This is a genomic window from Candidatus Desulfosporosinus nitrosoreducens (assembly GCF_030954495.1).
GTDB lineage: Bacteria > Bacillota > Desulfitobacteriia > Desulfitobacteriales > Desulfitobacteriaceae > Desulfosporosinus > Desulfosporosinus nitrosoreducens.
Window position 1 is genome coordinate 1 of sequence record NZ_JAVHUW010000047.1, and the last position, 99,890, is coordinate 99,890.

Consider the following 99,890-nt stretch of genomic DNA (forward strand, 5'->3'; position numbering starts at 1 on the left):
GGCAGAAGCTCGGATTAGTCAGCCTCATGGACCGATATCTAGAAGTTCGTAACACTTGGCGAACCGCCGTATACCGAACGGTACGTACGGTGGTGTAAGAGGACGGCGGGGAAACCCCGCCTCCTACTTAATTATATAAAAAATTTTTTCAAGGGAGATATTTCCATGGAATTTGGCAGGATTTTTAAGATATGGTGGCGAATAGACAAACAGAATAATATAATTTTAATAGAACTAGCTGAATCCTAACTTTAGAGTTAGGAGCGGGGGATTTTTTTGGGGTGAATCACGTGCTTTCGTGTAGGGCTTACACCTTTGGCCCGAATCCGTCAACTAACCTCGTAAGCTAATGAAAGGTGGATTTCTTCTTGCCGATTCCTGCATCTTCACGGATGTGGCTGGGAAGTGGAGTTTTGGCTGGCCTGATTTTAGCAAGCAGCCTTCCGGCATTTGCTATAACTCCGACGGTTTCCTCCCAATCAATGTCCGTCGCTTCGATTACCGTATCAACCGGCCCTTATGTTAAAACTGTCCGCACCCAATTACAGTGGAAATCAAGTTCCTTATCCTCACTTGAGGAGATAGGTTCTTCCGAGGCAACAGCAAGTACGAATTTAGTTCCGGCTTCAAATAATTCCACAAATACCGCGGCTGTCCCTGCCAAAGCTCAGCCGGCAGCCCAGGATACAATGAATAGCCCCAGACCTGTTCAGGTTGCAGTGTCATCCTCAAAACAAGTCTCACGGTCGGACAGTTCGCTCTTGATTGATCATGCCTTGAGCCTGCAGGGTGTTCCCTATCAATTTGGAGGTACAAGCCGAAGCGGTTTCGATTGTTCAGGATTTACCCAGTATGTTTATAAGGCTTCCAGTAAATTTTTGCCCAGAACTGCTGCGGAGCAGTTTAGCGTCGGATCTTCCGTCGGCCGTGGGCAGCTTCAACCGGGCGATTTAGTGTTCTTTTCCACGTATTCCCAGGGAGCTTCTCATGTAGGTATTTATATTGGCGGCGGACGTTTTGTTCATGCTTCCAATACCGGTGTTTGTATTACCAATCTCAGTGATAGCTATTACTCCGCCCGCTATCTGGGAGCTCGCCGGGTAAACTAAAGATTGTTGTTATGAGCTCAATTTAAATTAGAATGAGAAATTTGTAACAATCTGGTCCCCCAAGATTCTATGTTATACAGCAAGGGAATTGTTGCACCCGCATAAAAATTTCTAAATAGAGCAAATAGAACAAACAAACCATGCCTAAGAGTGGTGAAGCCCACGTATAGGCATGGTTTTTATTTTAATATGGCAACCAGGGGATAGGCCTGTAACGCAAACACTCGCCCCCCGGTTTTAGGGCGAAAGGTTTTGAATTCTGAATATAGGAATCTGTCATTAAACACTGCTGGGTACGTTTGTAATAGCATTGGCGGCATAATTCCACTCTGTAATTTAAGATCATGGGGTAGACCTCTCTTCTTGTGTTGAAATTGAGGAAGGTAAGGGATGAAAGTATTGAAAAATTGTCTGCGCGATACTTTGCGGGAGCCCGGTTGCTTGAAGTTCTTCCACGGAAGCTTGTCGTATATCGTCAAGAGAAGCGTAATGCTGCAATAAATGCTGCTTGCGCTTAGGACCAATCCCCGCAATGCCATCCAGAGCAGAGAGGGTCATATTTTTGGCGCGCTGTTGCCGGTGAAAGGTGATAGCAAAGCGGTGCACTTCATTTTGAATTCTGCCTAACAATAAAAAGGTTGGATGATTTCTTGGCAGCGGAATGGGGTTGCCGGCACTGTCCATAAGCTCGTTGGTTTGATGGCGGTCATTTTTGACCATTCCCGCCACAGGAATAGCCAGGCCGAGTGTGTCTAACTCCTTCAAGGCTGCATTTATCTGCCCTTTGCCGCCATCAACCAAAATCAGGTCGGGCAGAGGGTCGTTTTCTAAAACAAGGCGGGCATACCTGCGTCGAATAACCTGCCCCATGGAGGCGGTATCGTCGGAAGTCTCCATAGGCTGAATTTTATATTTCCGGTATCCCTTGCGCTGGGGCTTGCCCTCAATGAACTGAACCATCCCGGCCACCACAAGGGTCCCCGCGGTATTGGAAATATCAAAAGCCTCGATTCGCCTGGGGGCGGGAATGTTCAGAAGATCGCCAAGAGTCGCAAGGGCTTGAAAGTTTTCCGACTGCTGGCGTAACTCCAGAGTAATTTGGTCATGAAGGGTGGTTTGGGCATTGGACATGGCCATCAGTACTAAATCCTTCTTTTTGCCTTTCTGAGGAATTGAAATTGGGAAAAGGCTGGTTAAGGCCTGAGACTCTAAAGGGGGGATTAGAATTTCTTGAGGCCAGACTTTTCGTTCCAGGTAGAATTGAGCTATAAAGGAAATAAAGGCTTCTTCCGAGTCTTCAAAATATGGGAAGACAAAATTGTCTCGGGCAAGTAGTTTGCCTTGCCGCAGATAAAAAACTTGTATGCAGAGTTGGTCAGTCGTTTTAGCATAGCCGATAACATCGCGGTCGATAAAATCATTGAGAGTAATGTTTTGCTTCTCGCCAAGGCGCTTTAAGTCTTCGATCAGATCCCGGTATTCCTTGGCTCTTTCGAACTGGAGGGATTCTGCCGCTTTTTGCATTTTCTCGGTCAGGAGATTAAGAATTTGACTTTGGTCACCGTTAAGGAAGGTTGAAGCGTTCTTGGAGATTTCTTCATAAGCATTGGGAGAAATGTCACGAACGCAAGGCGCCAGGCATTGTTCAAGGTGATGGTAAAGGCAGGCGCGAGTTGGTATCTGACGGCATTTTCGAAAAGGGAAGAGGCGATTCAGGAGGCGGGCCGCTTCTTTAGCGGCTGTTGCGTTAGGATAAGGACCGTAATATTTTCCTGAACCTTTTTTAATTTTGCGCGTCACTATAATGCGGGGATGCCGTTCGTGGGTGATCATTAAATAAGGGTAAGTTTTATCGTCCCTTAAAAGAATATTATACTTAGGGTTGTATTTTTTTATTAAATTGCATTCTAAAACCAGAGCTTCAACTTCAGAGTCTGTCAGGATATATTCAAAATCTGTGATGTTGCTGACTAAGCGAGCGGTTTTGCCGTCGTGTGCTCCTGTGAAATACGATTTGACTCTATGTTTTAATTGTTTGGCTTTACCGACATAAATAATCTGACCATGGTGGTCCTTCATGAGGTAAACACCCGGTTTCTCAGGCAGCAAGGTCAATTTTTGTCGAAGCAGATCCACTTTTCCCACCTCTGTTCCTATTTTAGAACTCGGGTTCGCAAGATGCAAGTGCAGCACACATATCTTTGCTCAAGCAAACGTATATATGCTTTAAGTGGGCTCATTTATGAATAGAACAGAGGATTGGGGGGAGAGATTATGCCAGGTAGTTGGGGGAGATCACCGCGAAATGAACTGTGGCAGGATTTGCAAGCCTTAGCCCTTTGGATTCTTATTATTGGAGTGGTGGGATATATCCTTTTTCCTAATTTTTTCAAAGACGTTTACGGTCGGCTGTCAGACCCCGCCGCCCAAACAAGTGCTATAAATAGCAACTATACCTTAAATAACACCACGGATCAAACTATAGATTCCAGCAATCCGCAAACTCTTTTTGGTCAAGATTTTTCGAGTGTGACAAATTCTCTTTATAATGGCAAAAGCGAGGTTTCTTCAGGCTACTGGGTTATCTTTGTAGCCAGCGGAGAGTTTAAACAACTTCCGGTAAGCAGTGAGGCTTATGCCTTTTTAGTTCGCCTTATTGAAAATGATCAAAATGCCGCTGGAAAAAATACGATAATCTTGGCAGCCAACGGCCAGATTCGCAAAGTTGCCGTCAGTGAAGAAATTTACTCAATTATTACCAATTTAGCCGTTATCGGGGCCCGTTCCGGTTCTTAAGCTAAGTTAGTGAAAAAGAAGTTTGGCCCCGGCTGCAAATAGAAATATTCCCATAAGCTGCCAGGGATTCCAGGGAAGCCGGTGAGCGCCGAACCAGCCGAAATGGTCGATGAGTACCGCCATACTGACCTGGCCAATAATGATTGCTGTTGTTGCATTGCAGACTCCCACTTTAGGGATGCTGACAGCCACAAGGCCGACAATAATCACGCTGAGCAGTCCGCCAAGATATAGATACCAGGGAATCGTCAGCCAGTGGTACTTGAATAGGGGAATTTTGCATACCAGAAGTGCGATGAGCGCGATAAGAGTTCCAATAATATGTACGACAAAGGTAGCAGATAATAGCGAAGTTTTTTCACTTAACAGAGAATTAAGAGTCCCCTGGATCGCCATGGTAATACCGGATATTCCGGCAATGACAAAAGGTAAAGAAAGTAATTTTGACATTGTTACCTCCTCATAAAATTAGTTTTAAACTGTAAGATATCACCAGATTCGTAAAGATCTAATCAGTATTCATTAGAAAGGTTGAGGGAAAAATGAAGATATCAAACTAAGCTAACAAAATAAAGTGGAGGTGCGTCATGGATATCGATTATAATTTGATTCAACGCGCCCAAATGCTGCTGACCCTTGACCATCCTCTAACTCAAGTACGGGATATACTTTTACGGGAAGGTTATCCGCAAGATCAGGTTGTAGAGTTAATGGATGCGACAGAAGAGGTTCTAAACTACCTCGTTCCCCCTCAATATGATGAACATAAAATAGGCATCGATATTTTGCACCCGGGAGAGAAAGCGGAAGACCGAAAACCGACCGTGGATATTTTGATCGATAAACGATCAGGAAAGTTAGAGCTGATTACCCCTCACTTGCCGGAAACCTGGCGTGTTGCGAATGAAGTTCGCAAAGCCATCAAGCGTCAGCGTTATTCTATGAAATATTTTCATTAGATTTGCGGAGGATTGCTCGGGAAACCTTGCAGTCCTTTTCTACTCTTAGCTTTTCTCCAATTTCGAGAATTATGTTATAATGTATCGATAAATTAAGTTTGGGGAAAGAAGGGTCAAGGGTTGGACTTTACGCCAATACAACAGGGATTGGATCAGATTTATCATAAATTAAGCTCAGATCAGCGCCTCGATAAAGAGGATGGTTTAAAGCTTTTGCAGACGACGAATCTTTTAGGGTTAGCCTATCTGGCCAATGAGCAAAGACGTTTAAAGACCGGCAATCAAGTCTTCTTTAATAACAATGCTCATATTAACTACAGTAATGTCTGCAAAGTTCGCTGCGGGCTTTGTGCTTTTGCCAAAGACAGCGGGGAAAAAGGATCTTATACTATGACGGTCGAGGAAATAGCTGCTAAAGCGGAGCAATATGCCGCTCAGGGAGTGACTGAAATTCATATCGTAGGAGGGATACATCCTGATTTACCCTTTTCCTACTATTTGGAGATGGTCAGACAAGTCAAAAAGAGGGCTCCTCAAGTGAGCATCAAAGCCTTTACGGCAGCGGAATACGACTACTTCTCCCAGATCGAAGAACGATCAGTTGTTGATATATTAAAGTTATTTAAAGAAGCGGGTTTGAGCTTTATTCCCGGGGGAGGAGCGGAAAACTTCAGCCCCAGGGTCAGGGAAATTATTTGTCCGGGAAAGCTAAGCGGTCAAAGGTGGCTGGAAATACATCGTCAAGCCCACTTACTGGGAATTCCCACAAATGCCAACATGCTTTACGGACTCATTGAGACGGACGAAGAGCTGATTGATCACTTGCTGGCCTTACGTACTTTGCAAGATGAAACCAAAGGCTTTGCTGCTCTTATACCTACCGCTTTTCATCCGAAAAACACAAAGTTTGAAAACGTATCTCCGGTCAGTGCGGTGCGCACCTTAAAGATTATCGCAGTGGCACGCTTAATACTGGATAACTTTAACTATATAAAAGCCTATTGGGTGTCTTCAAGCCCGCAGGTAGCCCAGATGGCTCTTTCCTTTGGGGCTAATGATTTGGATGGAGTCGTCCGTGAGGAGAAAATTTATCATACCGCCGGCTCCAATAGTCCTCAGATGCAAAGTGAACAAGAACTGGTTCACCTGATCCATGAAGCGGGCTTGGAAGCAGTGGAGAGAGATTCAAATTACAATATGCTGCACAGGTTTCCTGCCAACGTATAATAGATTCAAGAGGTGTGTGTCTATGCATATTGCGGTGCTGTCCGATACTCATTTAAGAGCAGGAAGGTCTTTGCCCAAAGTTGTATGGGAGCAGCTGGCTGAGGCTGATCTCATCCTCCATGCGGGAGATTTAACTCACAGTGGCTTGCTTGCCGAACTTTCGCTTTTAGCTCCAGTGAAAGCTGTCTGTGGCAATTGCGACAGCTGGGACGTTAACCTTCCGAATCAAGAGTGGATTGAATGTGAATCCTTTAAAATCGGTTTGATTCATGGGCATCAAGGTCAAGGAAAAACTACTTTAGAACGTGCTTTTAAGGCCTTTGCCCCCAAGCCTGTTGATGTGATTGTTTTTGGGCATAGTCACACTCCCACTCTGGAATGGCATAACGGTGTCCTTATGTTCAATCCGGGTTCCCCGACAGATAAACGGCGTGAACCTCAGTATTCTTTCGGATGGTTAGATGTGCAAGCCGGTCAGGTCAATGCTAAACATTTCTATTTCTGAAAAGCGGTGAGAAATGAAGCATCGCAAAAATAAGGTGAAGCGTGAGCATGGCCTTATTCCAAACGCCTTGGGTTGGCTTGAACACTTAAGTTCTCTGGCCGAAGTTACAGATATTATACCGGGAGTCATTGATGTCAACCATTCTCCGGAACGTGGAATTGTTTATAAATATGAAACTAAAACGGGGTGCAAGTTATTACTCAAAAGCAACGGTTCTATCCAGGAAGTTTTCGTCGTTACCCAAAATCCCTCTGCCGTACAGACCTGGGTGAGGAGAGAATTTCCTCAGGAAGGTTCAGAATCTGCTTTACGGACAGAATTTCCGCAACGAGTTGAGACCTCCAAGAGAAAATCTTCCGCTGGTTCAGTTAAAAATGAAAGATCGGCATCTGTTCGTTTTAATAGAGCGAAGAAAAAAAGTTCTCCCCAAACTGTCGCCAATAAAACTCGTTCCTCAAAACGTGGGAAGACCATGACCTTGAAATCTTTTCAGAAAAATGCTGCCCCGGAGACAACACAAATTGCCGATGTACTGGATCGTACAACTTTTAAAAAATTGAACTTATTAAAACAGTCTCTGAAAAGTCATAAAGAAGCAAAGCCCAGGCATTAAATAAAGCGGAGAAGCTGTTGCCAAATGGATATTTATAAGTTTTTTTCAATAGAAACCATACATATACGTGGACTAACCACTATTTATGCATGGTTTTTGTTCTATATAAAGGTTTTCAGGCATTTATGAAGCCCTTTTTGATTTCCTATATTTATGAAAACGATTAGTTTAATTTAATATAGAGGAGGTCTTTCATGGAAGTCACTGGTATTCTAACATCAGGGTTGCTGGAGGATCTTAAATCTAAGCAATGGCAGCCGGGAGATAGGCTCTTGGTGGAAGTTGTGCAAAAAAATGGTGAGAATCAAGGAACCATACAAGTTAAAGGTGATGTCCTATCCGCAGTTCTTGAGACTTCGACTCAAGTGGGAGATAAATTCTGGGTGCAAGTCGGAGAAATCGAAGAAGGCTACTTATTGTTGATCAGAGAGACTCAAGCAGAAAAAGCACAGGATATCCCCGCGCCCTCTCTTCAATTTGCCGAACTGAAAGAAAGAGGCTTGCCTCCAAATCAAGAACTATTAACCTTAGTGCGGGAGTTTCCCCTTATCGGAAGCGAAGCTTCTTTAGAAGAAGCTCTTCAAGGAAGTTTAAGCGACGAATTTCTCGCCGCTTTACGAAAATCCTTTCCCCAATGGGAATCCTTATCAGGAGAAAACGGCGCGCAAAAGATTATCGAGTGTTTGCGTAAATTAGGTTTGAACTACGAGCAGCGTATTCTGCAAATGAGCAAACTGAATTCTCAAGCCAAAGAATTAGAAAAAGAAAGCTTAAGAAACACATTGAAGTTTTCGCTTTTAGACGCTGTGCAAAAACAAAAGGAGGAATATCTCTCCAACTCCCCAGGAGTGTTAGCTCGTCTTTTGGATAAAATAACGGGACAGCAATTATGGCTTAAAACCGGAACGCTTAATAACGGTTACGTTCTAGTAGATTTGCCGCTTATGAATCAGGAAGAATTCATGCCGCTTAGAGTTGGCCTGGAAAGCGCCCGTAAAGGGTCCAAAATGGATGAGAAGCATTGTAGGGTGGCTATACAGCTAGAAACGAAGGGATTGGGCGTGATTGGGATTGATGCCTTTTTTGATCAGGACGCAGTGACGATGAACATCCTTACGGCCGATACATCAACCCTTTCTGAATTAGTGGAGAATGTTTTGCCGGAAACAAAGGTACAATTTGCCAGGCTGGGATTTAAAGTGCTGAAGGTAACTATTGAAAATCTGGACCAAAATATTGAGTTCCAGAATTTCCTTCAAGGATTGAGAAGAAGTGGAGTGGACGTTGCGGGATGAGTACGGAATCTGTTAGCAAGGCGGCAGCTTTGAAATATGATCAGACTGGAGCACCAAGGGTTGTAGCAAAAGGGAACGGAGAGATCGCTCAGAAAATGATTCAAACTGCTGAAGCCGAAGGAATACCGATTCAGAAAAATGAAGCCCTTGTTGAAGCGTTAATGCAAATTGATTTAACGAAAGAAATACCGCCCCAACTTTATCGGGCTGTTGCTGAAATATTAGCCTTTGTTTATCGTTTGGATAAGGCAAAAGCTGAGAGGACCTTAACCCCAGGCACATAATTTAAGGGTTACTCCACAAACTATCCAGACTTAAGCAATAGGGAGGTTAGGCTATGGGTAGCTCTTTTGAAGTCTTAAATAAAATTTTAGAAGGCGAACATATAGCGATCGCACAATATCAGGCCTGTATTGATGCTCTTGCCGCTGGTCCGTTTCGCAATCATCTCACAGCGCTGCTGACAGATCACAAAAATCACGCCACAAGGCTGGCTTATTACATCCAAACAAATGGCGGACATGTCCGGGAAGGGGCGGGCCTGATGGACAGCATTGTAAATTGGAAAAATCGAATAGGTCGGCTAGCTGAGGCAAAGCCGGAGGAAATACTGGAGCATCTTTATACTGGCGAGGACAAAGGGCTGGCCCGGGCCGAGCAATTCGCAGAGCAAAGCTTAACCAGTGCTGAAAAAGAAGTCTTGGAACCAATTTTGGCGGAGGAACATGATCATTTGAAACAGTTGCAAAAAATTAAAGAAGGACTCTTTTATCATTAACATTTAAGGACTAAAGGCTTAGCGGCTGCTCGTGCCCTTGGCCCGGAAGACATTTTGCTGCTGTGCCGCTCTAGTTGTGTTTGTTTTAAAGGAGTTAATTTTTCTCACAAAATATAAAAAAGCGGCAATAGCCGCTTTTGAAATTAAGCATTTTTTTCTTGCTGTTTCTTCATTAAACGTTTGCGAGCCAACATATTGGCTACTTTCCCATTATCTCCGAGAAGAAGGCCTTGCAGTCTCCATTCGCGGAAAGTCTGCCAGAATTGCTGCTCGGATATGCGGCGGGTAATTCGCTCGGACTCTTCATCATAGGGCCAGAATACATCGACCCATAACGTTCCATTACTGCTTAAAACCAATAAAAAATGAACAAGCTCCGGGTTTGGTGACTCGGAATCACGGATTAATATGTGTGAACGGCCATTAGGGAAATCTGTGCGTATATAAGTAAGCTTCATGATAAATTATCCCCCTTTGTGCACTTTTGTTTGAAGTCTTGACGTTCCAACTAAAGTATAGCATGAAACTGAGAATAAAACGAAATTCTTTGACTTACGTTCAAGCCTCCAAAATAAGAAAATGCTGTTTGTTTCAAAGTCTCTGCTTTTTAAATTATGCTGTCGTTAGAGTGAAGGTTCATAGGATATGGGTATGCCGGAAAACTGTTTAGGATAGACTATAACTATATTGAAAAAGAAGTTCAATGGAGGGTACACATATGCTCACAGTTATTCATACCTTTGATGGTCCGGATAGAGACCGAATATTGGGAGAAGTGCGGTCGGGAATTCGCTCATTCGAAGATATTGATGGGTTCAAATTTGCTTCGGTCAATCGACAACAAGATACTTCAGAAATTATGCTTTTTTCGAAATGGGAAAACCGCAATGCCTTTGATAACTGGACTCACACTGTTGGGGAAAATAAAGCCTTCAAATCTTCAACTCCACAAATATTCGAGGTCCTCGAAGAAAAATATTAGCCCTTTAGGTGTCAGGAGCAACCTGACACCTTTTAATTTATTGGAGACCTAAGAGATCACGGAGATTCACAGAACGGCAGTGATTAATTCCTTGAGAGCTGCCTCGAGTCGTCGCGTCACAGAGTTTCCTGAACAAGGGGAAGACACTGGAAAAACAGTATGACCGGCAGACTTCACCGGCATAATGCCCATCAAAGCATTTGTCATAAAAACTTCGTCGGCTGATAAAAGGTCACTCAGAGTGTAAAATCCTTCTTCTGCTGGGATGTCAAGCTTATGGGCTAGCTCCAAGACAAGTTGCCGGCGCGTACCGGGCAGACAGCCACTGGAAAGTGATGGTGTAAAAAGCTGCTTGTTTTTTATAAAAAAGAAGTTGCTCATGGTACCTTCAGCAAGATAACCTTGGGAATTGAGCCAGATACCTTCGTCTGCGCCAAAATTAGCAGCTTCTTCTTTAGCTAAAATGTTTTCCAGATAATTAGTAGACTTTACAGAGATTAAAGGAGAATGTTCGTTGCGCGGATTGGCTAAAACGTGCAGACTTATTCCCTTACGATATTGTTCAGGGAAATAAGGCAGAGGTCTCACGCTGAAAAAAAGCTGGGCAGGGAGTCCGGCTGACGGGGACCCGCCGCTGAGTGTCAGGCGAAGAGCATAAGGGGGGGAATCCGGAGTTTGACGGAGAAATTTCTGCAGCAGATCTGTCCGCTCTTCTTTGTTGGGAAGTTGGAGGTTCAGCAATTCAGCTCCCCTGGTCATACGCCCCCAGTGAAGGTCTAAAAAGAGGGGCCCCTTTTCCAGGACCAGAAGTGTTTCGAAAAGTCCAAAACCGAATAAGGCTAAACGATCAAGAGGGGATATTAGCTCACTGGGAATCATATAATTTTCCTTCCAAAACCCTGAACAGGGCTTTTGCTTTATCAAGCGTTTCTTTATATTCATCTTCTGGCAAGGAATCGGCGACGATACCTCCTCCGGCGTGAACAAAAGCCCTTCCGTTTTTTAAAATGATTGTGCGAATTACGATATTCAAATCCCAAGCACCGTCAAAGCCCAGATAACCAATGCTTCCAGTGTAAATGCCGCGCCGGTAAGGTTCTAGTTCATCAATAATTTCCATAGCCCTAATCTTGGGAGCTCCGGTAATAGACCCGCCGGGAAAAACGGCTTGTAAAACGGCGCCGGGCAGGAGTCCTTTATGAAGCTGTCCCGTGATCGTTGAAACAAGATGCCAAACCGTTGGATATTTTTCTAAAGCAATTAGCTCAGGAACTTTAACACTGCCAAATTCACAAATACGTCCCAAATCGTTGCGTTCTAAATCAATGATCATAGTCAGTTCGGCACGGTCTTTGAGGCTGTTTTGCAGAGCGAGGGCCTGAGCTTCATCCTCCTGCGGCGATGATTTACGCGGACGAGTCCCCTTGATGGGCCGGGTTTCAATATAGCCGTTCCCTTTAATTTGCAGGAAACGCTCCGGTGAACTGCAGAGGATTTGAAAGTCGTCGTAGGGAAGAAAAGCCGCAAAGGGTGCAGGATTTTGAAGATGCAATTTGGCATAGAGCTCCCAAACGTCGCCATTCCAGGGCATGGAAAATCGTTGGGTTAGGTTGGCCTGGTAAATATCACCGGCGTAAATGTATTCAATTACACGCTTTAAATCTTGCAGATAGTCTTCTTTGGAGACCGAAGGAGTGATCGGGAAAACGGTTTGGTCTTGCAAAGAGAATTCTGATAATTCCCTTGATGCCTGAGGTGCGTGAGAATTGAGCAGCTGTTCTAAATAGTGAATGCGGGCGTTGGCTAAATCAGTCCGGCAAGTTCCATTTTCGTCCATCCCGCAGGCGACGAGCCAGTAGCTTCCGCGGCGGTGATCATAAACTAAAATTCCGTCATACCAGGCAAAACGCCAGAGAGGCAAGCCTAAGTCATCCTCCGCAAGAGAAGGTAATTGTTCAATTTCGTTTTTAAGATCATAACTAATAAAACCTACTGCTCCTCCGGAGAAAGGAAAGGGGGCGGCAGAGACCTGATATTTATTAAAGGATTCGTCAAGGAAGTCAAAACTTCCCGGGGAGCGCGAAGGCCTGACAGTTTTTTGCAGGAGATTTGGCCAGGAAACTTCAAGTTTATCGGGATAGGCGGTGGCCTCTAAAAACGGCGCTGCCCCCATAAAGGAATAGCAGCCTAGTTCCTCGTAATTCTTGCCGCTATCGAGAAAAAAAGGAGAAGGTTCTTTTTTAAACGCTTGAAACATCTGGCAAGGCGGCAGAGAACTAGTGAAAGGTTTTGCAATCCAGGCCGAAGGTTTATTTAATGTTTTCCACAGAGCCGCCTGACTAAGAGCATTTTTTAAAAGTTGACGGCCGGAATGAGTGAGGATTGCCTCGGGATGAAATTGAATCCCTTCAATCGGCAGGCTCACGTGGCGAACCCCCATAATCTCCCCGTCCGTAGTCTCTGCGCTGACGATCAATTCTGGGGGAAGGGATGATCGTTCGATAATAAGAGAGTGATACCTTGTTACCACTAAGGGGTCCGGCAAATCGGCGAAGACTCCGAGACCATCATGGCGAATCGCTTCAGTTTTACCGTGAATTGGCCGCTTAGCCCGTACTATCCTGCCGCCAAAAAATTGCCCAATGGCTTGATGTCCAAGGCATACCCCCAGAATCGGTATTTCTCCCTTAAAACGCTCAATAATGGTTAAAGAAAGCGGTGATTCCGAGGGAGTACAAGGACCGGGGGAGATCACAATGAGGTCAGGGTGCAATTGTTCAATTTCCTCTAAAGTACATGTATCTTGGCGCTTGACGACAATTTCTGCTCCGAGTTCGCCAAAGTATTGGTAAAGGTTATAGGTAAAGGAATCATAGTTGTCCAACATAAATATCATGAGTAATTCCCCTTAAAATTTAACCGTATGCGCTGACCGGGATAGCTCGGACGAATCAAAGCTGCTAATTTGAATTATGCAGCATATTATCAAGTTCTTCGAAAGCGGGCTGAAGATTAGGATCGTTGATTCCCTGCAAAACCATAGTCCGATTAATGGTGACTTGTCCCACATTAGAGCCTTCAACTTCTATTTGGAGTGACTGAACATCAAGGGCAAGAGCATGTCCATCAACGACAAAAGACATTCGTTTGGGCTGAGGATAATTGGCCTGTAAACTGACTGTTGTTGTTGGCTGATCGGATTGGGCCAATTCTTGAGGAGTGGGGGTGTGTAAGTCGCTTAAAACAAAAGAAGATTCTACAAGCAATTTTTGCATGACAGCCATGTTGGCATTCCAAGGTAATTGGACTAATTCAGATTGAGTCATACCGGAAGGGGAAACAGTAAGGATAACGTAGGAACCGTCTTGCGTCAAATAAGGTTTATCAGAGCATCCGCTCAGGAATAAACTTGAGCATAAAACAATTAAGCCGAATGCCAATGTTGAAAATGTTCGTCTCGACAACAATGGGATAGCCTTCTTCCTTAAACAAGATTGCCAACATCTATTATATCTTCTGATTTCTCACTGTTAATATTCGCTGCTTAATCTCTAAATCCTGCTTTTACGTTGCTTCCTTCCTGAAGATTGGGTACAATAGCTCAGAGAGGGGTCAAAGGTATTGCGCAAAGACGTGATTTTTTTAAATATAGAAAAGACAGTTCTCGAAGGCAAGGACGAGGAAATTTTTGAATTCACAGCCTTGCGGATACATGACGGACAATTGCCGGAATCATGTTGTTTTTTTGTCTGCCAGGAACAGCCTTATAACCCGGAAGCCTATTCCATTATATTGCCTCAAGATTCGATTGGTGTCTTATCACTTCCGGAGTATCGTCAAAAAATACGCGATTTTTTTGACGATGCCGTTTTGGTCAGTCATTGTGACGCATCGTATCTGCGTATTTTAGAGAGAGCCTTAAATGCGCCTTTTCCGAATATAGCCTGGGATACCACAGAATTGGCCCGGATTTTCTTCCCGTCGCTGCATCATTACCAGTTGCCCTATTTGGCAGAGGAGCTTAGGCTTAGCGGCGAGGGAGAGCTGAATATACATCCTTCCGAGCAAAAGGTACATTTAATATGGAAGCTTTTTGAAGCATGTCGCAATAAAGGCTTGGGCTTTGATCTTAGTTTTTTCGATCAGGCCCAGGCATTTCTGGCAGGTTGGTCGGGAAAAAGTTTTTTCGACGATTTACGCCGGGAAATAATACGTCAATTTCCGGATCGCCGGATTCAGACGGATCTCGTACTTTCCCCGTCGCCTGAGGGATTATTTGCTCAGAGCCAAAATTCAGATCAGAAAATACCCGATTCCCTCAAGTGGATCAGTGAAAGCTTTTCCGAAGGAGGAATCCTTGAACAATCTTTGCCAGGGTATGAATGCCGCCCCGGTCAGACCAAAATGGCTCAACTTATTGCTGAGGGCTTCATTTCCGCCCACCATGTCGTGATTGAGGCCGGAACAGGGACGGGAAAGTCCTTTGCTTATTTAATCCCCAGCCTGTGGTTTGCTCGAAAAACCGGACGAAAGGTTGTCGTCGCTACACATACGATTCCCCTTCAGGAGCAACTGCAAAAAAAAGATATCCCGATGCTGGCCAAAGTACTTCCTTTTTCCTTTCGGACCTCTGTATTAAAGGGTAAAGGAAATTATTGCTGCCTGAAACGCTGGCTTAGTTGTTTAACGAATCCTCAGGAGATTGCCGGTCAAGACCAAAAGCTGGCGGTTTTGAGTACCTTGGTCTGGCTGAGAGAGACCAGAACAGGGGATATCCAGGAACTTTCCAAAGTACCGGGGCTAATGTCAATCTGGCCGGATCTAAGTGCGGACAACGAGTTGTGCAATCCGGGCAAATGCTCCAAATCCGGAGTCTGTTTTCTGCTGAGAGCACGTAAAAAAGCAGAAGAAGCCGATGTCTTAATCGTTAACCATTCGTTGCTGTTTTCCGATCTCAAAACAGATTATAATGTTTTGCCGGAATATCATCACTTAGTGCTTGATGAAGCCCATCAGGTATATCAAACGGCGTTGCAAAATTTGGGCTCTGAGCTCTGCTTCGAGGTTCTCACGAGGACGCTTGAAACCATTTATCGACAATCAGGAGCCAATTTTTACACAACAACAAAGCTTCGTTTAGAGTCCTTTCGCTTTACTGCCCCGGTCGTTTCTTGGGACATCTTCGCTCAACGCCTGGATAATATTCCTGAACTATGTCTTAATGTCTTGACGCAAGGGAAAGAATTATTTCAATTATTAGAAGCCATTTTAGGACTTGAGCGCACATTCCGCTTTGTTTCCAGGCATACAAGCCTTTCCTGGTGGAGTCCGCTGCTTGTTCAATTTGAAAATTTAATAGGGCGCCTTAAATCTCTAGTTGCCGTTATGCAGAGTTTAACGAGTGTGTTGAACGGAGAAGAGGCTGATGAAGTCGAAGAATTAAGCTATGTCATCAACACGCATCAAAGAGAACTGCAAGAAATTCAAGACACCCTTGCTCTGGCAATTAACATAGCTGATCCCCGGCAAGTAACTTGGTTGGAACGAAGTTCAAGACTCTATTTAAAAACATCTCCTCTTGAAGTGAGTGACATCTTAAAAGAAAAAATATTTTCACGCCTCGATACTGTCATTTTGACGTCCGCGACCTTGAGCATTGCCAATTCATTTAACCATTTTCTTCAGGATATTGGCTTGCCTTTAACAACAAAAACCGCAGCAGTGGATTCTCCCTTTAACTTTGACGCTCAGATGCAGTTTTTCGTCTTAAACAAAGGTCTTAACGCCGTTCATTCGGACGAGGAAAAAGTGGACGTTTTGTCCGAGCTGATTCTAAACGTCGCTGAGCGCATGCAGGGGCGGACCTTGGTTCTGTTTACGGCCCATAAGTTGTTAAGAGAAACTTATGCCGACTTAAAGCCTCGCCTAACAAAGCTTAATATTGACACCTTAGCTCAGGGAATACAAGGAGAACGAACCACTTTACTGGAAACCTTTAAAAGAAACCCCAAGAGTGTTTTGCTGGGAGCTAATAGTTTTTGGGAGGGTATTGATATTCCCGGGGAAACTTTATCTTGTGTTATCCTGGTCAAATTGCCTTTCTGGCCTCCGTCACTTCCTTTGATTGAAGCTCGTTCGGAATTTTTAAAAGCTCAGGGGCGTGATCCCTTTCGCGAGTTCCTTTTGCCGGAAGCGGTTATTCGTTTTAAACAAGGATTTGGCCGGCTCATCCGTTCGAAGGAGGACCGGGGATTTGTAATCTTGCTGGATGATCGGGTGATCGGCAAATATTATGGCCGGTATTTTCTAAGCTCTTTGCCCATACGAACTCATTTTAGGGCGGATGATCGCCAATTGTTCCAGAAAATTAGTGATTGGAAGTTTAGGGAATTGATGTAATATAGGTGCTTTAATAATCCTCGTAAAAATGGTAAACTAGAGAAAATCGAGAGGAGGTTTCATTTTCGGTGAAACAATATCCCATATCACGTGATGGCTGGCTAATGGGGAGCGTGAATAAAGAATGAGTGGAAGACCGATTCCCGCTCGTATGATCCCGAGTATGTTTACTCTGGCAAATCTGTTGTTCGGTTTTCTTGCCTTAGTTTGGGTGCTTGAGGGGAATTTCGATTTGGCTTCGGCCATGATTTTACTTTCTGTACTCATGGATAGTTTAGACGGCAAAGTTGCCCGCAGACTTTCTGTGAGTTCGGAGTTTGGCAAGGAGCTTGATTCTTTGAGTGATCTGGTTTCTTTCGGTGTTGCTCCTGCCATTCTAACCTATCAAGCCACTCTCCAGCCTCTCCAGCCCGACTACATGAGGTATATTGGTTTGGGGATTGCCGTGGGGTTTGCTTTGTGCGGCGCAGTTCGGTTGGCACGTTTTAATATGCTTAACATTACAACCTATTTCGTCGGAGTTCCAATTACCTTTGCCGGTGGTTTTATGGCCTTGTTAATGTTTCTGCACAGTATGCTGCCGTGGTATGTTTATCCCGTAAGTATGGTGATTCTTGCTTTTCTGATGGTTTCCACCTTTAAAGTCCCCAAACTTGGCAAATAGAGCTTTTCGGAATTATTGTTTAATTTCATAAATTTGCGCTCAAAAAGCGAGCAGGAAGAAGGGCTTTCCTGCTCGCTTTTTGCACCCCTTAGGAGAGTCCGGCATATAGTATGGCACAGGACTGTGAACACTAAGGAGGAAGCGTTTATATGGATAATCAACATGTTAGTTGGAATAATGTTGGATTGCGTATGGTTCAAGGTCTGACGACAACGATCGATGTAGTACGCCAACTTGATGTCCAAGAGGCTTCTTTGGTGATGCGTTTGCTTGGAAAAAGCTGCACACGGATGGTGAAAGAGGGAGTAGGACATCAATTTGGGATCGCTCTTATTGAAACAAGTGCCCAATTGGCAATGAAGGAATCCTTGGTATTGGAAGACGTTCTCAAAATTATTACCGGCATCATTGGCCGCCTGTACTTCACGGCGAATTCAGATGAAGAACGTCAACTGGTTGCTCAACTCGAAGAAGCTGTTAAGAATTACCAAGCGGTTTAGTCTGACATTCTCAGCATTGTAAGCATACCTTACCAAAGGTGAACTTAAAATCGAATATAAGGAGGAAGAGATTTAATGAGAATTTACTATGTGCGCTTACCGGAGTTTGTACTTAATGTATTACGAAAAGTTTTTGGCTAAAGTGGAATGAAAAGGACATTTCCCTCCTAGAATGGTAGTAGAGACAAGCAAGGGAGGGAAACTATGCGTCACAGTCGTTATGCATGGATCTTGGGTTTGGCAATCGTTTGTTTAGTCACCATTGTCACTTTTCAAACGCCTCAAACCGTGATCACAACCATGTCAGATCCACACTACCAAAAAAGTTCCAGAACAACGATCCAACATTTCTTTTCGCTTTTGGATTTGCGCCAAACTGATCTTGCCAGGGACCTTTTGGTGCTGCCTGAGGGTTCTTTGGACGATCAAGAATTCAAAACCTGGGAGACTACCTTAAATAAAGACCCGTTATTATCCCTGCAAAAAGTAGAGTTCTTGAATTTTGATCCGGCCAATACCCAGGGAATCATTGTCCGAGTTTCATGGTCATCTCCGCTTGAAAATGTGCAGCAGGTTACGTATTCAATCAGCTTAAAGCCGACCGAGAAGGGGTGGCGCATTCAACAGCTTAAGAAGATCAATTATCCTGCGGCACCTTCCTGACCTTTGGGAAGCAATCAGAAGCAATCAATTAGTTTTACCAAAATAATAGCCTGGCTTGAGAACACGGTCTCCTGACTTGAGGTAACCGTGTTTTTGTTTATTGCTTAATTCAGGACTTGAGGCAATCCGCTTCAGGATGGGTTTGACCTTTAAAAAATTGTCCGGAGTAGTCATCTAAGGTAAAAGAAAACTTTATTGTAACTTTATTCCACTATGGACCCTGAGAATGAACGGCCATTCAAGAATAAATAAAAGTTTTTTGTATACATGCAGGTAATTTAAACTCAAATGTAGAATACTACTGACAATTCGTGATTCTCTAAATAATTAAGGAGGGCTAAGGAAAGTGAGAAAAAACAGAGGTATTGCGGCGGTGATCGCTATAACCCTTATGCTAGGGTTAGTCCTTACGGGCTGCGGTTCTGCCGGCAACAGCAGCGGCGGAGGAACTTCGGCCGCTAAGGAAATGAAAATGAGTTTTGCTCCAGGCGGCGAACCGAAAACTCTCGATCCGCAAATGTCAAACGGTGTTCCCGAGGCTATCATGGAAATGGCTTTGTTTGAAGGCATTATGCGCTTAGACAAAGACAATGTACCCCAGTTGGCTGTTGCCGACAGTGTTGAGGTTTCCCCCGACGGTCTGAAGTACACAGTCAAGCTGAAAGACTCCAAATTCAGCAATGGAGACCCCTTGACGGCCTCCGACTTTAAAGCCTCATGGCTGCATGCTCTTGATCCGGCCGCTGCCGCTGAGTATGCTTATCAACTATTCTATATTAAGAATGCCGAAGCCTATAACTCCAAGAAGGCTAAAGCTGAAGACGTAGGTATTAATGTTGTAGATCCCAAGACACTGGAAATAACTTTGGAAGCTCCGTGTCCCTACTTTAAATCTCTGTTGGCTTTCCCAACCTATTTCCCTGTGGATCAAAAGAATGTTAAAGCCAATGGCAACTGGAATACAGAAGCAGCAACCTTTGTCAGTAACGGCCCCTTCATGATGAAGTCCTGGAGCCACAATGACAAAATGGTTCTGGTGAAAAACCCTAACTATTATGATGTTGCCAACGTAAAATTAAGTGAATTGGATTTTAACCTTGTTGAAGACGGCAAAGCAGCGACAACAGCATTTGAAGCCGGACAATTGGACGGACACGACAACCTCGTCCCTGAAGATATCGTGCGCTTCAAAAAAGACGGCACTTTAAAACAAGCTCCCCAGCTGGGTACTTATTTCTATCGCTTTAACACCACCAGAAAACCTCTCAATGATCCGCGTGTGCGCCAAGCTCTGACTATAGCACTCAATCGTCAGGATCTGATCGACAATGTCTTCAAAGGCGGTCAGACTCCGGCCTTCGCTTATGTGCCCGGAGCGATTCCCGACGCTACTCCAGGCAAGGATTTTCGTTCGGTCGGAGGAGATTTCTTCAAAGAGGATGTTGCTAAAGCTAAGCAGCTTTTAGCTGAAGCAGGTTATCCGGACGGTAAGAATTTCCCGACTTTGACAATTCTCTACAATACCAACGGTACTCACCAACTGCCTGCCCAAGCGATTCAGGATTACTGGCAAAAGAATCTGGGCATCACAGTTAAACTGCAAGGTCAGGAATGGGCGGTTTACCAACAAAGCATGCAAGGTCTGCAATATGACATTGTAAGAGCCGGCTGGCTTGGTGACTATATTGACCCGATGACCTTCTTGGATATGTTTGTGACAAATGGCGGCAACAACCAAACCGGTTGGTCCAACGCCGCTTACGATAAAGATATCGACACCGCTAAGAATAGTGCCGATCAAACGGTACGCATGCAGGCGATGCATGACGCTGAGAAAATTCTTATGACGGAAATGCCGATTATGCCGATTTACTTCTACGTGAACAACTACGTGCTTAAAGACAACATTAAGGGCGTGCTTGTTCTTCCGCAAGGTTTCTTCGACTTTAAGAATGCCACGGTACAATAACAAATTATAAAATTCAAACAAGAAAGTTAAGGGGCAAGTTTCCAAAACTTGTCTCTTAACTATGCCTTCTTGTTGTGCTAAAATTTGTCTATTAGGTCGATTAAGGGGGAAAGTTATGGTACGGTATTTGGTAGGGCGAATTATTGCGGCGATTTTTGTAGTTTGGCTGGTTATTACCCTGACGTTTTTTTTGATGCATTCGATTCCCGGCGGCCCGTTTTCTACAGATAAGGTTTTGCCACCACAGGTCATGGCTAATATTAATGCCCGCTATCACTTAAACGATCCGCTGATGAAGCAATACACAGATTATATGAAAAACATTGCTCATTTTGACTTTGGCCCAACCTTCAGGTATCAAGGTCGGACCGTCAACGATTTGTTTAAAGAAGGTTTGCCGAGAACCGCGACCCTGGGTTTGCTGGCAACTGTCTTAGCTTTAGTTTGCGGAACCGGTATGGGCATTGCCGCTGCTTTGCGGCAGAATAAAGCAACGGACTATGTCGCCACATTTTTGGCGACGATCGGAGTTTCGGTCCCAAGCTTTGTGATTGCAACGTTTTTGCAGTATTACGTAGGCTTCAAACTTCACCTTTTCCCCCCCATTGGCTGGGGTGAACTAAAAAATGTTTTCCTGCCGGCTATTGCTTTAAGCGCTTATCCCGTAGCTCAGATCACGCGCTTGACCCGGACAAGCATGCTGGACGTTTTGAACCAGGATTACATCAGGACCGCCAGGTCCAAGGGGTTGCCCGGCTATGTGGTTGTGACCCGTCACGCGATGAGAAACGCCTTGATTCCCTTACTGACATTCTTCGGACCGTTCTTTGCGTATATCCTAACGGGTAATTTTGTGGTGGAATATGTTTTCAACATTCCCGGTATTGGTCAGTTCTTTGTTTCCAGCATTACGGCCCGCGATTATCCAGTGATTATGGGAACAACTATTCTGTTTGCTTCCATGCTGGTTATCTTTAACTTGCTGGTGGACATTGCCTATACAGTCGTTGACCCCCGCATAAAACTTACCGGACAGAAGGGGGCCTGAGCATGAGTTTAGAAGCAGATTCCTTTTCACCCATACAGCAAACCATCAAAGCTGAAGTAATTAATCGTCCAAGTACGACTTTGTGGCAGGATGCTCGCCGTCGGTTCCGTATGAATCCCTTGGCCATGGGCGGACTGTTTGTGCTCATCCTGATCATCTTGTACGCTCTTGTCGGTCCGTTTTTAACCCAATTTAACTATTACTCTAATGATTTACATTCGACACTCATCCCGCCGAGTTGGCTTCATCCCTTTGGTACGGATGAATTAGGCCGGGATATTTTAACGAGAACGATGTATGGTACCCGGATCTCACTTGTTATCGGTTTTGGCTCAGTGTTGATCAATTTAACCATCGGGATTTTCTATGGCGGAATTTCGGGCTATTTTGGCGGCCGCATTGATAATTTTATGCAGAGGTTAATTGACATAATCTTCAGTATCCCGGACCTGCTGTATGTCATTTTGCTCATGGTTACTTTTGGTTCAGGCCTGAAAAATATTTTTATCGTGCTTGGGTTAGTAAACTGGGTACCTATGGCCCGGATCGTGAGAGGACAAATCCTGTCTTTGAGAGAGCAGGAATTTGTTCTGGCCGCCCGGACTTTAGGAGCTAGTACACGCAGGATTTTAATGAAACACTTGCTGCCCAACAGCGTTGGCCAGATCATTGTTGTGGCTGCTTTACAGGTGCCGGCGGCAATTTTCATGGAAGCCTTTCTGAGCTTTATTGGTTTAGGGATTCAGCCGCCGCTCGTCAGTCTTGGTTATATGGCTGCCGAAGGCCGTGTGGATATTCCCGCTTATCCCTTTGCTTTGTTTTTCCCAGCCGTGTTGATTGCTATTTTGATGCTGGCTTTCAACTTTGTCGGCGATGGTTTGCGGGATGCGTTTGACCCCAAAATGCGTAAGTAAGGAGGAATTACTGTGGCAACTTTACTAGAAGTAGATAACCTCAGCACCTCTTTCTTCACGTATGCCGGAGAAGTCCAGTCTGTCTCCGGAGTGAGTTTTCACGTAGATGAAGGGGAAGCTATAGGTATTGTCGGTGAATCAGGCTGTGGCAAATCCGTAACAGTTCAGTCCATTATGCGGCTGATTCCCAACCCGCCGGGTAAAATCAAAAACGGACAAATTCGTTTTATGGGGCGGGATTTGGTAAAACTTACGGAAAAAGAGATGCAGAAAGTTCGCGGCAAAGATATCAGTATGATTTTTCAGGACCCTATGACGAGTCTTAATCCCGTCCTTACGGTTGGACGTCAAATGACGGAAGTTCTGCAGCGGCATGAAAGAATCGGCAAACACGAAGCCTTAGCCCGCTCGGAGAAGTATCTGGAGATGGTGGGAATTCCTAATGCCGGGCGCCGTCTTCATCAATATCCCCACGAGTTTTCCGGGGGGATGAGGCAGAGAGTCATGATTGCCATGTCCTTGCTTTGCAGTCCCAAGCTGCTAATCGCCGATGAGCCGACAACGGCACTTGATGTGACAATTCAGGCTCAAATACTGGAACTGATGAGAGATTTGAAAGAGAAAATCAATACCTCCATCATTTTGATTACTCATGATCTGGGGGTCGTTGCCGGGCTTTGCTCACGAATTGTCGTCATGTACGGCGGCAAGGTGGTTGAAAGCGGACTTGTCTCGGAACTATTTCATGATCCACAACACCCGTATACCTGGGGATTGCTGAACAGTGTTCCGCGTCTGGATGCCAAGAGCAGGGGCAAATTAATCCCCATTAAAGGCTCTCCTCCGGATCTGCTGAATCCTCCGCGAGGCTGTGGCTTTGCGGCCAGGTGTCCCCATGCCATGAATATCTGCCTTGAACAGCCGCCGGCTTATACGGAAAAATCTCCAAGCCACAAAGTTGCCTGCTGGCTGCAAGATTCGCGAGCTCCGAAGGTGAACCGTATTTCGGGTGCGCAGCAGGAGGTAGTGGTATGAAGGATGAAGTAATTCTTGAAGTTTCCGAGCTGGTCAAACATTTTCCGATTGAACAAGGCCTTTTTGCGCGCAGCACAACTAAGGTTCATGCAGTCAACGGAATTTCCTTTAAGCTAAAACGCGGCGAAACCTTAGGTTTGGTCGGTGAGAGCGGCTGTGGCAAATCAACGGCAGGCAGAACGATTATGCGCCTTTATGAACCCACTTCGGGTAAAGCTATTCTGAACGGAAAAAATCTCTTTGAGTTGGATACCAAGGAAATGCTGGCGATGCGCCGGCGGATTCAGATGATCTTTCAGGACCCCTATGCTTCTTTAAATCCTCGTATGACGGTTGGTGATATCATTGGCGAACCTTTGGATATTCACCGGCTCGCTCAAGGTCAAAAACGTACGGATCGAATTTATCAGTTGTTAGAGACAGTAGGGCTTAATTCCGAACACGCCAATCGCTTTCCCCATGAATTTTCCGGGGGCCAAAGACAAAGAATTGGCATTGCGCGGGCTCTTGCTGTTGATCCCGAGGTCATAATTTGTGATGAGCCGATTTCCGCTTTGGATGTTTCCATCCAGGCTCAGATTGTCAATATGCTGGAAGATTTGCAGGATCGCTTGGGCTTAACCTACCTCTTTATTGCCCATGATCTTTCCATGGTCAAGCATATTTCCCACCGCATTGCCGTTATGTATCTGGGGAAAATTGTGGAGCTTACTGAAAGTTTCAACCTCTACGAGTCTCCTTTGCACCCCTATACTCAGGCTTTGTTGAGTGCGATTCCAATTCCGGACCCCGAGGTGGAACGCACCAGACAGCGAATTGTTTTGCAGGGCGGAGTTCCCAGTCCGATTGATCCGCCGAGCGGCTGCTATTTCCGCACGCGCTGTCCTAAAGCTATGGACATTTGTGCTTCTCAAGCGCCGGAAATGAGAGACATGGGCAACGAGCACTTTGTAGCCTGTCATCTTTACAGTGGTAAATAATTTCAAACTAAATTTAATTGCCGCCTTGATGTTTTTGGTGTGCTAAGGTTAAAGCTGCCAGAACGATAAAATTCTACCGGACAACCATTGTCCGGTAGAATTTTATTTTTAGTGGCTGAATAGTTTCCAGGGTATTCGCTCAAACTGAGGATTGATTGATCTCGCTGAAAGGTGCTGAAAGGCACAGAAAAAATGTGTGTTAAGTCACACCGCTCTCAGTGTCAGCGTGTTAGACTGGGACCATAAAGAAGGAGGCAATAGACATGGAAAACGTTAAAAAGACAGCTCCGGAACTTGAATGCGATCACTGTGGAACAACCAGTGAACTAACGCCTATTTTGACATATGTCCACCAAGGTGAAGAAAAGCATGTTTGTACGCATTGCTTGCCGATGCTTATACATGGTTAGGAGAAGAGTATGCGCTTTACGCTCGATATGAAATTAAAAGATATAATGACCGCGAACCCGAAGACCGCGGAAGCGATGCAGGAATTAGGACTGCATTGTCTGGGGTGTGCCTTTTCTGTCAACGAGACATTAGCCAATGCGGCACAAATGCATCATTTAGACCCCAATCTGTTGTTAGAAAGAGTTAATGCCGTGGAGCAGGGCGAGATTTCCCCCGAGGCGGCGGCTAAAGCTCAGCCCCCCGGTTCGATTCTCCAAATGGATAAAAAGACATATTCCATAGCTCCTCATATTCCGGCAGGAGTTGTTACGCCGGAAATACTGCGCAAGATTGCGGATGTGGCCGAAAAATATCATGCTCAAGCCTTAAAAGTAACCTCAGCACAGCGCATAGCCATTGTTGGTTTACAGCCGGAGGATATTCCTAAAATATGGGAAGACTTAGGAATGGACCCTGGTCATGCTGTTGGCTTGTGTGTGCGGAGCGTGAAAGTCTGCCCGGGCGATACATTCTGTAAACGCGGGCTGCAGGAGACTCTAGCCTTAGGGATGGAAATTGACAAACGCTACCATGGTTTGGAGTTACCTTCAAAATTTAAAATCGGAGTTGCCGGCTGTCCGAATAAGTGTACAGACGCTGCTTCAGTGGATCTTGGTCTGATGGGAACAAGTAAGGGTTATCATCTTTATGTCGGAGGAAATGGTGGCGTTAAGCCGAGACAGGGCAATATCCTTCTGGAAAATCTGCAAAAAGAACAGATTATGCCGGCCATTGATGCTGTGATCACTTACTATAAAGAAAATGCCAGGCCCCAAGAGAGAATAGGCCGACTCATCGACCGCCTTGGTCTGGACGGTCTCCGTGAATACGCGGAAAAACAAGTTTAATCAGTAAATCAATAACAATAAAGCAATAACAATAAAACAATCAATGAGCGTCCTCAAATGCCGGAGGACGCTCATTGATTGTTTTGGTTGTTTTAGGCTATTTTACCGATATAGCATCGACCGGGCAGCCTTCTTCTGCTTCTTTTGCCGCATCTTCCACGTTACTGGGGACCGGGTTTGTATAAGCCGTTGCCAAACCGTCATCTTCCATCTTAAAAACTTCCGGGCAGAATTCCGGACAGGCTCCACAGCCAATGCAAGTATCTTTGTCGACTTCAGCAAACATTATGTACCCTCCTTCACCTAATCTAAGGATATTCTTCCCTTGTCAAAGTTGTCTATTCACGGTAATTTAAATAAAGAAGAATTTCTTTTACGGGGACGAATAAGGCCAGTTTGTGTTTGGCGGAAAAACAGGGATTTGTTCGGGTTGGCCAATAGCGCGAAGTAGGAATAAAATTCGGGCAATGGCTCGATGTAATAACCGTTCAAAAGCTTTTGAATTCCTTGACCAAGATTTAAGGTTGTATTCCGTTGCGTAATCTCGATATTGTTCCCATTATTTCGTTCTCGAAAGTTGTTATTTCCCCTTATTGGAAAATACAGGAATATTTTGCGTTTAAAAAAATACCAGTATTAACCAGAAACCCTTTATCCATCGCTCTCTCGGAACTTGAACTACTTGATGAAGTTGCCTTATTATTTGCGATTTCGACATTGCCCATAACGTATAATAAGGGCACCGGAGTTTCACAGCCAAAAGATTTTTTAGCCGGAATATTATTAAGGCGGGATGATGGTCGAATGGGTAAGAAAATAAAAATAATTGTCGCGGATGATAACCGTAATTTATGTCAAATGCTACAGAACTATCTTCAAGGCCAAGAAGATGTAGTTATTGTTGGTGTTGCCAATAATGGTTTAGAAGCTTGGGAACTTATTCAAACGCAAGAGCCGGATCTGATTATTCTGGACTTGGTTATGCCAAATTTAGACGGGTTAGGAGTCCTTGAGCGGGTTAATAGCCGCACCACAATGCCTCGTCCTAAGATTATTATGCTGACTGCCTTCGGGCAAGAGTCCCTCACTCATCAGGCTATGCTGCTTGGAGTCGATTATTTTATTCTTAAACCCTTTGATTTGGATATTTTAAGTAAACGGATTCGCTCTTTAACTCAGGATATGCCTGCGGCGGCTCCTCAGTTTACGACAGCCTCTCCGGTGGTAACCACGGTTGGCAGCGGTGTCAATTTAAGTGTGGAAGTTACCACGATGATGCATCAAATTGGCATTCCCGCCCATGTAAAGGGGTATCAATATATACGCGACGCAATTTTAATGGTGGTCGAGGATGTTTCTCTCTTAGGGGCAGTTACCAAGGAGCTTTACCCTGGAATTGCCAAGAAATTTGATACGGCACCCAGCCGGGTAGAGCGGGGAATTCGGCATGCCATTGAATTGGCCTGGGAACGTGGACATACGGATACTCTTAAACGGATTTTTGGATATTCCATGAACATAGAGCGTCAGAAACCAACAAACTCAGAGTTTATTGCCCTTCTAGCCGATAAATTAAGAGTTATGAGTAAAGTCAGCTAAAAATAATTAACAGGACCTTAGAGTCTGTTAACATAAAGGTGAGTTATTGGTTATTGCTATCATAAAATAAAAATGGTTATCAAGGTTAGGCGAATTTTAGCTTAACCTTTTTTATGTCCAAGACACTTTGTTCTAGCGGAAGAATAACTTCGTCACATACCTTCTTTCAGTATGAGCAAGCTTGAATACAATAGAGCGGAGTGTCATAATAGTGTGAGTCCATATAGGCATTTGAATAATAAGATTACAAAATAAGATTACTAAATAAGACTAAATGAGGCTTTTGTCCATATAGCAGCTTGAAAGATCAGGACAAAGAAGTGTAATATAGGTTGGATGGCTAAAATCGATGAAGAAAAAGGAGGCGCTTTTCTTTGAGGGGGAAGCTCATTGTTATCGAAGCAGGGGACGGTTGTGGCAAGGCGACTCAAACTCAACTGCTTTATGACAGACTTAAGACGGACAATTATCATGTAAAAAAAATCGAATTCCCCGATTATGAAAGTGATTCCTCAGCCCTAATAAAGATGTATTTGAATGGGGATTTTGGCACAAATCCGGATGATGTAAACCCTTATGCGGCGTCCGTATTTTATACAGTGGACAGGTATGCTTCTTATAAGAAAAGCTGGGAGGGGTTTTACCAAGGGGGCGGAATTATACTGGCTGACCGCTATACCACTTCGAATATGGTACATCAGGCGGCCAAAATAACTGATAAGGCAGAGCGGCAAGCATATCTTAATTGGCTGACGGATTTGGAATTTGGCAAGTTCGGATTGCCCGCTCCGGACTGTGTTATCTTCCTCGACATGCACCCCAGCTTTAGCCAAAAGCTTATAAATGGTCGTCTCAATAAATTAGGGAGCCAGGAAAAGGATATTCATGAAAGTAATTATGAATATTTAGAGCGTTCTTATCGTAATGCCTGTGAGATCAGAGCGGAAAACGGCTGGAATATAATCGGCTGTGTGGCCGATGAGCAACTGAGAAGTATCGCAGAAATCCATGCGGATGTCTATAAAACCGTTATAAAGGTATTGACTGATAAGTCCTAACCAATAAAATAATACAGCCACAACAGCAGTTGTTGTGGCTTAACACGTGTAATGTGCTATTTCCTATGGACTGCACACAATAAGAAGTGTTTTGCAAAAGAAATACGAGATGCTTAGATGGAGCCTCTTAAAGTTTGCCGAAATAGAGCGTTATCCGCTGGCTTAGCCGCTCTAAACTCCCGCTTCTGCAAGCGGTGAGTTTAGAGCGGCTAAGTCCCTGGCTAAGTGCGACTAAGATTCGGATGGAGTTAAAACTTCACCTGACTCAAGTCTTCTTTATTTGATAAGCTTTCGCAAAGGCTCAGCTGTTCATCATACAATAGAGAATAATAGCCTGTTGAACAGCAAGCAGTGATTTTTTGAATTCATAGCCCACAAAGTATTTGCTTTCCATGACTTCGGCTGAGACTTCTTCGCCTCTGAAAAACGGTGGACATGGGTTTAAAAGTGCATTTTTGTTAGCTATAGCCATAAGTGAAGCTGTAATTTGATAGTTCTTGAAGGCTTTTAAATTATCATGATTAATTGAATCTGTAAGAATAATATCCTTGTTTAGCATCGCCTTTTTCAGATCATGCTCTATGGCTACCCCTTCCATTTCGTAAGTCCGGGGACAGCTTTGAGAAAAAGCCAAGCCGAATAAGTCGGCAGCTTCTTTCCAGGCCAGGCCAATATTGCTTTGTGCGCCGACAAACAGATAATTGTCAGCAAGATAATTTGCACGAAGGTTTGAGAGTGTAAATAAATCTGATAAAATTTCACAAGGATGATTCACATCTGTCATGGCATTAATAATTGGAACAAAACTGGCACCGGCCATTCTTTCAATTAATGAGATATTGTTATGTCTGACGACAATACAATCCGACCAATTATTTAAATACCTAGTAACGTCCCGGATATCTTCTTTTTTGTCAAGTGCATCACTGGGAAACAAAATAGCTTGACCGCCTAATAGTTTAATGCCTTTTTCAAACGAAACTCTTGTCCGAATGCTTGAGGGAGGAAAAAATAAGACAATTGTTTTGTTTTGCAAAAATCCGGAATAGTTATTTTGCTCAACTTCAGCAGCTAGCTCAAAAATCTTGCCGACATCTTTCATAGACAAATTACTTAATCTGACTAAATCCATTTTTGATTTTGCCACCATCCCCAAATATAAAATTGCTTTCTTTATCTTAAAAAACGAAATAAAAGAAGTCAACCGCATTAGCGATTGACTTCCTTCAATACAATATTTGGTGCGCCCGGCGGGATTTGAACCTGCGACCTCCGGCTTCGGAAACCGTCACTCTATCCACTGAGCTACGAGCGCATAAGAGGACACTTCTTTACTTTACTCAATTAATAAGAGATTGTCAAGGCTAAAATTAGCCAAAGTAACCATAAGTTGTCTCTTTCGAGTCTATGCAGTATAATGCAACAAGGTAACTACTTGGATTCAAGCGAGAAATGAGGGAATTCGTTTGCGATGGCGAGATTTAAAAGAGAAGTTTTCCTGGCAGTTTTTAAAGCACCTTATTGGAATAATATTTGGCGCCTCGATAGTGAGCACCAGTATTAATACCTTAATTATCCCCAATCAAATTGCTGACGGCGGGGTTACGGGTATTGCGATTATTTTACATTATCTTTTCAAATGGCCGGTTAGTTGGATAATCATAGTTTTGAATTTGCCCTTGTTTATCCTGGGCCTTAAATTGGTGGGACGCAATTTTTTACTGCTCAGTGTTCTTGGGGTTGGGATTCTTTCGGCAACTCTTTCTTTAACGTCCCATTTTCCGTCTCTGACCCATGACACTTTGTTAGCCGCTATTTCCGGTGGGGTTCTTTCCGGAATTGGCATGGGGATTATCTTTCGCTCCCGGGGTTCACTTGGCGGAACCGATATTTTAGCGGTTCTGTTTGCCAGGACGACTCCTTTTAGTGTAGGGCAAATTTTGCTGGGTATTGATGCGGTTATTTTTATGGTAACAGCTCTGTTATTTAAGCCTGAAATGGCCATGTATGCCATGATCTATATGTTTATAGCAACTCGTGTTGTCGACTTGGTTCAGGAAGGCTTGAGCCATTCCAAATCGGTTATGGTTGTCACTGTAAAGCCCCAGGAGATTGCCAATGAGATTATGGCTAAACTGGAACGGGGGGTCACTCTTTTTCAGGCGACAGGTGCTTACTCGGGAGATGAGAAACAAGTCGTTTATTGTGTTATTAGCCGTACAGAATTGTCTCAGATCAAAGAGATTGTTCGTGCACAAGATCCCCTCGCCTTCGTTGCTATTTCCGAAGTCCCTGAAGTTGTAGGGGAAGGTTTTTCATCATGGAAGGGACATTAAGCTGACAAGCGCTTAAACCATAGATTAATTATTAAATTATTATTTTGGAAATTAAAGCTGTGAGCTTTTTCAATTGTTTGTTGTTTTAGGGGAAGGAGCTGCGGAATTGTTTGTCAAGTTACTTTCCGGCGGCCAGGTTCCGCTGGCTTCGGAGAGCAATTTTCCTACAGGCATGAGGGTATACCCTTTAAGTTTGAGGCGTTCAATAACTGTGGGTAAAGCCTGAATAGTGTCCGGCGCCGAGTCTGAAGCGTGAAATAAAATAATGTCACCTGCTTTGGCCCCTTCTCCTGAATGCAGGCCATTGAGAACATTATTAATCACGGCATTAGGACCGGGACGTTTCCAATCAAGAGAGTCGACACTCCACTGTATCACTCGGTACCCTAGTTTATTAGCGACGGAAATTACTTTATTGTCATAGGCTCCGTTGGGCGCGCGAATTAACCTTACTTTTTGGCCGGAGACCCGCTCCAAAACTTCCTGGGAGGTGGCAATCTCCTTCTCGATTTCACCGGCGCCCAAGTTGTTGAGGTCGATATGGCGGTTGCCGTGAGAGCCGATTTCATGCCCTTCTTTTACCATGCGCTGAACTAAAGCCTGATGCTTTTCCGCCCAGGGACTTGAAAGGAAAAATGTGGCGTGAACCCCTTCCCGTTTGAGAATATCCAAAATCGGTTCTGCTGTTTTTTCCCCCCAACTGATATCAAAGGTCAAGCCAATTGCCGGAGTGGTAACAGTTGCCGAATAAATAGGTTTTAGCTTGCCCGAAAAAACAGCAGTCACATTTTCGCGGTAAGAAATCAAGACAAGCAGCAGAATTCCCCAAAGGGCAAGGTTACGCCAAGATGGACGCTTGAAAATTATTATTCGCATTTGGAATTCCTCCTTTGGGTTAAAGATATTCGTCTGCCCTCCGGATCATGAGATGAAAAATAAAAAAACGCCTGAAAATAGGCGTCTTGATAAAAGTTCATCTGTTTAAGCGGAATAAAAAATGCTTTCTGAGATGGAATTACAACGTTTTATGCAATGCGTAATTAACGCTTAAAAAATCGCTGACCGAAGATTGCCTGTACCAAATCCACCCGAAACAGCAGTTTGAGAAACAAGTGGAGGACAATGAAAGAGGCGGCAATAATTACTATCACGCGGATCAGGAAAAAGGCGATTGCAAAGAGCCAGGTGAAAACCTTGCCCAATATGACGGCCGAAAGTAAAAGGCCGAGAATGAGTATGAGAAGCTTGATTGCAACCGTCCAATAATTGGAGGACTGAGATGGGCGATAAGTATTCAAGATCTAAACACCCCCTTCTACATAGAGATTATCATATTTCGACTTTTATGTCTAGGTTACAAGCTTGTTCGCTTAAAAGTTCCTTTGAGCCTTAATTCTTACGCTTTGATACCCAATAAATTGAATCGTGCATATTATGGAACAGACATTGGAGGGGATAATATGTACGAAAGAGAATTATCCAGCTGGCGGAATCTGATGGAAGACGGTACTCAATGCCTGGGGGAGGAACAATATATTAATGCCGAAAAATATTACTCTCAGGCGCTTATCTTAGCGCACCAATTCTCGGTTCCAGAGCTCACGGCCTTTACATTACGACTGCTGGCAACTGTGAGAGTTCGTTTAGGGTATCTTGAATTAGCTGAAGAAGGGTTTCAATCAGCTCTCCTTATTTGTCAGGGAATCCAGAACGCTAAAGGTATGTCCGAGGCCTGGGCCGGTTTAGCCAGCGTTTCGGTGAAAAGGGGAAAGTTCAAAGCTGCCGCTGATGAATATGAACAAGCCATCGCTATTTACCCTGCGACCTCCCCGCCTTTGCGGCTGGGTATGCTCTATGCGGATCTCGGTCAGGTGCACGCGACTCTGGCGGAGTGGAATAAGGCCCGTGACGCTTATTCTGAGGCCCAGGAAATTTGCCGCGCCAATGGCTTTCTTAAAGGGGAAGGGGAATTGGATGTGCTTATTGGCGAGCTGTGCTTTCGGCAAAAGAAAAAAGAAGAAGCAAGCAAAAGCTTGCAGCACGCCTGTCAAGTATTTTTTGAAATTTCGGATATTGTTGCTCTGACGAATGCTCTTCAATATCTGGCCTTAATGTATTTTGAGCAAAATAAAATGCGCCTTGCTTTTGAGTGCCAGCAGAAAGCTGTTGCGCTCTGTTTGAGATTTGATAAGAAGCATGTTTTTAGTGAAAGCTGTTTTTTCTTAAGCAGGATAGAACAGTCGCTGGATTTGCTGGAGGAAGCAAAGTATTATCTGGAATTGTCCGTTCAATTTTATCCGGAACAAGATATTGAACTAGCCTTGCGCTATCAAGGCATGGCGAATTTACTTCATTTAACGGCAGATTATGCAAAAGCGGAATTATATTATCTAAAAGCTTTAAGTCTTTATGAATCCTTGGGTGATGAGCTGCATATAGGGGAAGTCTGCGAAGCCCTGGTTGTTTTAAAAGAATCTCGGGAAAAGGGCGATGAAGGCCGGGAGAGCAAAGAAGAGCCGGGAATTCAGGCCAAAATGTCAGGAGGCTTTCCTCTTGAGGCCTTAGTCCGCCTGGCGGAATTCTATGAAGAGCGGCGCAATTACCGAAACGCTTTGGAGTGTTATTGGAGAGCCTTGGAAATGGGGCGCGATGCCCAAATTACGACGAATTGGATCGAAGCCAGAGTCCAAAAAGTATCGAAACAGATTCGCCGCAAAAGATCCGCCTACTAATGTTTCCCTAATTCTCTTTCCGACAGCATAAAGGATAACTTCGTTAATCTTTTCCTCCCGCATCAGAGCAACTGGCGGCTTCTGCTCTCGCAAACTCGGCGCAAGCCGAGTTTTCTTTAAAAAAGCTTTATAAATCGGGAGAGTTCAGATAAAATAGAGGTATAATACTCTCACTGTCAGGTGAGATGGGGTGGAGGGGAAGCTATGCGTGAGGAAGATTCGTTGCTCCTCGAATGTTTGGAAGATGTTTACCACGACTTTGAAAAGGCTTTGAAAAAAGTGCAAAAGGTACGTTCAGTTCATGTCCAGAAATTTGAGCGGCTTCTAGAAGAATTACTGAGTGAGCGCAGAGTTTTCGAAGATATTTCTATCCCGGCCCGGCTAATCATTGAACAGCTTTTGGAGCTGCAGTTTAAAGTTGGACAGGTCGCTTTGGAAGCGGAATATTTGAGGCAGCCCTTTGTTGGTGTGGAATCTGTTAAAATCGAGGAGTTTGGTATTATTCGCTTAAAACTTGGGGATGTTGAAGTTAAATGGCGGGATGGAAACTATTCTTACTATTTCTACCCGGATAAGGTGGAACTAAGAGCTACGGATGAGAAATCTTCCATTAAATTATTCTTTTCTATTCCGTTTAATCAACAGATTATGGAAAGGTTTCCGGAAATCCTTAAGTCTCCCAATGTTGTTTATGTTCATCCACAACTTGAAGCTTGGATACGGGAGGTTCTGTGATGCCAAATCTTGACAGAGGATTAATTCAGATATATACGGGAAATGGCAAAGGAAAAACAACGGCTGCCCTGGGGCTCACAATACGGGCAATCGGACATGGCTTTAAAGTATATATTATTCAATTCATGAAAGGCAGTGCTGATTACGGCGAATTGGAGGGGCTAAAACGTCTCTCCCCTGAATGCCGGGTCGAAAGCTATGGAGGCAAAGGGTGGGTTCACAAAGGCCTTCAAGAGGAAGAACATGTCCTTGAAGCCCGGAAGGCCTTTAAACGAGCCCGGGAGATTGCTGTCTCGGGGGAATGGGACATAGTCGTCCTCGATGAAATTCTCAATGCCCTCTGGTTTGAACTTTTAGCGGAAGATGAAGTCTTGGAATTGTTAGAGATAAAACCTCCTCATGTCGAGTTGGTGCTGACCGGCCGCAATGCCTCGGACCGCTTGCTGGAAAAGGCCGATTTAGTTACGGAGATGGTTTCCCAAAAACATCCCTTTGACCAGGGAATCGTGGCTCGCAAAGGGATAGAATATTAAAAGCCCGGGCCTTTATCTACTGTCAGAAAGTATAACCTTGTTACATAGTTTTTTAGTGCGGAAACTTGAAAGGAGAGACTCGCTATGATGTTGACCAACGACGACGTCCTTCGGGAAGCTCAGGAAAAAGGGGTTAAGTTTATTCGTTTGCAATTCACGGACATTTTCGGCATACTGAAAAACGTCGCCATTACGATTGAGCAGCTGGAAAAGGCTTTAGACGGCCAGCTCATGTTTGACGGCTCTTCGATTGAAGGGTTCGCCCGTATTGAAGAATCCGATATGTATTTGCGGCCGGATCCCAATACCTTTGTGGTCTTTCCTTGGCGCCCCAAAGAAGGTGGAGTGGCCCGTCTTATTTGTGACGTTTACAACCCCGACGGGACATCTTTCGGGGGATGCCCGCGCAGCGCGCTGAAAAAGGTTTTGCAGGAAGCTGCTGAGCTGGGTTATAGCTTGAATGTCGGCCCGGAATTGGAGTTTTTCCTTTTTCATACGGACCCGGAAGGGCGCCCGACAACCATTACTCATGACAAGGCCGGGTATTTTGATTTAACTCCGGTTGATTTGGGAGAGAATGCCCGCCGGGATATGGTTTTAACCTTGGAACAAATGGGATACGAGATTGAAGCCTCACACCATGAGGTAGCTCCCGGGCAACATGAAATCGACTTTAAATATTCCGACGCTTTAGATATCGCGGATAAAATTGCCACCTTCCGTTTTGTGGTTCGGACGATAGCCCAGCATCACGGCCTCCATGCCACATTTATGCCCAAACCGATTTTCGGCATAAATGGTTCAGGCATGCACAGCAATCAATCGCTTTTTAAAGCCGGGAAAAACGCTTTTTACGATCCTAACGGTCCCCTGGAACTTTCAGAGATTGCTTATCAATATATCGCCGGCCTGATGAAACACGCTCAATCGTTTACGGCTATTACCAACCCGACCATCAATTCCTACAAGCGGCTTGTTCCGGGGTATGAAGCACCTTGCTATATAGCCTGGTCCGGACGGAACAGAAGTCCTTTGATTCGGATACCTGCCAAAAGAGGGGCCTCAACCCGTATTGAATTGAGGAGCCCGGACCCGTCCTGCAACCCATATTTAGCTCTTGCGGTTCAATTGAAAGCGGGATTAGACGGAATTAAGCATAAGCTCACTCCCCCGCCGGCGGTTGACTTAAATATTTATGCTATGACCCATGCAGAACGTGCCAGTCACAATATCCCTTCGCTTCCCGGCAGTTTAAAAGAGGCCTTGGATGAATTGGCAAAGGCGCCGGTTATTCAGGAAGCACTTGGCGAGCATATCTATCAGCGTTTTTTGGAGGCTAAAACAGAGGAATGGGATAGTTTTCGCGTAAACGTTACTCGCTGGGAACTGGATCGTTATTTGGAACTGTATTAGAAGCTCTGTCTTGCAGGAGATCCGCATTACCTTGGTAGTGCGGATCTTAGAGAATGATCAATACGTTCATGATTTATAATTTGGATAGAAGATTTTTTATGTTTGTGAAACAATTTACATGAAAAAGCATAAAGTAAAGCAAAGAAATATTAATCCGAATTTTTAATATTCAAAATTATCCTGGATAAACTTTTTGAACTATGTTAATATAAATTAACATAATGATGTACACAAAAGGAGGACGTATCATGATGTTTGCCTTGAATCGTGATTCCGTGCCGGGCTCTTCCTTTCGAACTCAACGCAAGTTTAAAGTTGGGGATCGAGTCACGACGAGTAATGGCTGTCTGGGGACGGTTGTTCGGATAGACCGTGATGAGGTTGGGGAGTTTATAGTAGCCCGTCTAGATATTTTACCGGGTGAATTTGCTTATGATCCTTGGGATTTAGATAAAATCGACTAAGTTAAAAGCCTAGCTTATTTCAGCCACCCCTTTTAGGGGTGGTTTTTAATTTTTCTGCATAAAGAAATTTTAGTATATGCCTTATCTAGAGCGACAAGGCATATACTAGAACTATACGTTGTTAAACCTGGCTGATGTAGAGAAGGGAGGGCTATCATGGAAGTCATCAAATGGCTACGCGAATATCGTGAAATAGAGGCCTCATTAGAATGGAAAGGTACTTTTGCAGATTATTTGCAAATGGTTATTAAAAATCCTAATTTAGCTCTGCATGCTCACGCACGGATTTACGCGATGATCAAAGCGGCCGGAGTTGAAACTAAGGGAGATCAAAAGAAGTATCATTTCTTTGACAAAGAACTTTTTGGCTTAGATAAAACGCTGGAGCGGCTCATTGAGGAATATTTTCACAGTGCGGCGAAACGCTTGGATGTCCGCAAGCGGATTCTCCTGTTAATGGGGCCCGTGAGTGGCGGTAAGTCAACGATTGTGAGCCAATTGAAACGAGGGTTGGAGGAGTTTACCAGAACTGAAGAAGGTGCGGTTTACGCTATTGAGGGGTGTCCAATGCATGAAGACCCTCTGCATCTTCTGCCAATGTCTTTGCGGCCGCAATTTGAAAAGGAATATGGGATTCGCGTGGAAGGAAATCTTTGCCCGGTTTGCCGTTTGCGCTTGGATGAAGAATTCTCCGGAGAAGTTGAGAGTTTCCCCGTAAAACGAATTGTCTTCTCTGAGGAACAGCGGGTAGGAATAGGGACTTTTACTCCTTCGGACCCCAAGTCACAGGATATTGCCGATTTGACAGGAAGCATCGACTTTTCTTCGATTACGGAATATGGCTCGGAATCCGATCCTCGCGCCTATCGTTTTGACGGAGAACTGAATAAGGCCAATAGAGGTTTAATGGAATTCCAGGAAATGCTGAAATCCGATGAGAAATTTCTTTGGAATCTTTTGAGTTTATCCCAGGAAGGGAATTTTAAGGCAGGAAGATTTGCCTTAATCTCGGCCGACGAATTAGTTATCGCTCACACCAACGAGAATGAGTACCGAACCTTTGTTGCCAATAAGAAAAATGAAGCCTTGCAATCCAGAATTATTGTCATGCATGTTCCCTACAATCTTAAGGTTAGTGATGAAATTAAAATTTATGAGAAACTAATTAGCCAGAGTGATATCCGCAATGTTCATGTCGCTCCCCATAGTCTCTGGGCCACATCGGTCTTTGGCGTTCTCTCCCGCTTAAAGCCTTCCAAAAAGCAAGGGATGGACCTGGTTAAAAAAATGAAAATTTATGATGGCGAAGATGTCGAAGGATTTAATCAGAAGGATTTAAAAGAGCTGATGATTGAAGGAGAAGAACAAGGGGAAGGCATGAGCGGGGTTGATCCGCGTTATGTGATCAACCGGATCTCTACGGCCTTAATTCGCGACGAACATGCTTGCATCAACGCTTTGGACATCTTGAGAGCTTTGAAAGACGGTCTGTCTCAGCATACCTCAATCACGAAAGAGGAAAGGGAAAATTTACTGAATCTAATTTCAGTGGCCCGGCGCGAATACGATGAAATGGCCAAGAAAGAGGTTCAAAAGGCTTTTGTCTATGCTTACGAGGAATCTGCCAAATCTCTTTTGAACAATTATCTGGATAATGTCGAAGCCTTTTGCAATTCGACGAAACTAATGGACCCTATTACCGGAGAAGAGTTGCCTCCGGATGAGCAATTGATGCGCAGCATTGAAGAGCATGTCGGAGTGTCGGAGAACGCTAAGAAAACCTTTCGCGAGGAGATTTTAATTCGCATATCCATGTACGCCCGCAAGGGAAAAACCTTTAGCTACGAGTCGCATGAGCGCCTAAAAGAAGCCATTGAGAAAAAGTTATTTGCGGATCTTAAGGATATTGTTAAAATTACCACATCTGTGGAGCATCCCGACCAGGAACAACTCAAGAGAATTAATGGCGTCATGGACCGTCTCATCAATGAGCATGGATACTGCCCGATCTGTGCCAATGAAATTGTCAAATATGTCGGGGCCCTCCTTAACCGCTAAGAGAAAATAGGAGGGATGAAGGTGTCGGATGATATTATTGTAAGCCGCGATGACTGGAGTTTGCATCGCAAGGGGTATTTAGATCAAACGAGGCACAAAGAAAAAGTAGAAGAAGCTATAAAACAACAATTGGGAGATCTGATTGTTGATGAAAGCATCATCTTATCCAATGGTAAAAAAAGTACAAAGATTCCTATGCGTTCTTTGGAAGAGTTCCGCTTTCGCTATGATTTTAATAAAAAAAATCATACCGGTCAGGGAACAAAAAAAATGTCACCGGGGGACATTTTGGGGCGCGACCAGGCTAAGGGCAAAGGAGCCTCAGGCAGCGGAGCGGGAGAAGAACCCGGGGAAGATATTTACGAAGCTGAAGTCACTTATGAGGATTTAGCCGATATCTTATTTGCAGAATTGAAACTCCCCAATCTTGACGATAAAAAACGTCCTTTAATTGCTCACGATCGGCCGGAATTTAATGATGTCCGTAAAACCGGGCTTATGGCCAATGTCGACAAGAAACGGACGTTGTTGGAAAGTATCAAAAGACAGGCCAGAAAAGAGAATTACAAGAAAGAGGAGCGCTTAAAGATTACTCCGGAGGATTTGCGCTTTAAGACCTGGGAAACCCGGCCGAATTTTGAGACGAACGCGGTTATCTTAGCCATGATGGATACCTCGGGTTCGATGGGACAGTTTGAAAAGTATATTTCACGGACGTTTTTCTTCTGGATGGTGCGTTTTCTGCGCTTAAAATATGAAAACGTGGAGATCCGCTTTTTAGCCCACCATACGGAAGCTAAAGAAGTGACTGAGGAGGAATTCTTTACACGGGGGGAAAGTGGCGGTACGCGCTGTTCTTCGGTGTATAAATATGCTTTGGATTTAATTGAAAAAGAATATCCGCCGGCCCATTATAATATCTATCCGGTCCATTTTACGGATGGAGACAATATTGGCTCGGATAACGCGCGGGCCATGGGGCTGATGAAAGATCTTGTGGACGTTAGTCGGGTGGTTGGGTACGGAGAAATCTTAAGAACTCACTATTCCAGTACCTTAATGTCAACCTTAAAAAGGATTACAGATCCTAAACTCAGGTTAGTGACGATTCGCGACCGCAACGAAGTTTATGATGCTTTAAAGACGGTTTTTTCTTAAAGTCCTGAGACGTTGACCCACCTTGATGTCTGCTCAATTCTTGAGATTTAGTAAGGGGGGAAGTCATGGACAATGAGATTAGAAACTTGACTGCTTTTGCCCAGGAGATTGCCCAGGTAGCACGGGGAATGGGTCTTAATTTTTATCCGGTTAATTTTGAGGTGGTTCCGGCGGAAGCCCTGTATACCTTCGGGGCTTATGGCATGCCGGTGCGGTTTACCCATTGGAGTTTTGGCAAAGCATTTTACCGCATGAAAACCCAATATGATTTGAATTTGAGCAGGATTTATGAGCTTGTGATTAACACGAATCCGGCCTATGCTTTTTTACTGGAAGGAAATCGCTTGACTCAGAACAAACTGGTGATCGGGCATGTTTACGCCCACGTTGATTTCTTTAAAAATAATCACTATTTTTCCCGCACTCCCAAAGATATGGTTGAACGAATGGCGGCTCACGCCGAAAAGCTTAGAGAATATGAACTGTTGCATGGCCGGGAAAAGGTTGAAGCTACCCTGGACGCGGTTTTGTCGATTCAGGAACATGTGGATTTCCGCTCCCATATAGGCCCGGACTATAAAAGCGACAAGCGCAGTAAAGGAAATTCTAAAAATAAACAGCCGGTCAAGCAGTCCTGTCCAACGGCGAACTGTCAAAGCCAGTCTTGTGCCGCCAAAGGCACTTGCGGAACTTGCCGGCAGCCCGCAAGTGCGGTCACTGATCCTAAAGCAAAGGCAAAGCACAGAACAGCGCAGCTCTATGAAGATTTGTGGGAGGACCTGGCCGAGAAAGAATCCGAGTCGGAAGCGCAGCAAGACTATGAGGATCTCCTTTACTATCTGATAGAATTTGCGCCGGGGCTGGAAGAATGGCAGAGGGATATCGTGAGCATTGTCCGGGAAGAATCACTCTACTTCTTTCCCCAGATTGAAACCAAAATTATTAATGAAGGCTGGGCGACCTTTTGGCATGCAAAAATAATGCGTGAACTGGACCTTACTGAGAGCGAAGCTCTGGAATTCTCTTTAATGCACAGCCAAGTCGTTCAGCCGTCACGCCTGAGTTTAAATCCCTATTATCTGGGAGTAAAGATCTGGGAAAGCCTTGCTAAAGAAAGGTCTCCGGCAGAACTTTTTGAACTGCGTGAGACGGAAAATGATCTGTCCTTTATCCGCAACCACTTGACTAAAGAATTGGCGGAAGAACTTAACCTGTTCAATTTCCGTAAAGTCGGGGCCCATTGGCAGGTCACGGAGAATGATTGGGAGAAGGTGCGTAATAATTTGGTGCAACAGCTTGTTAATGGCGGAAATCCACGTATTGTAGTTCTGGAAGGGGATTATGAAGGCAAAGGCGGACTCTATCTCAAGCATCGCCATGAGGGAGCTGACCTTGATGTCGTTTATCTGGAAAAAACTCTTTCCTTAGTTCAGTCCCTGTGGGGAAAGGCCGCGCTCCTGGAAACCATGCTTGACGGCAAGAAAATCATTTATGAAGCGTCTGACGGCTTAGTCAGCCGCCGGCAAGTGAGTAAAACGGATTAAGGCGCAAGGTTTAAAAAAAGGACATTATGACCAAAGTAGATCTGGGAGAGCTACTTTGGTCACCTTTTGAAAACTATAAAACCTAAGTTGAAAACTATAGAGCCTAAGCGAAATCTGTAAAGAAACTGGTAATGAGCATAAGTCTATGGTAAAATACCCACGGTATGATGAATCGTCATGAATGTCAGGAGGTATAGTTTGGAAGCGCTTATTACCCAGCTTGGGGAATTCGTCGTACATATCATTTCGTCTTTTGGCTATGCGGGTGTGTTTTTAGCAATGGCTATTGAAAGCGCCTGCATCCCTTTGCCAAGCGAGATTATTCTGCCTTTTACCGGCTATATGGTTTTTAGCGGCCATTTTGGTTTCTGGCCGGCGGTTGTTGCCGCTACTTTAGGGAACCTCTTCGGGGCTTTGGTAGCCTATTATGTGGGAGTATGGGGAGGCCGGCCTTTTCTCAAGCGGTATGGCAAGTATTTTTTTATAAATGCCCGGGAATTGGCTTGGACAGAACGTATTTTTGAGCGCAATGGCGAAATAACGGTCTTTATTGGCCGTGTCCTGCCGGTTGTGCGCACGTTTATTTCCTTACCCGCGGGGATTGCCCGCATGAATCCGCTGAAAATGGCTACTTATACGACGATCGGGGCCTTTCTTTGGTGTACGCTCTTGGTCTTTATCGGTAAAAAATTAGGTGAGAAGTGGGATACCCTTAAACCCTTGTTTCATCGCGCTGATGTTGTAGTCGGCGGAGTTATCCTTGTTGTGCTGCTTTATTTCGTTTGGAAACATGTCTCAGGCAAGAAACGCTAAGGTTTAAGGCCGCTGTAAAGAATCCGAAGGGTTTCGGGGGGAAATGGCTTAAAGAAAGGTAGGCTAGGCATGCATGGATTAGAGCACTATGTGATGAGCATAATTTTTCACTATCGTTATGCCGGCTTATTTGTACTGCTTACGGGTGGTATGGTTGGTATTCCTGTGCCCGATGAATTTTTAATGGCTTTTAGCGGCTTTCAAATATCCCTGGGACGAATGAATCTCGCCAAGACCCTTTTAGTTGCTTCTTTGGGCAGCTTCACGGGCATGAATTTAAGCTACTGGGTTGGACGAACCTTAGGGATTTCTTTTCTCCACAAAGTTGCTCCCCTTCTGCACTTCAATACAAAAAAAATTACAAGCGCTGAACATTGGTTTCAGCGCTTTGGAGATCGGCTCATCGTGATTGGCTATTTTTTTCCGGGATTCCGCCACTTTACGGCCTATTTTTCCGGGATGAGTAAACTTAATTATGCCCGTTATGCTGTGCTGGCGGCAACGGGGGCCACTCTTTGGGCTTTTACCTTTATTACCCTCGGTCGAATTTTAGGTGAGCATTGGGAGAAAATTACGTTTATTTTGCATCGCTATCTAGTCAGAGGGGGAATTATTCTCGCCTTAATCGTCTTCTTGATCTACCTCTATAGTCTTAAACGCGGTAAAGCAGGCTTAGAAAACTGAGGGCGGATCTTCTTCTTTGAGCTCCTCGGCCTGGCAATGAGGGCAGAGGCCGAAGAAGCGCAGCCAGTGATTCCGGATACGGTAACCGCTTTGAGATTCGATGGTCTGGGCTAAGTTTCTTATGGGACAGTCCCCTAATTCCTTGCTTTGTCCGCATTTGGTACAGATAAGCTGATGGGCGTGTTGTTTGGCAGAGCTGACGAGGCAAAAACGTTCGCCGCCGCTCCTGAATTCTTCCTTTTCAATCAGGTTGATGCTGCTGAGCATTTCCAGAACACGGTAGATAGAAACGATGCCGACATGAATGTTGGCTTGTTCCAGAATGTGATGAATATCGTAGGCCCCGAGGTATTCGCTGTTTTGGCAAAGCACTTCCACGACATGTTTGCGGGCCGAGGTGAGGCGATAGCCTTGCTGTTGAATATCACGAAGGATTTCTTCATAGTTCATGGTGTTGTCTCCTAAAATAGAAGCGGTAGTTAAAGCCGCTTATTTTTATACTGTCAGAAAGGTATAACTTCGTCTATGTTTGCTGACAGCAGGGGTGTAACTAGGCCGTTGCCTGCGCTAGGACTTGGCGCCGGTCAAGGTTTTCTTATTTTCCTTAAGACCAAAGCTTCGGCGCAGGGATTGGCGCTGAGGGGAAAGAAGAAAACTGATCAAAAAGAATAAGGCGGCAGTCAAAGCAATACTTGCGCCTGAGGCGACATTGAAGTAGTAGGAAATATACAGTCCGATTACGGCGCTGGTTAAGCCGAAAAGAATTGCCAGCAGGAGAAGTCTCTTTAAGGAACGTGTCCATTGCTGAGCGGAGGCCGCGGGAATAATTAAAAGTGCGGTAACCAGGATAATGCCAACGGTCTGAGAAGCAATAACTACGGTCACGGCGGTCATGATCAGCATGGCATAATGCAGTCTTGTACGTGGCAGACCGGCCACTTCAGCCATTTCCGGGTCAAAGGCATAAAAAACAAATTCTTTGTAGAAGAGCATAATAATCAGTAAGATCAGAAGGGCTGCCCCGATAATAATCTTGAGGTCAAAGGGTGTAATCGCTAAAACGGAGCCAAATAAATAGCCCGTGAGGTCTGTGGTGTAAAATTTCATGCTGCTGATCAGGGCGATCCCTAAAGCCATAGACGCTGAAAATAAGATGCCGATAGCCGTATCTAAAGTGACTTTGGCTTTTTCATGGACTAAGCCGATCAGCAGAGCTAAGCCGATGGTGTAGAAATTGGCAGTGAGGTAAAGGTCCCACTGCATAAGGTAACCTATGGCCAGTCCGGCAAGAGAGCCGTGAGCCAATCCTTCGCCAATGAAGGCTAAGCGCAGCAGGACCACAAAGCTGCCAATCACGGCGCATAAAATACCTATTGTCACAGTTCCTAGCAAAGCATTTTGCATAAAGGCGAATTGGAGTGGATCTAAGAGCAAGTGCATGGACAGGAATCCTCCTTCGCGGCGGGCAGGGCCTCTTCTTCGCCAAGATGGTGCGGCCAGGGAAGGCCCGAAAATGTTTTGGTTAAAATTTCCGGTGTCAGGACCTTTTCTGGCGGACCAAAGGCGATAATCCGCTCGTTTAAGCATAAAATACGCCCAAAATGGTGAAAATCCAGGGCTAGGAGGTCGTGGGTGGTTGTCAGGGTTGTAATACCGTCCTCGTGCAGCAGTTCAAGAAGCTCGTAAATGCTCTGCTGAGTGGGAATATCCAGTCCTGTTGCCGGTTCGTCAAGCAGCAGGAGCTTAGATTCCTGAGCCAGTGCCCGGGCGATAAAAACGCGCTGCTGTTGCCCGCCTGAGAGCTGACCGATGGGACGTGCGGACATTTCAAGCATTTTCACCCGCCGCAAAGATTCCTGCACCACCTGATGGTCCTCTTTGCGGGCAAAACGCAGCGGGCCAAGGCGGCCGACGCGTCCCAACATGACTACCTCGTAGACTGAGATGGGAAATTCCTTATCGATGGATTTCAGTTGGGGGACATAGCCGATTTGGTGCCGGCGGCGCCAGGAGCGCTGAGGTTTTCCGCCGAAAACCTTAACACTCCCCCGGGTGGGTTTGTTCAGTCCCACGATGCTGCGGAGGAAAGAGGTTTTGCCGGAGCCGTTGGGCCCGATAATGCCAATGCAGGAACCTTGAGGAATTCGGATGTGAATATCATTAAGGATTTGACGCTCACCATAGTTTAGGAAAAAGTGGTCAAATTCAATGACATGGTTATCGGACATGTGCTTGGAACCTACTCTCTTTATTCGTTATTTTAGAGCCGAGACAATAGCGGTGGTATTGGATTTCATCATCGCTATATAAGAATTGGAATCCGGCGTATCTCCCAGAGTATCATCGTGAAGAGAATCTATAAATTTCACGCCGGTTTCGGCAGCCAGCTGCTGTGCTAATTTGGGATTAAATCCCGCTTCGCTGAATACGGCGTGAATATTCTGCTCCCGAATCAGCTTAATGAGATCGGCATAGTCTTTGGCAGAAGGTTCGGCTTCACCGGTGTGAAGCAAAGGCTGGACAAAGACCAGGCCATATTGTTTGGCGTAATAGACCCAGGCGTCGTGCAGAACGACCATTTTGCGCGATTCGGGCGGAAGGCTGGAGATTTGGGTTCGAATCCACTGGTCCAGGTTCGTCAGTTCCGCAAGGTAGGCGGCGGCGTTTTGTGTAAAATATTGTTTGTCTTCAGGATAAGTTTGCGCCAATTGATCGCGAATTGTTTCAACATAATGTTTGGCATTTTCCACATCAAGCCAGAGATGAGGATTGCCCTCTCCGCCTTGATCTTTACCTAAAATGGTCAGGCCGTCGGCTAAAACAACGGTACGGAGGTTAGGATTCGCAGCGTTGGAGATAATTTTATTTAAATAGACTTCTTCCCCCACTCCGTTGGCAAAAAAAAGGCTGGCAGCGGCAACTTCGCGCACATCGGCAGGTTTAGGTTCGAATTCATGAGGATCGCTTCCGGCAGGCACGAGATTGATTACTTTAATTTTGTCCCCGCCCACTTGGCGTATCAGATCTGCCAGGGGAGAAATACTTGTCACGACGGTTCGGGATTGAACGGTTGCTGCGGGAGCCTGGGGACTGCAGCCGTTAAGTAAGATCAGGGAACTAAGGGCAAGAACCAGTAAAAGGCAATAACGTTTGGGGACCATGGGGCACACTCCTTAATGATATATTATTTCAATAAGGAGTGTAATACAGGAACTGGCAAATGTCAAACGTCGCAGACTGCGGGAGCTTGGCAAAGCATTAGCCGAAAGTTAACGGCAGTGGTATAATTTAAAAGGATAAATAAGCCAAAACATAAAGGAGGTCACACTCGTGACAAATGAAAGCACTCAAGATTTAGACCAAGCTAAAAATCCAATCGTCACCATTGAAATGGAAAACGGCAACATCATTAAAATTGAACTCTATCCTGACATAGCTCCGGAGACGGTCAAGAACTTTGTCACTCTTGTATCGGAAGGTTTCTATGACGGTCTTATTTTCCATAGAGTTATTCCTTCCTTTATGATTCAAGGGGGAGATCCCAATGGAACCGGTATGGGAGGAAGCAAGCAAACGATTCGGGGAGAGTTCACGGCTAATGGCGTTAAAAACGATTTGCGGCATGACCGTGGCGTTATCTCCATGGCCCGTACCTCCAACCCGAATTCGGCCAGTTCTCAATTCTTTATTGTAGTCAAAGCTGCGACTCATTTGGACGGGCAATATGCTTCCTTCGGAAAAGTCATTGAAGGTATGGAGGAAGTTGACCGTATTGTCAACGTGCCGAGGGATCGGGCAGACAAGCCTGCAGAAGACCAAAGAATGAAAAAGGTAACTCTCTAGGAGCCTTTCTCGGTCGGGTAATTTGCACTATAGCGGAAAGGGAGGGCCCGGCCCTCTTTTTCCCTCTAAAGAGGAGATAGTGTTATGTTCGATTTGCTGCGTTTATATGCTCAGGTTGTAGAGGAACAGAGTTTTACGGTTGTCGCCCGCAAACTGGAGATAAGCCAGCCGGCCGTTTCCAATCAAATGCGGGCGCTCGAAGAGAAGCTGGGAGTTAAGCTGCTTTATCGCAAAGGCAAGGGGTTTGCTTTAACTCAGGAAGGCGAGATCTTATACCGGCATGCCAAACATATCCTGGATGCCTGGGCTGACTTGATACAAGAAATCGGAAACTCCGAACGAGTTATGAGCGGAAAAATACATATCGGAGCTTCCCACATTCCCGGGGAATACCTGCTGCCGGCTTATTTAGCTTCTTTTCGCCAGCTATATCCGGATATAACCTTTAAATTGACGATCGGAGACAGCCTGGAGATCGCGGAAAAGGTTGTGGCCCACGAAGTGGATTTTGCTGTGGTTGGAGCGGTCTTTGATACGGAAAAACTGACTTCCGAATATTGGCTGAAAGACGAGTTGGTTTTATTGGCGGCCAAAGATCATCCGCTTTGTTCGGAGCCTAGCACGAATCTGCGCGCCCTGCAAGCCTGTCCGATGGTTCTGCGGGAAAGCGGCTCGGGCCACCGCAGGGCTTTTGAAGAGGCCCTTGTCAAACGAGGGCTGGATTTGAATGATTTTAATGTAGTACTGGAAGTAGGAAGTACAGAGGGGGTTAAAAACTCCGTACGTTCCGGATTAGGCTATTCCTTTTTATCCAGACATGCCATTGAGCACGGAGAAAAATTCGGTTTGGTTGAAATAACCGTTGCTGATTTTAAACTTGAGCGTGGGTTTTACCTTTTAACTCGCCGCAATAAATCTCTTCCCAGCATAGCGGAGGAGTGTTACAGGTATTTGCTCAATCAGAAACCGGATCAGATAAGTGAGTGAAGAAATTTCTCCGGCTGATATAGCCCTGATCAAGCGTTTATTTTCCGCTGGTTTTGGCCTTTTAGCTAGAATTATTATAGTTATTTTCACGTATCTTATAGATATCTATAGAGGAGAGCAAAGGAGAATCGTGTTTGGACTGGTTTTTGAGTGACTTCAATATTAAGGCCTGGCGGCTTGTGAAAAGCTATAGACCGGAAAAAGCTTCAAACATGGTCCTTATCTATGGGCCTTTTGGCGTTGGCAAAACGACTCTCCTGAATTACCTGGAACGCCAATGGTTCAAGGAGGGGGGGATTTTGACAAATGCCGCCGCTTTTTCCCGTCAGTATGCTTACGCCTCCCAGGAAGGCAAGCTCTCTCAGTTCAGACAGCGCTATCGCACGACCCCCTTGCTGCTGATGGATGACTTGCAAGGTCTGGCAGGTAAAAAGCAAACCCTCGAAGAGCTCCATTATACCTATGAATATATCCTCCATAATGGCGGGAAGATGGTCGCGACCCTGGAAGCAGAGTCCTTGAATTTGGATTTTCTTGGCGAACGCTTGATGTCGCGCTTTTTAAGCGGCATTGTTCTGCCTCTGTCTCAGCCTCAAAATCATGAAATCGCAGGTTTTGTGGCAGAATATTCCCGCGGCTTGAAGCTCTTTATGGACAATTTGCTTCCGGAACTGATTGCTCAGCGAACCGAAAACCTTACAGACGCTAAAAAAGTCTTACATCAATTCATTGAGTTTGCCGAAAGCCGTAATGACGAGTTGAGTTTACAATGTTTCCTGGCTTATTGGCAAGAAAACGTGAGAACACAACGTGAAGCCCTTACCCCGCTGAATATTCTCCAGGCGACAGCGCAAGCCGCGCATCTCTCTGTTGAAGAATTACTCGGACCGACACAAAAGATGATCGTTAATGAGGCCCGTCAGCTGGCAATTTACGCCATGCGAACTCTCTGCAAGATTTCTTATCCGGCTATAGCGGCTTATTTTAATCGCCGCCATTCCAGTATTATAACAGCGTATAAAAAAATGCAGGAAAAGTTGAGTCAGGATCAAGAATTAAAGCAACGCTATCAGGAAATCGCCAATCAATTTAAAGACAGTGAGAAGGAGTGATTCAATGTCAGGAGTGATTCAAAGAGTTGGAGTGCTTACAAGCGGCGGAGATGCGCCCGGCATGAATGCCGCCGTTCGTGCCGTCGTCCGTAAGGGAATTTTTCATGGTCTAAACGTTTTTGGCATAAACAGAGGGTATGAAGGACTAATTCATGGTGAAATTCATGAGATGAGCATTGGTTCTGTGGCGGATATTGTCTTAAGGGGCGGAACTGTCTTAAAAACTGCCCGCTCCGAGGAAATGAAAACCCTGGCCGGTCAGCAGAAAGCTTTAGCTCAATTGCGTAAGCTGGAGATTGACGCCTTGGTTGTGATTGGTGGAGACGGCTCTTTTCGCGGCGCCCAAACTCTTGCCGCTCAAGGAGTTCAGTTGGTGGGGGTTCCCGGTACTATTGACAATGACATTGCCGGAACCGAATTGACCATTGGCTTTGATACGGCGGTTAATACGGTGGTGGATGCCGTCGGCAAAATTCGTGATACAGCTTCCTCCCATGAGCGCACATTTATTGTGGAAGTTATGGGAAGAAATTGCGGAAACATTGCTTTGCAGGCGGGTTTAGCTTGTGGAGCGGAATCGATTTTGGTACCTGAAATTCCCTATGACTTAGATGAGATCAGCGATAAACTGAAACGCGGCCATCAAAGAGGCAAAAACCACAGTATTATTCTGGTTGCCGAAGGGGTAGGAAGCGCTTATAAAATTGGAGAGGAGCTGCACGCTCGTTCAGGCTTTGAGACTCGGATCACAGTTCTTGGACATTTGCAGCGCGGCGGCAACCCCAGCGCTCTCGACGCGGTGATTGCCGCCGCCATGGGGGGAAAGGCCATCGAAATTATTTTAGCCGGGGAAACGAATAGAATGACTGCTTACATTGATCAAACCGTAATTTCCCGCCCGCTTGAAGATGCTTATGGCAACCGCCGGCCTCTTAACCGCGAGCTTTATGATTTGGCCAATGAACTTTCGATCTAGTCCATAAGTCATAAGGCCTTAAATTTCTGAAAGGTGGGGGTTTTTATGATGTCGCTTAATAAATCTAAACTGACGATAGATTATACGGGGATGATGCATTCGGACCAAAACCCTAAAGGACTCCTGAAAAAAGAATTACAAGGACTTCAGCCTTTATTGGACAAGGCAGAGGCCGCCCTCGCGGTCTTGCGGGAGACAGGGAAACTGGATTTTTCCAAGCTTCTGCCTGAGATGCAGACCCAGCTTCCAGAAATAAAGGCTTATGCCGACCAGGTCGCTTCTAGATTTGAAAACTTTGTTGTTTTGGGGATTGGCGGTTCTGCCCTTGGGCCTTTGGCTGTTCAGCAAGCCTTGAAGCATTATTATTATAATGAGTTAACAGCGGAAAACCGCTCTTACCGGCCTCGCTTTTATGTCCTGGACAATATCGATCCCGTCCGTTTTCAGGAATTATGCCAAGTCCTTGATCCCGGCAAAACCTTGTTTAATGTGATTTCCAAATCAGGCAATACTGCGGAGACGATGGCCCAATTCCTGATTGTCCGCGACAATTTGCGCCGTCTTTGCGGAGAAAGCTATGCGGAGCATATTGTGGTGACAACGGATCAGGAAAAGGGCAATCTTTTGCCGATTGCCCTCAAGGAAGGGTTTAAACGTTTTGTCATTCCCCGGGGCATTGGAGGCCGCTTTTCTGAATTGACTCCGGTTGGGCTGCTGGCGGCAGCTATTTGCGGGATTGATGTCGAGGAACTTTTGGCAGGAGCCTGGGAAATGGACCAGTGGATTCGAGAAGCGAGAGATGTGTTTACCAATCCGGCGCAATTAAAGGCAGCTCTAGCTTATCTTTCCTGGCAAAAAGGAAAAAATATTTCAGTCTTTATGCCTTATGTGGACGGTCTGAAAACGATGGCCGATTGGTATGCTCAGTTGTGGGCTGAAAGCTTGGGAAAACGCCGGAATCGCGGGGGAGAGGTGGTCTCTCTGGGGCAAACCCCTGTGAAGGCTTTGGGCGTGACAGACCAGCATTCTCAAGTCCAATTGTACACTGAAGGGCCCGACGACAAGACAGTCACTTTTGTAACCCTCGATAAATTTAAGTTCAGTCAGGAGATCCCTATCGACCGTGATTTGCCGGAGGATATTCAATTTTTGGGAGGCCGCACGTTAGAGGAACTGCTGTTTGCGGAACAAAAAGCGACGGAGTACGCGCTTACTTTAGCGGGGCGGCAGCATCAGAAAATCATTCTTTCGGCGTTAAATGCTCATGCCGTCGGCCAACTGTTGCTGCTGCTGGAATGGGAGACTGCTTATATGGGTGAGCTGCTGAACATCAATGCCTTTGATCAGCCGGGTGTGGAGGAAGGAAAAAACGGCACTTACGCTTTAATGGGACGCGCAGGCTATGAGAGAAAGAAACAGGACATAGAGAAGTATGGTCAAGAAAAATACGTATTAACCCCAACTATGTAATTTTACTGTGTAATTGTGTGATTTTAAAACAAACCTCTACGTTATCTCAGCGGGGTAAGTAGAGGTTTGTTTATGTCTTAGTTTAGAGAAGGATTTTAGATATTAAGGTCGAATTTATTCCTAAAGAGGTGAAACGAGTGGAACCGATTTTTGCCTTAGATATAGGAACTCGAATGGTCATGGGCTTGGTGATGACCAAAAACGAGGATCAGGGGTACGAGATTCTGGCAAGCGCTCACACCGAACACCGTCAACGGGCCATGTATGACGGGCAGGTTCACGACGTGAATGAAGTAGCCAGAGCGGTGACCATAGTTAAGGAAATTCTTGAGAAAAAATTGGACCTTACTTTAAAGCAAGTGGCCGTTGCCGCTGCGGGCCGGGCTTTGCGCACGGAAGTTGCCGGCGCTGAGCGCCATGAGCTGTTTCCTGTGCGCTGGGAACGGGAAGACATCCTGGCCCTGGAACTGGAAGCAGTTCATCAAGCCCTGCGTCAGCTTCAAGCAGCGACGGAGAACAATGCGGATGATTATCATTGCGTTGGCTACAGTACCATTGCCCGCTGGAATGAAGAAGAGGAAATTTCCAATCTTATCGGGCAACGTGGCAAAAAGGCCAGAGTGTCGGTGATTGCCACTTTCCTGCCGAGGACGGTGGTGGATGGTTTGGTAGCCGTACTTGGCAACGTCGGGCTGGAAATGACAAGCCTGACTTTAGAGCCCATAGCGGCGGGCCAGGCCGCGATTCCGCATAATATGCGGCGCCTTAATCTGGCTCTCGTTGACGTAGGTGCGGGAACGGCTGACATTGCCCTGACACGTGAAGGCTCTTTTTTTGCCTATGGCATGGTGCCTATGGCCGGGGACGAGGTCACAGAGGCAATTTGTGAGCACTATCTGCTTGACTTTAAGGTAGGAGAGAAGATCAAGCGCGATATAAATAGTAAGACTCAGCTCAAGTTTACCGATTTTTTGGGGACAAAGATCGTCGCCAAAAAGGAAGAAGTTTTAGCGGTTATTCAAGCGACGGTTAATAAATTGGCGGAGAATATTGCCAAGGAAATTCTTAAATTGAATCAGACTGTCCCCCAGGCGATCATCTTGATTGGCGGAGGAAGTCTTACGCCGATGCTGCCGGAAAAGCTCTCTGAAACATTGGGTATTTCCCCAAAGCGGATAGGTATTCAGGTGAGGGAGCGCTTGGGAGACGTTCAAGGAGAAAAAGGGGTTAAGGGACCGGAAAGTATAACTCCGATTGGGATCGGGATTTCAGCCCTTGAAGGAACCGGGCTGCAGTACTATACCGTAACGGTAAACGAGATGCCGATCCCAATTTTTGAAGTACAGTTAACGACAGTTGCCGAGGCCCTGCTGGCCGCCGGCATACCTCCCCGTTCTTTTGTCGGGAAACCCGGGGCCGCTTTGACCTTTGAATGGAATCAGGATATGCGTATGATCAAAGGATCAATGGGTACCCCGGCGCAATTAACCGTGAACTCTCAGCCGGGCAGGTTCGAGCAGACTTTGCAGGATGGCGATCATATTCAATTTATGCCGGGTGTGTCGGGGAAAAACGCCCAGGCAACGGTGGAGGAAATTCTGCCCCCTTACGAGGGTAAATGGATTTCCTGGAACGGTCAGCGCGAAGAGTACCTGCCCCAGGTGCTGCTTGATAACCGTCTTTTAAAGAAAACGGATAAGATCGAAGACGGTTATAAATTGACTTACATTCCCAATCATGACCTGCGCGATCTTCTCCAACAAAAGGAAGCCTTGCAGCAGAGGCCGGTATTGTCTCCCGAAAGCTTAACGGTTCAGATTAATGGGGAAGCGCGGGTCCTGGTTCTTAATCAGGAAATTTGGGTAAATGGCAGTCTTATTGAGGGCAATTGTCCGATTAAGAACGGAGATTTGATCGAGGTCCATTTGCAGCGGCGGACGGTTGGTGAGCTTTGTCTCCAGCCAAGGCCGATGACCTTTATCCTAAATGGTGAAGAAATTGAGTATCCGCCTCAAATCACAGAGATCCTTTTTCACGGCAGGCCGGTCGCCAAGAGCCAAGTGCTCGAAGATGGAATGGAGCTGAGAGTCAAAGGATATAAGCAAATGCCTATTCTTTCGGATTTGCTGCCTTTTGTCAAATTTCCCGCTGAAGTGCCTCCCGGAACGAGCTTGAAATTGCAAGTTAATGGTCGGGATGCTGAGTTTACGACGATATTGCACCCCGGTGATCGGCTTTCCGCCAGCTTTGAGTAGAAGAGTGTTAAACTTAAGCAAATGACCCCTTGACATTCTTGCTTCAGGCCATAAAATGGTAATGGAGGTGTTTATAATGCTCTTTCAATGGTTAGTGGTGCTCATTGCAATTATTACATTGATAGTTACCTTGTATTCTGATGCCTTAACAGGTAAAAAGAAACACTCAAAGTATTTCCTAACGGTTCAAAAACCGGCGGGGAAAAAAGAACGCGAGGCCGAGATACCTGATTCCAACAAACACGATCGTTTTTTTGCAAAACTAAACAGCCTATAAAGTTTAACAGATCCGGTGCAAACATCGGATCTGTCATATTTTTCAGCACTATGCTTTAAAATCGCAAAACCTGGCTGGCCCTTGAGAACTTCAGAAATTACGGATATAATAAAATGAAGTTTGGCCACATTTTCCCAACATATGGAAAACGGGAATTTAATCGAGTGGAGGAAACATAATGCATCAATTTTGGTTTTTTATTGGTAGTTTTCCCATACGCGCTTACGGAACGCTTTTCGCTTTAGCTTTCATTCTGGGAGTCGGAGTTACCCTCTACTTCGTTAAAGCTGAAAAACGCGAAGAATACATGGAAACTATGCTTGATTTAGCGCCTATTCTGCTTCTTTCAGGCTTAGTGGGCGCGCGCATCTGGCAAGTGTTTTTTTTCGATTGGGCGTTCTACAGCAAAAATCCGGGAGAAATCATTGCCATCTGGCATGGAGGACTTTCGATCCAAGGCGGCGTGGTTGGAGCCTTGTTGGCGGGAGGAGTCTATGTTTGGCGCAAAAAGTTACCTTTCTGGGACCTGGCGGATTTAGCGGCTCCCGGTCTTATGCTTGCCCAAGCTATCGGCAGGGATGCCAATCTGATGAATGGCGACGCTTTTGGCGGGCCAACGGGCGGAGATTTCGGCATCCTCTATCCTGTCGGGACAATAGCGCGCGATACCTTTGGCAATCAACCCCTTTGGCCTGCTGAAGTGTGGGAAGGACAAGCGGATGTTATTATTTTTGCCATCCTGGTGATCCTGAAACTTTGCAAATGGCCGTCGGGGACGATCTTCCTGCTCTATGTGATACTTTATAATCTTTCGAGGCTTTTCCTGGAGGGACTGAGAGGGGACAGCCCCAGGTTCCTGTTTCATTGGACGGCCGCGCAATGGAGCAGTGTGGCCGCAATTATCATTGCGCTGGTGTTATTGCTTTGGCGAGTGTGGAAAGATCGGAAACAAGGGACAGCGCTGGAGAAATAGGCTGAGATTAGCCCTTTTTAACCCTTTTGAATCGTGCAAAAGGCGGTTTCTTCACTGCCCAGGATAAATTGAATAGCTTCTAAAGTCGCATTCTGTTTTTCGCGCGTACTTAAATGCTCCGGAATGACAAGATGTTCGACGATATCCGGCTGGACGGAGATTTCTACCCGTACCGGGGTACCGGAATATTCGAAGAGATACCTGTGAAGTTTTTTCTCATTGACGATTAAGCTTCCCCGGCCATAGGTAGCATGGTTTAAGACTTGAAAAGCGTCAAGAGCGCAGGAATGGGTTTGTGCCGTCACCATCAGTTCCGTGCCGGGTGTAGGCCTGATTCCCAATTCACGCATGGCAATTTGGGCAACCCTGTAACCCAGGGAAATTTGCGGACAAGTATGTCCGTGAAAATCAATAACTTGTTCCCAAGGAGTTTTTTCGACACACATAAAGTCTGCCTCCTTTGCAGTCACTGTCAGAGAGTCTGGTTTGGCCGAAGGCTTGCTTCGGTTTTCTCTGCTTGAGGTTATTGTATATCCGGGAAGATTAAATGAAAAGAGTTTGGTTTATATTTATATTTCCAAACTTTAATTGCAGGAATTTTCAATCAAGAAATAGAAAGTAGAGGGAAATCTCTAAGCTGAGACTTCCCTCTCTTAATCAAGATTTATAATCGTCAACGAATATAAAACCTCCGGAGTTTACGGCAGCATCACTCCAATAATTCCTCCGATTCCGCCCGCTACTAAAGCTATTATTGTTTTTTCCCCCATCCGCAACCATGATGGTGAATCAGACCAGAGAACCGCTGACAGGACCAGAACGACAAGAACCAGGCCAAGTCCGACGGCGAGTCCGTAATATAAACCTTTGGTACCGGCTTGGTGGGCGGTGATAAAGGATGCAACGAAAACGCTGAGGCCAAAGATAATGTTAAGATAGAGATCCGATTCGGGAAGAGATGTGTAAGCAAGCACGATGCCCAGGAGTAGGGATAGTAACAGTGCCAGGACAGTTGCCAGGAGAATTCCTTTTAAAATCAGATTTAACTGAAAGGATTTAGCCATAGTATCCCTCCTTTAATTGATAACTACCTATGCCTTATTTGCCAAGAGTATGACAACACCTTGAAATAAAGCCAATAATAATTATTTGGGGAGGAATTGTGTCATGAAAAAATCGATTCCTGATTTTGAACGGATGAAACAGGCCGGGGAGAAAATTAGTATGTTGACAGCCTATGATTATCCTTCCGCTAAATTGGTGGAAGCCGCTGAAGTAGATACAATCCTGGTCGGGGATTCTTTAGGTATGGTGGTTTTGGGGTATGATTCAACCGTTCCGGTGACGATGGAGGAAATGCTCCACCATACGAAGGCCGTGCGGCGCGGAGCACCTCAAACCTTTGTGATTACGGATATGCCCTTTCTGAGTTATGCCTCCCTGGACCTGGCTGTGGCCAATGCGGGCAGGCTGATCAAAGAGGGCGGAGCAGATGCTGTGAAACTTGAAGGAGGGAGTTCCCTGGCCCCTATTGTGCAGGCCCTCACTCGAATCGGCATACCTGTGGTTGGACATATTGGCCTTACTCCTCAAACAGCAGGTCAGCTTGGCGGCTTTAAAGTTCAGGGACGGGATGTGGAGAGTGCCAAGCAATTGACCCTGGATGCCCGGGCAATTGAGCAGGCAGGTGCTTTCTTGCTGGTGCTTGAGGCCATACCAAGGCAGCTGGCGGGGCACATTACTTCCGGCCTGACAATTCCTACTATTGGAATTGGCGCCGGACTGGATTGTGATGGCCAAGTTTTGGTTTACCATGACATTTTAGGCCTTTTCGAGCGCTTTAAGCCAAAATTTGTTAAACAGTATGCTCAATTGGGGCGCGAAGCTGTTGAGGCGATTCAGTCCTATAATCGAGAAGTTAAAGACGGCAGTTTTCCAACAGAGGAACATACTTTTGGATTAGCGGACGGAGTAATTCAAAAACTTTACGGGGATAAGTGATTTTTTTATAAATTCATTAAAACTTAACATTTAAAAACAAATTATTGTCTGGCTTTTTGTTTAAAATTTGCTATAATATAAATTATTCTTTAGCCATTCAATAATTATTGTGGAAGGATGGACCAGCTTTGAGATTAAAGGAAAAAACGCATAGAAAATTTGTGGAATTCTTTGAGAAGATTTCTAGTATGTATCAAGGGCAAGATTTCGAGTTAGCATATTCAGATATTCAAAGAGAAACGGGGGCTGCGAGTGTAACCTTAAAACGTGCCATTCAAGCTTTGGCGGAAGATGGCGTGCTGGAAGTTAATCCTGGCCGAAATTCCAGGTACGCGCGTTTTCGCTACCTTTTAGCTCCGCAAAAGACTGAGGATGCAGCGGAACTTTCCTCCGGAGAAAAGCAGGTCCCTGAAGATTTAGAGCAGGATGAGAGACAAACTGATTGTGACGGAATTAAAGACAACGTTCTGGAGCTTTTGCAACTTGTCGACCATCTTCGCCGCCGTGTACGCAATCAGGAAATGTCCATCGCTTTATTGCAGGATAGATTGGCGGAAATTGAGGATAAAGTGCGAAAACGATAATTTCCAAGCATTTGCTAGAGATTTTTTTTACCTATGGTGATATAATAAAAATACAGCCTGCCTTGTGCGTAGAGATTATCATGGTTTTGATCCTATTAAGTGACACGGGAATCAAATGCCATGTTAGTACAGCAAGCCCTTTGACTAGGGAAGTTGGAAAGCATGGACTAGGTGCCCACCTGCGAAAGCGGGGTCAGAAACCTGAAGTCTTACGGCAAGTTGGGGGAGGGTAGGGAGAAGTTCCTACCCTTGTTATTATTAAGGGGTGTGTTTATGACTAAGATAATTTTAACTCGTCATGGTCAGACCTTATGGAACATTGAGGGACGTGTGCAGGGGCGGCTGGATTCTCCGCTTACGGAAAAAGGCTTGCTTCAGGCTCGTTCTCTAGCTCATAGACTTAAGAACGAAGGGATTCAGCACATATACTCCAGCGACGCTCCCAGGGCCCGGGGAACGGCGGATGAGATCAGGCGGGCGCTTAGTTTGGCTGCTTTGCATGTAAACCCGGCTTTGCGGGAATTTTCCTTTGGCGATTGGGAAGGGCAGGTCTGGGGTGAGTTGCGGGAGACCTATCCGGAGGTTTTCCAGGTTTGGGATGTTTCTCCTCATTTGGTGACGGCCCCCAATGGCGAAAACATGGAAATGGTACTTAAGCGCTCCTGGGATTTTTTACAACAGATTATTAGGACTCATGCGGGGGAAACTGTTTGCTTAGTCACCCATGGTTTAACCCTGAAACTTTTAGTGACGAAGGCTTTAGGCTTGGAGATTTGTGATTGGGCTCAAACCCCTTGGCAGCACAATACTGCTTTGAATATTTTTGCAGTCGATGGTCAGGAATGGAAGCCGGAGCTGGTAGGAGATTGTCAGCACTTGGAAAACATAGATTTATAATCATCATTATCCAGGGGACGTATACGTTAGGACGTATACGTTAAAAAAGCCACCCGGCTCTGCTAGGGTGGCTTTTTTTATGGCGATTAGATTTTATCCGCCGGCTAATCCGCGCTGAGACTCCCGCTTTGGCAAGCGCGGAGTCTTAGCGCGGATTGGTTCCCGTATAAGTGCGACTAAGCTTCAGAGGGGGTTAAAACTCCGCCTGAATCAAGTCTTCTTGATAGATCAGGGTTTGCTCTTTTCCCAATCCTGCTGAAACATTTGGGTTAATTTCGCCGAGGCGGCAGGTGAAGGTACGGTAATGGAAAGCTCGTGATCGACTACGAAACAATAGCGTGTCCACTCGGAGCTGCTCATCAGGAAGGAGCTGCCGTCAATAATCGCCAGACGAATTCCCAGGGATGTTTGCTGGGGATAGTAGCGAATGGTTATCTTCCCGCTCGCTTTTAGCTTTTCCAAGGTAACGGGTGTTTGTGTGGCCACACTGGAATCAACGATAATTCGAACATCGCGTCCTTTTCCGGCGGCATCAAGCAGGGCTTGAACCACATCCGGTTCGGTAATCTCCGAGTTCTCGATCCAAATTGATTTAGTGCTGCTGGAAATCTGTTCGAGCAGCTGTTGCTTTACATTGGCGTTGGTGGCCAGGGTAATGTTGTCCTCAGGAAGAGTTGTGGTTTTTGGCACATTTAAAGGAAAGGTTGTTGTGAACTCCCAATCTTTAGAGTAGAGGCTTGCGGCTTTCCAGGCCGATTTCCCGGACAGTTCTATTGCCAGGTCGTGAGCTTGAAACCCTTTGGCGGTCCATGAAGGTCCGGAGATAAGCGCTTTGTCCTGGTCAACAATTAAGAGTTTCGCATGATCGCTTTGTCCCTTTTGCGCCGGATAATACTGAACGGAAACATTTTGACTTTTTAATTGGTCCAGTGTTGCCCAGTTCGGCTTTTGCCATTGATCCAGCAGGATGCGTACATCAAGACCTGCATGGGATTTATCAAGCAAGAGCTGAATAAGGCGGGGATCGTCAAACTCAAATTGTTCAATATAGATGGAAGACTGAGCTGCTTGGATCAGGCTCAAGGTGCGGTTATAAATGGCATCGTTATCCAAAAACAGTGCCTCAGGGGAGAGACTGGAAGTTGGAGCAGGTTTGGCAAAGGGTTTAGGAACTTTAATCGTACATCCGTTTAAAAACAGTAAACTGAGCAATAAAAAAAATGACGTAATTAAGTAGAAACTTCGCTTCGGCATGTCACTTATTTCTCCCAAGGTCCAAAATATTGTTTTCATTATAACACATGTATCTGAAAGGTTAAAAGGATTGGAAAGGCATAACCCTGAGAAGTTTTTCATAAGAATGGGCAAATGGGTTTAACTCTGGGAAAGGGCATGGGGTTATGAAGTTTGTTAAGGCAAGTAAAATTATACCTTTGCTGATAATAATCGGTTTGCCGGTTATTCTGGGGCTCATAACGTTTACAGCCCAAGCTCCCGCGCGTTCTAAAGGACCAGGTGCAGAGTTCTCCTCAACTCAAGCTTTTGAGCATGTCAGATATCTGGCTCAAAAAATTGGCCCTCGTCCGGCCGGAAGCAAGGCGGAGTTAAAGGCGGCGCAGTATATCGAATATGTTTTAAATCAGGATGGCTGGAAGGTGCGGGAACAGCCTTTTAGTAAAGTGATCGTGCGGAACGCCGATGCCAATCAGCCGGAACAGCAAGTCGAATTGATCAACAGTCAAAATATTATTGCCGAACTGCCGGGAACACTGCCGAATACGGTGGTTATCGGCGCTCATTACGACACGGCCACAATGAATGTTCCCGGAGCCGTGGACAACGCTTCGGGTGTGGGAGTTTTGCTTGAACTGGCCAGAGTTTTAAGTAAGGAGCCTCATCAAAAAACGTATCAATTGGTTTTTTTCGGCGCCGAAGAAAATGGGCTGGTAGGTTCGAAATTTTATACCTCCCAAGCCGACCTGTCAGCCGTAGAATGGATGCTTAATGTCGATATGGTAGGGACTCCCCTGGAAATCGATGTGGCCGGAAAACTATCCGCTCCCCCGGAACTGCTTAAGCAAGTCTCTGTCCTGGCTAAAGAAAGTCACATTCCTTTTCATATAAGCCGGGATTTTACCCTGATGACCCGGGGTAGCTCTCAAGGTGGGTCAAGTGACTTCAGTTCCTTCCTGGATGAAGGTATCCCCGCCCTTGGCTTGGGTATTTATGGGAGGTCAGCCGGCTATTTTCACAGACCTGAAGACCGTTTGGACCAAGTTTCTTTGGCAGACATGCAAACAGTTGGGGATTTTGCTCAAGGGTTGGTAAGCCGGGTGGCCATGCATAAAGTAGGGCCGCAAGTCTGGGATGAGTTGTACCTGACGTTTCAAATGGGGGAAAATGTCTTTGTTTTGCCCAGCTATGGGCTTCGAGCGCTGATTATTCTGGTTTTTTTAGGGACAGTTTTGATTTTGGGCAGGTTTATCAGAAATAGTAAAAACCGGCGCAAGTTGAATTGGAAGGATGTCCCATCGGTCTTAGGAATTATCCTCTTTTTGAGTTTAATTATTATCGGGGTAAGCGGGGGAGGAGAGATTCTCTGGCAGCACTTGAAACAAACTGAAATGTTATACTTTGCTCATCCTGAAGTTTATCTGCTGGCGCGTATCGGCATCGCTCTAACTCTGATCCTTTTCCTGGCCAATTGGTTTCCCAAACTTCCGCTTAAACGAGATCCTCACCTTTATTGGTTTTGCGGTGTACTCCTGCTTTTGTTAGGGAGTCTCGCTTTAGCCCTTGTGCGCATTGATCTGGCTTTTCCCTTTGTTTTTTGGCTGTTGTGTTTTGATTTGCTCTACTTTTTACCTAGTATAAGTCTAGCCTTGATTGGCCCTTATTTTCTCTACCGGATGCATTACGAATTACTAAATTCCGAACAATGGTTAGGCTTTTACGCGGCGATTCATAAGTATCCGTTCGTTTTCTTAGGGCTTTACTCGTTGCTGTTAATTCCAATTTTGCTGGCCTGCTGTTATGTCGCTTTAAAAAGGTCTGCTCTCAGTCAAAAAGTCTTAGCTTATCTGAAAATCCCGGCTTTGGTTGGGGCCGGTCTCTTGATACTAGCCTTAGGTTTAGTGCCCGCTTACACCAAAGAGTATCCGCAACCGGTACTTGTGCGGGAGGAATGGTCGGGAAGCCGGAACGGGAAACTGCATATTCTGGCGGATGACCGTCTGCCAAGTCAATTGGTTAAGGATTTAAGCGGACAGGAAGGGAAGAGTATCGTTGTTCCTCTGCAAAATGCTAAACCGCCGCTAACTGTTGTTTCTACCGTGGAAGAAAAAGCTTCAGGTTCCCAAAGAATCCTGGATATTTCTTTTAAGCTGAGTTACCTGCAGGAACCCTATTTAGTGAGTTTAAAACTGGACAGCGAGCATCCTTTTGAAGTTAAAACCGATGAATTCTTACCTATGTCCAAACTGCCTAAAAAAATTCAATTAATTGGAACTCGTCAATCAGGCGGAAACTATTCGCTCCTCATCCAAAGAACTCCCCCTCAAAAGAATAGTATTCATCTGACTGTGGAAACTGAGGGAATTCTCACGTGCTCGCTGGCCGGAGTTTTTCCCGATTTGAAGCCCCAGTTAGAAATAAGCAACGAGAATTTATCCGTAGATTATCAAATCCAATATCAAGAAAAATACACTTTTTAAGGAAGTTACAGCTCAGGATAGGATAAATTTTAGATGGGGAAGCTAAAAACAATTTGAGGAGAGGGTGAAAAAAATGTACAAATTAGTAGCGGTCGAGGATGGGCTTACTAATGTGACCCAGGCACTTAATGCGGCAGGCTTTAAAACGACTCCTTTGGAAGGCGAAGCATTATATAATATTCAAGCTGTTATAGTTAAAGGCAACGGTACGGATTGTTTGTCCCCCGAGTGGCCTATTAAACTGCCGGTTATTAACGCTGCCGGACGAAGTGCTGAAGAGGTTGTCGAGGTTCTTAGAGATCGTTTATCGTAACGCTTGTTTCCCAGGCCATCCTAAAAGGGATGGTTTTTTTCTGCTGTCTGTCTGCGGTGGTTGGCAAAGCTAAAAACGGAGTTTAGAGGAGCAAACAAGTTTCTTTAGCATTTTTCCAAAAAGGCCATATACTGGATAGTAGATTATCCCATCCAGGAAGGAGTGCTATAGAGATGTTTTTCGGAGTTATACCTTTTGCTTTGGGTTTTGGCTTAGGAACTTTGGCAGCGCCCCGCTATGTTCCGTATCCTGTTTATCCGCCCTACCCGCCTTATCCCTACGCCTACCCTTATAGGGGCTGGTAGAAACTATCTTATAAACTTTGCAAGAAAAGGAAAGTAAAAGCTTTCCTTTCTTTCGTTTTCACGGTATATTTTTAAGGACATATGAGTTAAATTAAGGGTAGTTCTGGAAAGTGAGGAAAGATACCATGTCTATGCCGCGGGCTTTTCTGATCAAGAATCGAAAGAGAAGGCTGGAACAAGGACATCCCTGGGTTTACCCCGGAGAGATTGCCGGAATTGAGGGGGAACCATCAGGTGGGGATATTGTACATATTTTGAATCATGACGGACATTTTCTGGCGCAGGGATTTTACAACCCTTCGTCTCAATTAGTCTTGCGAGTTATTTCCTATTCCGAAAAAATTGTCGATGAAGAGGTTTTTCTGGCCAAAATCCGCCAGGCCTGGAGGCGGAGACAATGGCTCTTGCCTGATGCTTCGTCCTGCAGAGTTGTCCATGGAGAAGCAGATTTCCTGCCGGGCCTGATTGTTGACAAATATGAAGAAATTTTAGTCGTCCAAATTCTTGCCTTAGGGATGGAGGTCCGGCGTCCCTGGATCATAAAGGCCTTAAAGCAAGTTTTTAATCCGCAGGGAATTTATGAACGCAGTGATGTTGCGGTCAGGCGGTTGGAGGGCCTGGAGGAAAGAGCGGGTTTTATAGGAGAGGCTTTTGCTACCCAGGTAACCTTGCTGGAAAACGGCTTAAAAGTTATGGTGGATGTCGCTGAAGGACAGAAAACCGGTTATTTTTTCGATCAACGTGAAAATCGGGCCGCCTTAAAACCTTTAATGACAGGCTGGGGAGCGAAGCATGGGATTACCAAGGACAAAGAGGGCTGTCTCAGAGATGCGAAAGGAAAGGAAATAAAAAATCCTTTTTGGGATGGTGCTGAAGTTTTGGATTGCTTTGCGCACACCGGGTCCTTTATGCTGCACGCCTGTTTGTATGGCGCCAAAAAGGTGACTTGCCTGGATGTCTCTGAAAAAGCTATCGCCATGGCTAAGCGAAACGCTTTGCTCAATGGTTTTCTGCACCGCACAGACTTTATCGCCGCCAATGCTTTCGATTTTTTAAGAGAACAGGTTAAAGAAAAGAAGACCTGGGATGTTGTTATTTTAGACCCGCCGGCCTTTGCCAAAAATCGTCAAGCTTTAGAAGGAGCCTTAAGGGGATATAAAGAAATTAATCTTCAAGGAATGAAATTAGTGCGGGACGGAGGCGTTTTGGTTACCGCTTCCTGCTCTTACCATCTAAGCGCCGCGCGGTTTTTGCAAATGATTCAGGAGGCCGCAACAGATGCTCATAAGATTTTGCGCCTTGTTGAGTTTCGCCGCGCAGGTAAAGATCATCCCGTTCTTTTGGGAAGTGAAGAAACAGATTATTTAAAGTTTGCTGTATACGAAGTCTTTGACCGCTAATAATTATATTCAAAACCACTTTGCAAATTAAACGCTTTGGCCTATAATAGGAAATATGTGGAGGAGGGTACAGGGTGGAAGATCTTAAAACGTTTGAAAATATCTGCAATCTTTTGCGCAATCACTCATATAAGATAACTCCTCAGCGGCAGACAATTTTGCATATGTTTGTTGAAAACCTTGATCGCCATCTAAGCGCGGAAGAAGTATATATGCTGGTTAAGAATGAAAATCCTGAAATCGGTCTTGCTACGGTTTATCGAACCTTAGACATTTTAGCGGAGATTGGGGTTTTAATGAAGAATGATTTTGGGGATGGCCGGTGCCGCTACGAATTCAGCCGCAAAGACGAACATCACCATCATCATCACCTCATTTGCCTGGGGTGCGGGAATGTTTCGGAATTTGACGACGACTTATTGGAGTCATTGGAAACAGTGATTATGAAACGAAATCATTTCAAGGTCTTAGACCATGATCTTAAATTTTATGGATATTGTTCGAAATGTGAAGAGGCGCAATAAGCGCCTCTTTAGTATTTAGTTCAGCAAAAAGTATATTTTGTTAGCCTGCTTTCTTTCAGCAGCTGGAAAAGGCAGCCACCCGCGCAAGCCGCACCGGCCGAGTGTCGCTGTAATCAGTATGCGCAAATTTCAGGGGGTTCCCTCCGGATTTTTTGTGAAATTGGTTTGCCAACTTGATATTTAAAATTTAATTATCTTTGGCAAGTTTTCGAAGAATGAGAAGTAAAAGAAATATAAGGGAAAAGCTTGGGACGGATCAGGCATATTTTAGTATTATTAAAGAATGCCTGCATCCGTTGTTCGCGTTTATTAGCAAATAACTGAGATAACTAAGGAGAAGAATACTAATCTCTGAGAATTAAATAGTATCATGTTTAAAATCCTGACTAGCCCTTGCTAATCTGACGAGGTCTAAAGAATATATCACGCTATTTAAAGAATAAACACGTAAATACAAGGCATTTGGCGTGCGATTTCTCAAGCTTCCTGGAAGGAGTTGGCAGGAAAAAGGAGAATGATATAATGGAAAAATAAGTAAAAAAGGGGCTGAGACTATGGGTGTACCTTTGGCCTCGAACGTCAAACAAAAAAGGCCATTCCTTCGGAAAACATATTTAGTGAATTCTCTGCAAGCTAAATGGCATTTTTGGCTGGGGAAGACAGATCTGGCTATCCAAGAATGGGTAGATTTATTGAACCAGGCCTCGGTTAAGCCGCGCTTAAAAGAGGCTGAACATTTGATTGAAGTTCAAGCTTTTCAGGAAGCTCGGGATTATTTAGAAAACCTGGAAAGAAATCATGATGAAGAGTCGGCGGAAATATGCGGTCTTCTGGCACGCTGTTATCTCGGACAAGCTCTCATCCCCCAGGCCAAATGCATGATTGAAGAGGCCCTTAAATTAAAACCGCAGAATGCTAAGTTTTGGGATATCCTGGCTGATTGCCATTTGGAAATGGGAGATTGGCAGGAAGGAATCAAAGCCTTGGATAATTCCTGCCGCGCCGCGCCTAAGAATGCCGCAACTTATTTCCGTTTGGGGATCATTTATGCCTATCACGAAGATTACCTGGAAGCTTTGCGCTGCTTCCAGGGGTGTTGTCAGTTGAAGCCCCGTGAGTCCCAGTATTGGGAAGTGAAAGCTGAAATGCATTTAAAACTGGAACAAATGTCCGATGCCTGCACCAGCTTTGACCGCTCCCTTCGCTATGGCGGGACTCCGGATTTAGCCGCCAGGTTAGCCTATTGCTATATTCAGACCGGCCAGATCAAAAAGGGGATTCAATATTACAAGTTCACTCTCAAGTATGAGCCGGACCATTACGATTGCTTGAGTAACCTGGCGGCCGTTTATCAAAATCAAGGCCAGACTCAGGAAGCGATAGCTTTGCTGGACCGAGCTATCAAAATCTATCCTAAGGACCCCATTTTACTCAACAATTTAGCCTTTACCCTTGTGCATCAGGGACGCACGAGAAAGGCCGCCGAGTATTACAGGCAGGCTTTGGAACTAAGCCCTGATCATCCGCTTATTCTCTACAATTTAAGCGTCTGCCTGACCCGCAAAGGAAACTGGCAGGAAAGTATTCAGTCTCTGAATCAACTTGTCGCAATCGATCCCCAGCATTCGGCCGGTTGGGCTTTACTGGGGAATGTATACGATCAAATGGATCAATATGATACGGCTATCGATTGTTATAACAAGGCCCTTAAATTGGCCTGAACAATAAAGAAACTTAAGCATTCTCTTTTCACAGTTGTTGCGTGGGAAGAGAATGCTTTTTAAGTAGCGGTTTTCTTTATTTCCATTTTTCTTTTACTGATAAAAATGTTAATATAAATAGTAATATGTCAAATAAGGAGTTTAAGATGTTTCAGGTATGTGTTCAGATGCATTTCGATGCTGCCCACTTTATTCGCGGTTATAATGGCAAGTGTGCCAATTTGCATGGCCACCGTTGGGATATTGTTGTTTGTATTGAGGGAAATGAATTAGATCAATTAGGGATGTTGGTAGATTTTAGTGAGGTTAAAAAAACCATTCGCCAAACTTTGGATGTTTTAGATCATCGCTTGCTTAACGATCTGCCGGCCTTTGGCGCGGAAGGGGTTAACCCGACGGCGGAAGGCTTAGCGCAATATTTGTTTGCTGATTTCCAAAGAAACTTTAATTTAAAAGAAAAGCGTTTAGCCTGGGTGAAGGTCTTCGAGTCTCCTGATGCTTGGGCAATTTATAGGGAGGACTGACGTTTGGCTGCTATCGTTTTACTATCGGGCGGGTTAGATTCGGCGGTGTCTCTGGCCCTTTATTTAGAAACTTCCTCCATAGATCTAGCCCTAACCTTTGACTATGGGCAAAGGGCCAGGGCTAAAGAAATTGCCGCTTCGCGCCAGATTGCGCAACATTACGGTATTCCGCACCGGGTAGTGTCTCTGCCCTTTCTTCAGGAGCAGACCCATTCGGCTCTGGTCAATCATTCCCATGAACTGCCGCTCCCGGAGTATGAAAAACTGGACGATGTGGCAGGGGAGGCCCGCGCCACTGCCCAGCAGGTTTGGGTTCCGAACCGCAATGGCCTTTTTTTGAACATCGCTGCGGTTTTTGCGGAAAATATGGGCGAAGCGACGACGCTAATCACTGGTTTCAACCGGGAGGAAGCGGCTACTTTTCCCGATAACAGCCAAGAATTCATGACGGCCCTTAATCGTTGCTTTAACTATTCAACTCAAAATGAAGTTACGGTTGCCAGCCCTACCGCAAGGCTGGACAAAGCGGAAATTGTCCGGGAAGGATTGCGGCTCGCTCTGCCCTTGGAAAAAATCTGGAGCTGTTACGCAAGCGGGGAGCAGCTATGTGGACAGTGTGAAAGCTGTTTGAGACTGAAGCGCGCTTTGCTCCTTAACGAAGCTCAGGAACTGGTTGACATCCTGTTTGCTGTTCGTTAAAAATTTGCCGGGAGTTTTTAGAATTTTTGCATACCTAAGACTCAAGAAAAGAGGGAACAATCTTGCAATATTTTATTCAGCGCCATCCTCTAAATTATGACGGCAGTCAGCTTCAGTCATTGTTTACTTACAAAAATTTTGGCTTGATGGGTGACAGTGTCTTGGTATTCAGAGGTTCATGCACTGTTGAACAGAATGAAATGGTGGACATGGAAGATGTTGTGGCTCAGGATTGGATTCACAGCGAGGATATGCTGCATTTTATAGTGGAACATTTTGATATGGACTTGGAAAAAACAATTGTTCGCCAACGTTTGTTAATAGCCACGATCAAGGAAGAATTGGAAGTACGCGGTGTAACGACTCTGAGACGGAGTGGTGACGACCTATATGCAGGAGATAAAAAGCTTTCTGTAAGCATTGCTACTCTTTCCCCCGTTTCCACCCTAGTTCACTGCGGTTTAAATATTTCAAATCACAATACGCCAATCCCGACTATTGGTTTGACAAACCTCAATATTGACGACGTTTTTCAGTTCGGAGAGAGCGTTGCCGAGCATTACTGTGCTGAAGTCTTGTCGATGCGTCTTGCGCGCTGCAAAGTTCGTGGGGTTTCATGATGCTTAAATTACCGGTAGCCGAAATTTTCTCCTCGATTCAGGGGGAAGGTCCGTATGTTGGTGCCCGCCAAATATTTCTGAGGCTGACTCAGTGCAATTTAAAGTGTCCTTATTGTGATACCCAAACCTCGGCCCCCGCTAAGTTTCCGCTGGAAACTGTTCCGGGCTCGCGTTCTTTTGCTGAAATAGAAAATCCTATTGCCCCTGAAGAGTTGGTTCAACTGCTCCAAGCCTATGATTTTACCAGGCATCACTCTTTGAGTATTACCGGTGGCGAGCCCCTGCTTTGGGCGGATGAACTTCAGGTTCTTCTGCCTTTAATCATCAAGCAGAAACTCCCTATTTATTTAGAGACCAATGGGACGCTGCCGTCTCAACTTCATAAAATATTGCCACTTATTGATATTATTAGTATGGATATCAAATTGCCTTTCGGAGATCAGAGTTTTTGGGATGTTCATGAATCCTTCCTGCGCTTAAGTCTGATGAAGGAAGTGTTCATTAAAATTGTGGTCAATGAAACGACGCCGATTCAAGACCTCTTAAAAGCCCGGGATTTGATTGCCGGAGTTGACTCATCACTATTGACTGTTCTGCAACCGGTTACAAAGGTAAACAAGATCAACTCACCTAAACCTCGTCAGCTTTTGGATTGGCAAAGTTTGTTTTTAGAAAAACTTAGTAATGTTCGGGTCATTCCTCAAACACATGTTTTTATGGGACAACTTTAGCCAAAATGAATTAATTGAGGAATTATTGAACAAAGGAGAAACGATTATGGGGATGGATTTAGAAAAAATTGAAAAGGCTGTATATATGATGCTGGAGGCAATTGGGGAAGACCCTGAGCGGGAGGGGCTTCAAGACACACCGAAGCGTGTTGCCAGGATGTATGCTGAAGTATTTGCCGGCTTACATGAAGATCCCAGCTGTCATTTGCAAGTGCAATTCTCTGAGGAACATGAAGAAATGGTGATTGTTAAGGATATTCCGGTTTATTCCATGTGTGAACACCACCTTGTCCCTTTTTATGGGAAGGCTCATGTTGCCTATATCCCCAGAAAGGGGAAAATTACCGGTTTATCGAAATTTGCCCGTGTTGTCGAAGGGTTTGCCCGCCGACCCCAGCTTCAGGAACGTCTGACTTCCCAAATTGCCGACGCCATTATGGGTGAGCTCTCTCCTTTGGGAGTTCTGGTTGTGATTGAGGCGGAGCATATGTGTATGACCATGCGCGGTGTTAAAAAGGCGGGTTCGCAAACCCTGACCTCGGCTGTGCGGGGCATCTTTAAGACGAATTCCATTACCAGGTCCGAGGCTTTTTCCCTAATTCAAGGCAACAGACGATAAGGAAGAGGAAGTTTATGGATGAAAACCCAAAAAATCCAACCTCGGGGTCCCCAGGAAAACTTGAACTTATGGCGACCCAAAAGGTTGGCGTGAACCGTGAACTATATAAAATTGTCGATTTTCTCAATAAAAACTTAAAGGATTATCGCCTAATGTTCGGTTTAACCAAAAAAGATGATAAAATGATCATATCGATTTATGAAGTAGAATGATTGGAGTAACAACATGCGTATCTTGTTAACCAATGATGACGGCTATAACGCTCCGGGAATTCAAGTTTTGTATCAGGCTCTTAAATCGCAAACCAAGCACGATATAAGCATAGCGGCACCGGAAGGCCAGCGCTCAGCGACAGGGCACTCCATAACTTTATTTGCGCCTTTATTTGTGACGGAGCATGCTCTGGAAGGTTCCGGCAAAGGATTTTCGATTAGCGGTACTCCTTCCGACTGCGTAAAACTGGCTGTGCAAGGGGGACTTATACCTAAGCCTGATCTTTTGATCTCCGGCATCAATCAAGGGGCTAATTTAGGAACGGATATTTTTTATTCAGGGACTGTTTCCGCCGCTATGGAAGGGGTGTTACTTGGAATTCCTTCTCTGGCTCTTTCTTTAGCAAACTTTGAGTATAAAGACTTTGGGCCTTCCGCGGCCTATCTCGTCGAGCATTTGGACCTCTTGCTCAAACTGCGGCATAAAGGGCTGATTAATATAAACTTTCCGGGAAAACCACGGACAGAATGGCGCGGTCTCAAAGTAACCCGCTTAGGTAAGGCCATTTATGAAAATGTTTTTGAGCAGCGCCAAGATCCCCGGGGCAGAATTTATTTTTGGCAGAGTGGAAATTTAGTTCAGGACTGTGAAAGTGATACTGATTTAACGGCGATTCAGAACGACTTTGTTTCCCTGACACCGATGCACAGTGATTTGACGGATTTTGCTTGCTTGCAAACCTGGAAAGAATTATTTAATTAACCAGGTTAGGCTTTTTTATAGTAAAATAAAGGAGTACAGATTCTTCTGTACTCCTTTTCCATAAATTGAGCAGATTAGACGGGTGTGTTGAGAGATTCTTTAGCTCGACGAATCATAGTCTTGACCATGCTTCCGCCGATTCTGCCGCCAACATGACCGCATTCTCTTGATGTCATGTTTTCCCAACCCTGGGTTTTGATTTTTTCGCTCAGTCCTAATTCATCGGCAACTTCCCATTTGAATTGATCTAAAACAGATTGGGGTAAAATATTAGCGTTATTTTTATTTCTACTCATATTTTAATCTCCTCCCTTTTTGTTTATCCGTACGCTGATAGTATTTGCATTTTCTTGAGGTTTATAGTGCTAAAATATTGGATATACTATGTCTTTTTGTTAAGAGAGGAAGTTGTCATGATTTTTGGAACTTTTATCGTTTATGTTTTAATTTTTGGCGTTATAATTTCCTATCCGGGCTTAACGGCTAAAGATCGTTCAAGTTCAATCCCCAAACTGCTGGCCGCACCCATATTAATAGGAGCTGTCTTAACCTTGCTGACGGCGCTTAAAATTTACTTTTTTTATAAATTTATCCTTCTTTTGTTTATTGCCGCGACATTTCTGCTTTCTTACTGGCAATGGGGAAGCAAAATCCGCCGCTGGTGGAGGTAAGCTTAAACTTTGATATATTTTCCGATCCAGGGCAGCCTCCTCAGATCTGAGAAGGAAATTCCGCCATTGAAAAATAAAATGAGGGCATAAACTGTGAAACCACCTGTGAATTCACACAGATAACCAATAACGTGTCCGCTCAAGATGGGATCTAAGATATGAAAGATAAGCAGCATACCTATTCCGCCGCTAAAGGGCTGAAGGAGAAAACGCTGCAGGTCCAAAGCCATGCCGCTGTTTCTGGAGATAGCCAGAAGGTTTAAGGTGGCCATGATAATAAAGCCGATAACGTAAGCCCAGGCCGTACCGCGCAGCCCCCATTGGGGAAGGCCGGTAAGGTAGATCAGGATTGGAATCCGCAAGAGGGCCGCAATGATGGAATGCAGAACCGGCAAGTGAACTTTTCCCAACCCCTGCAAAATCCCTGTTGTCGTTTGCTGAATGTAGGAGAAGATTCCTCCTAAAGCTAAGATTCGCAAAGTTGGCGAGATCTCAGAGCTTTTAAAAAAGGCTGTAAGCGGCCGGGAAAAGTAAAAGAGAATAAGCAGACAAGGAATCCCTATTATTATGGTTAAACGGATGGCTTCAACGCTGCGGGCGCGCACAATGTGAAACTGGCGCTTGGCTGCCGCTTCAGAGATCGACGGTACAAGTGAGGTGGCCAAAGCGAAGGTGAAAACGCTGGGAAAGGTAAGCAAGGTAAAGGCAGATCCTCCGAGCTGCCCGAATAGTGTCGTTGCTTCACGCGCACTGTAGCCGGCGGCGCAGAGGCGCTGGGGGATAAGCATGGCGTCTAAGGCGGACAGTCCTGTGGCAAATAATCTGCCGACGGTAACGGGAGAAGCGAGATGCCATAGCTGTCTTAAAATATATGGAGTTGAATAAGAGGAGGCGGAGCTTTCCCCAGGGAGCAGCCGGGCTTTTTGATAATGCAGGACAATGACTAATAAACCTACGGCTTCTCCTGCCAGCATACCGGCTGCTAAGCCGGCTGCGGCCCATTCTACGCCATTTCCCAGGAGCCGGAAGGCTATTGTATAGCCGACGATAACCCGGACTATTTGTTCGCAGATTTGACTTACCGCAGTGGGGATCATGTTCTGAAGGCCCTGAAAATATCCCCTGAAGACTGAAGAGACGGAGACTATAAAAATAGCAGGTGTGCAAATTTGGAACAGGGTCAGCACCCTGGGGTCAGGAAAAATTTTGTGAGCCAGATAGGGAGTCAGGAAATAAAGTGCTGAGGAAACGACGGCGCCGGAGATGGTGAGCAGCCAAAAAGCAAGATGAAAAATCGCCCGGGCCTGGTGAGGGCGCCCCAAGGATACTTCTTCAGCCACCATTTTAGCGATGGCCAGCGGGATTCCGGCTGTTGTAAAAACTAAGGCCAGCATGTAAATCGGAAATACCATATTGAAGAGGCCATAGGCTTCCCCGCCGATGTGGGTCATAATCAAATATTGATAAGCAAAACCTAAAAGCCGGTTGAATAAATTAGCGCCTAATAAAATAGTCGCTCCGTAGACAAAGGTCCTTTTTGGCATGTTAACCTCCACAAAGACGGCAAAATCGTTTACTTCTAACCATATGCCTGCGGCAAGAGGGAAATGCTTAAGAAATTTTTTACTTCTTTCAAATTAGAAAGGAATTTGCCGGCTTTATAGAGAAAATATTTTCCTATAATGGATATGATGTCAAAAGTAGGGCATTCTACCTCTAGGGAGGAATTGTGATGTGGCAGCTTCTTAAACATGCTAAAATTTATAGTCCAAAACTCATAGAGGATACGGATGTTCTTATTGTCGGGACAAGTATCGCAGCGATTGGGAAAAATCTCCGGCTTCCCGACTTTGTCGAGGGAGAAGAGATTGACCTTGAGGGGATGATATTAGCTCCCGGTTTTATTGACGCTCATGTGCATATCTGTGGTGGTGGCGGAGAAGCCGGTCCGGCCTCACGTACTCCGGAAATCCAGCTATCCCAGCTTACACGCGGCGGGACGACCACGGTTGTGGGCTGTTTGGGAACGGACTCAATTTCCCGCTCCATGGCGGAACTTCTGACGAAGGCCTATGCCTTGGACGATGAGGGAATAAGTACGTTTGTTTACAGCGGTGCTTACCAGGTCCCGGCAAGAACACTGCTGCCGACTTTGCAGCAAGACCTGGCGCTGATTACGAAGGTAATTGGCACGGGAGAAATTGCCATCTCGGATCATCGCTCGGCACAACCCCAAATTGCCGAACTGGAACGTTTGGCAGCGGAGGCCCGGGTAGGTGGGATGCTGGGGGGAAAAGCGGGAGTGGTTCATCTTCATCTTGGAGAGGGCAAGCGCGGCCTGGAACCGATATGGGAAATTCTCAAGAAAACAGAAATCCCGATCACTCAATTTATGCCAACGCATATTAACCGCACCCATCCTTTATTGGAGCAGGGTATACAGTTTCTTCAAGCAGGCGGCCATATTGACCTCACTGCCGGGTGTGACGACTTTCCCGCCGAGCTTCAGGTGCCGGCGGTACTTTCCCTCTTAGAACAGAGGGAGCTGCTCAACGATCGGATTACCGTGACCTCGGACGGCAATGGCAGTATGCCCCAATATAACGAAAAGGGTGTTTTAGTGGGTATGGGTGTTGGCTCTGTCGAGGTGCTGTGGCGTGATGTTCGGGAATCCGTAGTGCATCATGGTGTTTCGCTTGAGAGGGCTTTAAGTACCATAACTGCCAATGCGGCGAGGGTACTGGCTCTTAAAAATAAAGGCTTAATTCGCGTCGGTTTTGACGCTGATCTTGTTGTTCTGGATGAACCTTTACAGGTTCACGATGTTTGGGCTAAGGGAAGGCATATGGTGAAAAATAAGCAGCCTTTGGTGTGGGGGACTTACGAAGCGAAAAAATAGCAAGGTATCGAGAATACTTGACCTACTTGGCTCAATAAACTAATTTAAATATGTTTCTTCAGACTAGCGTGGAAACTCCAAAAAACTGTTGCAAGTAAAAAGGTAAGGACCTTTTTCTTAATAACATTACTAGGAGGAGATTGTCTTGAAGACCTATGACGCAGAACATCTTCGCAACATCTGTTTGGTCGGCCACGGTGGAGTGGGAAAGACTTCCCTATCGGAAACTTTTCTTTTCAATTCAGGTGTGATCAATCGTATCGGCAAAATTACTGAAGGAAACACAGTCTCGGATTTTTTGCCAGAAGAAGTTAAACACAAGGTGTCGATTAGTACGAGTCTTATTCCTATTGAATGGCAGGGAGTTAAGGTCAATGTTCTCGATACTCCGGGATATTCCGATTTCTTCGGAGAAGTTAAGAGTGCTTTGAGAGTTGTTGAAGGCGCGGTTTTGGTCCTCAATGGTGTAGCCGGGTTGGAAGTACAGGCGGAAATTCTTTGGGATGTCATGGCTGAGCAAAAGCTGCCCAGAGTTATTTTTGTCAATAAATTAGACCGTGAAAATGCCAGTTTTAACAAGGTCTTGGAACAGCTCCAGCAGGCCTATCCTGAGGCCAGGTTTGTTCCCCTGCAAATTCCGCTGGGACAGGAAGCCGATTTCCGCGGGATTGTCGATATTATTGAAAATAAGCTCTATGATTATGAACCTAACGGAAGCGGCAAGTTTGTTGTTCAAGAGGTTCCTGAAGAGCTCCAGTCTGAATCCAGTCGTTTCCGGGAGCAATTGGGAGAAGCGGTTGCCGAAGCAGATGATGAAATTCTGACTAAATACCTTGAAGGAGAAAGCCTGACTGCCGCTGACCTTAAAACCGCTTTAGGGCTGGCCTTGAAACAAAATCTGGTCATCCCGATTCTTTGCGGATCTGCCTATAAGAATATTGGCATTACCAATCTTTTGAATTTCTTTGCTGATTTTCTTCCCGCCCCGGAAGTCCTGCCGCAAAAGTCTGCCTTAGTCTTTAAAACCTTAGCTGATCCTTATGTAGGGAAAATGTCCTTTTTCCGCGTTTATGGCGGTAAATTTAATGCCGAATCTATGGCCTATAATTCAAGCCGCGAGGTGGAGGAAAAAATAGGTCAGCCTTTCTATTTAAGGGGCAAAACTCAAGAGCCGATTGCTTCGGTTGCGGCAGGAGATATTGCTGTCGTTGCCAAACTGCAAGAGGTAAAAACAGGGGATACCTTATGCGGCAAAGATCATCCTATTCAGCTTGAAGGTATAGATTTTCCGGTGCCTACCTTGTCGATGGCCATCGAGCCTAAGAGCAAAGGGGATGAAGATAAGCTTGGCAACTCTTTAGCGCGCCTGGCGGAAGAAGATCCCACGATTAAGCTGAGTAAAAACTTAGAAACCAAGGAATTATTGTTAACCGGTTTAGGTGAGATGCATCTGGAAATTCTCCAGGAAAAGCTGACCCGGAAATTTGGGGTTGCCGTAGCGGTCAAAGTGCCGCGGGTACCTTATCGTGAGACTATTCGCAAAGCAGTGAAAGTCGAGGGCAAGCATAAAAAACAAACGGGCGGACACGGGCAATACGGACATGTCTGGATCAATCTCGAACCCTTGGACGGAAAGGATTTTGAGTTTACGGAGGCGATCTTTGGCGGTTCTGTCCCCAAACAATATATCCCGGCTGTTGAAAAAGGGATTCGCGAGGCTATGACTGAAGGCGCTATGGTTGGGTACCCTGTGACGGATATTAAGGTTACGCTTTGTGACGGTTCTTATCATGCGGTGGATTCCTCGGAAATGGCTTTTAAATTAGCGGCCATCATTGCTTTTCGCAAAGGTGTGGAGCTGGCCAAGCCTGCTTTGCTTGAACCGGTTGTTGAAGTTGAAGTTAAAGTACCTGAAGATTTCATGGGAGATGTCATCGGCGACCTCAATGGCAAACGGGGCAGGGTATTGGGAATGGATGTCAGCGGTAAGTATCAAATCATCAAAGCCCATGTTCCCCAGGCGGAAATGATGCGCTATGCTATAGATTTGAGAGCGCTCACGCAAGGGAGAGGAACCTTTACCCTGAAATTTCTCCAGTATGAAGAAGTACCTGATAGAATCAGTGAAGCTTTAGTAAGTCAACTTAAGGTAGCCCATAACCATTAAAGGAAACAGCAAAATTTTTATTCCAACGTGACGAACAGAACTGATGCCTCATTTTCTGAGGTGTCAGTTCTGCGTTTAAATAGAACTGTTTTGATCACAGTAAAAGGCCGTCCTTGCGGACGGTATTAATAGCGGTTTTTTCCCCAGGCTTTACCTAACCAGACAGCGGCACCAATTCCGATCGTATGAATGATTAACGACCTGGGACTGAGAAAATTGTTTTTATGTTTCAGCATTCTCATGGTTTAAGCCTCCTTATTAAGTGTTAACAGCTCTAGTTTTTCTATTTTTTATCCAGACGATACTAGCTAAAATTTGTAAGCAATATTTGATAAAGTCATTAACCCGGCTAATACTTTTGTTCCTTTAAGATTGATGATGAAAAATAGAGTTATTCTCAGAACGACAAGGCCTAGGAAAACCTAGGCCATAGTGTCTGGAGCAAGATGCTTTAAAGTATAATGACTAACAATAGACCAATGATGATGAGGATTACTGCCAGAATACTCAGAAACCATAAAGCCATTTATTCCACCCCCTCATTGCGATTTCTATAAGAGGAGACGGTTCTGCTGGTATAGTATTCAGCTTGTCTTTTAAATGTTCACTGGCAGGGGAAAGGCTGAAGGGTAATGGTTAGATTGTGACGCAGTCCAGTCTATAATTAAGGTCATCAAGAATCAAACGGGGACCTATCCAATATATTTTGACTAAAAGCTATAGTAGAGGGTGTTTTGAGTCGTCAGTTAGACTTTTGGCAAACTTAGAGTCTGCATAAGCCTAAGTTAAGATTTGAGTAAAAGTGGTAAGCGTTTATATTAAGAAAGAGGGGTAAAATGGGAAATGTGATAAAATTCAAGGCAAAACTGACAAGAGATAAACGGGTTGTAGACTTTCTGGCAGAATTGAACTATTTGCGGGAGCTATTCTTGCAGGGAGAAATAGAAAATGTGATTGTGATTGCCAATGGGAAGGGGGATAAATGCTGTACATCGAGTGGAGTCAGTATAGATGAAGCAAAGGCTATGTGCAGGGATTTTATTCACAATACCAAAGAGTATTTTGATTAAGTGAAAAAATAGCTTTACTTGTAGGCATTGCTGAAAAGAAAAGCCTAGGCAATAGTTTACCTAGGCTAAATTTTAGACGCTTATTTTAAAAGGGGTTGCACGGACTGGGGGGAAAGGGCGGTCTGACCGGATTGAGGAGTCTCCAAATTTCCCAGATAATCAGCGACAATAAAATAATAATGATGATTAATGCTGTCAGAATCATATAGTTCACTCCTTATATTTAGATCTACATAAGTGCTAGATTCTTAATACATGCTATTCAGCATGTCCGCTGAATGTTCATAGGAAAACATGAATCCTTACTACAAGACTATCGATCCCGGTTGAAAGGAGTAAAGATGTCTAAAAAGATATTAATCATTAATGGAAGTTATAAAAAAGATGGCAATACAATGACTGCTATACGCTGGGTACAAGAGGGGATGAATTTTAAAGGAGCAGCGTCTGAAATAATCAATATTTCATCAGTTAAGAATAGATATAGTGGGTGTATCGGTTGTAGAAGATGTAAAATTTCTGATGAGTATAAATGCTTCGCTAATGACGACGCGGCTCGTATTGTTTTGGAAATGCCCAACTATGACGTAGTTGTGTTTGCCACCCCAGTATATTTTGGACATTTTTCCGCACAAATGAAGAGTCTTATCGACCGTATGTACAGTCATATTAAAATAATAAATGGTGAGCATGTGGTTAATCCTTTATTCAAAAATCTAGCAATTGGGTTAATTGCTACAGCGGGTTCCGATTATCCTAACGGTTTGTCACTTTTATCGAAATACATGAAAGAATTAATAGCTGGTTTTGGCAATGATCTCCATCAGCTTTTAGTCCCAGGTTGCACTGTTGATCCCAAGGATTTGAAGATGAGAACTGAAATCAGGGAAAAGGCTGAAACATTTGGTCAAGATTTAGCAAGTAGAAGTTAGCTTAGATATTTAAGCAAAAGGGGATTGGCATAATGGATATTAAAATTAGAAGAGTATCTGCGGCAGACTTGGACGCAGTAACAGAAGTTGAAGCAAGCTGTTTTCCGGAGGCGGAGGCTGCTGCGAAAGCATCATTCGAACAACGAATTAAGACATTTCCAGAAAGTTTTTTTGTAGCAGAAATTGCTGGAAAAATAATTGGCTTTATCAACGGGTGTATAAGCAATGAAACAACTATCTGTGATGAGCTGTTTAGTGATGCTACTCTACATGTTCCCAATGGGGATTACCAGACTATTTTCGGACTTGATGTGATTTTGGATTATCGCAATCAAGGAATTGCGGCACAGCTAATGAATCATTTGATAGAGGTATCAAGATTAGCAGGCCGCAAGGGTGTTATTTTAACGTGCAAAGAGAAGCTTATTCGCTACTATTCAAAGTTTGGGTTTGAAAATAAAGGTGTTTCGAGCTCAGGACACGGCGGTGCTGAATGGTATGATATGATTTTAAAGTTTTAACCACGTCACTCAATATCTACATGGTTTTCCTAAACCAAAGATTTAGCAGGGGCCTTCAATAATTCTTGTTATTTATTATAGCGGGACGTTCTGCGGCTCTTTATTCATTATTCAGCCATAAGTAATATTTGATATTTGGAGGATGTTGTGTATTTAGTAAGTGCTTGTCTTGTGGGAATTAATTGTAGATATGACGGCAAAAGTATAATAAACTTGGAGATAGAAGAACTTGTCAGAAACGGAAAGGCTATTGCATTATGTCCTGAAGTGATCGCCGGTCTAAATATTCCGAGGGATAGCTGCGAAATTATAGAGACTGACGATGATGAAAAAAAGGTTATCAGCAAAGAGAAGAAGGATTTCACGGCAGCTTTTAAGGACGGAGCACAGAAAACATTGGCCCTCGCTAAAATCATTGGTATAAAAACTGCCATATTAAAATCAAGAAGTCCCTCTTGCGGATGTGGTCAGGTCTACGATGGGAAGTTTAATGGAACTTTGAAAAAGGGAAATGGCCTTACTGCCGACCTACTCATTAAAAACGGTATTAGGGTTTATACCGAAGAAAATTATAAGGAAATATTCGGCGCAGGCTTGAATTCAGGTGTCCCTTATGAAGCCGAAAAATTTATGAAGGAGAGTAGTGGAGTCATGTTGATACCTATTGGCACTATGCAGATTGAAACAGAAAGATTAGTTTTGAGGAAATTCCAATATACAGACGATGAAGACATGTTAAAATACTGGGTTAGTGATCCTGAAATTCAGTCAATGTACTCTGAACCAGTTTACACAACAAAGCAGGATGTTAAAGAATTGCTTGATAAATATATCAGTGCTTATGAAAAAGATAATTATTATAGATGGGCTATTATCTTAAAAGAGACAGGTGAATGTATAGGACAGATTGCCTATTTTTTGGTAGATAACAATAATCATTTTGCAGAAATAGAATACTGCATCGGGAGGCATTTCCAGAGAAAGGGGCTTGCCACTGAAGCTACCAAAGCTATTATTCACTATGGATTTTATAAAATGAATTTACATAAAGTGCAAATATGTCATAAATCCATAAATATCCCTTCTCGAAAAGTCATCGAAAAATGTGGATTTGTTTATGAGGGAACGTTACGAGACTTTTTTTATATGGATGGCCGATATGTAGATAGATTATATTATTCAATATTAAAAAATGAATTTATAGGATTGAAGTAATTTACATGATTTAAGAAGGAATCCTTTAATGAAAATATCTTTAACCAAAGCAGAGTTGAAAGATGCTGGAACTATTCATGCTATGCAAATTGAATCATTTATGCCGTTATTGCTGAGATATCAGGATTTTGCAACCAGTCCTGCAAATGAGCCGATAGAGAAAGTAATTACCCGAATTAGTCAGTATTTTACAGACTATTATATGATTAAAAGCAACGGGATTATTGTAGGTGGTATTAGAATAGTAAAAATGGACTGCCATCGTTATCGTATCAGTCCTATTTTTATCTTGCCTGAGTACCAAGGAAAAGGAATTGCTCAAATAGTGTTTCAAATGGTTGAAAACTTATATTGTGATGCAAAAGTGTGGGAGCTGGATACTCTATTAGAAGAACGCGGAAACTGTTATCTATATGAGAAATTGGGCTATAAACCTGGTAAAACCAGACCAATAAACAGCAAAATGACCTTGGTGTTTTATGAAAAGTATCTAATCACTCCAGGAGAAATTTAATTTTCCGTTTTCCTAAAAGAAAGCCATTTTGGAGGAAACGGGTTGAATGGGAGTGAAGGGCTACTGGGTAACATGAACTTTAGATAGGATGCTTTTGTGATGATCTTAACAAGAAGAAAGGTTAATATGATTTTCAAAGGGTTTAAATTTGGGATATTATTGCAATTGGCAATTGGACCGGTTTGTTTATTTATATTTAAAATTGGAGGTAATAAAGGATTTATAGGCGCTGAAATTGGTGTATCAGGTGTAACTCTGGCCGATGCATTTTATATAGTATTAGCAATATCCGGAATAGCCTCCTGTGTGGAACGAGAAAGAGTAAAGAACATCTTCAAAATTATGGGGGCATTAATCGTCGCCATATTTGGGTTACAAGCTGTAATTGGGGTCTTCGGGCTGAAAATACTACCCAATATAAATCTATTTAATGAGATGAATTTCGGAAGTTTATTTTTAGAAAGCATAGTAATAACTGCATCTAACCCCTTAACCATATTATTCTGGGCTGGAGTATTTTCCACTAAAATAGTTGAAGAAGGATTACAGCGCAGAGAAATCTATCTATTTGGTTTTGGTTCGGTTTTATCGACAGCATTCTTTTTGACAATAATTGCTGCAATAGGCAGCGTCACAAGATATTTTTTACCAATGGAAATAATTTCGCTGTTAAACTTAGTGGTAGGAATAGTGCTGATAGGTTTTGCGCTAAAAATAATTGCTAAGAAGAGATAGATAACAAGGATGTGGATCAGATGTCATCATTGCATGAAGGTTGCAACAGGGGCGAAGATTTATTGGGAAATAATATTTGTTTAAGGGAAAGAGGATCTTAATGAAAAGTTTTTTTGTTGACAATAAAACTGTGAAAATCCACGTGCTTGAAAATGGGACACAATCCAGCAAAACACCGTCATTACTGGTAATTGGCGGACTTTGGGAGCCTGCCGAGAGGGCAATTCCTGTACTCTCTGGCTTGGGAAGTCATGTTGTTGCCTTAAGTTTACGTGGCCGTGGCTTAAGTTCGACTCCGGCGGCTGGTTATGATCTTGACGATCATCTCTCGGATATTGATACCGTTGTTAAGCATTGCCAGCTTCAAAACTATTGTGTTCTTGGGTTCTCACGTGGCGGAGCCTATGCACTGGGCTGGAGTTTGAAAAACCAGCAGAAAATGAGAGGACTGATTATAGTTGATCAGCCGGCGGTACATGTGAAATACAATTTGGATTATGTGGAATACTGGTCAAACCTAGTGTACTTAGATGTTCCGATTCTCAATTTCATGCGCCGCCAAGCGCTTGAAGGACTTGCGAGCGATGCACATGACATTGATTTTTCGCCTGAGTTATCAAAATTGCAGATTCCTGTTACTCTTTTCGTTGGGAGGAACAATGAGGCTAAAATCGCATCGAATATTTCTGATGAAATTCTGAAATTGTACACTAAAGCGATACCATCTTGTGAAGTGGTCGAATTCTTTCAGTCGGGGCATATGATTCCCGATGAAGAACAGCAAAAGTACATAACAGAAATTGCTTCATTTATAAGAAAGCTGGAATAAAAATAAAGAACTGGTTTGCGAGAAGCCAAGGCCAATTCCTGAATCATAAATCTACAGTTAGGAGCGTTGGGAGGTGTTGATTTGGAAATTGCCATAAGAAAATGTGAACTTCGGGATTTGTCAGAGATAGTTTTATTGAACAAAAAGGAAATGGGTTATGATTACCCCGTTGAAGATACAAAAGTTCAATTAGCTCGTATGCTAAAGGACAGCAACCATCGAATATATGTAGCCACCGTAGACGATAGAGTAGCAGGATATGTTCACGCCAATAATTATGATTTACTGTATGCACCGCCTATGAAAAATATTATGGGAATCGCCGTTTCATCTGATTATAGAAAAATCGGTATTGGGAAAATGTTATTGAATGAGGTAGAGAAATGGGCGCGGGATACAGGTGCAGGTGTCCGCTTGGTATCCGGAGCAACAAGAACCGGAGCACATGCATTTTATTCCGCTTGTGGATATACTTGCAATAAAGAGCAGAAAAATTTCAGTAAGAGGTTTTAAATTGATTTGTTCAGTTCCCACAAATTACCGTCAATTATAATGTATCATCAGGTTGCCGACATTAGAAAAGTACATTGGGGGCAGTTTATCTTGATATAATAGTGTTATCGGTGGGATAAGCCCTGTTAAATGTGCAGGGGGTATCACTCTCTGGTTTAGAGGTTCAAATTGATGCGATTGCTTATAAAGAATAAGGCTGGTGCCAGAATGATCAGATTGACAAACCGCCAGGCACGGCAATTTATGTTGCTGAAGCATGGTCTGCTAGGCGAATATAAATTCATAGGAAAGCAAGGTGTATTGGATTTTGTTCGTCAGGCAGGCTGTATTCAATACGATCCTATTGATGTTTGCGGCAAAAATTCCGAACTTGTGCTGCAGCCGCGAGTCAAGGGATTTAGCAAGGGAATGCTCGGCGAGTTGCTGTATAAGGAGAGAAGCTTAGTCGATTATCCTGATAAAAACCTCGCTATTATCTCTGTTGAGGATTGGCCGTATTTTGAAAGGTATAGGCAAGCTGCCCGACAACATGAGGAACAATATCCTGAAATGTGCGCTTTGACAGAGCAAGTGCGTGCTCATATTCAAAATAAGGGCGCACTCTGTTCGGGCGATTTCAAATTGGATGGAAATTTCTTTTGGAGGTCGGCAATCCATTGGAGCGGCGGAAATAATTCATCCCGTTCAGTATTGGAACAGATGTATTCAACAGGTGAGTTGATTATCCACCACAAAAAAGGTACGCGAAAATACTACGATATAGCCGGTAAATATATACGGGCGAGTTTATTGAATGCTCCTGAGCCGTTGTCTGACGAGCTTGAACATCAAAAATGGCGAGTATTGCGCCGGATTGGCTCTGTCGGCCTTTTATGGAATCGTCCCTCCGATGCGTGGCTGAATATATGGGGACTGAAAGCGGACGAGCGTAACGAGGTTTTTTGCCAGCTGTCAAATGAAGCAAAAATAATAGCTGTTACCGTTGACCAGATGAAAGACATGTTGTACTGCTGTGCGGAGGACTTGCCGCTGATTGAAGCCGTTCTGAAAAATCCGGAGCCGAAATCCCGCTGTGAGCTGATTGCCCCGCTGGATAATTTTATGTGGGACCGAAAACTTATAAATAAATTGTTCGGCTTTGATTACACATGGGAAATTTACACGCCTATAAACAAACGCAAATTTGGCTATTATGTTTTGCCTCTATTGTATGGGGAGAACTTCATCGGACGTGTTGAGGCAATAGTGGAGCGAAAAACTAAGACACTTGTTGTCAAAAATATCTGGTATGAAAACGCTGTAAAACAGACTAAAAAACAGCGCGCAGCCTTGGCTGATTGTGTGGGGAGATTTGCGACATTTAATGGGTGCCAGACCATTTCCATTCAAAGATAAAGCTGTCCCATTTTAATTCCGAACGAACCGCATCCATAATTTCATAAGGAATGGTGTTTCTGGTCATAATGCCTCCATGAATGTTTACTTTTCATATATTAAAGGTAAAGGGAAATACCGCTGACAGGACAAATCAGTATCCGATGCAAGCCGAAAATAAAGGAGTCCGGGAAGTCGGCTATCAGGACGCTGCCGGCAGCCTAATAGCGATTCTTGCGCGGGTTATAGGATTGTGGTTCTTTTATACGGAGTGAGCCGGGGTAAAATTAACGAGCGTTTTCGGACGCTCTTTTTGTGTACTTATTGCAGGAGACAGGGGCTAATTGTGGAATTAGTGATATGTTGAGATGCCCAATGTAGCCACGCCTGGAGCGGTGGGGAGTTGATAGGATGCCGACCTTTGTTGCCTTTGGGTCACTTGGTGTAGCGTTACTGACATTTCTCTTGGGAATATTGCATAATCCAAAGTGGTACTATATTTCCGCCTTAATGATGTATATTTTCAGCTTCATGACCGGATTTTCAATTGGCTATTATGTACTCAGCGTAACTTTCGTCCTGCTTGCACTTGCTCTGGTCCATTCGATAGTCAAGGTTAAACGGAGCGTGTGGAATGTTCTGTTGTCTTCCGTTGCCCTGATAGTCGGATATGTCTTTTGGTTAATAATAAGTTCATATATACCATATTCACAGTTCTATTGGCCGGTTGTCACTATTCTTCGTCAATTTGGGTTATAAATTCAGCACATTTGCCCAATTTTAAAGATAGAGGGGGACAAGACTACGGAAGAACGTATGAATATTGTCATTAGGAAACTTTCGACAATCTGGCAGGGGAGAAAATAATGGAGAAGAAAACAGTGGTTGCCCTTGGTGATAGTATCTCCATACACTACAGCCCTTTTCTGAAAGATATGATCAGCAGTAGGTTTGAGTACCGGCAAAAAAGACAGGTTGGGGATGCTTTTAAGGATTTGGATCAACCTAAGGGCGCTAATGCAGGTGACAGTAACTTGGTTCTGGAGTATTTAAGAGATGAAGATAAAAAAGGCGAAAGCTATGATATCTTGCTCATCAATTGCGGATTGCATGATATAAGGGTAGAGCGAAGGACCCATCAAATTCAAACTGGGAAAAAGCAGTATTTGGATAATTTGAACCGAATTTGTGAAGTCGCTTTGAAAATGTCACAAAGAGTGTTTTGGATTTCTACCACTCCGGTTGTTGACAGAATCCACAATCATAGAGCGGAAGGATTTTTAAGATACGGAAAAGATGTTGTAAGCTATAACAATTTGGCTGAGATAGTAATGGATAATTATCAAATATCCATCTTTGATTTATTTTCCTTTACTAAAAGCCTGGGGACTGATATCTATTATGACCATGTACACTTTACAGAAGAAGTAAGGGCATTACAGGCTGCTTTTATTTCCGGATGTTTATTTAGTATGGGGTAAGAAAGTAGACACGCTGATTATAATGCTATATCAAGAACCCGAATCCGGCAGCCACAGTCATTTCGCCGATACCCAGTTACCACGCCGTTGCGCCTTGCCAAGCTCAAGAAGAAATAACCACCTTGAATGGTAACCTGTTATTATGAGGTGTCCCTATGAAAATTGATAGATTATTTGGCATTACGATTTTTTTGATAAATCATAGCCGTGTTAGCGCCAAAGTTCTCAGTGAAAGATTTGAAGTCTCGCTGAGAACAATCCAGCGCGACATAGATACGTTATGTCAGGCGGGAATTCCTATTGTCTCCGCTTATGGTTCGGGTGGCGGGTACGAAATCCTTGACAGCTTTAAAATGGAGCGGCAGGTTGCCGGGCAAATTGATTATTCTTTTATCATCACAGCGCTAAGGGGCCTGGCCTCCGCTTATCCCAATCCGATGGCTGAGGCTACGCTGGAGAAAATCATTTCCTTATCTCCAAAGCAAGGATCAGACTTGCAGGTTTTTCTTGATTTTAGTGTTTTGAAAGAGGGGAGAGATACTGACCCCAAACTGAAAATGCTTGAGAAAGCTATTGAGTCAAAATGCCTTGTTTTCTTTGAGTACACCAATTCGGAAAATCTTATTTCTGAACCAAACGTTGAGCCCATAGCGCTGACTTACAAATGGTATGCCTGGTACTTGCTGGGCTATTCGCTTGTAAAAGAGGATTATCGCTTGTATAAGCTGCTCCGTATGAGGAACATTCAATTGACTGACCGGAAAATTTCTCATGAGCACGATTCCGCGGATATGATTTTTGAGCGGAATGAAAACAACGACAGCAGGAATTATCTTGATATTCGCCTGTTCTGCAAGGCGGAGGCCAAAATGCAAACCATTGAATATCTGAATGGTGTAATTGAAGCAGAACAGGAAAACGGCGATTTTGTCATGAAGCTGCATTTACCTGAGAATGAGCAGTTTTGGTTTGGCACGTTGCTTTCCCTGGGAAACCTTGTCCAAATCATCGAGCCGGAAAGCCTAAAGGACCGGCTTTGCACCAAGTGTAAGGAAATATTAAAACTTTACCCGAATTTATGACAGACTGTTGTCGTATATCTCCTGTTACGCTCTAGAGAAACAGGAGGCTTAGTTATGAAACAGGAAAATGTTTATGAGGTATGTCCCGTTTATCAGACGGAAGTTGTGACTTTAAAACAGACAACCCTTGAAGATGCAAGTGAATTGCTGCAATGTTACTCTGATGAAAAGGCTGTTCTATTTTTCAACGCTGATAATTGCTTGGATGACTTTCACTATACGACCTTGGAACAAATGAAAAAGGAGATCAAATTTTGGTGTGATTCCTATCAGAGAAGAGAGTTTGTCCGCTGGACTGTTATTCTAAATGATACGTCTGAAAAAGTCGGTACAATTGAAATGTTCAATAGGGGGACTGTGGCAGGTATTGATTCATGTGGAGTTTTGCGCATTGATCTGCGGAGTGATTGTGAAAACAAACGAATTATTCAAGACCTCTTGGAAATTGCCAACCGGCGTTTTTATGAGGACTTCGCTGTGAAGAGTATTCTTACAAAAGCAATCCCGGAGGCAAGAGAACGCGTTTGTACATTGAGGCAAATGGGTTATACTCCCCTATCATTTAAGAAAGCACATTATTACGCCAGGCGTGAGAATTGGGAAACAGTTGCAATATCTCCCAAATATTAAGGGCGATTACCCAATAATGGTCCAGGTAATCAATGCACTTTTGTTTGCCGAAAGCCTTAGGATTAGTGGTGGGAGGTTTAATAAGTGAAGTTAGGAATATTTTTTGGGGTGCTTCTGATTGTTTTGGGTTTAGTGATTACGTTTCTCTCATTCCAGGGGTGGTATATTGATTGGAGAAAAGAAAGATTGCGGATAGAAACAAGCAGACTTATCAGGAGCGAAAGAATCTCCGGTTTTTGCCTAATCTTTTTGGGGATATTGCAAACCGTCAAGGCCTTAAATTAAACCAAGTTGACCTTGACTAAGACTAACCGGAAGTCGAGCGACAAAGAGTTAGATACGGGAAATTCCTGCGCCGTGGGAGTGAGCTGCCGGATGGTGGCTCTCTGCCTGGAGGGAGCGGTGGAGGAGGAGCCAACATATCCGGTATAATATTATCGCTGACAGTTTGAGGAGGAGAGTTAGTGAAGATAGCGGCAATTGCTGATGTTCATGGCAATAGTGTGGCGCTAAAAAGCGTACTTGAAGACCTAAAGGGTCGGGCAATCAGCCAATTAATTGTTTTGGGCGATATAGTTATTAGGGGACCTGAACCGGGTTTGGCTTTCCAAATGATACAAGATGTCAAACCCTTATGTTGGCTAAAAGGAAATACGGATATGTGGTTTGAGGAAATAGCTGAAGGCTGGCAGCCCAAAACTGCAATGGAACATGGGCTGTTTGAGTATTATCTATTTGCTAAACAAAGACTTTCCGAGGACGAAATCACATTTCTTACATGTTTACCAACTGAGCAGTCTATTAATTTTCTAGGAATGGACATTTTATGTGTTCATGGTTCTCCGGGTTCTGTTGTTAAGGGAATAGACCGCCATACTTCTGTTCATGATTTAGAATTAATGGTGGAAAATGTATCTCAATCGATTATTCTGTCAGGGCATACGCATGTTCCCTTTATTGGAACTGTTAACGGAAAATCCATATTCAATGTTGGAAGTGTAGGGCTGCCAGCGGATGGCAGCAATTTGGCAGCTTATGGAGTCATAGATATTTGCCCTGGTGGCGCACCCGAATTTGAAATTGTACGCGTTTCTTATCCAATCAACGAAATCATTAAAGTTGCTAAAGATCAGGATTTTCCCAATACAGACAGTTATGAGCAATCTTTAATTAACGGGCTGCCCGGTTGAGCAAGTTTTGCCCATAGCCCCTGCCGCTTGCGCTTTACTGAGCTCAGCAAGAACATACGGTTTGAGATAACTTGCCTTGATAAAGCCCAGCCGGCAGTTAAGTATCATTCCAAAGCGGCAGTATTTTCGGGACACTTCAGTGATAGTAAATTATTGCCGGGAGTGTTGGGGATTATAGGATCATGGAAGGACATATTTAAGGACATATTTTTTTTATAGAAAGAAGGGATAGTAATGGCTGTTTATGTCGCCCTTTTACGGGGTATTAATGTAGGCGGAAAAAATAAAGTAAAGATGGCTGATTTGAAACTGGCTTTTGAGGAAATTGGTCTTAGCAAGGTACAGACCTATATTCAGAGTGGGAATGTCTTATTTGAGTCGCCGGAAACAGAAGAAGCGCTATGTAGGCAGATCGAAAACAAACTTGAGGCTGAATTCGGCTTTCATATTCCAGTTATTTTGCGAACGCTGACGGAATTAGAAAGAATAATTGAGAATTGTCCCTTTGCGGCTGAAGAAGTGGGGGAAGCTGAAGCGGCGTCAAAGGCGGAGAGCCTTTATGTAGGACTGTTGATCCAACCGCCTTCCCAGGAAAGAATTGAGCAATTAAGTGTTTATGAAAGCCGAACTGATAAGTTCAATATAGTTGGCCGCGATATTTATCTTTTGTTCCACAACAGCATCCGGGATTCTAAGCTTGCTAACAATCTTAATAAGCTTAATGTGCTGGCAACTACACGAAATTGGAAAACGCTAAACAAGCTGGTCCAATTGGCAAAAGCAATGGTGGTTTAGGCGGGGCTGTGCCTTATTCCAGTCACTTCATCGATATCAGAGCATTACGCGCTGTATCCTGATAAGTTTAAAAAAGGTTGAAAAAACTACGGTCTTGCTAAAGCTGGCCGCAGTCAAGCAGCGAATCTTGCCTGGTGCGGGGGATTCGCGTGTAAGGAGTGCTGAAAGTAAAATGAACGGAGCGTTTTTAGACGCTCTTTTTGTGATTTTAGGGCAGGAAATAGAGGCTGATTGTGGAATCAGTATGATATGTCTGATATGCTTGGTAATCGTCACCTGGGGAGCGGTAGGGGGATAACGGATATATCCCTTTACTATAGGCGTAAGAATGTGCCTGGAAAGTGAGTGTCTTTCACTTGAAACGTAAAACCAGATTGGCCTTAATCATTATGGTTATCTCTGTTGCTTTGGTTAGTTCTCTTAAGTTATTGGCTAATATTCCTGTGCATTACGCGCTTGATCCCAATGACGTGATAGGGATTACAATGAAGGGAGGACTACCAGGCTTTTCCGCCAAAGTGTTATTCCCGGCACAAGATACCGCCAAAATAGCCAAGGTCGTGCAGTTGATTAATTCATCCTCAATGACAAGCTATGTGGTTGGCAATGATTATGTAACACGATTCCTTGCTGGTTTGCTTCACCATTTTGAGAACGAGCAGGTTTATTCTTTTGGCCACCCAATTTATCTAACGATAGAGCTGAAAGATTCGCGAGTCATTCAGTTGTCGACATTGTCAGAAATACAATCAAGAAAACTACCGAACGGTGAGACGGAAGTAACCGGGACGCCCTATAATGACCGGATTTTACTGGTAGTTGAAAGTAATGATAAGACAACAGATGCTTGTAGAGTTTTCTCCAAAGAACTGGCAAATTATGTGGCTCAAGGTTGGAGAAACGATATGCTGCAGTAAAAGTATAATACTTTAAATCACTCTATTACTCTTGAGGGTTGTTGGGGGAGCGGCGGTTGTAGCTTGAGCTTAAATTAAGAAAAGAATTGTCAGTAATTATAAAGCAGAAGATAGGGAGGGGAAGCGCAATGGAATTTAAGGTTGAGAACAAAGCAAGAAATATCATTGAAAAAAAGGGGGGGAATTTGGTTATTAAAAAAGAAATAAGCTGCGGTTGAAATGGCTTCAGCAACAGACTCTGGGCAGAGGCTGGCAACAAAACAAAAAGTACGAAGTTCTATAATGAGTATCAACATCAGGGAATCAAGATATTTATAGATAAAACCTTGAATGTATCGGATCATATTCAAATTGATTTGCAATCAAATCTTCCTTTATTGGGACCATCCTTTACAATTAGAGGTGTGTCTTTTTAGAAAGGGGGGTCAATCCCTGAGGAATTACCGTGCCTGTCATTGGGATAGGAATGAATATTTTATCCGCTGACTAAGCCGCTCTAAGACTCTCGCTTCGGCAAGCGGTGAGTTAAGAGCGGCTAAGTCAGCGGATAAGTGCGACTAAGATTCAGATGGAGTTAAAACTCCACCTGAATCAAGTCTGCTTTATCTTTATTCCATAATAGCATCCGGGATTCTAAGCTTGCTAACAATCTTAATCAGCTCAGGGTATTGGCAACCACACAAAATTGCAAAACGCTATCAAAATTATGAAGATCAGTGACTAGATCCCACATGGTCAACATGTTTTATGTGATGATAATTAAGTCCGACGATTAACCCGGCAAAGATGACAAAAACTGCTGCAGTAATAAATGGAACATGAGGATTGAACCGTTCCGCCAGTTTACCTGCCATATAAGGTGCTACTGCCGCGCCCAGGAAGCGGAGAAAATTATACGCTGAGGACGCGGTAGAACGTTCAACAGGTGCGGCATTCATGACTGCAGTCGTAACTAAGGTATTATTGTTCCCCATGACGGCTCCGCTCAGAATGACGGCAACGATGGGCACCCAATGGATATTCGTCCAAATGCCGATTGCGAGAAGCAAAACTGCAAACAAAGTGAACATAAGACACATGGCCTTGACAGTACCCATCCATTGCTGGAGTTTTGGAGCCGTGAATACGGAGGTAAGGGCTAAAAAAATTCCCCATGTAAGAAATACATATCCCAAGCCATGCACATCCAAACCCATAACAAAAGGCGCATAAGCCAAAACTGTAAAGAAGCCAAAATTATAGAGTGCCGCTCCGATTCCGAAAACAACAAGTGAGCGATGCTTCATAGCGTAAAAAGGTTCGGCGAAGGAAGTGCCTTGTTTGGCAGTGGTCTGGCTTTTTATGGTTGGCATAAATGCGAGCACTGCGAAAAAGGCGATGACCATTAAAAAAGCAACGCCCAGAAATGGGCCTCTCCAGGAGAATCCGCCCAGCCAACCTCCTAGAAGAGGACCTACGGATATACCGAGGCCAATCGCAGCTTCATACAAAATAATTGCTTTGGCATTTCCACCTTTGGAGAGAGAAATGATAGCGACGAGTGCCGTGGCTACAAAAAGCGCATTGCCGAAGCCCCAGCCGGCGCGCCAGCCAACAATCGCCCAAATGCTGTTGGATAGACCACCGAGCGCTGAAAACAACGCAATAATCACGGTGCCGCACATCAGTGTCCATTTGGCTCCTATGCGAGATGAGATAGCCCCTGTGATAATCGCAGCTATAGCCATCACCCCATTATAGCTGGTGAAGAGCAGGGTGACCTGACTTTGGCTGGCATGAAGGTCTTCGGCGATCAAGCTTAAAATAGGGTCTACAAGCCCAAGCCCCATAAAAGCGATAATAGAGGCAAAAAAAACAGCCCAAACGGCTTTCGGTTGATTTAAGAGACTATCCTTTTCTTGCGATGGTATTGTCTGCGTCCCATTGATTACTGCCAGATTCTCTCTTGTTGACATCCAGATTTCTCCTCCCATGATTCAGACACTTTTTTACCAGATATTAAACGATTGTTTTAAAGGAATGTCTAATGACATCTCCGCGGCTTATGATTCCAACTAACACTCCATCTCGTTCAACCGGTAGTTTTTTTATTTGTTTTTTTCCTAAAATAGAAGCGATAGTTTCAATTTCTTCATCCCATGAGACTTTAATAACCCTTTTGGAGGCTATGCTCATGACGTTTAGATCAAGCAGTTCACGCAGTCTTTTCTCAAAATCAACATCATCTCCGTTAATCACAGTGACCCAATAGAAGGAATCAATGATCCGATCGTTATGTTTACCGATATAACGCATGATATCCCCATCACTCACATACCCGACAATTTCGTTTCTTTCGTTGACTACAGGCAGCCCGCTGATCCGCTTTTCGATAAACTGTTTGATTACAGAACGTATGGTGTCAGTTCGTTTTACTTTATATACTTGGCTGATCATCACTTCATGAGCTTGCATCATATTGCCTCCCCTTGTGTTATTTGCTCTAAAATCTGCTTAAGGTTTTGATACTTCTTCTTCAATTTCTTTGATCCTTGCTCGTGCACGTTCCCTAAGAGCCACCAGTTCGGTTTGGATGCTCAGGATTTTAAGAATCTTTTGTTCAATCATCTCAAGTTGATTTTCGGTGATTGCTAAGATTTCCTGCAATTTTTCCTTTTGTTCTTTGGGATCAGAAACCTTTTTATATTCGGCTTTCTGACTTTCTAAAGTTTCTCTAAGTGATAAAAAATGCTGTAGTTCTTGTAAGGTAAACCCTAACACCTCTTTGGAAATCGTAATTCTTTTCAAAAACTCGACATGTTCCTGTCTGTAAAGTCTAGTCCCCCCTTCACTACGTTCAGGAGAAGGTAGAACACCAATTTCTTCGTAGTACCTAATCGTCCGTTTACTCAAACCACTCTGATTTGCCACATCATCTATTTTCAATAAACCATCCATCTAAGAAACCTCCTCCAATAACCATTTATATTATATATGCATTTAACGTTAACGTCAACTATCTTAATTTTGACCTCGCTTGGTTTTCTGGCTATATTCTCAAAAATGCTTGAGAAATAATACGTTTACGTTATATTTTTTATTTCTATCAGATTTTGAGTTATGCGGATATCATGCTTTAGTATTTGGCCTGGTCACTGTGTGGGTGTCTTCAAACTAAGCTTGGCGGCTGAGTCCCTGGGATCGGCATATGGCCCGGAGGGCAGATGTCTGTGGGCGATTTGACAGAGAGTTTCGCCCGTTTTAATCGTGTAAGTCATGGAGGGAGCAGATAAAAACTCTCCGGGATTGCTAAGGGGTGGATTAGGCAATTTTGTACTTCACAGCTTGATCGTTTTTTGACGGTCGGGCTATTTTTATATCCGGAAGGAAAAGCTTCTGCTCAACATTAGTAATTGTTATTTAGTTGGGGAAAGTTATCTAGGAGTTAGTTGGGGAATGTACTTGATTTTGGGCAACGGATATATTGGGAGGTTAACGTCAATGAGTGTTATCGCAATTAAGAATCTGACCAAGAATTACGACAAATCAAGAGGGATAGTCGATGTGAGTCTTGAGGTCGAGGCAGGTGAAATTTTTGGATTTATCGGACCGAACGGCGCGGGAAAATCGACGACCATCAGGACGCTGTTAGGGCTGATCTATCCGACAAGCGGCAGGGCAACTATCTTCGGCAAAAACTGTGTCGAGCACCCGGAAGTAAAAAAGGAAGTCGGATACTTGCCGTCCGAGGTCTTTTACTACGATAACATGAGGGTCATTGATCTTCTCAAATATTCCGCCAGTTTTTACGCCAAGGACTGTTCGGAGCGGATCAAAGAGCTTGCCGGGGTTATGGATCTTGACCTGAAAAAGAAAATTGATGATCTGTCCTTCGGCAACAAGAAGAAGGTTGGTATTGTGCAGGGGCTGCTCCATGAGCCTAAGCTGATTATACTGGATGAGCCTACCAGCGGTCTTGACCCGCTGATGCAACATAAATTCTTCGAGCTGATCAAGGCGGAGAACGAAAAGGGCGCAACGGTGTTTTTCTCTTCGCACATTTTGAGCGAGGTGCAGCGCATGTGCAGCCGCGTTGCTTTCATCAAGGAGGGCCAGGTAATTAAACTGGAAAAAATGAGCGATCTGAGAGAGAAAAATTATAAGCTGATCAAACTTGAAACTGAGCGGCAGCTTGACGGCGCTTTTTTCGCAATGCCCGGAGTAAGCAAGCTTGAACTCAGCGGGTTAGCCGCAAGCTTTTTATTTAAGGGTGATATCAACAGGGTTTTGAAAAAGCTTGCTGAGATAAGTATTTCCAATCTCCTGATCATCGAGCCCGAGCTTGAGGAGATTTTTATGCATTACTATACAAAGGAGGACTAGACGCTTTGAATATGTATCTTCATGAACTTAAATCCCTGCGCAAATCGACGTTGCTTTGGACGTGTGTCATGATTGCCCTGGCTGCCCTTTATTTTTCCATCTATCCGAGCATCGCGGCCGACGCGGCGGACTTCAAACATTTGCTGAGCGGCTATCCCGCCTCAGTGAGGGCGGCCCTGGGTATTTCCCTTGACAATATAGCAACTCTCCTGGGTTTTTATGCCATGGTATTTTCCTTTATTACGCTCTTTGGAGCTATTCAGGCTATGAATCTCGGTGTCTCTATCCTGTCCAAGGAGGCGCGGGAACGGACGGCGGATTTTCTCCTGGTCAAGCCCGTTTCACGCCAGGCCATTGTCAGCGCCAAGCTTCTGGCTGCTCTGACCATACTTTTGATTACGAACATTTGCTATTATTTGGCGGTTTCCGTCTTGGCCTCGTTTCTAAAAACAGCTTACAGCGTCAAGCTGTTCTTCCTGATTAATCTGACCCTCTTATTTATCCAATTGATTTTTCTGGCCATCGGCCTGGTTATTTCCGCATTTTTCACGCGCTTAAAAGCCGTGCTCCCGCTCTCCCTGGGCGTTGTGTTCGGCTTTTACCTGATTGGCGCCTTGATAGCTACGGGCCGGAGCCAATGGGAGCGTTTTATCTCTCCTTTTAAATACTTCGACCTTACTTATATCATGAAAAACGCCGGCTTTGAAATGTCCTACCTGATCACAGGCGCGGTCATTGTTGTGCTGGCGGTAGCGGCAAGCTATGTTATTTACGCGCAGAAGGATATCCATGCGGTTTAAAGCAGCTTTCGGGATTGAATGGAGGAGATTCTGATTATGAATATCATCTTGCGGGAATTAAAGGCCAATAGGAAAGCCCTGATCATCTGGAGCGTCTGTATGCTTTTGGGAGTTGCCAGCGGCATGGCAAAGTATACGGCTTATTCTGCGGGGGGACAGAGTGCGGAGATTTTTCAGAAAATGCCCTTTTCCCTCAAAGCCCTCTTGGGCATGGGTTCCTTTGATGTAACGCTGATGAGCGGTTACTTCGCAATGCTGTTTCTTTATATTGAGATCGCGGCCGCCATTCACGCCGTTTTGCTGGGGGCCAATATCATCGCTAAGGAGGAACGCGATAAGACCACGGAATTTCTGATCTGCAAGCCGGTATCGCGAACCGCCATTATTAGTTCGAAGCTCCTGGCGGCGTTTATCAATATTTTAATTGTAAATGTTGTCACCCTTGTCTCGTCAATCGTTTTGACTGCCGTTTATAATAAGGGCGCGGATATTTCCGGCGAAATAGGGATGTTTATCTTGAGTCTGCTGATTGTTCAGCTTATCTTCTTGTCCCTGGGCGCCATGTTGGCGGCCTTGCTCTGGAATCCCAAGGCCTCGGGTTCTCTTGCTGCGGGGATAATGATGGCAGCCTTTGTGATTTCTAAAGTGACGGATCTGACGAGTCTGAACTTTCTCAACCTCCTTTCGCCCTTTAAGTATTTTAACTATAACGATATTGTCGAGGGTAAAGGTCTTAACTTTGGCATAGTTATACTTTCTCTTCTGCTTAGCGCCGGTTTTTTCGGCCTAACCTATTTCTTTTACCGGAAGCGGGATCTTAACGTTTAATAACTGGATTTCTAAAGCCAAGTTGAAGTCTAAATCCAAGTCGAAATCGAAAATCCAAATCCAATCAAATCAGATCAGATCAGATCAGATCAGAACCGGAGACGGGAATGAACTAAGCTGGTTGACAATTAGTGGATAATCCTATATATTAATGGCAGGAAATTTTTATAAGCCTTCAGCTGAAGGGGAGTAGTTTGTTAGGTAGTGTCAACATCCTGGCCCTAAGCCTGGCACTGCCCGCGATTTTGCGTAACGAGACCTTTGGTGGATCATTTTTGATGCACTGAATGGTCTTTTTTATTGTTGTAATTCTGAGGAGGGTAAAATTGGCAACTACGGTTTTGGTTTTGCTGGGATCTGCGGTCCTGATCTATTTTAGTTGTGAGCTATTTGTCAACGGCATTGAATGGGTGGGAAAAAGGTTTGGCATCGCCAAAAGTGCGGTAGGCTCTATTTTGGCGGCTTTCGGCACGGCCTTACCGGAGAGCGTTGTCACTTTAATTGCAGTTGTCTTCGGCTCTAATGCCGCCCAAAAGGACGTGGGGGTCGGGGCGGCCCTGGGAGGTCCTCTTGTTTTAAGCACAATTGCCTATGCTTTTGTGGGCTGGAGCGTTATCACTTTTCGCAAAAGGCGTTCCCAAGGTACTGTAATTGATATTGATAACCGCAAATTAGGCCGGGATCAACTTTGGTTTTTAATCATTTTCTTCTTTAAAGTCGCACTTGGTTATGTGATGTTTACCGGAAAGCAATGGCTGGGGCTGCTGTTTTTAGTGGCTTATGGGTTTTATTTTTATACCGAGATGCGGGTGATAGATTCTCATGCCGAAAATGATCTCTTAGAGCCTCTGAAATTTCAGCCAAAAGAGAAGATCCCTCGGACTTTTTGGATTATACTTCAAACCGCGATCTCTTTAGGTTTGATTTTTCTGGGCTCCCACCTATTTGTCGGCCGCCTGGAGAGCCTGAGCCTTGCCTTAGGAGTACCGGCTCATATTGTTGCCCTGCTGCTAAGTCCTATAGCCACAGAACTTCCGGAGATCATCAATGTATTGATTTGGGTAAAACAAGGGAAAGAACACCTGGCCTTTGGCAACATCAGCGGTGCGATGATGATCCAGGCAACAGTTCCCAGCGCCTTGGGAATTTTCTTTACTCCCTGGCTGTTCGATAGGTATTTGACGTTTGCGGCAGTTGCGACCTTATCGTCCATCTTGTTTTTATGGTTTACGCTGAGAAACCGGAAACTCTCTGCCGGCCGCTTGTCCTTTGCGGCTTTGTTTTACCTAATATTTGTGCTGAGTTTTGTCCTGAGGTATTTATAAATTTTTGCGGATATTAAAATTGTCGGCAAGCAGGACCCAGTTCTGAGGATAAGAGGTATCCAGTACCCAATAGCTTATTCCTTTTAAATTGTAACTTTTAACCGTATTGAATTTGGCCTGAGCACTGCGGGCGTCTTCAAACCAGACTTGATGGCCGACTCCCTGGGCGTCGGTATAATTATAAAAGGGAGACTCCGCGGTTTGATCATATTGGATTGTTACACCATACTGAATGGCCCGCAGGGCGGCTGTCTGCGGACTAAAGGTTTCCGCGGCCTGACCTTGCACGTGAGGAAGTTTCCAGTCACGGGCATAAGTTTCGAAACCCATCAAGATTTTATTGCGGGGAATAACACTCACAGCATAGTCCAGAACACGCTCAATTTGATTGAGGGGAGAAATAGCCTGGGGAGCCCCTAAGCGATATCCCCATTCATACGTCATGAGTACGACAAAATCGGCGATTCGGCCATGGGCGGCATAATCATGGGCCACATACAAGGTTCCTGTTTGCCCGGCGCTGGTTTTGGGGGCTAAGGCTGTGGAGACCAGGAAGCCTTGGGGATGCAATACATTAACGGCGTGTTGGATAAAATTACTGTATAAATCCCGGTCGGCGGGCAGGACGTTTTCAAAGTCAATGTTCAGGACTTTATAGCCTTTGGCTTTCATGACCCTGACAATATTAGAGAGAAGAGTATTTTGAACCCCGGTGTCGGCGAGGATGGCGTGGGCCACGTTGGAGCCCAATGCCTGGGCGGTAAAATTGTTGACGGACATCATGGGCACGGTTCTGGTGGCAAGTGCCGCCTGAACCAGGGCAGTGTCGTCAAGGTTGATCAGGCTGCCGTTGGCCTGGACGCCGTAAGCGAAGGGACTGAAATAGGTGAGATATTGACCGTGAGCTTGCACGGATTGTACGCCGGCCGTGCCGATCTGGTAAGTATAGGCATTCACATCAATGGTTGGTTTACTCGTCGAGGTGCTTGAGGGGATGAGGAAAACAGTACCCGGATAAATAAGACTGGGGTTGGTGATGTTGTTGGCGTCGATGAGGCTTTGCACGGTGACGCCGTAAGTTTGGGCGATTTGCCAGAGAGTTTCGCCGGATTTAACCGTATGAGTCACTGAGGGCAGGGATAAAACCTGTCCGGGATTGATGCGGGAAGGATTGGTTAGATTATTGGCGCTAACCAAGGCGGAAACCGTCGTCCCGTATTTCTGAGCGATTTTCCAAAGAGTATCGCCGGATTTTACGGTGTAAGTTTGGGAAGAAGGTGTAGGGATGACCAAAGCCAGACCTGTCGTAAGGTTCTGATTGGGGAGGCCGTTAAGCTGCATAATAGCTGAGGCGCTCAGGCCATAAGAGCTTGCTATTTGAGCTAATGTTTCACCCTGCCGGACAACATGGATTTGCATATGTATTCTCCTCGTTTTTGGAGATAGTATATGTGAAAAAGTTGATTTGAGTGATATTGGTTTGGATTTTGTTTAAGTTATCCTAGGCTGTTGCCGTCAATATAAACTTGTTCATGGCAGTATCGAAAAATAAGAACAGGTTGTATTCTCTGTCGTTAAGAGGCTGATAAGTGGCTTTTTCGGTTTGGTTTTGCCTGGCATATACAAATTATATAAACATAAAAAAAGCGAGTTTGTTTTACCCGCTCTTCTTAATTATTTAGGCTTTAGATATCTTTGGTTACAGTAGTCTGTGCCATAATAACAATTCTCAAACTCTATTATGTAAGGGTTTATTCCATACGTTTATTATTTGAGGTACCTTTATGTTTTCTGATATATAAAGCTCCCATTCCAGCGTTTTATACAAGTCCCAATAGACGGACAGTGTTTGCCACGATCAGGCAGATGACGATGCCGGTTACTGTCGGCACGGCAAAGGATAGCAGCGTCCATTTAAGACTTTGCGTCTCCTTTTTAATTGTAAGGCAGGTAGTTCCGCAAGGCCAGTGCATCAGCGAGAACAGCATGGCGCAGACGGCGGTGAGCCAAGTCCAGCCGTGACTAACAAACAAGGCGTGCAGCTGGGACAAACTCTCAATATCGGTCAGCGATCCGGCTGCCATGTAACTCATGATCATAATCGGTACGACAATCTCGTTGGCCGGGAAACCAAGGATAAAGGCCATTAGGCTATAGCCGTCCTAACCCATCAGTTTGGCAAACGTTTCATGGCCGCGGGCGCACTGTGCTAGGGATGTTAATTTGCCCACATGGATATTGGCAAGAAGCCAAATGAGCAGTCCGGCAGGGGCTGCCACAACCACCGCCCGGCCCAGTACAAAGAGCGTCCGGACGAGGATGGAGCGCACAAGGCCCCGGCCGAACTGCGGCCGCCGGTAAGGCGGGAGCTCCAGGATAAAGGAGGAAGGAATTCCTGTCAGTATAGTTTTGGACAACAGCTTGGAGATAAGTACGGTCATGATGACGCCGAGGACAATGACTCCTGTCAGAGTCAGTGTGGAGACGACAGACTGGAACGCCCCTCCCACAGCTCCCGCAAAAAAACATGGTGATGATGGCAATCAGAGTGGGGAATCTTCCGTTGCAGGGCACGAAATTATTGGTAATAGTTGCGATTAAACGCTCGCGCGGCGAGTCGATGATCCGGCAGCCGATGATTCCGGCGGCGTTGCAGCCGA

105 protein-coding genes, 1 tRNA gene, 1 other RNA gene, 3 pseudogenes and 1 riboswitch are annotated in these 99,890 nt (G+C 44.6%); of the genes and pseudogenes, 85 read left to right on the forward strand and 25 right to left on the reverse strand.

The window, feature by feature from the left end:
• Nucleotides 1-226: 226 nt before the first annotated feature.
• A riboswitch (cyclic di-AMP (ydaO/yuaA leader) is annotated at nt 227-364 on the forward strand.
• 4 nt (nt 365-368) lie between these two features.
• Complete coding sequence (locus REC12_RS09960) at nt 369-1,109, forward strand: C40 family peptidase (protein ID WP_308894039.1); 741 nt, start codon at nt 369-371, stop codon at nt 1,107-1,109.
• 342 nt (nt 1,110-1,451) lie between these two features.
• Here the strand turns inward: REC12_RS09960 and uvrC are convergent, their stop codons facing one another.
• A complete protein-coding gene (gene uvrC, locus REC12_RS09965) occupies nt 1,452-3,293 on the reverse strand; it encodes an excinuclease ABC subunit UvrC (RefSeq protein WP_374214198.1) in 1,842 nt (613 codons plus the stop codon).
• A 90-nt stretch (nt 3,294-3,383) separates the two neighbouring features.
• Between uvrC and REC12_RS09970 the strand changes: the two genes are divergently transcribed.
• Nucleotides 3,384-3,905 (forward strand): hypothetical protein, encoded by a 522-nt coding sequence (locus REC12_RS09970; RefSeq protein WP_308894040.1) that lies wholly within the window; start codon nt 3,384-3,386, stop codon nt 3,903-3,905.
• 6 nt (nt 3,906-3,911) lie between these two features.
• Here REC12_RS09970 and REC12_RS09975 read toward each other — a convergent pair whose 3' ends face one another.
• Nucleotides 3,912-4,355 carry a DMT family transporter gene (locus REC12_RS09975; RefSeq protein WP_308894041.1) on the reverse strand — a complete coding sequence of 148 codons (444 nt, stop codon included), beginning with the start codon at nt 4,353-4,355 and terminating at the stop codon, nt 3,912-3,914.
• 137 nt (nt 4,356-4,492) lie between these two features.
• Here REC12_RS09975 and REC12_RS09980 point away from each other — a divergent pair, with 137 nt between their 5' ends.
• From REC12_RS09980 to REC12_RS10010, 7 genes are all read left to right on the forward strand, one after another.
• Nucleotides 4,493-4,864, forward strand: coding sequence for a hypothetical protein (locus REC12_RS09980; RefSeq protein ID WP_308894042.1), 372 nt, complete (start codon nt 4,493-4,495; stop codon nt 4,862-4,864).
• 120 nt (nt 4,865-4,984) lie between these two features.
• Nucleotides 4,985-6,091: an aminofutalosine synthase MqnE gene (gene mqnE, locus REC12_RS09985; RefSeq protein WP_308894043.1), complete on the forward strand. Its 1,107-nt coding sequence runs from the start codon at nt 4,985-4,987 to the stop codon at nt 6,089-6,091.
• Nucleotides 6,092-6,113: 22 nt separating this feature from the next.
• Nucleotides 6,114-6,596, forward strand: coding sequence for a metallophosphoesterase family protein (locus tag REC12_RS09990; protein ID WP_308894044.1), 483 nt, complete (start codon nt 6,114-6,116; stop codon nt 6,594-6,596).
• Nucleotides 6,597-6,609: 13 nt separating this feature from the next.
• On the forward strand, nt 6,610-7,209 hold the full coding sequence (locus REC12_RS09995; protein WP_308894045.1) for a DUF2103 domain-containing protein: 600 nt from the start codon (nt 6,610-6,612) through the stop codon (nt 7,207-7,209).
• A gap of 194 nt (nt 7,210-7,403) precedes the next feature.
• On the forward strand, nt 7,404-8,504 hold the full coding sequence (locus REC12_RS10000) for a hypothetical protein (protein WP_308894046.1): 1,101 nt from the start codon (nt 7,404-7,406) through the stop codon (nt 8,502-8,504).
• The gene (locus tag REC12_RS10005) at nt 8,501-8,788 is read left to right on the forward strand and encodes an EscU/YscU/HrcU family type III secretion system export apparatus switch protein (protein WP_308894047.1); all 288 of its coding nucleotides are present in this window, start codon (nt 8,501-8,503) and stop codon (nt 8,786-8,788) included. Before REC12_RS10000 ends, REC12_RS10005 begins: the two co-directional genes overlap by 4 nt.
• A gap of 53 nt (nt 8,789-8,841) precedes the next feature.
• Nucleotides 8,842-9,282: a ferritin-like domain-containing protein gene (locus REC12_RS10010; protein ID WP_308894048.1), complete on the forward strand. Its 441-nt coding sequence runs from the start codon at nt 8,842-8,844 to the stop codon at nt 9,280-9,282.
• Nucleotides 9,283-9,425: 143 nt separating this feature from the next.
• On the opposite strand, the gene REC12_RS10015 is transcribed toward REC12_RS10010, so the two are convergent.
• Nucleotides 9,426-9,740: a hypothetical protein gene (locus REC12_RS10015; RefSeq protein WP_308894049.1), complete on the reverse strand. Its 315-nt coding sequence runs from the start codon at nt 9,738-9,740 to the stop codon at nt 9,426-9,428.
• A 260-nt stretch (nt 9,741-10,000) separates the two neighbouring features.
• On the opposite strand from REC12_RS10015, the gene REC12_RS10020 reads away from it, so the two are divergent.
• A complete protein-coding gene (locus REC12_RS10020; protein ID WP_308894050.1) occupies nt 10,001-10,264 on the forward strand; it encodes an antibiotic biosynthesis monooxygenase in 264 nt (87 codons plus the stop codon).
• Nucleotides 10,265-10,330: 66 nt separating this feature from the next.
• Here the strand turns inward: REC12_RS10020 and REC12_RS10025 are convergent, their stop codons facing one another.
• The 3 genes from REC12_RS10025 to REC12_RS10035 all read right to left on the reverse strand — a co-directional run bounded on the left by REC12_RS10025 (nt 10,331) and on the right by REC12_RS10035 (nt 13,731).
• A complete protein-coding gene (locus REC12_RS10025) occupies nt 10,331-11,143 on the reverse strand; it encodes an aminotransferase class IV (protein WP_308894052.1) in 813 nt (270 codons plus the stop codon).
• Nucleotides 11,130-13,160 carry an aminodeoxychorismate synthase component I gene (pabB, locus tag REC12_RS10030; RefSeq protein WP_308894053.1) on the reverse strand — a complete coding sequence of 677 codons (2,031 nt, stop codon included), beginning with the start codon at nt 13,158-13,160 and terminating at the stop codon, nt 11,130-11,132. Before pabB ends, REC12_RS10025 begins: the two co-directional genes overlap by 14 nt.
• A gap of 64 nt (nt 13,161-13,224) precedes the next feature.
• The gene (locus tag REC12_RS10035; protein ID WP_308894054.1) at nt 13,225-13,731 is read right to left on the reverse strand and encodes a hypothetical protein; all 507 of its coding nucleotides are present in this window, start codon (nt 13,729-13,731) and stop codon (nt 13,225-13,227) included.
• 154 nt (nt 13,732-13,885) lie between these two features.
• On the opposite strand from REC12_RS10035, the gene REC12_RS10040 reads away from it, so the two are divergent.
• From REC12_RS10040 to REC12_RS10090, 11 genes are all read left to right on the forward strand, one after another.
• Nucleotides 13,886-16,663, forward strand: a complete 2,778-nt coding sequence (locus tag REC12_RS10040) for a helicase C-terminal domain-containing protein (protein ID WP_308894056.1) — start codon at nt 13,886-13,888, stop codon at nt 16,661-16,663.
• Between the two features lie 124 nt (nt 16,664-16,787).
• Nucleotides 16,788-17,327 (forward strand): CDP-diacylglycerol--serine O-phosphatidyltransferase, encoded by a 540-nt coding sequence (pssA, locus tag REC12_RS10045; protein ID WP_308894058.1) that lies wholly within the window; start codon nt 16,788-16,790, stop codon nt 17,325-17,327.
• Between the two features lie 149 nt (nt 17,328-17,476).
• Nucleotides 17,477-17,827 carry a recombinase gene (locus REC12_RS10050; protein WP_308894060.1) on the forward strand — a complete coding sequence of 117 codons (351 nt, stop codon included), beginning with the start codon at nt 17,477-17,479 and terminating at the stop codon, nt 17,825-17,827.
• Between the two features lie 204 nt (nt 17,828-18,031).
• Nucleotides 18,032-18,490, forward strand: a complete 459-nt coding sequence (locus REC12_RS10055) for a hypothetical protein (RefSeq protein WP_308894061.1) — start codon at nt 18,032-18,034, stop codon at nt 18,488-18,490.
• Nucleotides 18,491-18,836: 346 nt separating this feature from the next.
• The gene (locus tag REC12_RS10060; RefSeq protein ID WP_308894062.1) at nt 18,837-20,459 is read left to right on the forward strand and encodes a peptide ABC transporter substrate-binding protein; all 1,623 of its coding nucleotides are present in this window, start codon (nt 18,837-18,839) and stop codon (nt 20,457-20,459) included.
• Between the two features lie 115 nt (nt 20,460-20,574).
• Nucleotides 20,575-21,507, forward strand: a complete 933-nt coding sequence (locus REC12_RS10065) for an ABC transporter permease (RefSeq protein WP_308894063.1) — start codon at nt 20,575-20,577, stop codon at nt 21,505-21,507.
• 2 nt (nt 21,508-21,509) lie between these two features.
• Nucleotides 21,510-22,421, forward strand: a complete 912-nt coding sequence (locus REC12_RS10070) for an ABC transporter permease (protein WP_308894065.1) — start codon at nt 21,510-21,512, stop codon at nt 22,419-22,421.
• A 12-nt stretch (nt 22,422-22,433) separates the two neighbouring features.
• The gene (locus REC12_RS10075) at nt 22,434-23,456 is read left to right on the forward strand and encodes an ABC transporter ATP-binding protein (RefSeq protein ID WP_308894067.1); all 1,023 of its coding nucleotides are present in this window, start codon (nt 22,434-22,436) and stop codon (nt 23,454-23,456) included.
• The gene (locus tag REC12_RS10080) at nt 23,453-24,436 is read left to right on the forward strand and encodes an ABC transporter ATP-binding protein (protein WP_308894069.1); all 984 of its coding nucleotides are present in this window, start codon (nt 23,453-23,455) and stop codon (nt 24,434-24,436) included. Before REC12_RS10075 ends, REC12_RS10080 begins: the two co-directional genes overlap by 4 nt.
• Nucleotides 24,437-24,699: 263 nt before the next feature.
• Nucleotides 24,700-24,846: a hypothetical protein gene (locus REC12_RS10085; protein ID WP_308894070.1), complete on the forward strand. Its 147-nt coding sequence runs from the start codon at nt 24,700-24,702 to the stop codon at nt 24,844-24,846.
• Between the two features lie 9 nt (nt 24,847-24,855).
• A complete protein-coding gene (locus REC12_RS10090) occupies nt 24,856-25,734 on the forward strand; it encodes a hybrid cluster protein-associated redox disulfide (seleno)protein (protein WP_308894072.1) in 879 nt (292 codons plus the stop codon).
• Nucleotides 25,735-25,831: 97 nt separating this feature from the next.
• Here REC12_RS10090 and REC12_RS10095 read toward each other — a convergent pair whose 3' ends face one another.
• Nucleotides 25,832-26,020 carry a ferredoxin gene (locus tag REC12_RS10095; protein WP_308894073.1) on the reverse strand — a complete coding sequence of 63 codons (189 nt, stop codon included), beginning with the start codon at nt 26,018-26,020 and terminating at the stop codon, nt 25,832-25,834.
• 518 nt (nt 26,021-26,538) lie between these two features.
• Between REC12_RS10095 and spo0A the strand changes: the two genes are divergently transcribed.
• The gene (gene spo0A / locus REC12_RS10100; protein WP_308894199.1) at nt 26,539-27,333 is read left to right on the forward strand and encodes a sporulation transcription factor Spo0A; all 795 of its coding nucleotides are present in this window, start codon (nt 26,539-26,541) and stop codon (nt 27,331-27,333) included.
• A 374-nt stretch (nt 27,334-27,707) separates the two neighbouring features.
• Entirely contained in the window at nt 27,708-28,391 is a 684-nt protein-coding gene (locus REC12_RS10105) for a dTMP kinase (RefSeq protein ID WP_308894075.1), read from the forward strand.
• Between the two features lie 301 nt (nt 28,392-28,692).
• On the opposite strand, the gene REC12_RS10110 is transcribed toward REC12_RS10105, so the two are convergent.
• Together REC12_RS10110 and REC12_RS10115 are read right to left on the reverse strand one after the other, a co-directional pair.
• Nucleotides 28,693-29,601, reverse strand: coding sequence for a Rossmann-fold NAD(P)-binding domain-containing protein (locus tag REC12_RS10110; RefSeq protein ID WP_308894076.1), 909 nt, complete (start codon nt 29,599-29,601; stop codon nt 28,693-28,695).
• Nucleotides 29,602-29,630: 29 nt separating this feature from the next.
• A tRNA-Arg gene (locus REC12_RS10115) sits at nt 29,631-29,706 on the reverse strand.
• A 151-nt stretch (nt 29,707-29,857) separates the two neighbouring features.
• Here REC12_RS10115 and REC12_RS10120 point away from each other — a divergent pair.
• Complete coding sequence (locus tag REC12_RS10120) at nt 29,858-30,727, forward strand: YitT family protein (protein WP_308894078.1); 870 nt, start codon at nt 29,858-29,860, stop codon at nt 30,725-30,727.
• A gap of 69 nt (nt 30,728-30,796) precedes the next feature.
• On the opposite strand, the gene REC12_RS10125 is transcribed toward REC12_RS10120, so the two are convergent.
• Both REC12_RS10125 and REC12_RS10130 read right to left on the reverse strand, forming a co-directional pair.
• Nucleotides 30,797-31,603 carry a polysaccharide deacetylase family protein gene (locus REC12_RS10125; protein ID WP_308894080.1) on the reverse strand — a complete coding sequence of 269 codons (807 nt, stop codon included), beginning with the start codon at nt 31,601-31,603 and terminating at the stop codon, nt 30,797-30,799.
• A gap of 164 nt (nt 31,604-31,767) precedes the next feature.
• A complete protein-coding gene (locus REC12_RS10130; protein ID WP_308894082.1) occupies nt 31,768-32,025 on the reverse strand; it encodes a hypothetical protein in 258 nt (85 codons plus the stop codon).
• Between the two features lie 162 nt (nt 32,026-32,187).
• On the opposite strand from REC12_RS10130, the gene REC12_RS10135 reads away from it, so the two are divergent.
• The 10 genes from REC12_RS10135 (at nt 32,188) to REC12_RS10180 (ending at nt 42,861) form a co-directional block, all read left to right on the forward strand.
• The gene (locus REC12_RS10135) at nt 32,188-33,459 is read left to right on the forward strand and encodes a tetratricopeptide repeat protein (protein WP_308894084.1); all 1,272 of its coding nucleotides are present in this window, start codon (nt 32,188-32,190) and stop codon (nt 33,457-33,459) included.
• 204 nt (nt 33,460-33,663) lie between these two features.
• Nucleotides 33,664-34,194, forward strand: coding sequence for a hypothetical protein (locus REC12_RS10140; protein ID WP_308894086.1), 531 nt, complete (start codon nt 33,664-33,666; stop codon nt 34,192-34,194).
• Nucleotides 34,194-34,727, forward strand: coding sequence for a cob(I)yrinic acid a,c-diamide adenosyltransferase (gene cobO, locus REC12_RS10145; protein ID WP_308894087.1), 534 nt, complete (start codon nt 34,194-34,196; stop codon nt 34,725-34,727). The genes REC12_RS10140 and cobO overlap by 1 nt, the downstream gene beginning before the upstream one ends.
• Before the next feature lie 84 nt (nt 34,728-34,811).
• Complete coding sequence (gene glnA, locus REC12_RS10150) at nt 34,812-36,140, forward strand: type I glutamate--ammonia ligase (protein WP_308894089.1); 1,329 nt, start codon at nt 34,812-34,814, stop codon at nt 36,138-36,140.
• A gap of 251 nt (nt 36,141-36,391) precedes the next feature.
• Nucleotides 36,392-36,604, forward strand: a complete 213-nt coding sequence (locus REC12_RS10155; protein WP_308894201.1) for a hypothetical protein — start codon at nt 36,392-36,394, stop codon at nt 36,602-36,604.
• Nucleotides 36,605-36,760: 156 nt separating this feature from the next.
• The gene (locus REC12_RS10160; protein WP_308894091.1) at nt 36,761-38,662 is read left to right on the forward strand and encodes a PrkA family serine protein kinase; all 1,902 of its coding nucleotides are present in this window, start codon (nt 36,761-36,763) and stop codon (nt 38,660-38,662) included.
• A gap of 21 nt (nt 38,663-38,683) precedes the next feature.
• Entirely contained in the window at nt 38,684-39,820 is a 1,137-nt protein-coding gene (yhbH, locus tag REC12_RS10165; RefSeq protein WP_308894092.1) for a sporulation protein YhbH, read from the forward strand.
• Nucleotides 39,821-39,885: 65 nt separating this feature from the next.
• The gene (locus REC12_RS10170) at nt 39,886-41,364 is read left to right on the forward strand and encodes a SpoVR family protein (RefSeq protein WP_308894094.1); all 1,479 of its coding nucleotides are present in this window, start codon (nt 39,886-39,888) and stop codon (nt 41,362-41,364) included.
• Between the two features lie 198 nt (nt 41,365-41,562).
• The gene (locus REC12_RS10175) at nt 41,563-42,177 is read left to right on the forward strand and encodes a DedA family protein (protein WP_308894096.1); all 615 of its coding nucleotides are present in this window, start codon (nt 41,563-41,565) and stop codon (nt 42,175-42,177) included.
• 69 nt (nt 42,178-42,246) lie between these two features.
• The gene (locus tag REC12_RS10180; RefSeq protein ID WP_308894098.1) at nt 42,247-42,861 is read left to right on the forward strand and encodes a DedA family protein; all 615 of its coding nucleotides are present in this window, start codon (nt 42,247-42,249) and stop codon (nt 42,859-42,861) included.
• On the opposite strand, the gene REC12_RS10185 is transcribed toward REC12_RS10180, so the two are convergent.
• From REC12_RS10185 to REC12_RS10200, 4 genes are all read right to left on the reverse strand, one after another.
• Nucleotides 42,850-43,311 (reverse strand): Fur family transcriptional regulator, encoded by a 462-nt coding sequence (locus REC12_RS10185; RefSeq protein WP_308894100.1) that lies wholly within the window; start codon nt 43,309-43,311, stop codon nt 42,850-42,852. The two genes, REC12_RS10180 and REC12_RS10185, sit on opposite strands and share 12 nt — an antisense overlap.
• 117 nt (nt 43,312-43,428) lie before the next feature.
• Complete coding sequence (locus REC12_RS10190; RefSeq protein WP_308894102.1) at nt 43,429-44,301, reverse strand: metal ABC transporter permease; 873 nt, start codon at nt 44,299-44,301, stop codon at nt 43,429-43,431.
• Complete coding sequence (locus tag REC12_RS10195; protein ID WP_308894104.1) at nt 44,286-45,089, reverse strand: metal ABC transporter ATP-binding protein; 804 nt, start codon at nt 45,087-45,089, stop codon at nt 44,286-44,288. Before REC12_RS10195 ends, REC12_RS10190 begins: the two co-directional genes overlap by 16 nt.
• 27 nt (nt 45,090-45,116) lie before the next feature.
• On the reverse strand, nt 45,117-46,022 hold the full coding sequence (locus REC12_RS10200) for a metal ABC transporter substrate-binding protein (protein WP_308894105.1): 906 nt from the start codon (nt 46,020-46,022) through the stop codon (nt 45,117-45,119).
• Between the two features lie 169 nt (nt 46,023-46,191).
• Here REC12_RS10200 and REC12_RS10205 point away from each other — a divergent pair, with 169 nt between their 5' ends.
• From REC12_RS10205 to lgt, 8 genes are all read left to right on the forward strand, one after another.
• Complete coding sequence (locus REC12_RS10205) at nt 46,192-46,704, forward strand: peptidylprolyl isomerase (RefSeq protein ID WP_308894107.1); 513 nt, start codon at nt 46,192-46,194, stop codon at nt 46,702-46,704.
• 84 nt (nt 46,705-46,788) lie between these two features.
• Nucleotides 46,789-47,691, forward strand: a complete 903-nt coding sequence (locus REC12_RS10210; protein WP_308894109.1) for a selenium metabolism-associated LysR family transcriptional regulator — start codon at nt 46,789-46,791, stop codon at nt 47,689-47,691.
• A gap of 134 nt (nt 47,692-47,825) precedes the next feature.
• Complete coding sequence (locus REC12_RS10215) at nt 47,826-48,803, forward strand: DnaA/Hda family protein (protein WP_308894111.1); 978 nt, start codon at nt 47,826-47,828, stop codon at nt 48,801-48,803.
• Between the two features lie 4 nt (nt 48,804-48,807).
• Complete coding sequence (pfkA, locus tag REC12_RS10220; RefSeq protein ID WP_308894112.1) at nt 48,808-49,779, forward strand: 6-phosphofructokinase; 972 nt, start codon at nt 48,808-48,810, stop codon at nt 49,777-49,779.
• 45 nt (nt 49,780-49,824) lie between these two features.
• Entirely contained in the window at nt 49,825-51,249 is a 1,425-nt protein-coding gene (locus REC12_RS10225) for a glucose-6-phosphate isomerase (protein WP_308894113.1), read from the forward strand.
• Between the two features lie 137 nt (nt 51,250-51,386).
• Nucleotides 51,387-53,504, forward strand: a complete 2,118-nt coding sequence (locus REC12_RS10230; protein ID WP_308894115.1) for a cell division protein FtsA — start codon at nt 51,387-51,389, stop codon at nt 53,502-53,504.
• Between the two features lie 76 nt (nt 53,505-53,580).
• Nucleotides 53,581-53,781, forward strand: a complete 201-nt coding sequence (locus REC12_RS10235; RefSeq protein WP_308894117.1) for a hypothetical protein — start codon at nt 53,581-53,583, stop codon at nt 53,779-53,781.
• Between the two features lie 178 nt (nt 53,782-53,959).
• On the forward strand, nt 53,960-54,754 hold the full coding sequence (gene lgt / locus REC12_RS10240) for a prolipoprotein diacylglyceryl transferase (protein WP_308894118.1): 795 nt from the start codon (nt 53,960-53,962) through the stop codon (nt 54,752-54,754).
• Between the two features lie 17 nt (nt 54,755-54,771).
• Here lgt and REC12_RS10245 read toward each other — a convergent pair whose 3' ends face one another.
• Nucleotides 54,772-55,200: an FmdE family protein gene (locus tag REC12_RS10245; RefSeq protein ID WP_308894120.1), complete on the reverse strand. Its 429-nt coding sequence runs from the start codon at nt 55,198-55,200 to the stop codon at nt 54,772-54,774.
• Between the two features lie 252 nt (nt 55,201-55,452).
• Entirely contained in the window at nt 55,453-55,818 is a 366-nt protein-coding gene (locus REC12_RS10250; RefSeq protein ID WP_308894121.1) for a TIGR04086 family membrane protein, read from the reverse strand.
• Between the two features lie 103 nt (nt 55,819-55,921).
• Between REC12_RS10250 and panB the strand changes: the two genes are divergently transcribed.
• The 4 genes from panB (at nt 55,922) to REC12_RS10270 (ending at nt 58,236) form a co-directional block, all read left to right on the forward strand.
• Nucleotides 55,922-56,755, forward strand: a complete 834-nt coding sequence (gene panB, locus REC12_RS10255; RefSeq protein WP_308894122.1) for a 3-methyl-2-oxobutanoate hydroxymethyltransferase — start codon at nt 55,922-55,924, stop codon at nt 56,753-56,755.
• Between the two features lie 128 nt (nt 56,756-56,883).
• Entirely contained in the window at nt 56,884-57,339 is a 456-nt protein-coding gene (locus REC12_RS10260; protein WP_308894124.1) for an IclR family transcriptional regulator, read from the forward strand.
• 51 nt (nt 57,340-57,390) lie between these two features.
• Nucleotides 57,391-57,569: non-coding RNA, 6S RNA (ssrS, locus tag REC12_RS10265), on the forward strand.
• 43 nt (nt 57,570-57,612) lie between these two features.
• Nucleotides 57,613-58,236 carry a histidine phosphatase family protein gene (locus tag REC12_RS10270; protein WP_308894126.1) on the forward strand — a complete coding sequence of 208 codons (624 nt, stop codon included), beginning with the start codon at nt 57,613-57,615 and terminating at the stop codon, nt 58,234-58,236.
• Between the two features lie 228 nt (nt 58,237-58,464).
• Here the strand turns inward: REC12_RS10270 and REC12_RS10275 are convergent, their stop codons facing one another.
• A complete protein-coding gene (locus tag REC12_RS10275) occupies nt 58,465-59,490 on the reverse strand; it encodes a phospholipase D-like domain-containing protein (protein WP_308894128.1) in 1,026 nt (341 codons plus the stop codon).
• 146 nt (nt 59,491-59,636) lie between these two features.
• On the opposite strand from REC12_RS10275, the gene REC12_RS10280 reads away from it, so the two are divergent.
• The 13 genes from REC12_RS10280 (at nt 59,637) to surE (ending at nt 70,380) form a co-directional block, all read left to right on the forward strand.
• Entirely contained in the window at nt 59,637-61,949 is a 2,313-nt protein-coding gene (locus REC12_RS10280; RefSeq protein ID WP_308894131.1) for a M28 family metallopeptidase, read from the forward strand.
• A 73-nt stretch (nt 61,950-62,022) separates the two neighbouring features.
• A complete protein-coding gene (locus tag REC12_RS10285) occupies nt 62,023-62,262 on the forward strand; it encodes a YkuS family protein (protein WP_308894133.1) in 240 nt (79 codons plus the stop codon).
• Between the two features lie 173 nt (nt 62,263-62,435).
• Entirely contained in the window at nt 62,436-62,567 is a 132-nt protein-coding gene (locus tag REC12_RS10290) for a hypothetical protein (RefSeq protein ID WP_308894135.1), read from the forward strand.
• 125 nt (nt 62,568-62,692) lie between these two features.
• On the forward strand, nt 62,693-63,967 hold the full coding sequence (locus REC12_RS10295; RefSeq protein WP_308894137.1) for a class I SAM-dependent rRNA methyltransferase: 1,275 nt from the start codon (nt 62,693-62,695) through the stop codon (nt 63,965-63,967).
• A 74-nt stretch (nt 63,968-64,041) separates the two neighbouring features.
• Nucleotides 64,042-64,491, forward strand: coding sequence for a Fur family transcriptional regulator (locus REC12_RS10300; RefSeq protein WP_308894139.1), 450 nt, complete (start codon nt 64,042-64,044; stop codon nt 64,489-64,491).
• Between the two features lie 554 nt (nt 64,492-65,045).
• Entirely contained in the window at nt 65,046-66,212 is a 1,167-nt protein-coding gene (locus REC12_RS10305) for a tetratricopeptide repeat protein (RefSeq protein ID WP_308894141.1), read from the forward strand.
• Nucleotides 66,213-66,358: 146 nt separating this feature from the next.
• Nucleotides 66,359-66,736, forward strand: a complete 378-nt coding sequence (gene queD / locus REC12_RS10310; RefSeq protein ID WP_308894143.1) for a 6-carboxytetrahydropterin synthase QueD — start codon at nt 66,359-66,361, stop codon at nt 66,734-66,736.
• Between the two features lie 3 nt (nt 66,737-66,739).
• Complete coding sequence (gene queC, locus REC12_RS10315; RefSeq protein ID WP_308894145.1) at nt 66,740-67,435, forward strand: 7-cyano-7-deazaguanine synthase QueC; 696 nt, start codon at nt 66,740-66,742, stop codon at nt 67,433-67,435.
• Nucleotides 67,436-67,497: 62 nt separating this feature from the next.
• Nucleotides 67,498-68,055: a DUF366 family protein gene (locus REC12_RS10320; protein WP_308894147.1), complete on the forward strand. Its 558-nt coding sequence runs from the start codon at nt 67,498-67,500 to the stop codon at nt 68,053-68,055.
• A complete protein-coding gene (locus REC12_RS10325) occupies nt 68,052-68,786 on the forward strand; it encodes a 7-carboxy-7-deazaguanine synthase QueE (RefSeq protein WP_308894148.1) in 735 nt (244 codons plus the stop codon). Before REC12_RS10320 ends, REC12_RS10325 begins: the two co-directional genes overlap by 4 nt.
• A gap of 46 nt (nt 68,787-68,832) precedes the next feature.
• Nucleotides 68,833-69,405, forward strand: a complete 573-nt coding sequence (gene folE, locus REC12_RS10330) for a GTP cyclohydrolase I FolE (RefSeq protein ID WP_308894149.1) — start codon at nt 68,833-68,835, stop codon at nt 69,403-69,405.
• Between the two features lie 14 nt (nt 69,406-69,419).
• Nucleotides 69,420-69,617, forward strand: a complete 198-nt coding sequence (locus REC12_RS10335; protein ID WP_308894151.1) for a YpmA family protein — start codon at nt 69,420-69,422, stop codon at nt 69,615-69,617.
• 13 nt (nt 69,618-69,630) lie between these two features.
• A complete protein-coding gene (gene surE / locus REC12_RS10340) occupies nt 69,631-70,380 on the forward strand; it encodes a 5'/3'-nucleotidase SurE (RefSeq protein ID WP_308894153.1) in 750 nt (249 codons plus the stop codon).
• 74 nt (nt 70,381-70,454) lie between these two features.
• Here surE and REC12_RS10345 read toward each other — a convergent pair whose 3' ends face one another.
• On the reverse strand, nt 70,455-70,676 hold the full coding sequence (locus tag REC12_RS10345; protein ID WP_308894155.1) for an alpha/beta-type small acid-soluble spore protein: 222 nt from the start codon (nt 70,674-70,676) through the stop codon (nt 70,455-70,457).
• 117 nt (nt 70,677-70,793) lie between these two features.
• On the opposite strand from REC12_RS10345, the gene REC12_RS10350 reads away from it, so the two are divergent.
• On the forward strand, nt 70,794-71,051 hold the full coding sequence (locus REC12_RS10350; RefSeq protein ID WP_308894156.1) for a hypothetical protein: 258 nt from the start codon (nt 70,794-70,796) through the stop codon (nt 71,049-71,051).
• 2 nt (nt 71,052-71,053) lie between these two features.
• On the opposite strand, the gene REC12_RS10355 is transcribed toward REC12_RS10350, so the two are convergent.
• Nucleotides 71,054-72,595: a putative polysaccharide biosynthesis protein gene (locus REC12_RS10355; protein ID WP_308894157.1), complete on the reverse strand. Its 1,542-nt coding sequence runs from the start codon at nt 72,593-72,595 to the stop codon at nt 71,054-71,056.
• Nucleotides 72,596-72,783: 188 nt separating this feature from the next.
• Between REC12_RS10355 and iadA the strand changes: the two genes are divergently transcribed.
• The 21 genes and pseudogenes from iadA to REC12_RS10455 all read left to right on the forward strand — a co-directional run bounded on the left by iadA (nt 72,784) and on the right by REC12_RS10455 (nt 89,915).
• Complete coding sequence (gene iadA, locus REC12_RS10360) at nt 72,784-73,950, forward strand: beta-aspartyl-peptidase (protein WP_308894159.1); 1,167 nt, start codon at nt 72,784-72,786, stop codon at nt 73,948-73,950.
• Nucleotides 73,951-74,095: 145 nt separating this feature from the next.
• Nucleotides 74,096-76,117, forward strand: a complete 2,022-nt coding sequence (gene fusA / locus REC12_RS10365) for an elongation factor G (RefSeq protein WP_308894160.1) — start codon at nt 74,096-74,098, stop codon at nt 76,115-76,117.
• An 836-nt stretch (nt 76,118-76,953) separates the two neighbouring features.
• Complete coding sequence (locus REC12_RS10370; RefSeq protein WP_308894161.1) at nt 76,954-77,187, forward strand: hypothetical protein; 234 nt, start codon at nt 76,954-76,956, stop codon at nt 77,185-77,187.
• A 341-nt stretch (nt 77,188-77,528) separates the two neighbouring features.
• The gene (locus REC12_RS10375) at nt 77,529-78,119 is read left to right on the forward strand and encodes a flavodoxin family protein (protein ID WP_308894162.1); all 591 of its coding nucleotides are present in this window, start codon (nt 77,529-77,531) and stop codon (nt 78,117-78,119) included.
• A gap of 32 nt (nt 78,120-78,151) precedes the next feature.
• Nucleotides 78,152-78,640 carry a GNAT family N-acetyltransferase gene (locus tag REC12_RS10380; RefSeq protein ID WP_308894163.1) on the forward strand — a complete coding sequence of 163 codons (489 nt, stop codon included), beginning with the start codon at nt 78,152-78,154 and terminating at the stop codon, nt 78,638-78,640.
• A gap of 147 nt (nt 78,641-78,787) precedes the next feature.
• Nucleotides 78,788-79,222: pseudogene (locus REC12_RS26605) on the forward strand (2-thiouracil desulfurase family protein); the annotation flags it as partial.
• 120 nt (nt 79,223-79,342) lie between these two features.
• A pseudogene (locus tag REC12_RS26610) lies at nt 79,343-79,855 on the forward strand (GNAT family N-acetyltransferase); the annotation flags it as partial.
• A 28-nt stretch (nt 79,856-79,883) separates the two neighbouring features.
• Nucleotides 79,884-80,369 carry a GNAT family N-acetyltransferase gene (locus REC12_RS10390; RefSeq protein WP_308894165.1) on the forward strand — a complete coding sequence of 162 codons (486 nt, stop codon included), beginning with the start codon at nt 79,884-79,886 and terminating at the stop codon, nt 80,367-80,369.
• A gap of 99 nt (nt 80,370-80,468) precedes the next feature.
• Nucleotides 80,469-81,104, forward strand: a complete 636-nt coding sequence (locus REC12_RS10395) for a LysE family translocator (protein WP_308894203.1) — start codon at nt 80,469-80,471, stop codon at nt 81,102-81,104.
• 100 nt (nt 81,105-81,204) lie between these two features.
• Nucleotides 81,205-81,933, forward strand: a complete 729-nt coding sequence (locus tag REC12_RS10400; protein ID WP_308894166.1) for an alpha/beta fold hydrolase — start codon at nt 81,205-81,207, stop codon at nt 81,931-81,933.
• A gap of 81 nt (nt 81,934-82,014) precedes the next feature.
• Nucleotides 82,015-82,446, forward strand: a complete 432-nt coding sequence (locus REC12_RS10405; RefSeq protein ID WP_308894168.1) for a GNAT family N-acetyltransferase — start codon at nt 82,015-82,017, stop codon at nt 82,444-82,446.
• A 207-nt stretch (nt 82,447-82,653) separates the two neighbouring features.
• Nucleotides 82,654-83,841: a winged helix-turn-helix domain-containing protein gene (locus tag REC12_RS10410; RefSeq protein WP_308894170.1), complete on the forward strand. Its 1,188-nt coding sequence runs from the start codon at nt 82,654-82,656 to the stop codon at nt 83,839-83,841.
• A gap of 390 nt (nt 83,842-84,231) precedes the next feature.
• Nucleotides 84,232-84,579 (forward strand): hypothetical protein, encoded by a 348-nt coding sequence (locus REC12_RS10415; protein ID WP_308894172.1) that lies wholly within the window; start codon nt 84,232-84,234, stop codon nt 84,577-84,579.
• Between the two features lie 107 nt (nt 84,580-84,686).
• The gene (locus tag REC12_RS10420) at nt 84,687-85,301 is read left to right on the forward strand and encodes an SGNH/GDSL hydrolase family protein (RefSeq protein ID WP_308894175.1); all 615 of its coding nucleotides are present in this window, start codon (nt 84,687-84,689) and stop codon (nt 85,299-85,301) included.
• 155 nt (nt 85,302-85,456) lie between these two features.
• Entirely contained in the window at nt 85,457-86,383 is a 927-nt protein-coding gene (locus REC12_RS10425; RefSeq protein ID WP_308894176.1) for a helix-turn-helix transcriptional regulator, read from the forward strand.
• 54 nt (nt 86,384-86,437) lie between these two features.
• Nucleotides 86,438-87,013, forward strand: coding sequence for a GNAT family N-acetyltransferase (locus REC12_RS10430; protein WP_308894177.1), 576 nt, complete (start codon nt 86,438-86,440; stop codon nt 87,011-87,013).
• Nucleotides 87,014-87,097: 84 nt separating this feature from the next.
• The gene (locus REC12_RS10435; protein WP_308894178.1) at nt 87,098-87,298 is read left to right on the forward strand and encodes a hypothetical protein; all 201 of its coding nucleotides are present in this window, start codon (nt 87,098-87,100) and stop codon (nt 87,296-87,298) included.
• Between the two features lie 179 nt (nt 87,299-87,477).
• Nucleotides 87,478-88,203, forward strand: a complete 726-nt coding sequence (locus REC12_RS10440; RefSeq protein ID WP_308894179.1) for a metallophosphoesterase family protein — start codon at nt 87,478-87,480, stop codon at nt 88,201-88,203.
• Between the two features lie 234 nt (nt 88,204-88,437).
• The gene (locus REC12_RS10445; protein ID WP_308894180.1) at nt 88,438-88,998 is read left to right on the forward strand and encodes a DUF1697 domain-containing protein; all 561 of its coding nucleotides are present in this window, start codon (nt 88,438-88,440) and stop codon (nt 88,996-88,998) included.
• Between the two features lie 172 nt (nt 88,999-89,170).
• Nucleotides 89,171-89,296 (forward strand): hypothetical protein, encoded by a 126-nt coding sequence (locus tag REC12_RS10450; RefSeq protein WP_308894182.1) that lies wholly within the window; start codon nt 89,171-89,173, stop codon nt 89,294-89,296.
• 58 nt (nt 89,297-89,354) lie between these two features.
• On the forward strand, nt 89,355-89,915 hold the full coding sequence (locus tag REC12_RS10455; RefSeq protein WP_308894184.1) for a hypothetical protein: 561 nt from the start codon (nt 89,355-89,357) through the stop codon (nt 89,913-89,915).
• A gap of 713 nt (nt 89,916-90,628) precedes the next feature.
• Here the strand turns inward: REC12_RS10455 and REC12_RS10460 are convergent.
• The 3 genes from REC12_RS10460 to REC12_RS10470 are packed head-to-tail and all read right to left on the reverse strand — an operon-like array spanning nt 90,629 to nt 92,852.
• A complete protein-coding gene (locus REC12_RS10460) occupies nt 90,629-91,870 on the reverse strand; it encodes an MFS transporter (protein ID WP_308894185.1) in 1,242 nt (413 codons plus the stop codon).
• A 43-nt stretch (nt 91,871-91,913) separates the two neighbouring features.
• Nucleotides 91,914-92,372, reverse strand: a complete 459-nt coding sequence (locus REC12_RS10465; protein WP_308894186.1) for a CBS domain-containing protein — start codon at nt 92,370-92,372, stop codon at nt 91,914-91,916.
• Nucleotides 92,373-92,408: 36 nt separating this feature from the next.
• Entirely contained in the window at nt 92,409-92,852 is a 444-nt protein-coding gene (locus tag REC12_RS10470) for a MerR family transcriptional regulator (RefSeq protein ID WP_308894188.1), read from the reverse strand.
• Nucleotides 92,853-93,395: 543 nt separating this feature from the next.
• Between REC12_RS10470 and REC12_RS10475 the strand changes: the two genes are divergently transcribed.
• The 4 genes from REC12_RS10475 to REC12_RS10490 all read left to right on the forward strand — a co-directional run bounded on the left by REC12_RS10475 (nt 93,396) and on the right by REC12_RS10490 (nt 97,230).
• Nucleotides 93,396-94,277 carry an ABC transporter ATP-binding protein gene (locus REC12_RS10475; protein WP_308894190.1) on the forward strand — a complete coding sequence of 294 codons (882 nt, stop codon included), beginning with the start codon at nt 93,396-93,398 and terminating at the stop codon, nt 94,275-94,277.
• Between the two features lie 5 nt (nt 94,278-94,282).
• A complete protein-coding gene (locus tag REC12_RS10480; protein WP_308894192.1) occupies nt 94,283-95,077 on the forward strand; it encodes an ABC transporter permease subunit in 795 nt (264 codons plus the stop codon).
• A gap of 36 nt (nt 95,078-95,113) precedes the next feature.
• Nucleotides 95,114-95,905 (forward strand): ABC transporter permease subunit, encoded by a 792-nt coding sequence (locus REC12_RS10485; RefSeq protein ID WP_308894193.1) that lies wholly within the window; start codon nt 95,114-95,116, stop codon nt 95,903-95,905.
• A gap of 326 nt (nt 95,906-96,231) precedes the next feature.
• A complete protein-coding gene (locus REC12_RS10490; protein WP_308894195.1) occupies nt 96,232-97,230 on the forward strand; it encodes a sodium:calcium antiporter in 999 nt (332 codons plus the stop codon).
• Here the strand turns inward: REC12_RS10490 and REC12_RS10495 are convergent.
• Together REC12_RS10495 and REC12_RS10500 are read right to left on the reverse strand one after the other, a co-directional pair.
• Nucleotides 97,225-98,649 (reverse strand): LysM peptidoglycan-binding domain-containing protein, encoded by a 1,425-nt coding sequence (locus tag REC12_RS10495; protein ID WP_308894196.1) that lies wholly within the window; start codon nt 98,647-98,649, stop codon nt 97,225-97,227. The genes REC12_RS10490 and REC12_RS10495 overlap by 6 nt on opposite strands.
• A 401-nt stretch (nt 98,650-99,050) precedes the next feature.
• Nucleotides 99,051-99,890 (reverse strand): annotated as a pseudogene (locus tag REC12_RS10500) (nucleoside recognition domain-containing protein); the annotation flags it as partial.

Bases quoted from the DNA above. Each gene is read 5' to 3' on its own strand.
- REC12_RS10270 (WP_308894126.1), top strand. From the start codon at position 57,613: ATGACTAAGATAATTTTAACTCGTCATGGTCAGACCTTATGGAACATT.
- REC12_RS10305 (WP_308894141.1), top strand. From the start codon at position 65,046: ATGGGTGTACCTTTGGCCTCGAACGTCAAACAAAAAAGGCCATTCCTT.
- REC12_RS10285 (WP_308894133.1), top strand. From the start codon at position 62,023: ATGTACAAATTAGTAGCGGTCGAGGATGGGCTTACTAATGTGACCCAG.
- REC12_RS10140 (WP_308894086.1), top strand. From the start codon at position 33,664: ATGCGTGAGGAAGATTCGTTGCTCCTCGAATGTTTGGAAGATGTTTAC.
- REC12_RS10410 (WP_308894170.1), top strand. From the start codon at position 82,654: ATGATCAGATTGACAAACCGCCAGGCACGGCAATTTATGTTGCTGAAG.
- REC12_RS10395 (WP_308894203.1), top strand. From the start codon at position 80,469: ATGATCTTAACAAGAAGAAAGGTTAATATGATTTTCAAAGGGTTTAAA.
- lgt (WP_308894118.1), top strand. From the start codon at position 53,960: ATGCATCAATTTTGGTTTTTTATTGGTAGTTTTCCCATACGCGCTTAC.
- surE (WP_308894153.1), top strand. From the start codon at position 69,631: ATGCGTATCTTGTTAACCAATGATGACGGCTATAACGCTCCGGGAATT.
- REC12_RS10005 (WP_308894047.1), top strand. From the start codon at position 8,501: ATGAGTACGGAATCTGTTAGCAAGGCGGCAGCTTTGAAATATGATCAG.
- REC12_RS10325 (WP_308894148.1), top strand. From the start codon at position 68,052: ATGATGCTTAAATTACCGGTAGCCGAAATTTTCTCCTCGATTCAGGGG.
- REC12_RS10190 (WP_308894102.1), bottom strand. From the start codon at position 44,301: ATGCACTTGCTCTTAGATCCACTCCAATTCGCCTTTATGCAAAATGCT.
- REC12_RS10000 (WP_308894046.1), top strand. From the start codon at position 7,404: ATGGAAGTCACTGGTATTCTAACATCAGGGTTGCTGGAGGATCTTAAA.
- REC12_RS10225 (WP_308894113.1), top strand. From the start codon at position 49,825: ATGATGTCGCTTAATAAATCTAAACTGACGATAGATTATACGGGGATG.
- REC12_RS10050 (WP_308894060.1), top strand. From the start codon at position 17,477: ATGGATAATCAACATGTTAGTTGGAATAATGTTGGATTGCGTATGGTT.
- REC12_RS09995 (WP_308894045.1), top strand. From the start codon at position 6,610: ATGAAGCATCGCAAAAATAAGGTGAAGCGTGAGCATGGCCTTATTCCA.
- REC12_RS10155 (WP_308894201.1), top strand. From the start codon at position 36,392: ATGTTTGCCTTGAATCGTGATTCCGTGCCGGGCTCTTCCTTTCGAACT.
- pfkA (WP_308894112.1), top strand. From the start codon at position 48,808: ATGTCAGGAGTGATTCAAAGAGTTGGAGTGCTTACAAGCGGCGGAGAT.
- REC12_RS10275 (WP_308894128.1), bottom strand. From the start codon at position 59,490: ATGCCGAAGCGAAGTTTCTACTTAATTACGTCATTTTTTTTATTGCTC.
- REC12_RS10010 (WP_308894048.1), top strand. From the start codon at position 8,842: ATGGGTAGCTCTTTTGAAGTCTTAAATAAAATTTTAGAAGGCGAACAT.
- REC12_RS09980 (WP_308894042.1), top strand. From the start codon at position 4,493: ATGGATATCGATTATAATTTGATTCAACGCGCCCAAATGCTGCTGACC.
- REC12_RS10370 (WP_308894161.1), top strand. From the start codon at position 76,954: ATGGGAAATGTGATAAAATTCAAGGCAAAACTGACAAGAGATAAACGG.
- REC12_RS10085 (WP_308894070.1), top strand. From the start codon at position 24,700: ATGGAAAACGTTAAAAAGACAGCTCCGGAACTTGAATGCGATCACTGT.
- REC12_RS10080 (WP_308894069.1), top strand. From the start codon at position 23,453: ATGAAGGATGAAGTAATTCTTGAAGTTTCCGAGCTGGTCAAACATTTT.
- iadA (WP_308894159.1), top strand. From the start codon at position 72,784: ATGTGGCAGCTTCTTAAACATGCTAAAATTTATAGTCCAAAACTCATA.
- REC12_RS10055 (WP_308894061.1), top strand. From the start codon at position 18,032: ATGCGTCACAGTCGTTATGCATGGATCTTGGGTTTGGCAATCGTTTGT.
- REC12_RS10185 (WP_308894100.1), bottom strand. From the start codon at position 43,311: ATGAACTATGAAGAAATCCTTCGTGATATTCAACAGCAAGGCTATCGC.
- REC12_RS10380 (WP_308894163.1), top strand. From the start codon at position 78,152: ATGGATATTAAAATTAGAAGAGTATCTGCGGCAGACTTGGACGCAGTA.
- REC12_RS10110 (WP_308894076.1), bottom strand. From the start codon at position 29,601: ATGCGGTTGACTTCTTTTATTTCGTTTTTTAAGATAAAGAAAGCAATT.
- REC12_RS10475 (WP_308894190.1), top strand. From the start codon at position 93,396: ATGAGTGTTATCGCAATTAAGAATCTGACCAAGAATTACGACAAATCA.
- REC12_RS10470 (WP_308894188.1), bottom strand. From the start codon at position 92,852: ATGGATGGTTTATTGAAAATAGATGATGTGGCAAATCAGAGTGGTTTG.
- REC12_RS10445 (WP_308894180.1), top strand. From the start codon at position 88,438: ATGGCTGTTTATGTCGCCCTTTTACGGGGTATTAATGTAGGCGGAAAA.
- REC12_RS10210 (WP_308894109.1), top strand. From the start codon at position 46,789: ATGTTCGATTTGCTGCGTTTATATGCTCAGGTTGTAGAGGAACAGAGT.
- REC12_RS10430 (WP_308894177.1), top strand. From the start codon at position 86,438: ATGAAACAGGAAAATGTTTATGAGGTATGTCCCGTTTATCAGACGGAA.
- REC12_RS10390 (WP_308894165.1), top strand. From the start codon at position 79,884: ATGAAAATATCTTTAACCAAAGCAGAGTTGAAAGATGCTGGAACTATT.
- REC12_RS10245 (WP_308894120.1), bottom strand. From the start codon at position 55,200: ATGTGTGTCGAAAAAACTCCTTGGGAACAAGTTATTGATTTTCACGGA.
- REC12_RS10015 (WP_308894049.1), bottom strand. From the start codon at position 9,740: ATGAAGCTTACTTATATACGCACAGATTTCCCTAATGGCCGTTCACAC.
- pssA (WP_308894058.1), top strand. From the start codon at position 16,788: ATGAGTGGAAGACCGATTCCCGCTCGTATGATCCCGAGTATGTTTACT.
- REC12_RS10460 (WP_308894185.1), bottom strand. From the start codon at position 91,870: ATGTCAACAAGAGAGAATCTGGCAGTAATCAATGGGACGCAGACAATA.
- queD (WP_308894143.1), top strand. From the start codon at position 66,359: ATGTTTCAGGTATGTGTTCAGATGCATTTCGATGCTGCCCACTTTATT.
- REC12_RS10020 (WP_308894050.1), top strand. From the start codon at position 10,001: ATGCTCACAGTTATTCATACCTTTGATGGTCCGGATAGAGACCGAATA.
- REC12_RS09990 (WP_308894044.1), top strand. From the start codon at position 6,114: ATGCATATTGCGGTGCTGTCCGATACTCATTTAAGAGCAGGAAGGTCT.
- REC12_RS10335 (WP_308894151.1), top strand. From the start codon at position 69,420: ATGGATGAAAACCCAAAAAATCCAACCTCGGGGTCCCCAGGAAAACTT.
- REC12_RS10415 (WP_308894172.1), top strand. From the start codon at position 84,232: ATGCCGACCTTTGTTGCCTTTGGGTCACTTGGTGTAGCGTTACTGACA.
- REC12_RS10025 (WP_308894052.1), bottom strand. From the start codon at position 11,143: ATGATTCCCAGTGAGCTAATATCCCCTCTTGATCGTTTAGCCTTATTC.
- REC12_RS10095 (WP_308894073.1), bottom strand. From the start codon at position 26,020: ATGTTTGCTGAAGTCGACAAAGATACTTGCATTGGCTGTGGAGCCTGT.
- REC12_RS10400 (WP_308894166.1), top strand. From the start codon at position 81,205: ATGAAAAGTTTTTTTGTTGACAATAAAACTGTGAAAATCCACGTGCTT.
- REC12_RS10345 (WP_308894155.1), bottom strand. From the start codon at position 70,676: ATGAGTAGAAATAAAAATAACGCTAATATTTTACCCCAATCTGTTTTA.
- REC12_RS10170 (WP_308894094.1), top strand. From the start codon at position 39,886: ATGGACAATGAGATTAGAAACTTGACTGCTTTTGCCCAGGAGATTGCC.
- REC12_RS10070 (WP_308894065.1), top strand. From the start codon at position 21,510: ATGAGTTTAGAAGCAGATTCCTTTTCACCCATACAGCAAACCATCAAA.
- REC12_RS09975 (WP_308894041.1), bottom strand. From the start codon at position 4,355: ATGTCAAAATTACTTTCTTTACCTTTTGTCATTGCCGGAATATCCGGT.
- REC12_RS10065 (WP_308894063.1), top strand. From the start codon at position 20,575: ATGGTACGGTATTTGGTAGGGCGAATTATTGCGGCGATTTTTGTAGTT.
- panB (WP_308894122.1), top strand. From the start codon at position 55,922: ATGAAAAAATCGATTCCTGATTTTGAACGGATGAAACAGGCCGGGGAG.
- REC12_RS10425 (WP_308894176.1), top strand. From the start codon at position 85,457: ATGAAAATTGATAGATTATTTGGCATTACGATTTTTTTGATAAATCAT.
- REC12_RS10200 (WP_308894105.1), bottom strand. From the start codon at position 46,022: ATGGTCCCCAAACGTTATTGCCTTTTACTGGTTCTTGCCCTTAGTTCC.
- REC12_RS10135 (WP_308894084.1), top strand. From the start codon at position 32,188: ATGTACGAAAGAGAATTATCCAGCTGGCGGAATCTGATGGAAGACGGT.
- REC12_RS10375 (WP_308894162.1), top strand. From the start codon at position 77,529: ATGTCTAAAAAGATATTAATCATTAATGGAAGTTATAAAAAAGATGGC.
- REC12_RS10280 (WP_308894131.1), top strand. From the start codon at position 59,637: ATGAAGTTTGTTAAGGCAAGTAAAATTATACCTTTGCTGATAATAATC.
- glnA (WP_308894089.1), top strand. From the start codon at position 34,812: ATGATGTTGACCAACGACGACGTCCTTCGGGAAGCTCAGGAAAAAGGG.
- REC12_RS10160 (WP_308894091.1), top strand. From the start codon at position 36,761: ATGGAAGTCATCAAATGGCTACGCGAATATCGTGAAATAGAGGCCTCA.
- REC12_RS10295 (WP_308894137.1), top strand. From the start codon at position 62,693: ATGTCTATGCCGCGGGCTTTTCTGATCAAGAATCGAAAGAGAAGGCTG.
- spo0A (WP_308894199.1), top strand. From the start codon at position 26,539: ATGGGTAAGAAAATAAAAATAATTGTCGCGGATGATAACCGTAATTTA.
- pabB (WP_308894053.1), bottom strand. From the start codon at position 13,160: ATGATATTTATGTTGGACAACTATGATTCCTTTACCTATAACCTTTAC.
- REC12_RS10195 (WP_308894104.1), bottom strand. From the start codon at position 45,089: ATGTCCGATAACCATGTCATTGAATTTGACCACTTTTTCCTAAACTAT.
- REC12_RS10450 (WP_308894182.1), top strand. From the start codon at position 89,171: ATGAACGGAGCGTTTTTAGACGCTCTTTTTGTGATTTTAGGGCAGGAA.
- REC12_RS10495 (WP_308894196.1), bottom strand. From the start codon at position 98,649: ATGCAAATCCATGTTGTCCGGCAGGGTGAAACATTAGCTCAAATAGCA.
- folE (WP_308894149.1), top strand. From the start codon at position 68,833: ATGGGGATGGATTTAGAAAAAATTGAAAAGGCTGTATATATGATGCTG.
- REC12_RS10235 (WP_308894117.1), top strand. From the start codon at position 53,581: ATGCTCTTTCAATGGTTAGTGGTGCTCATTGCAATTATTACATTGATA.
- REC12_RS10090 (WP_308894072.1), top strand. From the start codon at position 24,856: ATGCGCTTTACGCTCGATATGAAATTAAAAGATATAATGACCGCGAAC.
- REC12_RS10350 (WP_308894156.1), top strand. From the start codon at position 70,794: ATGATTTTTGGAACTTTTATCGTTTATGTTTTAATTTTTGGCGTTATA.
- REC12_RS10180 (WP_308894098.1), top strand. From the start codon at position 42,247: ATGCATGGATTAGAGCACTATGTGATGAGCATAATTTTTCACTATCGT.
- REC12_RS10355 (WP_308894157.1), bottom strand. From the start codon at position 72,595: ATGCCAAAAAGGACCTTTGTCTACGGAGCGACTATTTTATTAGGCGCT.
- REC12_RS10250 (WP_308894121.1), bottom strand. From the start codon at position 55,818: ATGGCTAAATCCTTTCAGTTAAATCTGATTTTAAAAGGAATTCTCCTG.
- cobO (WP_308894087.1), top strand. From the start codon at position 34,194: ATGCCAAATCTTGACAGAGGATTAATTCAGATATATACGGGAAATGGC.
- REC12_RS10465 (WP_308894186.1), bottom strand. From the start codon at position 92,372: ATGATGCAAGCTCATGAAGTGATGATCAGCCAAGTATATAAAGTAAAA.
- REC12_RS10125 (WP_308894080.1), bottom strand. From the start codon at position 31,603: ATGCGAATAATAATTTTCAAGCGTCCATCTTGGCGTAACCTTGCCCTT.
- REC12_RS10420 (WP_308894175.1), top strand. From the start codon at position 84,687: ATGGAGAAGAAAACAGTGGTTGCCCTTGGTGATAGTATCTCCATACAC.
- REC12_RS09970 (WP_308894040.1), top strand. From the start codon at position 3,384: ATGCCAGGTAGTTGGGGGAGATCACCGCGAAATGAACTGTGGCAGGAT.
- REC12_RS10485 (WP_308894193.1), top strand. From the start codon at position 95,114: ATGAATATCATCTTGCGGGAATTAAAGGCCAATAGGAAAGCCCTGATC.
- REC12_RS10290 (WP_308894135.1), top strand. From the start codon at position 62,436: ATGTTTTTCGGAGTTATACCTTTTGCTTTGGGTTTTGGCTTAGGAACT.